Origin of the sequence: Bradyrhizobium sp. CCBAU 45394, assembly GCF_028128655.1 — a bacterium.
Classification (GTDB): Bacteria; Pseudomonadota; Alphaproteobacteria; order Rhizobiales; family Xanthobacteraceae; genus Bradyrhizobium; species Bradyrhizobium diazoefficiens.
In genome coordinates this window covers 56,395-168,169 of sequence record NZ_LBIX01000175.1, presented here as the reverse complement: position 1 = coordinate 168,169, position 111,775 = coordinate 56,395, and the positions used below count along the sequence as shown (strand labels likewise).

General features: G+C 65.6%; 107 protein-coding genes, 1 tRNA gene and 4 pseudogenes (2 of these 112 running past the window's edge). 63 read left to right on the top strand and 49 right to left on the bottom strand.

The window, feature by feature from the left end; all coding sequences use genetic code 11:
• Positions 1-145, bottom strand: partial view of a methylated-DNA--[protein]-cysteine S-methyltransferase gene (locus WN73_RS36075; protein WP_028172752.1) — the 5' portion only. The gene continues 434 nt to the left of window position 1, outside the view; the window shows 145 of its 579 coding nt (coding positions 1-145); its start codon is at positions 143-145; the stop codon falls past the left edge of the window.
• A gap of 172 nt (positions 146-317) precedes the next feature.
• Here WN73_RS36075 and WN73_RS36070 point away from each other — a divergent pair.
• Positions 318-391 (top strand) — tRNA-Gly (locus WN73_RS36070).
• An 89-nt stretch (positions 392-480) separates the two neighbouring features.
• Here WN73_RS36070 and WN73_RS36065 read toward each other — a convergent pair.
• Positions 481-1,473 (bottom strand): alpha/beta fold hydrolase, encoded by a 993-nt coding sequence (locus tag WN73_RS36065; protein WP_028172788.1) that lies wholly within the window; start codon positions 1,471-1,473, stop codon positions 481-483.
• A gap of 175 nt (positions 1,474-1,648) precedes the next feature.
• Between WN73_RS36065 and WN73_RS36060 the strand changes: the two genes are divergently transcribed.
• From WN73_RS36060 to WN73_RS36010, 11 genes and pseudogenes are all read left to right on the top strand, one after another.
• On the top strand, positions 1,649-2,230 hold the full coding sequence (locus WN73_RS36060) for a helix-turn-helix domain-containing protein (protein WP_028172789.1): 582 nt from the start codon (positions 1,649-1,651) through the stop codon (positions 2,228-2,230).
• Positions 2,230-2,741: pseudogene (locus tag WN73_RS36055) on the top strand (GNAT family N-acetyltransferase). Before WN73_RS36060 ends, WN73_RS36055 begins: the two are co-directional and overlap by 1 nt.
• Positions 2,742-2,743: 2 nt before the next feature.
• Positions 2,744-3,208 (top strand): GNAT family N-acetyltransferase, encoded by a 465-nt coding sequence (locus WN73_RS36050; RefSeq protein ID WP_271557211.1) that lies wholly within the window; start codon positions 2,744-2,746, stop codon positions 3,206-3,208.
• Positions 3,209-3,309: 101 nt separating this feature from the next.
• Complete coding sequence (locus WN73_RS36045; protein ID WP_271556988.1) at positions 3,310-4,353, top strand: LacI family DNA-binding transcriptional regulator; 1,044 nt, start codon at positions 3,310-3,312, stop codon at positions 4,351-4,353.
• A 79-nt stretch (positions 4,354-4,432) separates the two neighbouring features.
• A complete protein-coding gene (gene xylB / locus WN73_RS36040; RefSeq protein WP_271556986.1) occupies positions 4,433-5,887 on the top strand; it encodes a xylulokinase in 1,455 nt (484 codons plus the stop codon).
• On the top strand, positions 5,888-7,210 hold the full coding sequence (xylA, locus tag WN73_RS36035; protein WP_271556984.1) for a xylose isomerase: 1,323 nt from the start codon (positions 5,888-5,890) through the stop codon (positions 7,208-7,210).
• Positions 7,211-7,222: 12 nt separating this feature from the next.
• Complete coding sequence (locus tag WN73_RS36030; protein WP_011083940.1) at positions 7,223-7,981, top strand: ATP-binding cassette domain-containing protein; 759 nt, start codon at positions 7,223-7,225, stop codon at positions 7,979-7,981.
• Positions 7,981-9,063, top strand: coding sequence for an ABC transporter permease (locus WN73_RS36025; protein ID WP_038965265.1), 1,083 nt, complete (start codon positions 7,981-7,983; stop codon positions 9,061-9,063). The genes WN73_RS36030 and WN73_RS36025 overlap by 1 nt, the downstream gene beginning before the upstream one ends.
• A gap of 94 nt (positions 9,064-9,157) precedes the next feature.
• Positions 9,158-10,090: a sugar-binding protein gene (locus tag WN73_RS36020; RefSeq protein WP_028172796.1), complete on the top strand. Its 933-nt coding sequence runs from the start codon at positions 9,158-9,160 to the stop codon at positions 10,088-10,090.
• 99 nt (positions 10,091-10,189) lie between these two features.
• Entirely contained in the window at positions 10,190-11,167 is a 978-nt protein-coding gene (locus WN73_RS36015) for an aldo/keto reductase (RefSeq protein ID WP_271556980.1), read from the top strand.
• 3 nt (positions 11,168-11,170) lie between these two features.
• Complete coding sequence (locus WN73_RS36010) at positions 11,171-12,019, top strand: amidohydrolase family protein (RefSeq protein ID WP_271556977.1); 849 nt, start codon at positions 11,171-11,173, stop codon at positions 12,017-12,019.
• Between the two features lie 199 nt (positions 12,020-12,218).
• Here the strand turns inward: WN73_RS36010 and WN73_RS36005 are convergent, their stop codons facing one another.
• From WN73_RS36005 to WN73_RS35990, 4 genes are all read right to left on the bottom strand, one after another.
• Positions 12,219-12,584, bottom strand: coding sequence for a nuclear transport factor 2 family protein (locus WN73_RS36005; RefSeq protein ID WP_271556975.1), 366 nt, complete (start codon positions 12,582-12,584; stop codon positions 12,219-12,221).
• Between the two features lie 157 nt (positions 12,585-12,741).
• Complete coding sequence (locus WN73_RS36000; RefSeq protein WP_011083946.1) at positions 12,742-13,092, bottom strand: RidA family protein; 351 nt, start codon at positions 13,090-13,092, stop codon at positions 12,742-12,744.
• A gap of 132 nt (positions 13,093-13,224) precedes the next feature.
• Positions 13,225-14,142: an alpha/beta hydrolase family esterase gene (locus WN73_RS35995; RefSeq protein WP_271556972.1), complete on the bottom strand. Its 918-nt coding sequence runs from the start codon at positions 14,140-14,142 to the stop codon at positions 13,225-13,227.
• Positions 14,143-14,145: 3 nt separating this feature from the next.
• Positions 14,146-15,804, bottom strand: coding sequence for an FAD-binding dehydrogenase (locus tag WN73_RS35990; protein ID WP_271556970.1), 1,659 nt, complete (start codon positions 15,802-15,804; stop codon positions 14,146-14,148).
• A gap of 265 nt (positions 15,805-16,069) precedes the next feature.
• Between WN73_RS35990 and WN73_RS35985 the strand changes: the two genes are divergently transcribed.
• From WN73_RS35985 to WN73_RS35965, 5 genes are all read left to right on the top strand, one after another.
• A complete protein-coding gene (locus WN73_RS35985; RefSeq protein WP_028172800.1) occupies positions 16,070-16,591 on the top strand; it encodes a hypothetical protein in 522 nt (173 codons plus the stop codon).
• Positions 16,592-16,701: 110 nt separating this feature from the next.
• The gene (locus WN73_RS35980) at positions 16,702-16,896 is read left to right on the top strand and encodes a hypothetical protein (RefSeq protein WP_060909380.1); all 195 of its coding nucleotides are present in this window, start codon (positions 16,702-16,704) and stop codon (positions 16,894-16,896) included.
• 24 nt (positions 16,897-16,920) lie between these two features.
• Positions 16,921-17,511, top strand: a complete 591-nt coding sequence (locus WN73_RS35975) for an SCO family protein (protein ID WP_028172802.1) — start codon at positions 16,921-16,923, stop codon at positions 17,509-17,511.
• Positions 17,512-17,812: 301 nt separating this feature from the next.
• The gene (locus WN73_RS35970; RefSeq protein ID WP_161533063.1) at positions 17,813-18,748 is read left to right on the top strand and encodes a transporter substrate-binding domain-containing protein; all 936 of its coding nucleotides are present in this window, start codon (positions 17,813-17,815) and stop codon (positions 18,746-18,748) included.
• A gap of 149 nt (positions 18,749-18,897) precedes the next feature.
• Positions 18,898-20,541 (top strand): lysine--tRNA ligase, encoded by a 1,644-nt coding sequence (locus tag WN73_RS35965; protein WP_271556964.1) that lies wholly within the window; start codon positions 18,898-18,900, stop codon positions 20,539-20,541.
• Positions 20,542-20,562: 21 nt separating this feature from the next.
• Here the strand turns inward: WN73_RS35965 and WN73_RS35960 are convergent, their stop codons facing one another.
• Entirely contained in the window at positions 20,563-21,048 is a 486-nt protein-coding gene (locus tag WN73_RS35960) for a cupin domain-containing protein (protein ID WP_271556962.1), read from the bottom strand.
• 109 nt (positions 21,049-21,157) lie between these two features.
• Complete coding sequence (locus tag WN73_RS35955; RefSeq protein ID WP_271556960.1) at positions 21,158-21,988, bottom strand: AraC family transcriptional regulator; 831 nt, start codon at positions 21,986-21,988, stop codon at positions 21,158-21,160.
• A 154-nt stretch (positions 21,989-22,142) separates the two neighbouring features.
• Between WN73_RS35955 and WN73_RS35950 the strand changes: the two genes are divergently transcribed.
• Positions 22,143-22,499: an antibiotic biosynthesis monooxygenase family protein gene (locus WN73_RS35950; RefSeq protein WP_271556958.1), complete on the top strand. Its 357-nt coding sequence runs from the start codon at positions 22,143-22,145 to the stop codon at positions 22,497-22,499.
• Here WN73_RS35950 and WN73_RS35945 read toward each other — a convergent pair.
• Positions 22,478-23,230, bottom strand: coding sequence for a carbonic anhydrase (locus tag WN73_RS35945; protein WP_271556956.1), 753 nt, complete (start codon positions 23,228-23,230; stop codon positions 22,478-22,480). The two genes, WN73_RS35950 and WN73_RS35945, sit on opposite strands and share 22 nt — an antisense overlap.
• An 89-nt stretch (positions 23,231-23,319) precedes the next feature.
• Positions 23,320-23,973 carry a S24 family peptidase gene (locus WN73_RS35940; RefSeq protein WP_011083957.1) on the bottom strand — a complete coding sequence of 218 codons (654 nt, stop codon included), beginning with the start codon at positions 23,971-23,973 and terminating at the stop codon, positions 23,320-23,322.
• A 303-nt stretch (positions 23,974-24,276) separates the two neighbouring features.
• Here WN73_RS35940 and WN73_RS35935 point away from each other — a divergent pair, with 303 nt between their 5' ends.
• Positions 24,277-24,624 carry a DUF952 domain-containing protein gene (locus tag WN73_RS35935; RefSeq protein ID WP_011083958.1) on the top strand — a complete coding sequence of 116 codons (348 nt, stop codon included), beginning with the start codon at positions 24,277-24,279 and terminating at the stop codon, positions 24,622-24,624.
• On the top strand, positions 24,621-25,718 hold the full coding sequence (locus tag WN73_RS35930; protein WP_011083959.1) for a quinone-dependent dihydroorotate dehydrogenase: 1,098 nt from the start codon (positions 24,621-24,623) through the stop codon (positions 25,716-25,718). Before WN73_RS35935 ends, WN73_RS35930 begins: the two co-directional genes overlap by 4 nt.
• 75 nt (positions 25,719-25,793) lie before the next feature.
• Here the strand turns inward: WN73_RS35930 and WN73_RS35925 are convergent.
• The 5 genes and pseudogenes from WN73_RS35925 to WN73_RS35905 form a co-directional block, all read right to left on the bottom strand.
• A pseudogene (locus WN73_RS35925) lies at positions 25,794-27,118 on the bottom strand (MATE family efflux transporter).
• Between the two features lies 1 nt (position 27,119).
• Positions 27,120-27,854 carry an MBL fold metallo-hydrolase gene (locus WN73_RS35920; protein WP_271556953.1) on the bottom strand — a complete coding sequence of 245 codons (735 nt, stop codon included), beginning with the start codon at positions 27,852-27,854 and terminating at the stop codon, positions 27,120-27,122.
• Between the two features lie 31 nt (positions 27,855-27,885).
• Positions 27,886-28,188, bottom strand: a complete 303-nt coding sequence (locus WN73_RS35915; RefSeq protein WP_028172810.1) for a DUF6460 domain-containing protein — start codon at positions 28,186-28,188, stop codon at positions 27,886-27,888.
• 331 nt (positions 28,189-28,519) lie between these two features.
• Positions 28,520-30,397: an ATP-dependent DNA ligase gene (locus WN73_RS35910; protein ID WP_271556951.1), complete on the bottom strand. Its 1,878-nt coding sequence runs from the start codon at positions 30,395-30,397 to the stop codon at positions 28,520-28,522.
• Positions 30,394-31,431 carry a ligase-associated DNA damage response exonuclease gene (locus WN73_RS35905; RefSeq protein ID WP_271556949.1) on the bottom strand — a complete coding sequence of 346 codons (1,038 nt, stop codon included), beginning with the start codon at positions 31,429-31,431 and terminating at the stop codon, positions 30,394-30,396. Before WN73_RS35905 ends, WN73_RS35910 begins: the two co-directional genes overlap by 4 nt.
• 59 nt (positions 31,432-31,490) lie before the next feature.
• Here WN73_RS35905 and WN73_RS35900 point away from each other — a divergent pair, with 59 nt between their 5' ends.
• The 4 genes from WN73_RS35900 (at position 31,491) to pdeM (ending at position 37,327) form a co-directional block, all read left to right on the top strand.
• Complete coding sequence (locus WN73_RS35900; RefSeq protein WP_271556947.1) at positions 31,491-32,417, top strand: class I SAM-dependent DNA methyltransferase; 927 nt, start codon at positions 31,491-31,493, stop codon at positions 32,415-32,417.
• Positions 32,418-32,533: 116 nt separating this feature from the next.
• The gene (locus WN73_RS35895) at positions 32,534-33,763 is read left to right on the top strand and encodes an ABC transporter substrate-binding protein (protein WP_028172814.1); all 1,230 of its coding nucleotides are present in this window, start codon (positions 32,534-32,536) and stop codon (positions 33,761-33,763) included.
• A gap of 163 nt (positions 33,764-33,926) precedes the next feature.
• On the top strand, positions 33,927-36,602 hold the full coding sequence (locus WN73_RS35890; protein ID WP_028172815.1) for a ligase-associated DNA damage response DEXH box helicase: 2,676 nt from the start codon (positions 33,927-33,929) through the stop codon (positions 36,600-36,602).
• A 53-nt stretch (positions 36,603-36,655) separates the two neighbouring features.
• Complete coding sequence (gene pdeM / locus WN73_RS35885; RefSeq protein WP_049832443.1) at positions 36,656-37,327, top strand: ligase-associated DNA damage response endonuclease PdeM; 672 nt, start codon at positions 36,656-36,658, stop codon at positions 37,325-37,327.
• A 93-nt stretch (positions 37,328-37,420) separates the two neighbouring features.
• Here the strand turns inward: pdeM and WN73_RS35880 are convergent, their stop codons facing one another.
• Positions 37,421-38,284: a LysR family transcriptional regulator gene (locus tag WN73_RS35880; protein WP_028172817.1), complete on the bottom strand. Its 864-nt coding sequence runs from the start codon at positions 38,282-38,284 to the stop codon at positions 37,421-37,423.
• A 98-nt stretch (positions 38,285-38,382) separates the two neighbouring features.
• Here WN73_RS35880 and WN73_RS35875 point away from each other — a divergent pair, with 98 nt between their 5' ends.
• Both WN73_RS35875 and WN73_RS35870 read left to right on the top strand, forming a co-directional pair.
• Complete coding sequence (locus WN73_RS35875) at positions 38,383-39,324, top strand: DMT family transporter (protein ID WP_028172818.1); 942 nt, start codon at positions 38,383-38,385, stop codon at positions 39,322-39,324.
• Between the two features lie 12 nt (positions 39,325-39,336).
• Positions 39,337-40,110: an MBL fold metallo-hydrolase gene (locus WN73_RS35870; protein WP_028172819.1), complete on the top strand. Its 774-nt coding sequence runs from the start codon at positions 39,337-39,339 to the stop codon at positions 40,108-40,110.
• Positions 40,111-40,225: 115 nt separating this feature from the next.
• Here the strand turns inward: WN73_RS35870 and WN73_RS35865 are convergent, their stop codons facing one another.
• The 4 genes from WN73_RS35865 to WN73_RS35850 all read right to left on the bottom strand — a co-directional run bounded on the left by WN73_RS35865 (position 40,226) and on the right by WN73_RS35850 (position 46,630).
• Entirely contained in the window at positions 40,226-40,996 is a 771-nt protein-coding gene (locus WN73_RS35865) for a TIGR02186 family protein (RefSeq protein ID WP_028172820.1), read from the bottom strand.
• Positions 40,993-41,910 (bottom strand): sulfite exporter TauE/SafE family protein, encoded by a 918-nt coding sequence (locus tag WN73_RS35860; protein ID WP_028172821.1) that lies wholly within the window; start codon positions 41,908-41,910, stop codon positions 40,993-40,995. The genes WN73_RS35865 and WN73_RS35860 overlap by 4 nt, the downstream gene beginning before the upstream one ends.
• 313 nt (positions 41,911-42,223) lie before the next feature.
• Positions 42,224-45,667: a tetratricopeptide repeat protein gene (locus WN73_RS35855; protein WP_271556937.1), complete on the bottom strand. Its 3,444-nt coding sequence runs from the start codon at positions 45,665-45,667 to the stop codon at positions 42,224-42,226.
• A gap of 372 nt (positions 45,668-46,039) precedes the next feature.
• Complete coding sequence (locus WN73_RS35850) at positions 46,040-46,630, bottom strand: PadR family transcriptional regulator (protein ID WP_271556935.1); 591 nt, start codon at positions 46,628-46,630, stop codon at positions 46,040-46,042.
• 200 nt (positions 46,631-46,830) lie between these two features.
• Between WN73_RS35850 and WN73_RS35845 the strand changes: the two genes are divergently transcribed.
• The 6 genes and pseudogenes from WN73_RS35845 to WN73_RS35820 all read left to right on the top strand — a co-directional run.
• The gene (locus tag WN73_RS35845; protein ID WP_271556933.1) at positions 46,831-47,214 is read left to right on the top strand and encodes a nuclear transport factor 2 family protein; all 384 of its coding nucleotides are present in this window, start codon (positions 46,831-46,833) and stop codon (positions 47,212-47,214) included.
• A gap of 118 nt (positions 47,215-47,332) precedes the next feature.
• A complete protein-coding gene (locus WN73_RS35840; RefSeq protein WP_271556931.1) occupies positions 47,333-49,123 on the top strand; it encodes an acyl-CoA dehydrogenase C-terminal domain-containing protein in 1,791 nt (596 codons plus the stop codon).
• 70 nt (positions 49,124-49,193) lie between these two features.
• Positions 49,194-50,402 carry an acetyl-CoA C-acetyltransferase gene (locus tag WN73_RS35835; protein WP_011083978.1) on the top strand — a complete coding sequence of 403 codons (1,209 nt, stop codon included), beginning with the start codon at positions 49,194-49,196 and terminating at the stop codon, positions 50,400-50,402.
• 20 nt (positions 50,403-50,422) lie between these two features.
• Positions 50,423-52,636, top strand: a complete 2,214-nt coding sequence (locus WN73_RS35830) for an FAD-dependent oxidoreductase (RefSeq protein WP_271556929.1) — start codon at positions 50,423-50,425, stop codon at positions 52,634-52,636.
• Positions 52,637-52,937: 301 nt separating this feature from the next.
• Positions 52,938-53,234, top strand: coding sequence for a hypothetical protein (locus WN73_RS35825; RefSeq protein ID WP_271556927.1), 297 nt, complete (start codon positions 52,938-52,940; stop codon positions 53,232-53,234).
• Positions 53,235-53,301: 67 nt separating this feature from the next.
• A pseudogene (locus WN73_RS35820) lies at positions 53,302-53,742 on the top strand (glutathione S-transferase family protein); the annotation flags it as partial.
• 252 nt (positions 53,743-53,994) lie between these two features.
• On the opposite strand, the pseudogene WN73_RS35815 reads toward WN73_RS35820, so the two are convergent.
• A pseudogene (locus WN73_RS35815) lies at positions 53,995-54,168 on the bottom strand (glutathione S-transferase N-terminal domain-containing protein); the annotation flags it as partial.
• Positions 54,169-54,294: 126 nt separating this feature from the next.
• On the opposite strand from WN73_RS35815, the gene WN73_RS35810 reads away from it, so the two are divergent.
• The 3 genes from WN73_RS35810 to WN73_RS35800 all read left to right on the top strand — a co-directional run bounded on the left by WN73_RS35810 (position 54,295) and on the right by WN73_RS35800 (position 56,945).
• Entirely contained in the window at positions 54,295-54,792 is a 498-nt protein-coding gene (locus tag WN73_RS35810) for a MarR family winged helix-turn-helix transcriptional regulator (RefSeq protein ID WP_011083982.1), read from the top strand.
• A 96-nt stretch (positions 54,793-54,888) separates the two neighbouring features.
• Entirely contained in the window at positions 54,889-56,259 is a 1,371-nt protein-coding gene (locus WN73_RS35805; protein WP_161533082.1) for a glutamate--cysteine ligase, read from the top strand.
• A gap of 113 nt (positions 56,260-56,372) precedes the next feature.
• Positions 56,373-56,945, top strand: a complete 573-nt coding sequence (locus WN73_RS35800) for a PAN domain-containing protein (RefSeq protein WP_028173708.1) — start codon at positions 56,373-56,375, stop codon at positions 56,943-56,945.
• A 124-nt stretch (positions 56,946-57,069) separates the two neighbouring features.
• On the opposite strand, the gene WN73_RS35795 is transcribed toward WN73_RS35800, so the two are convergent.
• From WN73_RS35795 to WN73_RS35780, 4 genes are all read right to left on the bottom strand, one after another.
• Positions 57,070-57,636 carry a nucleotidyltransferase family protein gene (locus tag WN73_RS35795; RefSeq protein ID WP_271556923.1) on the bottom strand — a complete coding sequence of 189 codons (567 nt, stop codon included), beginning with the start codon at positions 57,634-57,636 and terminating at the stop codon, positions 57,070-57,072.
• Between the two features lie 22 nt (positions 57,637-57,658).
• Positions 57,659-58,438 (bottom strand): signal peptidase I, encoded by a 780-nt coding sequence (gene lepB / locus WN73_RS35790; protein ID WP_011083986.1) that lies wholly within the window; start codon positions 58,436-58,438, stop codon positions 57,659-57,661.
• Positions 58,435-59,862: a metalloprotease TldD gene (gene tldD, locus WN73_RS35785; protein WP_271556921.1), complete on the bottom strand. Its 1,428-nt coding sequence runs from the start codon at positions 59,860-59,862 to the stop codon at positions 58,435-58,437. The genes lepB and tldD overlap by 4 nt, the downstream gene beginning before the upstream one ends.
• A gap of 101 nt (positions 59,863-59,963) precedes the next feature.
• Complete coding sequence (locus WN73_RS35780) at positions 59,964-60,497, bottom strand: invasion associated locus B family protein (protein ID WP_028173706.1); 534 nt, start codon at positions 60,495-60,497, stop codon at positions 59,964-59,966.
• A 447-nt stretch (positions 60,498-60,944) separates the two neighbouring features.
• Here WN73_RS35780 and coxB point away from each other — a divergent pair, with 447 nt between their 5' ends.
• The 9 genes from coxB to WN73_RS35735 all read left to right on the top strand — a co-directional run bounded on the left by coxB (position 60,945) and on the right by WN73_RS35735 (position 68,029).
• The gene (coxB, locus tag WN73_RS35775; RefSeq protein ID WP_011083989.1) at positions 60,945-61,784 is read left to right on the top strand and encodes a cytochrome c oxidase subunit II; all 840 of its coding nucleotides are present in this window, start codon (positions 60,945-60,947) and stop codon (positions 61,782-61,784) included.
• Between the two features lie 88 nt (positions 61,785-61,872).
• Entirely contained in the window at positions 61,873-63,498 is a 1,626-nt protein-coding gene (gene ctaD / locus WN73_RS35770) for a cytochrome c oxidase subunit I (RefSeq protein ID WP_011083990.1), read from the top strand.
• Positions 63,499-63,558: 60 nt separating this feature from the next.
• Positions 63,559-64,503, top strand: a complete 945-nt coding sequence (locus WN73_RS35765) for a heme o synthase (RefSeq protein ID WP_011083991.1) — start codon at positions 63,559-63,561, stop codon at positions 64,501-64,503.
• On the top strand, positions 64,500-64,673 hold the full coding sequence (locus tag WN73_RS35760) for a hypothetical protein (RefSeq protein ID WP_011083992.1): 174 nt from the start codon (positions 64,500-64,502) through the stop codon (positions 64,671-64,673). Before WN73_RS35765 ends, WN73_RS35760 begins: the two co-directional genes overlap by 4 nt.
• Positions 64,674-64,678: 5 nt before the next feature.
• Entirely contained in the window at positions 64,679-65,323 is a 645-nt protein-coding gene (locus tag WN73_RS35755; RefSeq protein WP_028173704.1) for a cytochrome c oxidase assembly protein, read from the top strand.
• Between the two features lie 79 nt (positions 65,324-65,402).
• Positions 65,403-66,299 carry a cytochrome c oxidase subunit 3 gene (locus WN73_RS35750; protein WP_011083994.1) on the top strand — a complete coding sequence of 299 codons (897 nt, stop codon included), beginning with the start codon at positions 65,403-65,405 and terminating at the stop codon, positions 66,297-66,299.
• Positions 66,300-66,396: 97 nt separating this feature from the next.
• The gene (locus WN73_RS35745) at positions 66,397-66,798 is read left to right on the top strand and encodes a DUF983 domain-containing protein (RefSeq protein WP_011083995.1); all 402 of its coding nucleotides are present in this window, start codon (positions 66,397-66,399) and stop codon (positions 66,796-66,798) included.
• A complete protein-coding gene (locus tag WN73_RS35740) occupies positions 66,795-67,547 on the top strand; it encodes an SURF1 family protein (RefSeq protein WP_028173703.1) in 753 nt (250 codons plus the stop codon). Before WN73_RS35745 ends, WN73_RS35740 begins: the two co-directional genes overlap by 4 nt.
• A gap of 116 nt (positions 67,548-67,663) precedes the next feature.
• On the top strand, positions 67,664-68,029 hold the full coding sequence (locus tag WN73_RS35735) for a nuclear transport factor 2 family protein (protein ID WP_028173702.1): 366 nt from the start codon (positions 67,664-67,666) through the stop codon (positions 68,027-68,029).
• Here the strand turns inward: WN73_RS35735 and WN73_RS35730 are convergent.
• Entirely contained in the window at positions 68,026-69,366 is a 1,341-nt protein-coding gene (locus WN73_RS35730; protein ID WP_028173701.1) for a histidine kinase, read from the bottom strand. The genes WN73_RS35735 and WN73_RS35730 overlap by 4 nt on opposite strands.
• A gap of 86 nt (positions 69,367-69,452) precedes the next feature.
• On the opposite strand from WN73_RS35730, the gene WN73_RS35725 reads away from it, so the two are divergent.
• The 5 genes from WN73_RS35725 (at position 69,453) to WN73_RS35705 (ending at position 74,762) form a co-directional block, all read left to right on the top strand.
• Complete coding sequence (locus WN73_RS35725; protein WP_011083999.1) at positions 69,453-70,097, top strand: response regulator transcription factor; 645 nt, start codon at positions 69,453-69,455, stop codon at positions 70,095-70,097.
• Between the two features lie 548 nt (positions 70,098-70,645).
• On the top strand, positions 70,646-72,064 hold the full coding sequence (gene thrC, locus WN73_RS35720; protein WP_028173700.1) for a threonine synthase: 1,419 nt from the start codon (positions 70,646-70,648) through the stop codon (positions 72,062-72,064).
• Positions 72,061-73,350, top strand: a complete 1,290-nt coding sequence (locus WN73_RS35715; RefSeq protein ID WP_011084001.1) for a M16 family metallopeptidase — start codon at positions 72,061-72,063, stop codon at positions 73,348-73,350. Before thrC ends, WN73_RS35715 begins: the two co-directional genes overlap by 4 nt.
• Positions 73,351-73,389: 39 nt before the next feature.
• Entirely contained in the window at positions 73,390-73,977 is a 588-nt protein-coding gene (locus tag WN73_RS35710) for a GNAT family N-acetyltransferase (RefSeq protein ID WP_011084002.1), read from the top strand.
• Positions 73,978-74,108: 131 nt separating this feature from the next.
• Positions 74,109-74,762, top strand: a complete 654-nt coding sequence (locus WN73_RS35705; RefSeq protein ID WP_011084003.1) for a hypothetical protein — start codon at positions 74,109-74,111, stop codon at positions 74,760-74,762.
• A 217-nt stretch (positions 74,763-74,979) separates the two neighbouring features.
• Here the strand turns inward: WN73_RS35705 and WN73_RS35700 are convergent, their stop codons facing one another.
• From WN73_RS35700 to WN73_RS35680, 5 genes are all read right to left on the bottom strand, one after another.
• Positions 74,980-75,465 carry a F0F1 ATP synthase subunit B family protein gene (locus WN73_RS35700; RefSeq protein WP_011084004.1) on the bottom strand — a complete coding sequence of 162 codons (486 nt, stop codon included), beginning with the start codon at positions 75,463-75,465 and terminating at the stop codon, positions 74,980-74,982.
• Positions 75,466-75,470: 5 nt separating this feature from the next.
• Positions 75,471-76,034 (bottom strand): F0F1 ATP synthase subunit B family protein, encoded by a 564-nt coding sequence (locus WN73_RS35695; protein ID WP_028173699.1) that lies wholly within the window; start codon positions 76,032-76,034, stop codon positions 75,471-75,473.
• Positions 76,035-76,096: 62 nt separating this feature from the next.
• A complete protein-coding gene (locus tag WN73_RS35690; RefSeq protein ID WP_007599451.1) occupies positions 76,097-76,327 on the bottom strand; it encodes a F0F1 ATP synthase subunit C in 231 nt (76 codons plus the stop codon).
• A gap of 53 nt (positions 76,328-76,380) precedes the next feature.
• Positions 76,381-77,130 (bottom strand): F0F1 ATP synthase subunit A, encoded by a 750-nt coding sequence (locus WN73_RS35685; protein ID WP_011084006.1) that lies wholly within the window; start codon positions 77,128-77,130, stop codon positions 76,381-76,383.
• A 111-nt stretch (positions 77,131-77,241) separates the two neighbouring features.
• The gene (locus WN73_RS35680; protein ID WP_028173698.1) at positions 77,242-77,616 is read right to left on the bottom strand and encodes an AtpZ/AtpI family protein; all 375 of its coding nucleotides are present in this window, start codon (positions 77,614-77,616) and stop codon (positions 77,242-77,244) included.
• Positions 77,617-77,975: 359 nt separating this feature from the next.
• Here WN73_RS35680 and WN73_RS35675 point away from each other — a divergent pair, with 359 nt between their 5' ends.
• Both WN73_RS35675 and WN73_RS35670 read left to right on the top strand, forming a co-directional pair.
• A complete protein-coding gene (locus WN73_RS35675; protein ID WP_028173697.1) occupies positions 77,976-78,497 on the top strand; it encodes a hypothetical protein in 522 nt (173 codons plus the stop codon).
• 143 nt (positions 78,498-78,640) lie between these two features.
• Positions 78,641-79,114 (top strand): secondary thiamine-phosphate synthase enzyme YjbQ, encoded by a 474-nt coding sequence (locus WN73_RS35670; RefSeq protein ID WP_028173696.1) that lies wholly within the window; start codon positions 78,641-78,643, stop codon positions 79,112-79,114.
• 164 nt (positions 79,115-79,278) lie between these two features.
• Here WN73_RS35670 and WN73_RS35665 read toward each other — a convergent pair whose 3' ends face one another.
• The gene (locus WN73_RS35665; RefSeq protein ID WP_171463736.1) at positions 79,279-80,904 is read right to left on the bottom strand and encodes an MFS transporter; all 1,626 of its coding nucleotides are present in this window, start codon (positions 80,902-80,904) and stop codon (positions 79,279-79,281) included.
• A 345-nt stretch (positions 80,905-81,249) separates the two neighbouring features.
• Here WN73_RS35665 and WN73_RS35660 point away from each other — a divergent pair, with 345 nt between their 5' ends.
• Entirely contained in the window at positions 81,250-81,921 is a 672-nt protein-coding gene (locus tag WN73_RS35660; RefSeq protein WP_011084012.1) for a response regulator, read from the top strand.
• A 5-nt stretch (positions 81,922-81,926) separates the two neighbouring features.
• Here the strand turns inward: WN73_RS35660 and WN73_RS35655 are convergent, their stop codons facing one another.
• Complete coding sequence (locus WN73_RS35655) at positions 81,927-84,767, bottom strand: ATP-binding protein (protein ID WP_028173694.1); 2,841 nt, start codon at positions 84,765-84,767, stop codon at positions 81,927-81,929.
• Between the two features lie 199 nt (positions 84,768-84,966).
• Here WN73_RS35655 and WN73_RS35650 point away from each other — a divergent pair, with 199 nt between their 5' ends.
• The 3 genes from WN73_RS35650 (at position 84,967) to WN73_RS35640 (ending at position 87,078) form a co-directional block, all read left to right on the top strand.
• Positions 84,967-85,386: an organic hydroperoxide resistance protein gene (locus WN73_RS35650; protein ID WP_011084014.1), complete on the top strand. Its 420-nt coding sequence runs from the start codon at positions 84,967-84,969 to the stop codon at positions 85,384-85,386.
• A gap of 36 nt (positions 85,387-85,422) precedes the next feature.
• Positions 85,423-86,451: an alpha/beta fold hydrolase gene (locus WN73_RS35645; protein ID WP_028173693.1), complete on the top strand. Its 1,029-nt coding sequence runs from the start codon at positions 85,423-85,425 to the stop codon at positions 86,449-86,451.
• A 72-nt stretch (positions 86,452-86,523) separates the two neighbouring features.
• On the top strand, positions 86,524-87,078 hold the full coding sequence (locus WN73_RS35640; protein WP_028173692.1) for a cytochrome P460 family protein: 555 nt from the start codon (positions 86,524-86,526) through the stop codon (positions 87,076-87,078).
• Between the two features lie 39 nt (positions 87,079-87,117).
• On the opposite strand, the gene WN73_RS35635 is transcribed toward WN73_RS35640, so the two are convergent.
• Together WN73_RS35635 and hemA are read right to left on the bottom strand one after the other, a co-directional pair.
• Positions 87,118-90,627, bottom strand: a complete 3,510-nt coding sequence (locus tag WN73_RS35635; protein WP_271556901.1) for a PAS domain-containing hybrid sensor histidine kinase/response regulator — start codon at positions 90,625-90,627, stop codon at positions 87,118-87,120.
• Between the two features lie 300 nt (positions 90,628-90,927).
• Positions 90,928-92,157, bottom strand: coding sequence for a 5-aminolevulinate synthase (gene hemA / locus WN73_RS35630; RefSeq protein ID WP_028173690.1), 1,230 nt, complete (start codon positions 92,155-92,157; stop codon positions 90,928-90,930).
• A gap of 270 nt (positions 92,158-92,427) precedes the next feature.
• Here hemA and aroQ point away from each other — a divergent pair, with 270 nt between their 5' ends.
• On the top strand, positions 92,428-92,865 hold the full coding sequence (gene aroQ, locus WN73_RS35625; RefSeq protein ID WP_028173689.1) for a type II 3-dehydroquinate dehydratase: 438 nt from the start codon (positions 92,428-92,430) through the stop codon (positions 92,863-92,865).
• Positions 92,866-93,041: 176 nt separating this feature from the next.
• Here the strand turns inward: aroQ and WN73_RS35620 are convergent, their stop codons facing one another.
• The 4 genes from WN73_RS35620 to WN73_RS35605 all read right to left on the bottom strand — a co-directional run bounded on the left by WN73_RS35620 (position 93,042) and on the right by WN73_RS35605 (position 97,911).
• Positions 93,042-94,103 (bottom strand): MBL fold metallo-hydrolase, encoded by a 1,062-nt coding sequence (locus WN73_RS35620; RefSeq protein ID WP_011084020.1) that lies wholly within the window; start codon positions 94,101-94,103, stop codon positions 93,042-93,044.
• Positions 94,104-94,322: 219 nt separating this feature from the next.
• A complete protein-coding gene (locus WN73_RS35615; protein ID WP_028173688.1) occupies positions 94,323-96,476 on the bottom strand; it encodes a methyl-accepting chemotaxis protein in 2,154 nt (717 codons plus the stop codon).
• 165 nt (positions 96,477-96,641) lie between these two features.
• On the bottom strand, positions 96,642-97,367 hold the full coding sequence (locus tag WN73_RS35610; RefSeq protein WP_011084022.1) for an outer membrane protein: 726 nt from the start codon (positions 97,365-97,367) through the stop codon (positions 96,642-96,644).
• Positions 97,368-97,590: 223 nt separating this feature from the next.
• On the bottom strand, positions 97,591-97,911 hold the full coding sequence (locus WN73_RS35605) for a hypothetical protein (RefSeq protein ID WP_011084023.1): 321 nt from the start codon (positions 97,909-97,911) through the stop codon (positions 97,591-97,593).
• A 192-nt stretch (positions 97,912-98,103) separates the two neighbouring features.
• Here WN73_RS35605 and WN73_RS35600 point away from each other — a divergent pair, with 192 nt between their 5' ends.
• The gene (locus WN73_RS35600; RefSeq protein ID WP_028173687.1) at positions 98,104-98,391 is read left to right on the top strand and encodes a hypothetical protein; all 288 of its coding nucleotides are present in this window, start codon (positions 98,104-98,106) and stop codon (positions 98,389-98,391) included.
• A 19-nt stretch (positions 98,392-98,410) separates the two neighbouring features.
• On the opposite strand, the gene WN73_RS35595 is transcribed toward WN73_RS35600, so the two are convergent.
• The 7 genes from WN73_RS35595 to WN73_RS35565 all read right to left on the bottom strand — a co-directional run bounded on the left by WN73_RS35595 (position 98,411) and on the right by WN73_RS35565 (position 104,750).
• Positions 98,411-98,863, bottom strand: coding sequence for a PaaI family thioesterase (locus WN73_RS35595; protein WP_053815139.1), 453 nt, complete (start codon positions 98,861-98,863; stop codon positions 98,411-98,413).
• A gap of 132 nt (positions 98,864-98,995) precedes the next feature.
• Positions 98,996-99,205 (bottom strand): hypothetical protein, encoded by a 210-nt coding sequence (locus WN73_RS35590; RefSeq protein WP_011084026.1) that lies wholly within the window; start codon positions 99,203-99,205, stop codon positions 98,996-98,998.
• Positions 99,202-99,378 carry a hypothetical protein gene (locus tag WN73_RS35585; protein WP_166466026.1) on the bottom strand — a complete coding sequence of 59 codons (177 nt, stop codon included), beginning with the start codon at positions 99,376-99,378 and terminating at the stop codon, positions 99,202-99,204. The genes WN73_RS35590 and WN73_RS35585 overlap by 4 nt, the downstream gene beginning before the upstream one ends.
• 192 nt (positions 99,379-99,570) lie before the next feature.
• Complete coding sequence (locus WN73_RS35580) at positions 99,571-101,190, bottom strand: ABC transporter ATP-binding protein (protein ID WP_028173685.1); 1,620 nt, start codon at positions 101,188-101,190, stop codon at positions 99,571-99,573.
• A gap of 2 nt (positions 101,191-101,192) precedes the next feature.
• Positions 101,193-102,032 carry an ABC transporter permease gene (locus WN73_RS35575; RefSeq protein ID WP_028173684.1) on the bottom strand — a complete coding sequence of 280 codons (840 nt, stop codon included), beginning with the start codon at positions 102,030-102,032 and terminating at the stop codon, positions 101,193-101,195.
• On the bottom strand, positions 102,029-103,000 hold the full coding sequence (locus WN73_RS35570; protein WP_011084029.1) for an ABC transporter permease: 972 nt from the start codon (positions 102,998-103,000) through the stop codon (positions 102,029-102,031). The genes WN73_RS35575 and WN73_RS35570 overlap by 4 nt, the downstream gene beginning before the upstream one ends.
• Positions 103,001-103,199: 199 nt before the next feature.
• A complete protein-coding gene (locus WN73_RS35565) occupies positions 103,200-104,750 on the bottom strand; it encodes an ABC transporter substrate-binding protein (protein ID WP_011084030.1) in 1,551 nt (516 codons plus the stop codon).
• Between the two features lie 215 nt (positions 104,751-104,965).
• Here WN73_RS35565 and WN73_RS35560 point away from each other — a divergent pair, with 215 nt between their 5' ends.
• The 3 genes from WN73_RS35560 (at position 104,966) to WN73_RS35550 (ending at position 107,132) form a co-directional block, all read left to right on the top strand.
• Positions 104,966-105,613, top strand: coding sequence for a TetR/AcrR family transcriptional regulator (locus WN73_RS35560; RefSeq protein ID WP_028173682.1), 648 nt, complete (start codon positions 104,966-104,968; stop codon positions 105,611-105,613).
• 254 nt (positions 105,614-105,867) lie between these two features.
• A complete protein-coding gene (locus WN73_RS35555; protein ID WP_271556891.1) occupies positions 105,868-106,530 on the top strand; it encodes a DUF3313 domain-containing protein in 663 nt (220 codons plus the stop codon).
• Positions 106,531-106,562: 32 nt separating this feature from the next.
• Entirely contained in the window at positions 106,563-107,132 is a 570-nt protein-coding gene (locus WN73_RS35550) for a DUF2147 domain-containing protein (protein WP_028173680.1), read from the top strand.
• 3 nt (positions 107,133-107,135) lie between these two features.
• Here the strand turns inward: WN73_RS35550 and WN73_RS35545 are convergent, their stop codons facing one another.
• Positions 107,136-107,447 carry a hypothetical protein gene (locus WN73_RS35545; RefSeq protein WP_028173679.1) on the bottom strand — a complete coding sequence of 104 codons (312 nt, stop codon included), beginning with the start codon at positions 107,445-107,447 and terminating at the stop codon, positions 107,136-107,138.
• Positions 107,448-107,629: 182 nt separating this feature from the next.
• Here WN73_RS35545 and irr point away from each other — a divergent pair, with 182 nt between their 5' ends.
• Positions 107,630-108,109, top strand: coding sequence for a Fur family transcriptional regulator Irr (gene irr / locus WN73_RS35540; protein WP_271556888.1), 480 nt, complete (start codon positions 107,630-107,632; stop codon positions 108,107-108,109).
• A 235-nt stretch (positions 108,110-108,344) separates the two neighbouring features.
• On the opposite strand, the gene WN73_RS35535 is transcribed toward irr, so the two are convergent.
• On the bottom strand, positions 108,345-109,895 hold the full coding sequence (locus WN73_RS35535; protein ID WP_271556886.1) for a winged helix-turn-helix domain-containing tetratricopeptide repeat protein: 1,551 nt from the start codon (positions 109,893-109,895) through the stop codon (positions 108,345-108,347).
• 133 nt (positions 109,896-110,028) lie between these two features.
• Here WN73_RS35535 and mddA point away from each other — a divergent pair, with 133 nt between their 5' ends.
• Positions 110,029-110,817 carry a methanethiol S-methyltransferase gene (mddA, locus tag WN73_RS35530; RefSeq protein WP_028173676.1) on the top strand — a complete coding sequence of 263 codons (789 nt, stop codon included), beginning with the start codon at positions 110,029-110,031 and terminating at the stop codon, positions 110,815-110,817.
• 229 nt (positions 110,818-111,046) lie between these two features.
• A complete protein-coding gene (locus tag WN73_RS35525) occupies positions 111,047-111,469 on the top strand; it encodes a GFA family protein (protein ID WP_028173675.1) in 423 nt (140 codons plus the stop codon).
• 50 nt (positions 111,470-111,519) lie between these two features.
• Here WN73_RS35525 and phnF read toward each other — a convergent pair whose 3' ends face one another.
• Positions 111,520-111,775: the 3' portion of a phosphonate metabolism transcriptional regulator PhnF gene (gene phnF, locus WN73_RS35520; protein ID WP_011084038.1), read on the bottom strand. Its footprint extends 476 nt past the window's final position; only the last 256 of its 732 coding nucleotides appear in the window; its start codon lies off the right edge, out of view; its stop codon occupies positions 111,520-111,522.

Below are 111,775 nucleotides of genomic sequence, written 5' to 3'. Positions count from 1 at the left end.
CCTCGGGATGGACCGCGAAGATCCGGCGGCGGGTGTCGATCTCCCGCGCCTCCGGCAATTGCACGGCCACCACGCCGGTGCTGCTCCAGATGATGCCGCAGCGCCCTATGGCCGTATCGAATATCGTATAGCCACGCCCCACCATGCACACGCCCCACTCAGTGCACGTATCCCCCAGACGCGAGATCATAACACCGCCACAATCCGGCGCACCCAAAATCTTGCCAGGACGTTAACAACCGTCCGGCCAGGTGCGCCAAACCGCTTGGCGAGACGCGCCGTCTCGGCTAATCAGGACGGGCGTGAGCAGCGCATCCGCGGGCGTAGTTCAATGGTAGAACGGCAGCTTCCCAAGCTGCATACGAGGGTTCGATTCCCTTCGCCCGCTCCATCCTGCTTCGCGCGAACGCGCTTCGCAGGATTTCCATTCTTCGGCAACGCGATGCAGGATGCCCTTCGAAGCTTTAGCGGAGAAGGGTGCTAACCTGGCAGGCTCCGCAAAAATTCGACGATCGCAGCATTCACGTCGGCCGGCCGTTCCTGCTGCGTCCAGTGTCCACAGCCCGGCAGGATCTTGATCTCGCGCAGCTGCGGCACGAATTGCTTCATGTTGGCGAGGTGCTCGGCGGCGCCGGGGAAGGCGATGACCATGTCGTGGTCGCCGGCGATGAAGAGCGAGGGCACCACCACCTTCACGCCCTCGAAGGCCCCCATCAGCTCCCAGTTGCGGTCGATGTTGCGGTAGTAGTTGAGCGGCCCGCGAAACCCGCTGCGGGCAAATTCGGCGCTGTAATAGTCGAGGTCGGTGGCGCTCAGCCACGACGGCAGCGGCACCTGCACCTTCGGCAACATGCCGTCCTTGCGGGAGACCATGCCGACGCCAACGGTTCTGCCGGCGCGCTCGGCGTTGGCGCGGATCGCCGCCGCCCCTTCGCCGGAACCGCCAAAGAGCATGGCGCCGAGCGTTGCGCGCGGATCCCGTTCGAACTCCGCTTCGGCGACCCCCGGCTCCTGGAAATACAGCTGGTAGAACTGCGCATCTGCCGTCTGCGGCATGACACTCGTCGGCCGCGCCTCGCTTCGCGGCCGATAGGGCACGCTGAGGATCGCGGCGGCGCGGAAGCGATCGGGCCGCAGGCGCGCCGTGTGCCAGGCGATCGTCGCGCCCCAGTCATGCCCGACGATGACGGCGTCCTTCACCTCGAAGGCGTCGAGTACGCCGACAAGATCGCCGACCATGTGGAGGATCGTGTACTGGTCGATCGCCTCGGGCCGGTCGCTCTTGCCGTAGCCGCGCATGTCGGGCGCGACCGCGTGGTAGCCGGCCGCCGCCAGCGCCTCGAGCTGATGCCGCCAGGAGTACCAGCCTTCCGGAAAGCCGTGGCAGAGCAGCACCATCGGCCCCTTGCCCTGCTCGGCGACGTTGAGGCTGATACCGTTGGCCTTGATCGTCCGTTGCGTTGGCTCGCCCATCTCGTCGCCTCCGGATCATTTGTGATTGGGGCGCATCCTAACCGACCCTACGAGCTCTGCGAAGATTCTAATATATTAGACTGCCGCTCACGGCGTTCGCCTCCGTCCGCGCTAAGCTCCCTCTCACCCTGATGGGTGGTGCGGTCTGTGGCCGGGCAATGTTCGGATGAAGACCATGGACCAGCAGAAACTCGACCGTGCGATCGGTCGTCGCTTGAAGACCCTGAGGACGCAGGCGGGCATGACGTTGAACGAACTTGCAGGCCGCTCCGGCGTCAGCCGGGCCATGATCGGGCGGGTGGAGCGGGCGCAGAGCAGTGCGACGGCGGCGCTGCTCAACAAGCTCTGCGCGGCGCTCGACGTCACGCTCAGCGACGTCGTCGCGCTCGCCGAGAAGCCGCCCGAGCGGCTGATGCGGCTTGCGGACCAGCCGCATTGGCGTGATCCCGACAGCGGCTACCGCAGGCGCCATGCCTCGCCGCCGGACGCGGCAAGCGGCATCGAGATCATCGTCGTCGACCTGCCGGCCGGTGCGCGCGTCTCCTACAGCCCCTGGGGCCGCAACGCCTTCACCCAGCAGCTCCTGATGCTTGAGGGCGCGGTCTGCGTGCATATCGACGCCAAGACGGTGCGCCTGCGCGAGGGCGACTGTCTCGATTTCGACGTGATGCGTGCGGTGACCTTCGAGAACGAAACCAGACAGGACGCGCGCTACGTCATCATCACGCGGCGCGGCACTTCTTACGGGAAAATGTGATGTCGCTGATCGTGCGGGACGCAACGCTCGAGGATGCCGAAGATATTTTGGCCATCTACAACCATGCCGCGATCAACACCACGGCGGTCTGGACCGACGGCCGGTTGATCTCGATTCGCGGCGCGCGTGGATCCGCGCGCGACGGGAAGCCGGCTACCCCGTTCTGGTCGCGATGAAGGGCAGGGATGTGGTCGGCTTCGCGTCCTTCGGCGATTTCCGTCCCTGGCCCGGCTATCGCCACACGGTCGAGAATTCCGTCTATGTCGACGAGCGGCATCATCGCGCGGGCATCGGCCGCGGCCTGATGGTTGCGCTGATCGAGCGCGCCACGGCGCTGAACAAGCACACGATGGTCGCCGCGATCGAGTCCTCGAATTCCGCCTCGATCGCGCTGCACGCCTCGTTCGGCTTTGCCGAGGTCGGCCGTATGCCGGAGGTCGGCTGCAAGTTCGGCCGCTGGCTCGATATGGTCCTCATGCAGATGCGGCTTTCCAGCGGAGCGAGGCCGTGACGATGCAGATCCGAGCCGGCGACACCTTCGATCCGCGTGTCGTCGCGCTGCTCGATCATCATGTCACGGCGGCGCGGGCGCAGACCGCGCCGGGCAGCGCGCATGCGCTCGATCTGGCCGGCCTTCGCGCCAGCGACGTCGCGTTCTGGACCGGCTGGGACGGCGCGACGCTGGTCGCCACCGGCGCGCTGAAGACGCTTTCGGCCACCCATGGCGAGGTCAAGTCGATGCACACGCTGCAGACCACGCGGCGGCGCGGCTTTGGCGGCGAGATGCTCCGCCACATCATCAGTGAAGCCCGCGCGCGCGGTTTGACGCGGCTCAGCCTCGAGACCGGCTCGTGGGACTATTTCAAGCCGGCCCACGCGCTGTACCAGGCGCATGGCTTCGTCCTCTGCGGCCCGTTCGAGGGCTATGTCGAGGACCGCAACAGCCTGTTTCTGACGCTGGATCTGAGCGGCCGCTGAGCCCTCCGGCCAACTGCCGCAGTGCAACCGGGGGCCGAAAATTCTTTCGTGCCCCTCAAAATGAGTTGCGTACCTCAAAAAACCTCTGCTAGCCTTCAGCCATGGCCGATACACTCACCGCCACCGCGCTGACGCTGAAGGACATCGCCCGCGAGGCGGGTGTCAGTCTCGCGACGGTGGATCGTGTGCTGCACAACCGCCCGGGCGTGAGGCCCGATACGGTCCGGCGCGTCAAGGCGGCGATCGAGCGCAACGCGTTCCAGCCGCACGTGGCCGCCGCAGAGCTCGCCCGCGGCCGCGCCCGCCGCTTTGCCTTCGTGATGCCGTTCGGGCCGAACCCGTTCATGCAGCAGATCGAGGCCTATCTCGGCGAGATGTCGGCCTGGCTCTCGGCCCGCCGCCTCGGTGTCGAGATGGTCGCAACCGACGTGTTCGATCATTCCATGCTCGCAGCCTCGCTTGAGGCGCTGTCGGGCGATTACGACGGCGTCGCCGTGGTGGCGCTGGATCATCCCGGCGTCCGCGCCGCGATCAACGATCTCGTCGATGCCGGCACCAAGGTGGTGACGCTGGTCTCGGACGTGCCGTCGTCGCGGCGCCACCATTATGTCGGCATCGACAACATCGCGGCGGGGCGCACCGCCGGCGCGCTGGTCGGGCGGCTGGTCGGTCAGCGCTCCGGCAAGGTCGCGATCGTCGCGGGCTCGCAGGGCCTGCGCGACCATGCCGAGCGCATCTTCGGCTTCAATCAGGTGATGGCGGCGGAATTCCCTGGCCTCAGCGTGCTGCCGGTGCTGGAAGGGCGCGACGAGGACGAACGTTCGGAACAGGTTCTGGCCCGGCTGCTCGGCAGGCATGCTGACATTGTCGGCCTTTATAATGTCGGCGCGGGCACACAAGGTGTCGCCAAGGCGTTGAGCGATGCCGGCCGCGACAAGCAGGTGGTGTTCGTCGGGCACGACGTCACGGCGCTGACGCGCCGGCTGCTGTTGCAGGGCGTGATGGATGCCGCGATCTCGCAGAATCCGGGACATGAGGCGCGCGCCGCCGTGCGCGTGCTGCTCGCGCTCGCCCGTGGCGAGCCCATCCTGCACGAACAAGAGAAGATCAGGATCGACATCGTGATGCGGGACAATCTGCCTTAGCGGCAGCGGATTTCGAACGGCCCGTTGCGGGCAAGGCGACGCAAGATCGCACACGACGACAGGCGAAAGGGAGGACGGCGTGTATCTCGGATTGGACATCGGCACGTCCGGTGTGAAGGCGGTGCTCGTGAACGATGCCGGCGCGGTTGTCGCGACGGCGGCGCGCGAGCTTGCGCTGTCGCATCCGGCGCCGCTGTGGTCCGAGCAGGATCCCGACACCTGGGTCGATGCGGCGACCGGTGCGGTTGATGATCTCGCATCCCGCCATCCGCGCGAAGTCGCGCGGGTCGCCGGCATCGGACTGTCCGGCCAGATGCATGGCGCGACGCTGCTCGGCGAGGATGGGCGGCCGCTGCGCCCCGCCATCCTCTGGAACGACGGCCGCTCGCAGGCCGAATGCGTCGCACTGGAGCGGCGCTGTCCGTCGCTGCACACGATCGCTGGCAATCTCGCGATGCCCGGCTTCACCGCGCCGAAGCTGCTCTGGGTCGCGCGGCATGAGCCAAAGATCTTCGCGCGTGTCGCAAAGGTGCTGCTGCCGAAGGCTTATGTCCGCTATCGGCTGACCGGCGAGATGGTCGAGGACATGTCGGACGCGGCCGGCACGCTGTGGCTCGATGTCGGCCAGCGCCGCTGGTCGGCGCTGCTGCTGCATGCGACCGGCCTCGATCTCCACCACATGCCGCGCCTCGTCGAGGGCAGCGCGGTGAGCGCGGTGCTCGCGCCGGAATTCGCGCAGCGCTGGGGCATGGCAAAGGATGTCGTGGTCGCGGGCGGCGCCGGCGATAACGCCGCCAGCGCGATCGGGCTTGGCGCGATCGCGCCCGGCGATGCGTTTTTGTCACTGGGAACGTCAGGTGTGATGTTCCGTGTCACCGACCGCTTTGCGCCGGCGCCGGCTTCAGCCGTGCATGCGTTCTGCCACGCGCTACCCGGCCTGTGGCACCAGATGGGGGTGATGCTGTCGGCGGCGGCCTCGCTCGCCTGGCTCGCGAGCGTGATGGAGACGCCGGCCGCCGCGCTGCTGGCGCCGCTCGGCGAGCGCGTCGATGGGCCGAGCCCGATAAGATTCCTGCCATATCTCGACGGCGAGCGCACGCCGCACAACGACGCCGCCGCCAGCGGCGCCTTCGTCGGTCTGCGCGGCGCGACCGGGCGCGGCCAGATCGTGCAGGCCGTGCTCGAAGGCGTCGCCTTTGCCGCGCGCGACAATCTGGCGGCACTGAGCGCGGCGAGCGGGCCGATCGTGGAAGTCGATCTCGTCGGCGGTGGCTCGCGCTCGCCGCTCTGGGCCCAGATCTGCGCCGACGTGCTCGGCATTACCGTCCACCGCGTCGAGGAAGGCGAGGTGGGTGCCGCGCTCGGCGCCGCGCGGCTCGGACGCCTTGCCGCCACCGGTGACGATCCTGCTGAAGTTTGCACGCGCCCGCGTCGGCTCGCGAGTTTCGCACCCCGCGCATCCGTGACCGCCGCCTATGACGAGGCCTATCGCCGCTGGCGCGCGCTTTATCCCGCGTTGAAGGAGTCCGCTTAAGTGAACGTGTCAGCCAAATTCTTCGAGGAAAGCACGCCTGTCGCCTTCGCCGGCCAAGATGCCGGACCAGCGCCCGCCTTCCGCTGGTACGACAAGGACCGCCTCGTCCATGGCCGCCGGCTCGAGGATCACCTGCGCTTTGCGGTCTGCTACTGGCACTCCTTCTGCTGGCCGGGCGGCGATCCCTTCGGCGACGAGACGTTCCTGCGACCCTGGCATCACGGCACCGATGCGATGGCGCTGGCGCGGGCCAAGGCGGATGTCGCTTTCGAGCTGTTCCGGCTGCTGGACGTGCCCTTCTTCACCTTCCACGACGTCGATGCGGCGCCGGAGGGGGCTTCGCTCGCGGAGTCGGTCGCCAACCTCAACGCGATCGCCGATCTGTTCGAAGCGAAGATGGCCTCGGCCAAAGTCCGGCTGCTCTGGGGCACCGCCAATCTGTTCACGCATCGCCGCTACATGGCGGGCGCCGCGACCAATCCGGACCCTGACATCTTCACTTATGCCGCCGGCCAGGTCCGCGCCGCGCTGGAGGTGACGCACCGGCTCGGCGGCCAGAACTACGTGCTGTGGGGCGGCCGCGAGGGCTACGAGACGCTGCTCAACACCGATCTCAAGCGCGAGCTCGACCAGCTCGGCCGCTTCGTCTCGCTCGTCGTCGAGCACAAGCACAAGATCGGCTTCAAGGGCCCGATCCTGATCGAGCCGAAGCCGAAGGAGCCGACCAAGCATCAATATGATTTCGACGTCGCCACCTGCTACGGCTTCCTCGCGCGCTACGACCTCCTCAAGGACGTCAAGCTCAACATCGAGCAGAACCACGCCATCCTCGCCGGCCATTCCTTCCATCACGAGGTTGCGCTCGCCGAGGCGCTCGGTGTCTTCGGCTCGCTCGACGTCAACCGCGGCGACGATCTGCTCGGCTGGGACACCGACCAGTTCGCGATGAACGTGCCGGAGCTGGCGCTGGTGTTCCACGAGATCCTGAACCGCGGCGGCTTCACGTCCGGCGGGCTCAATTTCGACGCCAAGATCCGGCGCCAGTCGATCGACCCCGACGATCTGATCCACGCCCATGTCGGCTCGATGGATGCCTGCGCGCGCGCCTTCCTTGCCGCCGCCGACATGCTTGGTGCCGGCGCCCTCACCGCGCCGCTCGACAAGCGCTACGAAGGATGGGCCGGCCCCGAGGGCCGCGCCATTCTCGGCGGCCAGCGCTCGCTCGCCGATCTCGCCGATCGTGCGCTCGGCCCCGGTTTCGACCCGCAGCCACGCTCGGGACGGCAGGAATATCTGGAATCCCTCGTCAACCGCTATGTCTGAGGAAGGCCGCTGATGACAAGTGCTGAGGCAACACCGGTGCTCCAACTCTCCGGCATCGGTAAGGAGTTCGGCGCGATCCGCGCGCTGCATGACGTCGACATGCAGGTCTTCCCCGGCGAGGTGGTCGGCCTGATGGGCGACAACGGCGCGGGCAAGTCGACGCTGGTCAAGATCATCGCCGGCAATTTCCGCCCCAGCCATGGCGAGATCCGCTTTGCCGGCAGCGCGGTTCATTTCAACCGGCCCGTCGATGCCCGCACGGTCGGGATCGAGGTCGTCTATCAGGATCTTGCGCTGGCCGACAATCTGACCGCGGCCGCCAACGTCTTCCTCGGCCGCGAGCTGAAGCGAAAATTCGGCCCGTTCGCCTTGCTCGACCACAAGGCGATGGCGGCGCGCGCGCTGGAATTGTTCGGCGAGTTGCGCTCGGAGACGCGCCCCGACGACCTCGTCAAGCAGATGTCGGGCGGCCAGCGCCAGGCGGTCGCGATCGCGCGGACGCGGCTCTCCAATGCGCGGCTGGTGATGATGGACGAGCCGACCGCCGCGATCTCGGTCCGCCAGGTCGAGCAGGTGCTGAGCCTGATCCACCGGCTCAAGGAGCAGGGCGTCGCCGTGATGCTGATCTCGCACCGCATGCCCGACGTGTTCGCCGTGTGCGACCGCGTGATCGTCATGCGCCGCGGCGAGAAGCGGGCCGACAAGGCGATTCAGGCGACGTCCCCCGAGGAAGTCACTGCCCTCATCACCGGCGCGAAGGAGGCGGCGTGATGGCCATGCCCCTGGAATCCCCGATCACCTTCTCGAATGTCGGCAAGATCAAGTGGTGGCAGCGCGGCATCTTCGCCTCCCAGACCGGCTACGTGCTGCTCGCGCTGGCCGTGCTGCTGGTGATCATGCATTTCGCCAGCCCGTATTTCTTCACCCAGGGCAACATGCAGAACGTGGCGAAGAACTTTTCCTTCATCGCCATCGCCACCCTCGGCGTCACCTTCGTGATCATCACCGGCGGCATCGATCTCTCGGTCGGCTCGATGATGTGCTTCTCGGCCATGATCACCTCGATGGTCATGACCGAGCTGTCGACGCCGGGCGGGCTCGGCGCCTCGCTCTTCGTGCACATGGCGGCCGACGGCAAGACGGTGCTGGCCAATGTCCCCGGCCTGATCCTGCTGATCTCCGTCGTCGCGGGCCTTGGCGTCGCGCTGATCGCCGGTCTCGTCAACGGCTTCTGCATCGCGGTGCTGGGCCTGTCGCCGTTCGTGACCACGCTCGGCATGCTCTCGATCGTGCGCGGGCTCGGCTATGTCGTCTCCAACGGGCGCGGCAGCTTTCCTGGCGGGCCGGACGCCGATTACTTCTACGCGCTCACCTCGGGCGACGTGCTCGGCGTGCCCGTACCGTTCATCTATCTCGTGATCCTTGCGCTGGCGATGGCGGTGGTGCTGCACCACACCTCGTTCGGCCGCCACGTCTTCGCGCTCGGCGGCAACGAGAAGGCGGCCGAACTGACCGGCATCCCGGTCGTGCGCGTGAAGATCGAGGTCTATGTGCTCTGCGCGCTCGCCGCTGGCCTCCAGGGCATCATCATCTCCGGCTGGCTCGGATCGGCACCCGCCAACATGGCGACCTCCTACGAGCTCAACGTGATCGCGGCGGCCGTCATCGGCGGCGCCAACCTTGCCGGCGGCATCGGCGGGCCGCTGGGGGCCATTGTCGGCTGCGTGCTGCTGGAGGTGATCCGCAACGGTCTCGTGCTGGCACAGGTCAGCTCCTACTGGCAGCAGACGCTGGTGGGCGTGATCATCATCCTGGCCGTGCTGGTCGATCGTGTGCGCTCGCGGATGATCTGAAAGTGACGTCGTTCGGGAGGACCACGAAAATGCCGCCTGTCCGCTTCCCGGACGAACTTGAGAGGACAGGCGCCAAAGAAGGGTGGAGGAGACGATGAGGAAACTTCTTCTTGCGGGCATCGCTGTCGCGCTGATGGCGACGCCGGCGTTCGCTGCGAACTATCGCTTCGTGATCGTGCCCAAGGCGATGAACAATCCGTTCTTCGATTTTGCGCGCGACGGCTGTCTGAAGCGCGCCAAGGAACTCGGCAATATCGAGTGCGTCTACAAAGGGCCGGTCGAGCACGAGCCGGCGACGCAGGCGCAGATCATCCAGGACTTCGTCACCCAGAAGGTCGACGGCCTCGCAATCTCGGTCGCCGACGTCGCGGCCATGACCAAGTCGATCGAGGCGGCGACCGCGGCGGGCATCCCCGTCATCACCTTCGATGCCGATGCACCGGGATCCAAGCGCATCGCCTATATCGGCACCAACAACAAGGAATTCGGCGTCGCGCTCGGCAAGCAACTCGTGAAGATGCGGCCTGACGGCGGAAAGTACGCGATGGTCTCGGGCGGCCCCGGTGCCAAGAACCTTGCCGAGCGCGTCGATGGCGTCCGCGAGGCGCTGAAGGGCTCGAAATGGACCGAGGTCGCGGGCTCGCCGACCTTCTGCAACGACGATCCGGCACTCGCGGTCCAGCAGATGACGGATATGCGCACCGCAACGCCCGATCTTGCCGCCATCGTTCCCATCGGCGGCTGGCCGATGTTTGCCCCCGAAGGCTTCAAGGCTTTCGCCAGCAGGAACAAGAAGGACATCGATTCCGGCAAGTTCACGCTGGTCGTTGCCGATACGCTGAAGATGCAGCTCGAATTGCTGCGCGACGGCTATGCCAATGCGCTGGTCGGCCAGCGACCGTTCGAGATGGGCGAGAAGGCGATGGACACGCTGCTCGCCATCAAGAAGGGCGAGAAGGTGCCGGAGATCGTCTATACCGGCCTCGATCTCGTCACCAAGGACAACGTTGCGCAGATGCTGAAGTAGGAGCGCCGCCAGCCCCGCACTCCTGCTCCTGCGTGCCTCTCCCGCTCGCGGTTTCCGCAAGCGGGAGAGATGATTTGGACTGCCGGAAGGAAATTTGGAATGAAACGGTCGCGGCTCGGCTCTCTCGACGTCACCTCAATCGGCCTCGGCTCCGCCCCTCTCGGCGGATTGTTCACCCCCGTCAGTGATGCCGATGCGCAAGCGACGCTCGAGCGGGGTTGGTCGGCCGGCATCCGCTTCTACGACACCGCGCCGCTCTACGGCTTTGGCCTGGCGGAACGGCGGCTCGGCGCATTCCTGCGGCAACAGCCGCGTGACTCCTACGTCATCTCGACCAAGGTCGGCCGCCTGCTGCGCTCGGGCGATGGCGCTGCCGCCGAGGACGAACATTACAAGAGCACGCCGCGCGAACGGCCGGTGTTCGATTTCAGTTACGACGGCGTGATGCGCTCGGTGGAGGAGAGTCTGGCTCGCCTCGGGCTCGACCGCGTCGATGTCCTGCTCGTGCATGATCCCGACGATCATTATGACGACGCCGTCGCCGGCGCCTTCCGCGCGCTCCAGCGCCTGCGCACGGAGGGCACGGTCAAGGCGATCGGCGCCGGCATGAACCAGTCGGAAATGCTGGTCCGTTTTGCCGAAACCGTGCCGGTGGACTGCTTCCTGCTCGCCGGCCGCTACACGCTGCTCGATCAGGGCGCGCTGGATGCGCTGTTTCCTGTCTGCCAGGCAAAGAACATCGGCATCCTGCTCGGCGGCATCTACAACAGCGGCATTCTGGCCAACCCGCACACCGGCGCGAAGTTCAACTATCAGGACGCCGACGCGGCGCTGATCGCGCGGGCGCTCGAGCTCGACGAGCTCTGCCGCAGGCACGGCACCGAGCTGAAGGCCGCCGCGCTTCAATTCTGCATGGCCCATCCGGCCGTGACGGTCGCCGTGCTGGGCGCGCGCAATGCCGGCGAGGTCGCCGACAACATCGCGATGTCGCAGGCGCCGGTGCCGCCGGCCTTCTGGCAGGAGCTGCGTGCGCAGAAGCTCGTCGACGCGCGGGCGCCGCTGCCGGGTGGAGTGTAGGGCATGGTGATCGACGCCCATCAGCATTTCTGGGATCCGGCGCGCGCCGACTATCCCTGGATGGACGCGCCCGAACTCGCGCCGATCCGCCGTGCCTTCGGCCCCGCCGATCTCGCGCCGCTGTTGAAGGCGAATGGCATCGACGCGAGCATCGTGGTGCAGTGCCGTTCCGCGCTGGAGGAGACCGAGGAATTCTTGCGCATCGCGCATGCGACGCCCTCTGTCGTCGGCGTCGTCGGCTGGGTCGATCTGACCGATGGCGCGCTTGGGGACACGCTCGACCGGCTGCGCGCCGCGCCGGGCGGCGACAAGCTGGTGGGCATCCGCCACCAGGTCCACGACGAGGCCGATCCAGATTGGCTGCTCCGCGAGGACGTCCGGCGCGGGCTTGCCGCATTGTTCGTCCGCGATCTCACCTACGACTTCCTCGTCCGCACCCGCGAATTGCCGGCGGCGATCGCAACCGCGCAGGCCTTTCCCAACGCGCGCTTCGTACTCGACCATGCCGCCAAGCCGCCGATCGCTTCCGGCGGAAGCGCCGAATGGGCTGATCGCATCAAAGCGCTCGCCGCTTGCGGCAATGTCTGGTGCAAGATCTCCGGGCTCGCGACGGAAGCGGTCTGGAGCGACTGGGACGCGGATCGGCTGTTGCCGTTCGTCCAGCACGCCGCGACATGTTTCGGTGAGGATCGTTTGATCTTCGGCTCCGACTGGCCGGTGTGCCTGCTTGCGGGAAGCTATGGCGAGATCAAGGGCGCGCTGGAGGCGCGTTTGGCGAAGCTCGGGCCGGGCGCGCGGGACAAGGCGTTCGGGATGAATGCGAAGGCTGCGTATCGGCTAGCGATTGCTTAAGCCGAGCTCGCCCCAACCAAGGTGTCGTCCCGGCCTAGTGCGCAATTGCGCACGGGGGGCCGGGACCCATAACCCCAAGGGAGTAGTCTGGCGAAGACTAGTCGTTCGGTACTCCCACCACGCGCAGTCCGAGAGATCACGCGGTATGGGTCCCGGCCTGCGCCGGGACGACGACGGAGCTTGAGGCTACGCTCGCCCCTCACGCGCCCGCGGGCACCTGGTCCAGAAATCCCGTGATGCTTCTGATGCGCCCGTCCTTCAGCACGGCGAAATCGGTGCCCTTGATCGGGCTGTCGACGCCATCGGGGCCGAGGCCCCAGCTGAAGCGGAGATGATCGCCGTAGCCGTTGGGCTCGCCCAGCAGCTTGAACTTGAAATCGGGAAAGCGCTGTTGCACGCCTGATATCAGCGCGTCGATGCCGTCCTGGCCGTCGCCCTTCATCAGCGGATCGACATAGCTCGCATCCGCCGTCCAGTTCTGGCTCAGCAGCTCGCGCCGGCGGCTTGTCGTGCGCTCGTTCCAGAGCTCGATGTAGCGGCGGGCAATGGTGACGTGGTCGGTCATGGGGTGCTCCTTCGATGACGCCGTATTCGGCTGATCGTCACTATCGAAGGTTCGCGCACGCCGATCGATTACCTCAGAGGTCATCGGCGTGCGCAAAAAAATGAAGCGCGATGATGTTCTCATCGCGCTTCAGTCGCATGCGAATTGTTCGCGAAGATTACTTCGCGGCTGTGACCATGATCTCGACGGTGTATTGCGGCGCGGCCAGCTTGGCCTCGACGGTGGCGCGGGCCGGGGTATTGCCGGGGGAGACCCAGGCGTCCCACACCGCATTCATCTCGCCAAACGTCTTCATGTCGGTGATGTAGATCGTGGCCGAGAGCAGCTTCGACTTGTCGGTGCCGGCCTTGGCGAGATGGCCGTCGATCGTCGCCAGGATGTCCTGGGTCTGCTTCGTCACGCTTTCGCCGGCGGCTTTGCTCGCGACGACACCGGCGAGATAGACGGTGTTGCCGTGCACGACGACCTGGCTCATGCGCGGGCCGGTTTCAAAACGCTGAATGCTCATTTGGGATCTCCTGGTGGAATGGCGGCCCTGTCTAGCCCAGCACCTCGCGCTCAGCCACCCCAGGCACGCATGCGTTGCCAGGCACGCATGCGTTGCCCGTGGCGCATGCGTCGTGAGCGTTGCACGCGTTCCCTACGGAAACTGACTGAAGAACGTCCAGATCGTCTCGGCGCCGTCGATGTCGCTGTTCTGAGGCCCGAGCAGGCTGGTTGCGACCTTGGGGAAGCGGGCATCCGGCGCGAAGCCGGGCATGCGATGGCCGCCATGGTTGACGCGATAGAGCACGACGTCGTGCCCCCTGGGGCAGCGCGAGGAGATCCGCGTGACCGTGGACTGGTCCGCGGGTGCCCTGTCGGGCATTTCAGTCAGATTGGCATCATCGGTCTCGCAGCCGTTGAGCTTGCGCCAGAAGGCAAACGTCTCTTCGGTCGACCAGAACCCGTCCGCGGCAAAATAGCTCGATCCGCGTCCGCCCTCGTAGGGCACCAGCGGGTCGGCCGTGCCGTTCATGATCAGCATCGGCAGCGGCCGCGACGGATGGCACGTGACCGCGGCTTCATCGGTGAGGTTCATGATCACGCTCGCGCCTGCCGTAAACAGATCGGCGCGGGCGCAAGCAAGCGTCATCGCCATGGCGCCGCCATTGGAGATGCCGGCGACGTAGACGCGGCCAGGGTCGGCCGTGCCGTTCGTCACCAGTCTCTCGACGAGCTTGGCGATGAAGGCGACGTCGTCGGTGCCCTCGGGCGGGCCTCGGAGCGCGGGTCCCGCCTTCGTCCTCGCATCGGCCCAGGCATGGTTGAGCCCATCCGGAAAGACCACCGCGAAACCTTCGCGCTTTGCGACCTGCGGCCACGCCGTGCGCGCGACCATGTCGGCGCCGCGCTGCGTCTTGCCATGCAGCACGACCACCAGCGGGACAAGTCGCTTGGCCGGCAGTTGCACGGTGTAGGACCGCATCACGCCGTTGACGTCGATGGTGTCGGCGGACGCAGCCGGGGCGGTGGCGAAGCCCGCGAGAAGCGCCCCGATATGCATCCACCGCCGCACGATCTAGCCTACCGCCTTCGCCGCCGCACGGCCCGCATTGCGGCCCGAGAACAGGCAGCCACCGAGGAAAGTGCCTTCGAGGGAGCGATAGCCGTGCACGCCGCCGCCGCCGAAGCCCGCGGCTTCGCCGACCGCATAGAGGCCGGGAATGACACTGCCTTCGCCGCCGAACACGCGCGAGTCGAGATCGGTCTCGAAGCCGCCGAGCGTCTTGCGGGTGAGAATGTTGAGCTTGACCGCGATCAGCGGTCCGTGTGCGGGATCGAGGATGCGGTGCGGGGAGGCGGTGCGGATCAGCTTGTCGCCGATATAGCGGCGCGCATTGTGGATGTTCATCACCTGCGCGTCCTTGACGTAGGGATTGGCGATCTCGCGGTCGCGCGCCTCGATCTGCATCTTGATGTGCTCGAGCCTGAGGAGGTCGCTGCCGGCAAGCTTGTTCATCGCCGTAACGAGATCGTCGATCTTGTCGCGCACGATGAAGTCGACACCATGGCTTTTGAATGCTTCCACCGGCGCCGGCGCGCCCTTGTTGGTGGCGCGGCGCAGCGTCATGCGCCAGCTCTTGCCGGTGAGGTCAGGGTTCTGCTCCGAGCCCGACAGCGCGAACTCCTTCTTGATGATGCTCTGGGTCAGGATGAACCAGGAATAATCATAGCCCGTCGACATGATGTATTTGAGCTGGCCGAGCGTGTCGGAGCCGGGGAACAGCGGCGCCGGCAAACGCGTGCCGGTGGCGTCGAACCACATGGACGAGGGCCCCGGCAGGATGCGGATGCCGTGGCGCGGCCAGATCGGTGACCAGTTCTGGATGCCCTCGACATAGTGCCACATGCGATCGCGGTTGATCAGCCGCGCACCCGCCTGCTCCGTGATGCCGATCATGCGGCCGTCGACGTGTTCGGGCACGCCCGAGATCATGAATTTTGGCGGCTCGCCGAGCCGCTTGGGCCAGTTCTGCCGCACCAGCTCGTGATTGCCGCCGATGCCGCCGGAGGCGACGATCACGGCCTGCGCCTTCAGTGCAAACTCCCCGACGACATTGCGCGAGGAGCTCTTGCCGCGCTCGACATTGTCGGGCGCGAGAACGGCGCCGCTGACGCCGTCCACCGTGCCATTGGTGATGGACAACGCGTCGACGCGGTGGCGGAATTTGAAGATCAAGCGGCCGCTCTTCATCGCCTCGCGCGCGCGGCGCTCGAACGGCTCGACGATGCCGGGCCCGGTTCCCCAGGTGACGTGGAAGCGCGGCACCGAATTGCCGTGGCCCATCGCGTCATAGCCGCCGCGCTCGGCCCAGCCGACCACGGGGAAGATGCGATGTCCCATCGCGCGCAGCCAGTCGCGCTTCTCGCCGGCCGCGAAGGCCACATAGGCCTCGGCCCATTTGCGCGGCCAGTGATCCTCGTCGCGGTCGAAGCCGGCGGTTCCGAGCCAGTCCTGCATCGCGAGATCGAAGGAATCCTTGATACCGAGCCGGCGCTGCTCGGGCGAATTGACCAGGAATAGTCCGCCGAACGACCAGAACGCCTGGCCACCGACCGACTGCTCGCCTTCCTGGTCGACCACAATCACGCGCTTGCCCGCATCCGCGATCTCGGTTGCGGCCACGAGGCCCGATAGTCCGGCGCCGACAACGATGACGTCTGTCTCTTCAGCCATGCGCGTCCCCCTCCATAGGTTCCCCCCTGTAGTTGCCCGGATTGAAGCCAGCGGTTCTAACTGAGATCAAGGGTGTGGCGCGTAAGACATCATTAACTTGTTCCACTTTGGGATAGAGCCCGGCCAAGTGCAGCGCGGACGCAACACTGGATTTGAATTTGTTTTGAGTCAGCCGGCCTGCCTAGACAAAACCTTGGTTACGACGGACGCTAGCCGTGCATCACCACCTGACACGCAGATTCGAATTCGACTGGGGCGGGGGACAATGAAGTTTCTGACGGGGTTGCTGGCGGCGGTTGTGCTCATCGCTTGCATGGGGGCTTCTCACGCGGTGGTTCGCATCGCGGATGACCGCGGCGGCCGGATCGGAACCTACGTCGACAAATACCAGGACCTGCGGCAGTCCGGCGAAACCGTCATCATCGACGGCCTCTGCGCCTCCGCCTGCACCATCGTCCTCGGCGCCATCCCGCACGACCGCATCTGCGTGACCTCGAGCGCGACGCTCGGCTTCCATGCCGCCTGGGATTTCGGCGCCAATGGCCGCGCCGTCACCAATTCCGAAGCAACCCAGATGCTTTACGCAATGTATCCCTCGCAGGTGAGGCGCTGGATCAGCCAGCGCGGGGGCCTGACCCCGCACATGCTTTTCCTGAGGGGCAAGCAGCTTCAGGCCATGTACAAGCCCTGCTACATGGACGCGCAGGCCTCGGCGATCAAACCGACCCGCCGGTCTCTCCCGCAATCGGACCAGCTCGAGTCCGCCCGGGGCCAGCTCCTGCACTGACATCCTCGGCACGACGGGTTTGCTTTAGCCCGCCAGCGGCGCCTTGCCCGCAGGCGGGCTAAAGCTTATCTCAAAGCTAGGGAACCGGGGCTTTCGCCCCGATCGTTGTCATGGCTCAACCAGTGCGCCCGGCCCATCCGTTACAGGACAATTCGCCCACTGCCGGCCGGACGCCGTCTGTGCTGCTGTTGGCTGGCACAGGTGTCGGCGGCCTGGTCGTGATCGGCGCGCTGGCGCTGTGGTTCCACTATGGCACCCAGGTGTTCTTCGAAATGATCAGGACCGGCTTCATTGCCTGCTTCTGACCCCCGACAGGAAGTCTTCCGCCCATGAGCTCCGCCACCCGCCCGCTGGTGATCGCGACCGCCTTCGCCGCAAGCCTGATCGTCGGGCTGCTGATCATGTTCTGGGCCATGGGCGGGGTCGGCAAGGTGGCGCAACCGGCTGCGATCGGCGGCCCGTTCCAGCTCACCGACCAGAACGGCAAGGCCGTCACCGACAAGAGCCTGAAGGGCAAGCCGACCCTGATCTTCTTCGGCTACACCCATTGCCCCGACGTCTGCCCGACCTCGCTGTTCGAGATCTCGGAAGTGCTGCGCGCGATGGGCAAGGACGCCGACAAGGTCAACGCCATCTTCATCTCGGTCGACCCCGAGCGGGACACGCCGGCGACGATGAAGAACTATCTGTCGAGCTTCGATCCGCATCTCGAGGGCCTCAGCGGCGATCCCGCCGAGATCGCCAAGGTGATCACGTCCTACCGGGTCTACGCCAAGAAGGTCGCGACCAAGGACGGCGACTACACCATGGACCACACCGCGCTGATCTATCTGATGGACCGCGACGGCCGCTTCGTCTCGCCGTTCAACCTGAAGCGGACGCCGGAAGAGGCCGCGGCGGACCTAAAGCGTTATCTGTAGTTTGGTGGATCGGTCGGGCCGCGTCCTCGGTGTAACCTCTCCCGCTTGCGGGAGAGGCATAGGCCGCTTTTGGCGGCCGTCCTCTAAGACGCCGAGGCAAAGCCTCGGCTATGGCAGAGCGCCGGGTGAGGGCTCTCTCCTCTCGGGGATTGTCCCTCCGCGGAGACACCCTCTCCCCGACCCCCTCCCGCAAGCGGGAGAGGGAGCGCACCTTCACCCTGACCGCAATCGGCGCTCGCGTTCCCGGGCGGATGGTCTATAAGGCCCTCCGATCCCAACGAAATTCGTTCATTTCCGGCCGATGGCTCCATCGCAACAGGCGAAATCGTCCAAATCTGCCCGTGGCTTGCTGACAGGGCTGGCCGTCGGCGCCTGCCTGTTCGCCGGCCTGCCCGGCGCGACGGCGCAGGCCCCGGCCAAGCAGCCTCCGGCGGCGCCCCAGGTCACCCCGCAGGTCGCGCCCCAGGCGGCCCCGCAGGCCGTGCCCGGCTTCTGGGACCCGCGGCGGCGGCCGGAGCGGCCGGACCTGTCGCGCCTGACCGTGATCCGCTTTTTGACCGAGACCGACTATCCGCCGTTCAACTACACCGGCGCCGACGGCAATCCGGCCGGCTTCAACGTCGATCTCGCCCGCGCGCTCTGCGAGGAGATCAAGGTCACCTGCACGGTGCAAATGCGCCGCTTCGAGACCCTGGTCGACGCGCTCACCTCGAACCGGGGCGATGCCATCATCGCCTCGATGGCGGTGAGCCCGCAGCTCCGGGCCCGCGTCGACTTCTCCGATCCCTATTACCGCGTGCCGGCGCGCTTTGCCTCGCGCAAGGATGCGGTGATGCCGGAAATCCGCCCGGAATATCTCGAGGGCAAGAAGGTGGGCGTGATCGGCGGCTCCGCGCATGAAGCCTATCTCAAGGCGATGTTCACCGACGCCGAGCTGCACCCCTATCCCAACGACGACGCGATGCGCGCCGCGCTCCGCAAGGGCGAGGTCGACTTCATTTTCGGCGACGCCATCTCGCTCGCCTTCTGGATCAACGGCACGGATTCGGGCGATTGCTGCGCCTTCTCCGGCGGTCCCTTCGTTGAGAGCCGCTTTTTCGGTGAAGGCATCGGCATCGCCGTGCGCAAGGGCAACGACGTGCTGCGCCAGGCCCTGAACTGGGCCCTGTTCCGCGTCTGGGAAAAAGGCCGCTACACCGACCTGTGGCTGCGGTATTTTTCGGTGAGCCCGTTCTAACCATCGATCGTCATTCCGGGGCGCGCGAAGCGCGAACCCGGAATCTCGAGATTCCGGGTTCGATGCTGCGCATCGCCCCGGAATGACGATCAAGACCATTTTTGCATTCTGCCCGGAAATCGCTATTTTCCGCGGCCCGGAGGCCCCTGATGTCCGTTATCGATCTTGCCGCGAATCCGAGCGACCTGCGTGCGCTCGCCGAACAATCCAACGCCTGGCCGTTCGAGCAGGCGAAGGCCATTGTCGCGCGGCTGAAGAAAAGCCCGAAGGACGAGGTGCTGTTCGAGACCGGCTACGGCCCCTCGGGCCTGCCGCATATCGGCACGTTCGGCGAGGTCGCGCGCACCTCGATGGTGCGCCATGCCTTCCGCGTGCTGACCGAGGACAAGATCAAGACGCGTCTGCTCGCCTTCTCCGACGACATGGACGGGTTTCGGAAGGTGCCGGACAACGTCCCCAACAAGGAGATGCTGGCTGCGCATCTCGGCAAGCCGCTGACGCGCGTGCCGGATCCGTTCTCCAACGAATATCCGTCGTTCGGGCACCACAACAACGCCCGCCTGCGCGCCTTCCTCGATCATTTCGGCTTCGACTACGAGTTCGCGAGCTCGACCGACTATTATACGTCCGGCCGTTTCGACGCGACGCTGCTGAAGATGCTCGCCGCCTACGACAAGGTCATGGCGATCATCCTGCCGACGCTGGGGCCGGACCGCCGCGCGACTTATTCGCCGTTCCTGCCCATCAGCAAGACCACCGGAATCGTGCTCCAGGTGCCGATGATCCGCCGCGATGTCGCGGCCGGCACGGTGACCTATGTCGATCCGGATACCAACCAGGAAGTCGAGACGCCTGTCACCGGCGGCAACGTCAAGTGCCAGTGGAAGGCCGACTGGGCGATGCGCTGGGTTGCGCTCGGTGTCGACTACGAGATGGCCGGCAAGGACCTGATCGATTCCGTGAAGCTCTCGGGCGCGATCGCCCGGGCGCTCGGCGCCACGCCGCCCGAAGGCTTCAACTACGAGCTCTTCCTCGACGAGCAAGGCCAGAAGATCTCGAAGTCGAAGGGCAACGGCCTCACCATCGACGAATGGCTGCGCTACGCCTCGCCGGAATCGCTGTCGCTGTTCATGTATCGCGAGCCGAAGGCGGCCAAGCGGCTGTATTTCGACGTCATCCCGCGCAATGTCGACGACTATCAGCAGTTCATCGACGGCTTTGCGAAGCAGGATGGCAAGCAGCAGCTCGGCAATCCGGTCTGGCACATCCACAACGGCCATCCGCCGAAGGGCGACATGCCCGTCACCTTCCAGCTTCTCTTGACGCTGGTGTCGTCGTCGAATGCGGAGAATGCCGAGACGCTGTGGGGCTTCATCGGCCGCTATCGCCCCGGCGTGAGCCCCAAGACGCATCCCAGGCTCGATGCGATGGTCGGCTACGCCATCAACTACTACCGCGATTTCGTGGCGCCGACGAAGCAGTTCCGCGTGCCGACCGAGACCGAGCGCGCCGCGCTGCAGGATCTGCGCGATGCGCTGTCGCAGCTTCCGCAGGAATCCTCGGCCGAGGACATCCAGAACGTCGTCTACGAGATCGGTCGCCGCGAGCCGTTCCTCGACCAGGTCAAGAAGGGCAAGGACGGCCGTCCGGGCGTGACGCTCGACTGGTTCAACATGCTCTACCAGGTCCTGCTCGGCCAGGAGAAGGGCCCGCGCTTCGGCTCCTTCGTTGCGGTGTACGGTGTGCAGAACGCGGTCAACATGATCGACGGCGCGCTGGCGCGGAGCGCGTGAGGCAGGTAGCGAGGTGCGGCCCTAAAGCGGCTCGCCCGCCCTGGTCGTGAATTTGTAGACGCCATCCGGCCCGAGCACGGCGTGCATGTCGACGTCGGGATAGCTGATCACGTCGTCCGGCGTGCGGTCGCCGATCACGAGCAGCCTGACGTCGCGTGTGGTGCGATTGACGAAGCGGTGCGCATCGCCGCTGCCGGCGGGGAAGCCGGCGCACATTCCCGTCGTCAGCACCTGCGCGCCGGAATCGGTCTCGAGCACCACTTCGCCCTCGATCACGAAGACGAACTCGTCCTGGCGCGAATGCGCGTGCCGCAACGAGGATTGCCCGCCCGGAATGATCCGGGTCAGGTTGACGCCGAAATTCTTCAGCCCCGCATGCTCGCCGAGCCGGCGGTTGTAGCGCATCTGGTTGGCGGCCCGGTGCAACTGCGGATAGCTGGTGAAATTGCTCTCGCTGACGTCCTCCGGATCGAATGCGGGGAGTCTCGGTTTCGCTGGTGTGGTCATTTCGCTTTCTCGGTCAGGCCAGGAATCGGCACGGCGCCCGCCGCGCAGAACCTCCACAGCATCGCAGTAGGGCGCGTGTTCCCCGGCAGTATTGGCTGAAATTGCGGCGTCAGCCCGCTCGCGCGGCCTGCGCAAACTGCAAGGGCGTGATGCCGTAGCAGCGCCTGAAATGCTTGTTGAGCGCGGCCTGGTCGCAGAATCCCGCCGCCAGCGCGCTGTCGGCCAGCGAATGGCCACGCCTCAAGAAACGGCAGGCCGCGTTGAGCCTGATGTGGACGAGATAGGCGTGCGGGGTAAGGCCAACCGTGCGCTTGAACAGCCCGATCAGCTGGAAACTGGTGAGGCCTGCGAGGCCGGCAAGCTGATCCAGGCTCAGATTTTCGGCATGGCGCTCCCGCATCAGGGCGATCAACCGCGACACGACGGCGTCGCGGCCGGCAGGGATCTTGCTGCGGCGTCCGTCACCATAGCGCTCGAACAGACGGCCGAAGGCATCGGCGACCAGCTCGTCGGCCAAGAGGTCGTCCTGTTCGGTTTCCAGCACCCGGTGCAACCGGTCGAAGCGCCCGATCAGATCGCCGTCGTCGAGCATGCTCTCCTGGAGGTGGGGCAGGGGGTCCGTGCCGAAGCGCCGCGCGAGGTCGCCGATTGCAGGCTGGGCGAGATAGAAGGCGCGATAGCGCCATCGTCCGCTATCGCCCATCCGGGCCGACTGCCGCTCGTCCGGATTGGAGACGAACAGCGTGGCGGCGCCGACCTTTCGCACGACATTGCGGTTGCGGATTTCGGCGCCGCCGGACTCCGTTACCGCGATCACATAGGCATCATGGGTGTGCGAACCGTAGTCGTGGTGACGGAAATCGGCGCGCAGCAGGCTCATGCCGGGAATCCGCCGGCTGTGCCAATAGCTCGTGTGGTTGCCAGTGTGCCGGCGCGCCATCGTCGGTCCGTGTGCTCCGTCTCTCGCACATCATGACGCGACGGGCGGTCCTGGACGAGAGGCAAAATCGGGATGGGAGCGTTGCCGCAATTTCAGCCAATACGGCGCCGGGGGTGTTCCCCGAGACTCCGCCTTGCAGGCTTCGGAGAGAACGATGATCGCTCGCATCTGGCGTGCGGCGGCCGCGCGCGACAAGGCCGCCCTCTATCAGCATCATTTTGCAACCCGGGTGGTGCCGCACCTTGAGGCCATCGACGGCTTTTCCGGCGCCTCGCTGTTGCGCCGCGAGGTGGAGGGGGGCACCGAAGTGCTGGCGCTGACGCTGTGGCAGGGCCTCGACAGCATCCGCGCCTTCACGGGGCCCGATCCCGACAAGGCCGTCGTCGATCCTGAGGCGCAGGCCATGCTGACGGCCTTCGATGCAACGGCCGCCAACTACGAGGTCGTCGTGGACGTCAGACAGAACGTCCGAGGCGCCGAGGCTGCGCCTCAGGTCGAGCGTAGCACGTAACGCCGGTTGTCCTTCTGCACCGGCCGCGCGTTCATCGGATAGAGCTTTGCGAAGGCGGCGACGTCGGCGGCCGAGACCTGGATCGGGGTGGTCAGCAGCAGCCATTCGACCACTTCCGAGCAGGGCGGCGTCGTCAGCGAGCCGGGATAGCGGAAGTAGCTGAGCCTCGTTGGCAGCATAGAGAGGGGATCGATGCTCGCGTCGGCTTTCACCGCGGGGCCTTCCGCCGCCGGCATGGTCTTGACGATCTTGCCGAAGGCCGCGTTCGGCTTGCCCTCGGCCATCAGCACGCCGACCACGGCGAGCCCGCCGGCATCGTTGCGATGGACGAAATGCGCCTCCATCGGAAAATTCTTGCCGCCGATCATGTGCTCGCTCGGCCGGTGGAAGTGCACCTGGAGCAGCTTGTATTTGACGTCGCCGAGCGTGAGCGTGCTGCCTTCGGCGAAGTTGAGCTGGATCGTGTGCCCGTTGTTGACGATGGTGTCGGCTCTCTTGCCCCAATTCAGCTTCAACGTCGGCAATTGCGACTTGATCGTCGCCTCGATGTCGATCGGCGATTGTTGCAGGCCGACCGCGCAGGCCTTGTTGGCCGCGTCGAGATCGCCCCATTTGGCAGGGGCTCCGGCGCCTTCATAGCTCCAATGCACGCCTTCGGCGGCGAAGGCCGGCTTGCAGACCGGACAAAGCGCAAGACCCGCGAGGGCCTTCAATGCGTGACGGCGATTCATCATATTCCCCCAAGATGAATTAGATCGGCGATGCGCGCGCAACCTAGGCGAGAGGCGCGGTGAGTCGCAATGGCCGTCGCGCGTTGAATTTATTGGCTCGCCCACACGATCCTTGCGACCCACGCGAGCTCACCCGCCGCGATCGTGCGCTCGGCCTGCGAGGCATCGAGCGGCAGCAAGTCCAGCGCCTTGGCCGTGCGGCGCTTCAACGTTGCGACCGTCACCTCGCCCGCCTTGGTCGTCACCACGACACGATCCCCCTTGCGGATCGGCGTGCCGGGTGAGACCAGGATGACGTCGCCGTTGCGATAGGTCGGGGCAAGCGCATCGCCGGCAATCTCCAGCGCAAACGTCTGGCTGTCCTCGGCGGTGGGAAGCGCGAGCTCGGTCCAGCCCTTGCCGGACGGAAGGCCGGACTCGTCGAAAGCGCCGCTCGCGCCCGCCTGTGCGAGCCCGAGCAGCGGCACCGAGCGGCTGTTGCCGGTCTCGTCGCTGATCAACCCGGCAAAGACATCGATTGAGGCGCCGGCCGCTGCCAGCGCTTTTGCGATCGATTCGGTCGAGGGCCAGCGCTCGCGGCCGTCCGAGGTGACGCGCTTGGACCGGTTGAAAGTGGTGGGGTCGAGCCCTGCCCGCTTGGCGAGGCCGGACGGAGACAGCCCGGCGCGCGCCGCCAGCCGATCCAGCGCGACCCAGATCTGGTCGTGAGTCAGTATCCTCTGCGCTTTGGCCTGTCTGACCATGGAAGGTCCAGCCCGTCGCAACTCAGGAAAACTGTCCTCAAATCAACCGGTTTTCCGATTTTCGCGCAAGAGGCGACGGCGGACGCGCTTTCAAGCGAAGCGGATACCGGTTCGCGTCAAGAATACGCGTCAAAACAAGAATTTAGAGCCCATTCCGATTTCATCGGAATGGAATAGGCTCTAAGTCTTGAGTTCGGAAGGGGCCGCCTTTACGGTCGCGCCGGGTTTTGAGACCCGCAAGAGACGAAAAACCCCAAGAGACTCAACGAGCTGACTCAAAGAGCAAACAGGGCTCCACATCAGGTGGTCAACAAGATCTACAAAATCTGTCCGGCCTCGGCCTGGCGCGAGGCGGAACGGCAGGGCGTGTACCGCGGCAGCGCGGACGACGCGCGCGACGGCTTCATCCATTTCTCGACGGCCGCCCAGGTTCCCGAGACCTTGCGCAAGCATTATTTCGGGCAGCGCGCGCTGTTCCTGGTCGAGGTCGACGGCGATGCGCTCGGCAGCGAATTGCGCTGGGAGCGCTCGCGCAATGACGAGCTGTTTCCGCATCTCTATGGCGAGCTCGATTTCGGCGCGGTCATCTCGGTGGTGAACCTCAACATGCGCTCGGACGGCGGCCACGACATGCCGGAGCTTGCCCCGTGATTCGCGCCTTCGATGCTCTTTCGCTGCCGGTGCTGCGCTGGCTCGATCCGGAGGATGCGCATCGCCTGGCGATCCAGGGCCTGCGCTTCCTGCCGCCGGTCAAGCCGCGCGCTGACGATCCCAAGCTCGCGGTGCGCGCCTTCGGGCTCAACTTTCCCAACCCGATCGGCATGGCCGCGGGCTTCGACAAGAGCGCTGAGGTGCCGGATGCGCTGCTGCGCCTCGGCTTCGGCTTCGTCGAGATCGGATCGGTGACGCCCAAGCCGCAAAGCGGCAATCCGCGGCCGCGGCTGTTCCGGCTCGAGCGCGACGAGGCCGTCATCAACCGCATGGGCTTCAACAATGACGGCGCGGATGTCGCGCTGCGCAGGCTCGCCGCGCGCGCGCAGCACGGCGGCATCGTCGGCGTCAATGTCGGCGCCAACAAGGATTCGCCGGACCGCGTTGGGGACTACGTCAAGCTGATCGAGGCCTTTGCGCCGGTCGCGAGCTATTTCACGATCAACGTCTCCTCGCCGAACACGCCGGGCCTGCGCAACTTGCAGGAAGGCGCGCTGCTCGACGACCTCCTCGCAAGGGTGATCGACGCGCGCGAGCGGGTGCGCCAGAAGGCCGGCGACACGCCGGTGCTGCTGAAGATCGCGCCGGATTTGAGCCTTGCCCAGCTCGACGACGTCGTGCAGGTCGCGCGCTCGCGCCGGGTCGACGGCATGATCGTGTCGAACACGACGATCGCACGGCCGAGCACGCTGCGCGAGGAGATGCGGGCGAAGGAGCAGGGCGGCCTGTCCGGCCGGCCGCTGTTCCGCCTGTCGACGCGCATGGTCGCGGAGACCTATGTGCGCGTCGAGGGCGCGTTCCCGCTGGTCGGCGTCGGCGGTGTCGATTCCGGCGGCGCCGCGCTGACGAAAATCCGCGCCGGCGCGAGCCTGATCCAGCTCTATTCGTCGCTGGTCTACAAGGGCCTCGGCCTCGTCGAGGAGATCAAGCGTGACCTCACCTCGACATTGCTGCGCACGGGCCGGGATTCGCTCTCCGACATCGTCGGCGCGGATGCTGCGACGCTGACGGCAGAAGACTGGCCGGGGATGTGAGGCGCCGTTCTTCGCCTCTCCCCGCAAGCGGGGCGAGGGAGAAGAGAAAGCTGCTCCATCCGGGCCACGATTGTTCTACGATTTCGGAAACGTCGCCCCATACAGCGCCGGATAGCGCGCGCCCTGCAAGCCGCCGCGTGCGACATAGAACGCGATCAGCGCGCACCATAGCCCGGCATTGCCGAGGGCTTGCAGCGCCCACCAGGTGAAGAGGAAGATCGCCAGCGAGGCCAGCATCAGATTGCGCATCTCGCGGGCCCAGGTGGCGCCGATATAGATCCCGTCGAAGCCGAAGGCGAACACGCCGGGCACCGGCGCGAGCACGATGAAGGGTAGGAAGTCGCGCGCGGCCCGGCGGACGTCTTCGCTCGCGGTCATGACATTGATCAGCGCCGTCCCGAACAGCGCGAACAGCACCGCGACGACCAGCGCGAAGCCGAGCCCCCACGCGAGCACCAGCCGGGTCGAATCCGCGAAGCCTTTTGCATCGCGTGCGCCAAAGGTGCGGCCGCAGAGCTGCTGGGCCGCGTTCGCAAGACCGTCGAGGAAGAAGGCGCTGACCAGCAGGAAATTGTTGAGCACGGAATTCGCGGCCAGCGTGACATCGCCGGCGCGCGCGCCCTTCGCGGTAAAGAACAGGAACACGGCGATCAGCGCCGCGGTGCGGATCATGATGTCGGAGTTCACCGCCAGCATCCGCATCAGCTTGGCCCGGTCGAACAAGGTGGCGCGAGGCACGCCAAAGCCGCCGTCCGCATAGCGGCGGCAGACGATCACGCCGAGCGCGAAGCCGATGGTCTCCGAGAGCAGCGCGGCGATCGCCGCGCCCGCGATGCCGGTGTCGTAGACCAGCACGAGCAGGATCGTCGCCGCCATGTTGACGAGATTGATGACGATCTGAAGCAGCAGCGCCGGATTGGCGCGGGCCTGCCCCACCAGCCAGCCGAGGATGACATAGTTGGCGAAGGCCAGCGGCGACGACCAGATCCGGATCATGAAATAGGTCTTGGCGGCGCGCGTGACGCCTTCGCTGCCGCCCATCAGGTCGAACAGCACGGCCGCCAGCGGCAGTTGCAGCGCGATCAGAGCAGCCCCGATCAGGCCCGCGACGATGAAGCCGCGCATCAGGATCGCGGTCAGCTCGCGCGTCTCGCCGGCGCCGAGCGCCTGCGCGGTGAGGCGAGCGTGCTCATGCGCAGGAAGCCGAATAGCCAGAACAGGCAGTCGAAGATGACGGAGGCCATCGCCACGCCGCCGAGCAGCGCGGCATCGTCGAGCCGCCCGATCGCCGTGGTCGAGACCACCCCGATCAGCGGCGTGGTGAGGTTCGCAACCATCGCCGGACCCGCGATGGCGAAGACCTGGCGGGAGCCGATCTTGAGGGGAACGGGCGCGTGCATGTCAGAACACGAGCACCATGCCGTCTTCGGCGGCGAGATGCTCGATATCGACGAGGCGCGACAGCATGTCGTCGCTCATATGGGTGAGGACGAGGCGTTTGGCGCCGATCGCGGGCAGATGCTGTTCCAAGGTCTTCAGGCTGAGATGGTTCTTGACCACCTTCTCGTACATATAGGCTTCCGCGATGAAAAGGTCCGCGCCATGCGCCAGCGGAATGAGCGTTTCCGTCCACTCGGTGTCGGCGCTGTAGGCGAGCGTGCGACCCTCGGTCTCGACGCGGTAGGCCAGGAACGGGCCGCCGGATTCGCCGTGCACGACCGGGTAGGGCGTCACCGTCACCGCGCCGAAATCGCGCCTTTGCCCGGGCGCGAGTTCGACGACGGAGAGCTCGAAGCGCTGCCTGGTCTTCGAGGAATGCTCGAACAAAACCTCCATCACCTCGCGCAGCCGCGTCTCGATGCCTTGCGGGCCCGCGATCGTCAGCGGTCGCGTTCGCCGCGAGAACTGCGCGTCGAGCAGGACAAACGGCAGGCCGGCAAAATGGTCGCCGTGGAAATGCGTGATCAGGATCAGATCGATATCGTTGCGGTCGATCTCGAGTCGCTTCAGCGCCGGCAGGGCCGACGCGCCGCAGTCGATCAGGAAGTTGGCCTCGCGCCCCGCAACGTGGAAACAGGTGTTGAGCCTGCCGCCCGAGCCGAAGGCGTCGCCGCAGCCGACAAAGCGTAATTGCATCGGCTGCGGGCTCCCTGAGCTCGATCCGGACTTAGCGGCGCGGCGCGCCAAAGACGCGCGACAGCAGCCAGATCGGAATCACGATGACCGCGCCGAGCAGGAAGTAGCGCCACAGCCAGTTCACGGCATCGAAGCCGAGATCCCACAGCCGCTGGAACAAGAGGCGAATGCTGTAGATGATATTCCAGGGATCGAAGCCGATCGCCGCCAGCACGACGCCCACCAGGATCGAGAGCAGGACGAGGCGAAACGCGACCGCCAGCGGCGAGCCGCCGAGAAAGCGGTTCAGGCCATCACTGCGGCCGGCCGGCAAATCTCTGACGTCTTGGACCATCGCAAAAAACTCCTCGCGGGATTCGACCCGATTATAAGTCACGGCGGGGCACATGGGGAACCCGTAACCGGCCGTCAATCAGCTTACCGCATTTTAATTTCGGCAGCGCACCAGCGATTTGGGTGCACGCCGGCGGCTGGGCTCACCTCTCCCGCTTGCGGGAGAGGTCGGCGCGTCCGGCGATGCGAAGCATCGTCCCGAGCGCCGGGTGAGGGCTCTGTCCTCTTGGGGAATCCCGATGAGGGGACACCCTCACCCCAACCCTCTCCCGCAAGCGGGCGAGGGGGCGCACCTTCGCCTTGGCGACAATCGAGCCTCGTCTCAGCACGCTTCAAGCCTCAACCTCCGCCGCTTCCGCCTTCAACATCTTTTCCAGGGTTTCCAGCCGGTCGGCCTCCCGCGGCGGCTTGTCCCACCGCAGTCGGCTGATGCGGGGAAAGCGCATCGCGACGCCTGATTTGTGCCGCGGCGAGCGCTGCAGCCCTTCGAACGCGACCTCCAGCACCAGCCCCTTGTCGCCCTCGTGCACGACATGGCGCACCGGGCCGAACTTTTCCGTGGTGTTGCGGCGGACGAAGCGGTCGATCTGGAGTAGTTCCTCGTCGGTGAAGCCGAAATAGGCCTTTCCCACCGGTACCAGCTCGTCGCCGGTCTCACCTTCGGTCCAGACGCCAAACGTGTAGTCGGAATAATAGGACGAGCGCTTGCCGTGGCCGCGCTGCGCGTACATCAGCACGGCATCGATGATGTGCGGGTCGCGCTTCCACTTCCACCATTGGCCCTTCGGCCGGCCGGGCAGATAAGGCGCATCGCGCCGCTTCAGCATCACGCCCTCGACCGCGTCGGCATCCTCGCCGGCGCCGGCACTTGCGGGGTCGGCGCGCGCGGCGGTCAGCGCCTCCCAGCTCGCGAAGGGCACGATGGGCGACAGATCGATGCGGGGATCGCCGAGCTTAGTGATGAATGTTTCCAGCCGTTCCCGCCGCTCCGTGAACGGCAATTCACGCAAATCGTTCTCATCGTCGCCGAGCAAATCGTAGGCGCGCAGATGGATCGGAAATTCCTTGATCAGCTTTGGCGAGACCGCCTTGCGATTGAGCCGCTGCTGGAGAACGTTGAAGCTCTGCACGCGGCCCTCGCGCAGGATCAGAAGCTCGCCGTCGATCGCGCCCGGCAGGCGCAGCGACGGCACGAGGTCCGGAAAGCTCCCCGTGATGTCCTCGCCGGTGCGCGAATAGAGCCGGGCAGTGACGTGGCCGCGGTCGTCGCGGCCCGCAACCGCCTGCACGCGGATGCCGTCCCATTTCCATTCGGCGATGTAGTCGGCGGGATCGAGCGCGACGAAATCGGTATCGTCGATCGCATGCGCGAGCATCACCGGGCGGAACGGCGCGGGATCGCGATTGACCGGCTTTTCGCCGCGGCCTTCCAGCCAGGCGAACAGGTCGAGATAGGGTGGCGCAAGCCCCGGCCAGATCAGCTCGACTTCATGCGGGTCCTTGTCGCCGAGCGCCGCCGCGGCGGTCTTTGCGAGGCGTGCGGAAATGCCGATGCGAAGCGCGCCGGTGACGAGCTTGAGCAGCGCCCAGCGGCCGGTCTCATCGAGCTCATCGAGCCAGCGTTCGAGTTGCTTCGGCAGTTCGGTCTTGCCGAGGGTGCGGAGCGTGGTGACGACTTCGGTGAGGGTCGGCGGCGGCGGGTTGTTGTGGTTGCTTGGGTGGAGCGCATCGCTGTCATCTCGCCCGCGGTACCCCCCTCCCTGACCCTCCTCCGCAAGGGGGGAGGGAACGGTGAGGCTCGTGCCTCCATCACTTTGGGAATCGCTATTAGTTGTTGTGCTCGCTGACAGCGCCGCGTTCTGCTGCGCTCCCTCCCCCCTTGTGGGGGAGGGCGGGGGAGAGGGGTGGCCCGGAAAAGACTGCCCGCCATCTCCCGCGCGCTTCGGCCACATCAGCGCCACCGTCTCCGAGAGATCGCCGACATAATCGTAACTCAACCCGAACAGCACCTCATCCGTGCGCGACGCGATCAGGTCGCGGATCAGCGCCGGCTTGGCGTGCTTGAAGCTGAGCGCGCCGGTCAGTGCCGCCAGCGCGTAGCCGCGATCGGGATCGCCGACCTCGCGGAAATAGCCGGTGATCAGCCGCAGCTTGTTGTTGCGCCCGGGCTCGTAGGCGAGACGGTCGAGGAGTTCGGCGAAGCGGTTCATGCTTCGGCCTCGTCGGCAATCGGCGTCTCGCTCTCCTCCTCATCGCCATAGCCGACCAGATCGAGCGGCTGCGCCCTCAGGCCGCGCGATTGGCACCAATGCACCAGCGCGTCTTCCTGGCCGTGGGTGACCCAGATCTCGCCGGCGCCGGTCGCCGCGATCGTGGCGGTGAGGCCGTCCCAGTCGGCGTGGTCGGAAATCACGAGCGGCAATTCGACGCCGCGCTGCCGCGCGCGGGCGCGCACGCGCATCCACCCTGAGGCGAAGGCGGTGACGGGATCGGGAAAACGGCGCGTCCAGATATCTGATGTCGCTGACGGCGGTGCCAGCGTGATGGTGCCGGCGAGCGCCGCCTTCTTCACGCCAATCACGGGCCTGAGATCGCCGAGTGCGATCCCGCGGCTCTGGTAGTAATGGGTGATCGTCTCCATGGCGCCATGCAGATAGATCGGTGCGTCATAGCCGGCCTGCCGCAGCAGCGCGATCACGCGTTGCGCCTTGCCGAGCGAATAGGCGCCGACGAGATGCGCGCGTTCGGGAAACAGCGCGACCGAGGCGAGCAGCTTCTTCACTTCATCGGCCGCATCGCCATGCCGGAACACCGGCAGGCCGAACGTCGCCTCGGTGATGAAGACGTCGCAGGGCACCAGCTCGAACGGCGCGCAGGTCGGATCTCGCGCGTCCTTGTAGTCGCCGGAGGCGACGATGCAGGTGTCTTTGCATGTCACCGCGATCTGCGCCGAGCCCAGCACATGCCCGGCCGGGTGGAATTTCACGCTGACATCGCCGAGCCGGATCTCCTCGCCGTAACGGATGGCTTGCGTCGAGCCGGCGAAATTCTCGCCATAGCGCAGCCGCATCATGTCGAGCGTTTCCTGCGTCGCCAGCACCGCGCCATGGCCGGCGCGGGCATGGTCGGAATGGCCGTGGGTGATCAAGGCCCGCTCGACCGGGCGCACGGGATCGATGTGGAAGCCGCCGGGCTTGCAGCACAGGCCGGCAGCAGCTGGCAACAGGATGTCTTGCGGGCGCATGACTGCTATATAGGCTGCCTCACCGCATCTTCGAGTCACCACCCGCTTCCTGGTTCCCAATGCCCCTGCGCCTGTTTCTGTCCTCCGGCGATCTCATGGCCGACCGCCGTTTCGAGTTCGCGCGCGACCTCCAGCTCAAGGGCGATCTGCCTGCCGCCGCCGATCTCCTCGAGCAGGCGATCGAGCTCGCACCGAATTTCGCCTCGGCATGGTTCACGCTCGGCGAGATCCGGCAGCAACTCGGCGAGCGCGACAAGGCCATCGCGGCCTTTCGCAAATCGCGGGAGTCCGATCCGGAGGATCAGCATGGTGCCGGCCTGCATCTGATACGGCTCGGCGACGCGCAGATGACGGAGATGCCCAAGGCCTATGTGCAGGCCCTGTTCGACCAGTACGCGCCGCGTTTCGAAGACGTGCTGATCAACGATCTCGGCTATCGCGCCCCGGCGCTGATCTTCAAGGCGGTGCTGGCCGCGCGCGTTGCCGCGAAGAAGCCGGCTTTCTTCAAGCGCACCATCGATCTCGGTTGCGGCACCGGGCTTGCGGCCGCCGCCTTCGCCAAGCAGGTCGATCATTTCATCGGTATCGACCTGTCGCCCGGCATGATCAGGGTGGCGCGCGCGACCGATCTCTACGCCGAGCTCGAGGTCGCCGACATGATCGAGGGCCTGCGCGGCAAGGGCGATGCGAGCGCGAACCTCGTTGTGGCCGCGGACGCGTTCGTCTATCTCTCCGACCTCGCGCCGGTGTTGACCGAAGCCGGGCGCGTGCTTGCAGCGGGCGGCGTGCTTGCCTTCACGCTGGAGACGCATGACGGCAGCGGCATCGTTCTCGGCGAAGGCCTGCGCTATGCCCATTCGGCGGAATATGTGCGCGGCGCCATTGCGCAAGCCGGACTGAAGCTCCTCACCCTGGAGCCGGGCTCTCCGCGCAACGAGAACAACGAGCCGGTGCGCGGCCTCGTCGTCGTCGCCGAGAAAACTTGAGTCTAGGCGCTAAACGCCCCGCGATTTGAGCGTCATTGCGTCGCAAAGCGACGACTTCGGACTTGCGAGCCGTGCTGCGATGCCAGCACAATGCGCGCGCTAGGGAGAAACAAATAATGACCAAGAATCCATCGCGGCGCGATTTCAGCGCCGCCGCGCTCGCCACCATCGCCGCATCCACCTTGCCCGCGCCATATGTCTGGGCCGCGGAGAAGAAATACGATGCGGGCGCCAGCGACACCGAGATCAAGATCGGGCAGACCGTGCCGCATTCCGGCCCCGGCTCGCTCTACGGCGTGCTCGGGCGCGTCGGCGAGGCCTATTTCCAGATGCTGAACGAGAAGGGCGGCATCAACGGGCGCAAGATCAAGTTTCTCACCATGGACGACGCCTACAGCGCGCCGAAATGCGTCGAGGCGACGCGGCGCCTGGTCGAGCAGGAGGAGGTGCTGGCGCTCTACGGCTCGCTCGGCACCGCGCCGCAGACCGCCGTGCACAAATACCTGAACTCCAAGGGCGTGCCGCAGCTGCTGCTCAACACCGGCGCGTCGAAGTGGAACAATCCGAAAGAGTTCAAATGGACGATGGCGGGCCTGCCGCTCTATCCGACCGAGGCGCGCATCCTGGCGCGGCATGTCGTCAGCGTGAAGCCGAACGCCAAGATCGGCATCCTCTACCAGAACGACGATTTTGGCCGCGACTTCCTCGGTCCCTTCAAGAAGGTGCTGACTGACGCCGGCGGCACCGCGCAGGTGATCATGGAGCAGACCTACGATCTCACCGAGCCGACCGTCGATTCCCAGCTCATCAATCTCTCAAAGTCGGGCGCCGACGTGTTCTACAACATCTCCACCGGCAAGGCGTCGTCGCAGTCGATCCGGAAAGTGGCCGAGCTCGGCTGGAAGCCGCTGCAACTGTTGTCCGCGGGCTCGACCGGCCGCTCGATTCTGAACGCCGCGGGCCTCGAGAATGCCGCCGGCATCGTCGCCATCCGCTACAACAAGGAAGTCGGCCTGCCCAAATGGGAGAAGGACCCCGACGTGATGGCGTTCGAGGAGCTGCGCAAGAAGTACACGCCGGCCATCGACCCCGACAACACCATCGCCTTCGCCGGCTACGGCCAGGCCGTCACCATGGGCGAGATCCTGCGCCGCTGCGGCGATGATCTCACGCGTGCCAACGTGCTGAAGCAGGCCTCGACTCTTGCCGGCTTCCACTCGCCCTATTTCCTCGAGGGCGTCACCTACAGCTACACGCCCGAGGACTACACGCCGATGAAGACGCTCTTCATCTCCACCTTCACCGGCAAGGATTGGGATATCTCCGACAAGCCGATGTCGGAGTAGGAAACGGGCAGGACGTCGTAGGGTGGGCAAAGGCGCATAGCGCCGTGCCCACCATCTCTCCAGGTATCCATACGCGAATGGTGGGCACGCTACGCTTTGCCCACCCTACGAGACCTCCCTCCACCCCTCGACGAACCCGCCCCCACGGCTTACCTGTGATGCCGTGCCGCCCCGCATCCACAAAATCCCGGCCGAGCCGGCCGCGCCGCTGCCCGACCGCTTCGAGGCGTGGTTCGCGGCGCGCGGCTGGTCGCCGCGCGCGCATCAACTGGTGCTGCTGGAGAAGGCGCGCGAGGACCGCTCCGCGCTGCTGATCGCGCCGACCGGTGCCGGCAAGACGCTGGCGGGATTTCTGCCGACGCTGGTGGAGTTGTCTTCTTTCTCTTCTCCCTCCCCCCTTGTGGGGGAGGGGCGGGGAGGGGGGTGGCCACAAGCACCGTTCGTGGCTCTACCCCCCTCCCGGCAGCCTGCGGCTGCCGACCTCCCCCACAAGGGGGGAGGTGACAACAACAGCCTCGTCTCCACCGGCCGCAGCGTGCAGCGTAGCGCTGGCCTCCACACGCTCTACATCTCGCCGCTCAAGGCGCTCGCCGTCGACATCGCGCGCAACCTGGAGCGACCGATCGCCGAGATGGCGCTGCCGATCAAGGTCGAGACCCGCACCGGCGACACGCCGGTGTCGCGGCGGCAGCGCCAGCGGCGCTATCCGCCTGATATCCTGCTGACGACGCCGGAGCAGCTCGCCCTTCTGCTCTCCTCCGACGACGCCCCGTTCCTGTTCTCCTCCTTGAAGCGCATCGTGCTGGACGAGCTGCACGCGCTGGTGACGTCCAAGCGCGGCGATCTGCTCTCGCTCGGGCTGGCGCGGTTGTGGCGGCTGGCGCCGCAGATCCGCGCGATCGGATTGTCGGCGACCGTGGCCGAGCCTGATCAGCTCGCGCGCTTCCTGGTGCCGCAGCCCGGCGGCAAGGAAGTGGCCGCCGACATCGTGATCGCCGGCGGTGCCGCGCCGCCGCTGGTCGAGATGCTCGATACGCGCGAGCGGCTGCCCTGGGCCGGCCACGGGGCGCGCCACGCGCTCAGCGAGGTCTATGAGCTGATCAAGGCGAACAAGACCACGCTGGTCTTCGTCAACACCCGCAGCCAGGCGGAGATGTTGTTCCAGGATCTCTGGCGCATGAACGACGACGGGCTCGCGATCGCGCTGCATCACGGCTCGCTCGACGTCGCCCAGCGCCGCAAGGTCGAGGACGCGATGTCGGCAGGTAAGCTGCGCGCCGTGGTCTGCACCTCCTCGCTCGACCTCGGCGTCGACTGGGGCGACGTCGATCTCGTCGTCAATATCGGCGCGCCCAAGGGCTCGTCGCGCCTGATGCAACGCATCGGCCGCGCCAATCACCGCCTCGACGAGGCCTCGCGCGCGGTGCTGGTGCCGGCCAACCGTTTCGAGGTGCTGGAGTGCCGTGTCGCGATCGATGCCATCGCCGAGAATGCGCAGGACACGCCGCCGCTGCGCACCGGCGCGCTCGACGTGCTGGCCCAGCATGTGCTCGGCTGCGCCTGCGGCGAGCCGTTTCTCTCCGACGAGCTCTATGACGAGGTGCGCACTGCCGCGCCTTACGCCGGTCTGGCGCGGCAGGATTTTGACGATGTCGTCGATTTCGTCGCCTCCGGCGGTTACGCGCTGAAGACCTACGAGCGCTTCGCCCGCATCAGGCAGGATAAGCAGGGACGCTGGCGCGTCGCCAATCCAAAGGTGCGGCAGAGCTATCGTCTCAATGTCGGCACCATCGTCGAGGAGCCGATGCTGAAGGTGCGGTTGGTGCGTTCCCGCTCCACCGGCAGCGGTTCGACCGGCGCGATCGCGCGCGGCGGCCGCGTGCTCGGCGAGATCGAGGAATACTTTATCGAGGGGCTGACCGCCGGCGACACCTTTGTGTTCGGCGGCGAGGTCGTGCGCTACGAGGCGCTCGCCGAGGATCAGGTCTATGTTTCCCGCGCCAACGACAAGGATCCGAAGGTGCCGTCCTATATGGGCGGCAAGTTCCCGCTCTCGACCTATCTGGCGGAGCGTGTGCGCCGCCTGCTCGACGACAGGCGCGCATGGAACGGTCTGCCGGAGCAGGTGCGCGACTGGCTGTCGTTGCAGAAGGACGTCTCGCGCGTGCCGGGTGTCCGCGAGCTTCTGGTTGAGACCTTTCCACGCGGTAACAAGCATTATCTGATCTGCTATCCCTTCGAAGGGCGCCTCGCGCACCAGACGCTCGGCATGCTCTTGACGCGTCGTCTGGAGCGTGCCCGCGCCCGGCCGCTCGGCTTTGTCGCCAACGAATATGCGGTGGCGATCTGGGGGCTGGGCGACGCCTCCTTCATGGTCCGCAACGGTGAGCTCAATCTCGACGCGCTGTTCAACCCCGACATGCTGGGGGACGATCTCGAAGCATGGCTGGCCGAATCCGCGCTGATGAAGCGCACCTTCCGCAACTGCGCGCTGATCTCCGGCCTGATCGAGCGCCGCTTCACCAATGAGGACAAGAGCCGCCGCCAGGTGCTGTTCTCGACCGATCTCGTCTACGACGTGCTGCGCAAGCACCAGGCCGATCACGTCTTGCTGCGCGCCGCCCGCGCCGATGCCGCCACCGGGCTGCTCGACCTGCGCCGTCTCGGCGGCATGCTGGCCCGCATCCAGGGCCGTATCACCCACCGGGAACTCGACCACGTCTCCCCGCTCGCCGTCCCCGTGATGCTGGAAATCGGCCGCGAGTCAGTCTATGGCGAAGCTGCAGACGAGCTCCTGGCCGAAGCCGCCGACGAGCTGGTCAAAGAGGCGATGGGATAAGAGCAGGTTTTGACGTGACGGCAGGCGCGCTGGTTTCAGGAGATGTCGAGGACATGCGCGTTTCCAGAGTCACCATCAGCGATGTGACGTTCGCCGCCGATCTCTCCGGCGCCCTGTTCTGGGAAGAGCAGCGCCTGCTCGTTGTCTCCGACCTGCATCTCGAAAAAGGCTCGAGCTTCGCCAGCCGCGGCGTGTTGCTGCCGCCTTACGATACGATCGCGACACTCGGCCGGCTCGCTGCTGTCATCTCCCGCCATGATCCGCGCACCGTCATCGCGCTTGGCGACAGTTTTCACGATCGCACCGCGCATAAGCGACTCTCCGCTGAGGATCGCGACGCCGTCGCCGGACTCCAATCCGGTCGCGACTGGATCTGGATCTCCGGCAACCACGATCCGATGCTGCCGCGCGATCTCGGCGGCACCGTCGCCGACGAGGTCGCGATCGGCCCGATCACGTTCCGCCACGAGCCGACCGGCGCGCATGGCGAGATCGCCGGCCATCTCCATCCCAAGGCCCGCGTCTCCGCGCGCGGCCGTTCGATGGAGCGCCGCTGCTTCGCCAGTGACGGGATGCGCGCCGTGATGCCCGCCTTCGGCGCCTATGCCGGCGGCCTCAGCATCCGCGACGCGGCGTTTGCAAAGATCTTCCCGAAGAACGGTTTTGTCGCCCATCTGCTCGGCGACCGCCGCGTCCACGCCATCGCCGCGTCGCGGTGTTATTGAGCGTAGCGTACTGAACACACGCTGCGCGCGCCACGTGCACAACTGCACTCCCTCCCCCGCAAGGGGGGAGGGAACAGACCGACCGCGTGGCGACTAGGCCGCCTTCGCCTGCACGTTATCGCAGAACTCCGCGAGTCGATCCGCGAGCCGCAGCGTTGCCGGGCTCGCATCCGGCGCAGCCATCAGCGCCACCTCGGTCTTGTTGATTGGCGCAAAGCCGTCCTTCGCGGTCAGCACGCGATGATCGGCCTGGATCGACATTTCGGACAGGATGCTCAGCCCCATGCCGGCGGCGACCGCGGCCTGGATGCCGGCGAGGCTCGATGACGTGTAGGCCATGTGCCAGGTGCGGCCCGCACTCTCCAGCGCGTGGATGGCGCCGGCGCGATAGAGGCAGCCCAGCGGAAAGCCGATCAGCGGCACCGACGGCGCGCCCGCGTCGATCGGATGGCTCTTGCTGGTGACCCAGTGCACCCGCTCCGGCCACACCGCGATCGCGCCCTTCTCGCCGGCCTCGCGCTTGTAAAGCGCCAGATCAAGCTCGCCGCGTTCGAGATCGCGGGCGAGGTTCTTGCTCTGGTCGGCGCGGACGTCGAGCCGCAGGCCGGGATGCGAGCGCGAGAACGTCGCCAGCAATTTCGCCAGGCGATAGGCCGCAAAATCCTCGGGAATGCCGAGCCGGATCGCGCCTTCGCTGTCGGGCTGGCTCAGCACGTCGCGCGCTTCTTCTGCAAGCGAGAGCAGCCGCCGGGCGTAGGACAGCAACCGCTCGCCGGCTTCGGTGGGACGCACGTCCTTGCCGTCGCGGTGCAGGAGCACCTGGCCGACATCCTCCTCCAGCCGCTTGATCTGCTGGCTTACGGTCGATTGCGTGCGGTGGACGCGCTCGCCGGCGCGGGTGAAGCCGCCGGCCTCGACCACCGAGACGAAGCTGCGCAGAAGCTCGAGATCGAGCATGGGCGCCTCCATTCGAAAATCCACTGATTGGAAGTTAATCATTTAATTTCCAAATGGCAAGCGGCCTCCCTAGATCGAGGGCTCAGGAGAATGCCCTCATGTCGCTCGCTCCCTCGATTCCCGTTCCCCGCAGCCGCTTCAACACGCTGCCGCTCGCCATCGGCCTGTTCTGCCTGCTCTGGAGCTATGCCTTCGTCGCCGGCAAGATCGGCGTCACCCATTGCCCGCCGCTGATCTTGCTCGCCGCGCGCTTCTCGCTCGCCGGCATTTTGATCCTCGGTGCGACGCTGATCCGCGGCGACAGCTGGTCCTTGTCCTGGCGCGATGCCGCGATCTTCGCTGTGCTCGGCATCGCCAACAACGCGCTCTATCTCGGGCTCGGCTACACCGGCCTGCAATCGGTCTCCGCCGGGCTCGGCGGCCTGATCGTGTCGGCCAATCCGGTGTTCACCGCGGCGCTCGCTGCATTGTTGCTCGGCGAAGGCATGACCTGGCGCAAGGCGGGCGGTCTCCTGCTCGGCGTCATCGGCGTGACGGCAATCGTCTGGCATCGCCTGTCGGTCGGCACCGATTCATGGCACGGCATCGTCTTCACGCTGGCCTCGCTCGCCTCCATCGTCCTCGGCACGATCCTGTTCAAGCTGCTCGCGCCGAAGGGAAGCCTGTGGATCGGCAACGGCGTGCAGAATCTCGCCGCCGGCATCGTCCTGACGCCGGTCGCGCTCACCTTCGCCGACGTCCACGCGATCGATGTCACCCCAAGCCTGATCGGCGCCTTCGCCTTCCTCGTGCTCGGCGGCTCCATCCTCGCCTACTGGCTCTGGTTTCATCTCCTGAAAGTGTGTGGCGCCACCGCTGCCAGCGCCTATCATTTCCTGATGCCGCCGCTCGGCATGCTGTTCGCCTTCCTCGTGCTCGGCGAGCATGTCGAGGCCCGCGACCTGCTCGGCATCATCCCGGTCGCACTCGGCATCTATCTGGTGACCCGGCCGGCCAAGTCGCCTTCGTCAAAGCCGCTTCCGTCAAAGGCCGCATCGTAAGGAAGGTTCATCATGCCCATCTCCATCACCCTGATCGGCGGCCCGACCGCGCTGATCGAGATCGACGGCTTCCGTCTCCTCACCGACCCGACCTTCGATGCGCCAGGCGCGTACCAGCTGCCGCATGTGAAGCTGGAGAAGACGATCGGGCCCGCGTTGACAGCCGATATGATCGGTCCGGTCGATGCGGTCCTGCTCAGCCACGACCAGCATTCGGACAATCTCGACAATTCCGGTCGCGAGTTTCTCAAACATGCGAAGCGCGTGCTGACGACAGAGGCCGGAGCCAAGCGCCTCGGCGGCCATGCCGAAGGCCTTGCGCCCTGGGCGACCTCGCATGTGAAGGATCGTGACGGCAATTCTCTGACGATCACCGCGACGCCGGCGCGTCACGGTCCTGCCGGCATCGAGCCGCTGTCGGGTGATGTCATCGGCTTCGTGGTGTCCTCAAACCGCAAGGACACAAGCGCGGTCTATATCAGCGGCGACACCACCTGGTTCGACGGCGTCGCCGAGGTCGCGCGCCGATTCAAATGCGGCGTGGTGCTGCCGTTCGCGGGCGCTGCGCAGACGCGCGGGCCGTTCCATCTCACCATGGACACCAACGACACCATCGAGACCGCACGGGCCTTTCCCGATGCGATGATCGTGCCGCTGCATACCGAAGGCTGGGCGCATTTCCGCCAGAACAGCGAGGACCTGCGCAAGACGTTCGATGTGCTCGGTTTCGGGACGCGATTGCGATTGCTGGAGCCGGGCGTGCCGACGGTGGTGGAAGCGCCGTGATGGAGGTCGTCATTCCGGGGCGACGCGAAGCGTCGAGCCCGGAATCCATCGCGCCGCCTACTCCGCCGATCGATGGATTCCGGGTTCGCGCTACGCGCGCCCCGGAATGTGAGTCTCAATCCTTCCTGAACACGATCGACGCCATCCAGCCCGTCATCAGCGCCATGGCCGCGGTGGCGAGGCCGTAGATCAGGCCGTTCTGTCGCGCGGTCGTTGCGACGAACTGTTCGAAACCGACCTTGACGATCTCGAAGGCGGTTTCGGTCCTGCCGATGAATGCGCCGCCCGCAAACAGCTTGATCTCGACCTCGTAGGTCCCGATCGGCACCTCGGCCGGCAGCGGAATGCCGGTGCGGAACAGCGTCGGTGTCAGGAACGTCACGGCGCTCGCATCCTCGCGATAGAGGCCGCGCTGGGTGCGCAGGCGGATGAAGGCGGAGCGGAATGCGTCGTTCGGCACCACGTCGGCATAATCGCCGCTGACGCGCTGGGTCAGCCGCACGTTGTTCAGCCCGATCTGCTGCCGCCGTGCGATGTCGGGCGAGGTGATGACGTCGAACGGACGGTTGGCGAACAGCGCCAGATAGCTCGGCACCTGCAGGAATTGCCGGTAGTCGGTGTTGATCCAGATGCCGAAGGTGCGCTCCTTGCGCCGTGTCACCATGTCGGCGTGCGGGCCCATCACGGTGACCACGAGGTCGTAAGCCGTGCGGTCCGCGGGCGTCGTGGCGTCCTTCTCGACCGAGCCGAACAGCACCAGCTCCTCGCCGGAATAATTCGGCGTCACCGTGACGCGGTGGTTGGAGACCGACACGATCAGCCGCTCGGCCCGCACGGCGCTGCCGAGCAGCAGGACGAGAACGATTGCGAGCAGCGCGCGAATCATCCGCTCACTCCGAGCTCACGGATGGTGAAGAGATCCTCCGGCCGGATCACCAGCTCGATCGCAAAGCGGACGCCGACCGAGAGGATCAAGAGGCCCAGCAGCAAACGAAGCTGCTCGCCGCGGATCTTCTGGCCGGCACGTGCGCCGAACTGCGCGCCGGTGACGCCGCCGACCATCAGGATCAGCGCCAGGACGGCATCGACGAGGTGGTTGGTCACCGCATGCAGCATGGTTGCGAACAGCATGGTGACCAGGGTCAGGACCATCGACGTCCCGATCACCGTCGAGGTCGGCACTCGCAGCAGGTAGATCATGATCGGCACCAGGATGAAGCCGCCGCCGATGCCCATGATGGCGCCGATAAAGCCGATCATGGTGCCGACGATCAAGACGGGGATCACCGAGAGATAGATCTTCGAGCGCTTGAACCGCATCTTCAGCGGCAGGCCATGGATCCAGTTGTGCGTGCGCCGCGGCGGCACCGTGCCGCGCCGCGTCCGCATCAGGGCGCGCAGGCCTTCGGAGAACATCAGGCTGCCGACGGTGGTGAGCAGCACGACGTAGGACAGCGCGATCATCAGATCGAGCTGGCCGAGCGCGCGGAGCTGCGTGAAGGTCCACACCCCCAATGCTGTGCCGGTCACGCCGCCGCAGAGCAGCACGCTCGCCAGCGCCGGATCGATCGCGCGCCGCCGCCAGTAGGAGATCGCGCCGGAAAAGGAGGACGCCGCGATGTGGCTCGCGACCGAGGCGACCGCGACCGCCGGCGTGATGCCGATGAAGATCAGCAGCGGCGTCATCAGGAAGCCGCCGCCGATCCCGAACATGCCGGAGACGAAGCCGACCGCAGCGCCCATCGCCAGCACCAGGAAGACGTTGACCGGAAGATCGGCGATCGGAAGGTAGAGCTGCATTGAACCACGCACCGGCCAGACGGATCGATTGCCGCGTCTCTCAATAGCGGAATTCGCTGTCGAGCGGATCAGGAATTTTGGGCGTGGTGAATGATGGCGAGGAGAGTGTGAACTAGGCTCGATCGTTGCGACAACAAAGGTGCGCTCCCTCCCCCGCTTGCGGGGGAGGGGTGGGGAGAGGGTGTCTCCGCAGTGCGACTCCCCAAGAGGATAAAGCCCTCACCCGGCGCTCTTGCGAGCGCCGACCTCTCCCGCAAGCGGGAGAGGTGCACCGAGCCCGTGGCCCGCTTGGTTCAATCTAATGCTATGCGGCTCAGTGCGCCGCTGACGCCGACCGCTTCGTCGCGACCGGCTTCGGCGCGGGCTTGGCGTTCGCCTGCGGCGCGCTGTCCCAGCCGCCGTTCGGGGCTGGGACGTTGACGGCATCGTCGGGCTGCGGTTCGGCGCTGAAAGTCTGGATCGCGAGCTTGGCGGCGGCGAGCGATTGCGGATCGAGGCGCTTGGCGACGTCGTCGCGCTTGCCGGCGGCGTCCGCATCGCCCTGGGCGGCTGCCAGGCTGAACCATTTGTAGGACTCGGCGAGGTTCTGCTCGACGCCGATGCCGCGGGCATAGAGGATGCCGAGATTGAACTGGCTGTCGGCGACGCCGCGGTCGGCCGCTTTCCTGAACCACTGCGCCGCGCTCTTGTAATTGGCGCCGCGTCCGCCGCCGTCGGCATCGAGCACAGCGAGATTGTGCATCGCCTTGGCGTTGCCGCGCTCGGCGGCCTGCGTGTAGTAGCGGCGGGCGATGTCGGCGTCCTTCTTCACCCCGAGGCCCTTTTCGTAGAGCGTGCCGAGGCGGAAGGTTGCGGGCATCACGCCGGCCTGCGCCGCGCGGTCGTACCATTTCGCAGCTTCGTCGTAGTTTGCAGCGACGCCCTTGCCTTCGGCAAAGCGCACGGCGATCTCGTAGGCGGCAGTGGCATCGCCCTTCATCGCGGCGGTGCGCAAGCCTGGGCCGCCGATAGCGTCGGGCAGTTTCTCGCTCGGCGGCACCTGGACGAGGCCGAGTCGCGCGCGGCTGGCCCCCGACAGCGCGCCGGTGACGTCGCTGGCGGCAGGCGGCACGGCCGCCGGAGCGGGCGGGATTTCAACCGAGGCCGAGCCGCCGGAATTGGGAGTGGAAGCCGGCGCGGCATTGTTCTGGGATTGCCGTCCGATCGGCGTCGGCGAGGTCATCGAGGGCGTGACCTGCTCGGGTATGGCGGGCTTGGTCTCGACCGGAGGCGGCGAAGCCTGCGGCGCGGGCTGGCTCACCGAATTCTCCATCGCCTGCGGCGCCGGCGGCGCGCTGCCGCCATCGAGCAGGTTCATCGCCATCTTGAAGGTGCCGAGCACGATCACGACCACGCTCGCGCCGACCAGCAGCGAGCGGATCTTCGAGGTGATGGTCGAGGCGCCTTCCTGGCCCTTGTCCTTGGCGCGGGCGATTGCGGCCTTGGCGCCACGGGCCGGCTTCTCGGGCGGCTGCGCGGCGGCGGCCTGGGCGGCGCGGCGCGCGGCCGCGATGAAGCTCGACGACGACACCGGCTCCTTCGGAGCAGTGGGAATTCCGCTGATCGCGCTCTCGGAGGCGGCAATGCGCTCGGACGGCGTGGCGACGCGTCCGCCCGGCCGCGTGCCCGGCTCGAGCGGATGGTCCGGCGGCAATTCCGGCGCCAACGCGGCGCGGGCGGGCGCCGTATGCGGCTCCAGGATTTCACTGATCGCGCGCGGCGGCAAGGGTGGTGCGGCTTGCGGTGCCGTCGGCGCCATCGGGACCGGCGGCGGAGCGGCAGGTGCCGCGGCGGCGTGGAATTCGCGCGGCGCGGCCACGAAGGCGGAATGCGCCGGCTGCTGCATGGCGGCCGGATTCGGCAGCTCAGGCTTCGGATCGTATTTCGGCTGCTGTGCTTGCTGCCGAGGTTCGCGCGCCATCGGCGCGGGCTCCGCGGGCGCAGCCATCGGCATCGGCATCGGCTGCGGCGCAGGGGCCGGCGGCGCGGTGCGCACCGCGCGCAGATCGCCCTCGATCATCGAGAGGCGATCGACGACGTGGCCGAGCGCGCTGTGAACGGCTTCGAGCGAGTCCTGGGTGCTGCGGTTGGTTTCGGCCTGGCTGAAGCGAATGTCGGAGAGCTCGCGCTTGACGAGATCGACCATGCCGGAATCGGGGGACGGCGCCGAACTGCGGCTCTCGGCGAGCGCGGAATAGGTCGCCTGCTGCCGTTCGAGATGGCGCAGGATGTCGTGCAGCCCGTCCTCGACGCGGCTGAGATTGGTGTTGCGCGGATCGGAGGCAGCTTCGATCCGCTCTAGCAGATAGGAGACGCGCTGTTCGAGATGCGCAAAGGTCGAGGCCGAATCGCTGCCGACCTGCATGCGGTCGAAACGATCCGACAGCGCACGGATTGCGGCCTCGAGGTGCTCGGTGCTCTCGGCGGGCTGAGGTCGCTCGCGCGTCTCCAGCGCGGCGGTGAGTGCCGCGATGCGCTGCTCGAGCACGGCAAAGCTGTCGCCCGGGCCGGACGAGCGGGTGATCTGGTCGACCTTGGACGACAACAGCTGCACGTCCTCGGACAGCCGTGCCAGCGCTTCGTTGGAGGCGACGTTGGAGACGATGCCGCGCAGCGCCGAGATCGCGCCTTCGAGCTGGCGCACCGTGGACGGATCGTCATTGGCGCGCAGGATCAGATCGAGCTTGGCGCCGAGATTGCGGATCGCCTCGTCATAGCCGGTGAGCTGCTCGGCCGGCGTCAGCGTGCGCAGCACCTGCTTGATGTCGGACAGCGCGTGCTCGATGCCTGACAGAACCTGGCCGTCGGTGCCGGACGAGCGGGTCTCGTCGATGCGACGGTGCAGCGAACGGATTTCGTTTTCGATCGATTCGATCGCGCGGCGCGGCATCGCCTCGGTGATGGCGTGGCGGATCTCCGCGAGCTCGCTGCGGAAAGCGTTGATCGCCTGCTCGGTATTGTCGGGGCGCTGGAGCGACTCGATCTGGCTCGTGATCTTGAGCAGATGGCGCTCGAGCGACGAGAAATCCGGCCCCGGCTGCGGTGGCGGCGGAGCGTAGGCGGGCGCGGGCGGCGCCATCGGCGCGGCGAAAGGAGCTGCCGCGGGCGCAATCGACGGCGCGGCGCGCGGCGGCATCTGCCTGGGCGCAAAGCCGTCGAGCTCGCTCTGCCGCGCCGTGATCTCGGCAACGGCAACGTCGAACGACGCGGGGCTCAGCGGCGGCGAACTGCGATAGACCTGTGCGGCCGCGCGCTCGACCGCATCGGCCTGGCGCTGGCGCGTCTCGGCGGGTGCGGGCCGCGGAGCCTGAGGCGGCTGCGGTTGCAGCTGCTGCGGCTTTGAGATTTGCGACAGGCGCGCATCGAGCCGCGAGATCGCGTCGTTGAGCTGGCGTGCGACGCCCTGCTCGCGCGAGACCTCTTGTCGTGAAGAGTCCTGGCGAGGGGTGGGCTTCGAAATCCGTTCGATCTGCTGGGTGATCGCGTCGAGCCGCTGGTGGATGTCGGCGACTTCGCGGCTTTCCGGACTCGGTACCTGGTTCGGCATGTGTTGCGGACGCTGCTCGTAAGGTCCGCGAAAGTTTGGCGGGGCAGTTTCGCCGAGCGTGGAGTTCAGCCAATCGTTGAGTGACATGCCGGCTCTGCGCGCAGCAGCTTCGGCCCGCTCCCGGACGGAGGGATCGATGCCGTCAACACTCCACGATACGCGCGAATTCATGACTCTGTCCGGTTCCGACTTCGGCGCCCCACCCGGCGACTCCAGCCTTCCCACGCGTGCCGGTTGCAAAGACAATCGGATTTGGCGCGGGTCGTCTGCCTCGAAAACCGACTTTTGTCTGTTACGGTAAATAACGGGTTAAGGAACGCGGGCCCGGTGTCTTAAAGTTGGGCGGCGGGAACCCAATGAACTGAACCTCAGCTTTCGCCGCGTAGTCGGAGCGCTCCCTCCCCCGCCTGCGGGGGAGGGCCGGGGAGAGGGTGCTTCCGCAATCGAGGATCCCCAAGAGGAGAAGGCCCTCACCCGCGCCTTCGGCGCGACCTCTCCCGCAAGCGGGAGAGGTGACGGGCACCGCCGAGGCCGATCTAGCCCTCAGCCCTTCCCCTCGCGCTTGCCGTCCTCCAGCGGCACCACCGTGCCCTTGCCGCTCATCGTCGACAGCGCCCCGAGTGTCTCTTCGCAAAAGTCGGCCACCATCTGCTCGTGGCGGGCGCCGAGGCGGAGCAGGAGCAGGTTGCCGAGATCGAGCCGGCCCTCCGCCGTGCCGTCCGGAAATCGCTTTTTCAGAATCCGCTCGTAGTTGGCGTGGCGGTCGCGGTGGTGCTCCAGCCGGGCCATCAGGTCGGTGCGAAGCGGTTCGATATCGATGCTGTCGAGCGCATGCAGCCGCACCAGCAGATCGTCCTTGGTCGAGGCTGGAGTGCTTGGCCGCGCGGCCCAGTGCCGCAGCGCTGTTCTCCCCTCGGGGGTGAGCGTATAAACCAGCTTGTTGGGCTTGCCTGTCTGCACGACCTCGCGGCCCTGGATGTAGCCGCGGTCGCGCAGCTTGGAGAGCTCGCGATAGATCTGCTGATGGTCGGCCTTCCAGAAGAAGCCGATCGAGGAATCGAACGTCTTGGCCAGCTCGTAGCCCGTCATCGGACGTTCCGTCAGGCATGCGAGGATTGCGTCGCCCAGTGCCATGACACCGGCCTCCCTTCTTCGACCTTGACCAACCAGCTTGACTTTATGCGCATCTGCGCATATGCGTCAATGTGCATATGAGGCAACTTCGGAGCGGGCCAAAGACCCGCCCCGAAGATCAAGCAAAATCAACCTCTTCGCTACTGTGCATGGGGTTGTTTTCGCGTTTTTTGCCCTGGCCTTTAGGGAGGCGCCCGAGAATGACCGGCCTCGATTCCTGGTACGGCTACATGAAGTCCCATGACCGCAAGGCGCTCTGGGACCTGCTCCATCCCGATGCCGTGTTCGAAAGCCCTGTGGTGCATTCGCCCCAGCGCGGCCGCGACATCACCTTCAAATATCTGTCGAGCGCCGAGAAGGTCCTCGGCGGTCCCGGCTTCACCTATGTCGGCGAGTGGACGAGCGCCAATGGCGCCGTCCTCGAGTTCAAGAACGTCATCGACGGCATCGAGATCAACGGCGTCGACATCATCACTTTCGATCCCGAGGGGCGCATCACGCATTTCAAGGTGATGGTGCGTCCGCTCAAGGCGATCAACATGCTGCACCGCCTGATGGCGGAGCAGCTTGCCGCCCCATCATGACCCTGCCCTGAGGTTGCAGAAGCAGCTAAGCTTGCTGGCAAAGGCTGCGCCGCAGGAATCACGCGAACATCGTCACTTCAAGCCCCAATGACTTCAAGGTACCTGCCGGGAGACCATCATGCCGATCTATAAAGCCCCCGTCGAAGACGTGAATTTCCTGCTCAACGACGTCTTCCAGATCGATCGTTACGACAATCTGCCCGGCTTCTCCGATGCGTCCAGCGACGTGCGCGAGGCGATCCTGGGCGAAGCCGCCAAGCTCGCCGAAGAGGTGCTTCAACCGCTCAACCGCGTCGGCGATCTCGAAGGCTGCAAGCGCGCCGATGACGGCAGTGTCACCACGCCGAAGGGCTTCAAGGACGCGTTCAAGCAGGTTGTCGAGGGCGGCTGGCTTGGCCTGTCGGCTCCGACCGAGTTCGGCGGGCAGGGCCTGCCGGTGACGCTCTCCCAGGCGGTCAACGAATTCCAGATCTCCGCCAACATGGCGTTCTCGATGTATGGCGGCCTCACCATGGGGGCGACCGCAGCCCTGATCGTGCACGGCAGCCCCGAGCAGAAGAAGACCTATGTGCCGAAGATGGTGGCGGGCGAATGGACCGGCACCATGAACCTGACCGAGCCGCATTGCGGCACCGATCTCGGCATGCTCCGCACCAAGGCGGTGCGCCAGCCCGACGGCAGCTTCAAGATCACGGGCACCAAGATCTTCATCTCCGCTGGTGAGCACGACCTTGCCGACAACATCATCCACCTCGTGCTCGCCCGCATTGAGGGCGCGCCTAGCGGCATCAAGGGCGTGTCGCTGTTCGTGGTGCCGAAATTCCTGGTGAATGCCGACGGTTCGGTCGGCGCCCGCAACGGCGTGGTCTGCGGCTCGATCGAGCACAAGATGGGCATCCACGGCAATTCCACCTGCGTGATGAACTACGACAGCGCCACCGGCTGGCTGATCGGCGAAGAGAACAAGGGCATGCAGGGCATGTTCGTGATGATGAACGAGGCCCGCCTCGGCGTCGCCGTGCAGGGTCTCGCGCAGTCCGAGGTCGCCTATCAGAACGCCGTCGCCTATGCCCGCGAGCGCATCCAGGGCCGTTCCCTGACCGGCACCAAGGCGCCGGACAAGCCGGCCGATCCGATCATCGTGCATCCCGACGTGCGCCGCACGCTGCTCTCGATCCGCGCCTTCAACGAGGCCGCGCGCGCCTTCGTGATGTGGACCGCGCTGAAGAGCGACGTTGCTCACCGGTCGGAGGATGCCAAGGACCGTCAGGCCGCCGACGACCATATGGGCCTGATGACGCCGGTGCTGAAGGGCTTCCTCACCGACTACGGCTTCGCCAACGCGGTGCAGGCGCAGCAGATGTATGGTGGCCACGGCTACATCGCCGAGCAGGGCATGGAGCAGTTCGTGCGCGATGCGCGTATTGCGATGATCTATGAAGGCGCCAACGGCATCCAGGCGCTCGACCTCGTCGGCCGCAAGCTGCCGCGCGACGGCGGCCGCGCCATCATGGCCTTCTTCGGCGAGGTCATGGCCTTCGCCAAGGAGAACGGCGGCGACGAGGCGCTAAAACCCTTCATCACCCCGCTCTCGGCTTCGCTCGGCCACCTCCAGCAGGCCACCACCTGGCTGATGCAGAACGCGATGATGAAGCCGGACAATGCGGGTGCTGCCGCAACCGATTACCTGCATCTCTTCGGCTTCGTCGCGCTCGGCTACATGTGGGCGAAGATGGCCAAGGTGACCAATGCCAAGATTGCCGAGAGCGGGGCGACGCCCTATCTCTCGACCAAGCTCGTCACCGGCCGCTTCTTCATGGAGCGGATGTTGCCGGAGACCGCGGCCAATCTCGCGCGCATCCAGTCGGGCTGCGCCACCATCATGGAACTGCCGGCAGAAGCGTTCTGAGCATTTTCGCTTCACCAATAATGCCGATCGCGTCGCGGTCGTAACCAATAGCTGCAATCAGGAGGCTCCCATGGCAGATGCCTACATCTACGACCACGTCCGAACCCCGCGCGGCCGCGGCAAGGCGGACGGCGCGCTGCACGAAGTGACCGCGCTGGCGCTCGCCGCGGTGCCGTTGAAGGCGCTGAAGGACCGCAACAACCTGCCGGAGGATTGCGTCGACGACGTCGTGCTCGGCGTGGTCGATCCCGTCGGTGAAGCAGGCAGCGACATCGCGCGTTTCGCCGCGCTGAAGGCGGGCCTCGGCGAAGCCGTGCCAGGCGTGCAGATCAGCCGCTTCTGCGCCTCCGGTCTGGATGCCGTGAACTTTGCGGCCGCGCAGGTGATGAGCGGTCAGCATGAGCTCGTCATCGGCGGCGGCGCCGAATCGATGAGCCGCGTCGGCATCGGCGCCTCCGGCGGCGCCTGGCCGATGGATCCCTCGATGGCGGTGCCCGCCTATTTCATGCCGCAGGGCGTCTCGGCCGATCTGATCGCGACGAAGTACGGCTTCTCGCGTGACGACGTCGACGCTTACGCCGTGCAGAGCCAGCAGCGCGCCGGCAAGGCCTGGGACGAAGGCCGCTTCAACAAGTCGGTCGTGCCGGTGAAGGACATCAACGGCCTCACCATCCTCGCCAAGGACGAGCACATGCGTCCCTCGACGACGATGCAGTCGCTGGCGCAGCTTCAGCCGGCGTTCACGATGATGGCGCAGATGGGCGGCTTCGACGGCGTCGCGGTGCAGTCGCACCCCGAAATCGAGCGCGTCAATTACGTGCACCACGCCGGCAACTCGTCGGGCATCGTCGACGGCGCCGGCGCCGTGCTGCTCGGCAGCAAGGACGCGGGCAGCAAATACGGCCTGAAGCCGCGCGCAAAAATCCGCGCGTTTGCGAACATCGGCTCCGAGCCCGCGATGATGCTGACCGGTCCGGTCGACGTCACCGAGAAGCTGTTCGCGCGCTCCGGCATGAAGAAGTCGGACATCGATTTGTTTGAGCTCAACGAGGCCTTCGCCTCGGTCGTGCTGCGCTACATCCAGGCCTTCGATATCGACAACGCCAAGATCAACGTCAACGGCGGCGCGATCGCGCTCGGCCATCCGCTCGGCGCGACCGGTGCGATGATCCTCGGCACCGTGCTCGACGAGCTCGAGCGCACCAACAAGTCCACCGCGCTGGTGACGCTGTGCATCGGCGGCGGCATGGGCACCGCGACCATCATCGAGCGCGTCTAAGGCGAAGGGGAGCAACCAACATGGCTTACAAGAATTTCAAGGTTGAAACCGACGCCGACGGCATCGCGCTCGTCACCTGGGACATCCCGGGCCGTTCGATGAACGTGCTCGACGAAACCTCGACCAGCGAGCTCGATGCGATCGTCAAGGCGACCACGGCTGACGCTGCGGTGAAGGGCGTCGTCATCACCTCGGCCAAGGAGGCGTTCTGCGCCGGCGCCGATCTGTCGATGCTCGAGGGCATGAACCAGGCCTACGCCAAGGTCTTCAGGGAGCAGGGCGAGACCGCCGCGAACCAGATGCTGTTCGAGCAGAGCCGGCGCTTCTCGCAGGTGCTGCGCTCGATCGAGACCTCCGGCAAGCCGTGGGCGGCCGCGATCAACGGCCTCGCGCTCGGCGGCGGTTTCGAGATCACGCTGTGCTGCCACTATCGTGTGGCAGCGGAAAATCCCAAGACGCGCCTCGGCCTGCCCGAGGTCAAGGTCGGCCTGTTCCCCGGCGCCGGAGGCACGCAGCGCGTGCCGCGCCTGGTGCCGCCGCAGGATGCGATGACCATTCTGCTCAAGGGCGATCCGGTCACGGTCGAGAAGGCCAAGGCACTCAATCTGATCCACGCCATCGTTCCGGCCGCTGATCTTATCAAGGCCGCGAAAGACTGGATCAAGGGCGGCGGTAAGGCCGTCGCGCCCTGGGACGAGAAGGGCTTCAAGCTGCCCGGCGGTCCGGTGTTCTCCAAGGCCGGCATGATGATGTTCCCGGCCGGCAACGCGATCTATCGCCGCGAGACCTACGACAACTATCCGGCCGCGCGCGCGATCATGAGCTGCGTCTATGAAGGCCTGCAGCTGCCGATCGACGCCGCGTTGCGGGTCGAGTCGCGCTACTTCACCTCGGTGCTGCGCTCCAAGGAAGCAGCCGCGATGATCCGCAGCCTGTTCCTGTCGATGCAGGAGCTCAACAAGGGCGCGCGTCGTCCGAAGGACGTGCCCGCAACCAAGGTGAAGAAGATCGCCGTGATCGGCGCCGGCTTCATGGGCGCGAGCGTCGGCTACGTCTCCGCGCGTGCCGGCCTCGACGTCGTCCTGATCGATCGCGACCAGGACAGCGCCGACAAGGGCAAGGCGCATGCGCAGAAGGTGATCGAGGAGCAGATCAAGAAGGGCCGCGCCAAGCCCAATGATGCCGAAGCGCTGCTCGCGCGCATCACGCCGACCGCGGACTATTCCACGCTCAAGGACGTCGACCTCGTCATCGAGGCCGTGTTCGAGGACCGCAAGGTCAAGGCGGAGACGTTCGCCAAGGCGCAGGAATATCTGAAGCCGGACGTGATCTTCGCGTCGAACACCTCGACGCTGCCGATCACCTCGCTCGCGGAAGCCTTCAAGGACCAGGGCAAGTTCGTCGGCATCCATTTCTTCTCGCCGGTCGAGAAGATGATGCTGGTCGAGATCATCCTCGGCAAGAACACCGGCGATGTCGCGCTTGCGACCGCGCTCGACTATGTCCGGCAGATCGGCAAGACGCCGATCGTGGTCAACGACAGCCGTGGCTTCTTCGCCAACCGTTGCGTCGGCCGCTACGTCGCCGAAGGCAACGAGATGTTCCTGGAAGGCGTGCCGCCGGCGATGATCGAGAACTGCGCCAAGATGGCCGGCATGCCGGTCGGCCCGCTCTCGCTGTCGGACGAAGTGGCGCTCGACCTCGGCCTCAAGATCATGAAGGCGACCGAAGCCGATCTCGGTCCGAACGCCATCAACCCCGATCAGAAGAAGCTGATGGTGGAGATGGTCGAGAAGCAGGGCCGACTCGGCCGCAAGAACAGCAAGGGCTTCTACGACTATCCCGAGAAGGGCAAGGGTCAGAAGAGCCTGTGGCCGGGCCTCTCGGCGCTCCAGCCGAAGCAGCTCGACCCCGACACGCTCGACGTCGAGGAACTGAAGCAGCGCTTCCTGGTGGTGCAGGCGGTGGAAGCCGCGCGCACGGTGGAGGACCACGTCATCACCGATCCGCGCGAAGCGGATGTCGGCTCGATCCTCGGCTTCGGCTTCGCGCCGTTCACCGGCGGCACGCTGTCCTACATCGACTTCATGGGCACGAAGAAGTTCGTCGAGCTCTGCCACAAGCTGGAAGCGAAATACGGCTCGCGCTTCACGCCGCCGAAGCTCCTTGAGGAGATGGCGGCGAAGGGCGAAACCTTCTACGGCCGCTTCGCGCCGAAGAAGGCGGCGGCCTGATCACCCAAGGCCATTTGAGAACAAAGGCCGGATCGTCGATCCGGCCTTTTTGTTTGGGGAGACGTCATCACGGTTGCGTCAGGAGGTTCCCGGTCTGTGGAACCGGTCACAGAATTCGCGTAGGAACCGTGCCAGAGTCCCCGCTGCCGCGGTGTCGCGCAATTGTCATAGGCGCGCCAAAGCGGCGCCGTTCTTTTGCTCGGCCCTGGCACTAGTCTTGCTGCGGGTCAGGGTCACGAACCCGGTTGGGACGCTTGCCGATCCATCGGCGAGTTGAAGAGAAAATAAGAAAGTGTCCTTGATGAACTCCTTGGTGCTGCGGAAGACCGCGCTTGGCCGCGATCTCACCGCGAAATACACTGTTGCGCCCGCGAATGGTCGCCTGTCGCCGCAACAAAAGCCGGCGCGCCTGCGCCGCAAGGGCCCGGTGCTTTGGGCAGCCTTGGCGTTACTTGTGCTCGCGGTGGATTTTCTGCTCGCCTGTCTCGCCTGGCTCGCCGCAGACGGCAAGACAGATGGCAATGACGATCACGCCCGCCATCATCCCGAATTCGTAAGCGCGCAGAATTATCGCCGAGAACACTGCGATCAACGGTGAGATCACAACCAGCGCCCAGATCTTGAAAACGCAACCTGTCGCGATTCCCACCAACGCACTTGCGACGAGCGGTGAGATCGTGACCGAAGGCCCGGTGATTGTCCAGATGATCGCCGACCAGGCTTCTGCCAAGGCGCTGGCGCCGGCCCACGGCAGCGCCGAGCGCTACAAGCTGCTCGAATGGCTGAACTTCCTCACCTCGGAGGTGCACAAGAGCTTCGGCCCGATGTTCGCGCCGGCGCTGAACGACGAGGCCAAGGCGTTCTTCAAGGACCGCGTCATGGGCAAGCTGAAATACATCGACAGCCAGCTCGCCGGCCGCGACTACCTGATGGGCAAGCAGTTCACGGTTGCCGACGGCTATCTCTTCACGATGCTGACCTGGGCCGACCGGATGAAGTTTGATCTTTCGGCGATGCCCAACCTCACCGCCTACAAGACCCGCGTCGCGGCACGGCCGCAGGTGCAGGAGGCGCTGAGGAAGGAAGGCCTCGCGCAGGCAAAGTAAGCGCTCGCAAGACGCAGGCAGCGAAAGGCCGGACCGACGATTCGGCCTTTCTTTTTATGCTGCCGGGCGGCGCGGTAGCGACCCCATTGCGCCGGATCATCGTACCTTAGTTTGACTTATGAACTACTGTTCGCCAAACGTAAGTAGTGCTGTCTTGTCAGCACTCGCAAAGCGGGCGAGCTTGGCTGAATTGTTTGAAGATTTTTTGGGCTCTCATCGGAGTTGAACTTGACGATTGCCTTCGTCCTGATCGTCGAGCCCCAGCGCAGGGACCTGCCCCTTGGGGTTCAGCTTCAGATAATCCTCACCATTTTCGAGCTTCTTGGCCCGGATATCGACCTTGACCAGCTCGTAGGGCAGGCCGGCTTCGAGGAGTGCGATGTGGGGGGACAGGGAGCAGGCGCCGGGCGAGTAATAGAGTTTCATGGAATTTCCTCCTCTTGTTGCTTGGCTTGGGCGAATGAACGCCTACATGCAGCTGCATGCAATAGTCAAGATTGATGCAGGTGCATCGAGTAGGGTAAGAGACGGGCGACGAGTTTGAGCGGGACCATGAAACGCAAGCCATCGACCGAGGCAACCGCCGCCTGGATCCGCCTGATGCGGGTGCAGAGCCGCGTGCTCGACTGCGTCGAGCAGGACCTGAAGAAGGCGGGGTTCCCGCCGCTGGCCTGGTATGACGCACTGCTCGAACTGTCCCGCGCGCCCTCCGGCGAGTTGCGGCCGGTGGAACTCGAACGGCAGATGCTGATCCCGCAATACTCCACCTCGCGCCTGATCGACCGCCTGGTCGATGAGGGCCTTGCCTCGCGGCGCGAATGCAAGATCGACAAGCGCGGACAGTTCGTCGAGATCACGGAAGCCGGCCGCGAGTTGCAGAAGCGGATGTGGAGTGCCTATTCCGCTGCGATCGAGAAATATGTCGGCTCGAAGCTGTCCGATGCCGATGCCGTCAAGCTCAGCGGCCTGCTCGACCGGCTGGGCTGCTCGTGCGGCGAGATGAAGCTTCCGCCCGTCGCCAACGTCAACGAAAGCACGCCGCCGCGATGATCGCGCGGCAAACCAGCACGTCCGCGCGCCCGTCGGTTCGCGGACCATCCCTGTCACCCGCGCATTCGGTCGAAGCGCTTTTGATTAGAGTTTGATATGGCGCGAGACCAGATCGATATGACGCCGTTGCAATCGCGCGACGAGCTCGTTGCGTGGTTCGAGGAAGGCTGCAAGGACCCGTCCGAATTCCGTATGGGCACCGAGCACGAGAAGACGCCTTTCACGCTCGAAGGGCACCGGCCGGTGCCTTACGAAGGCGCACGCGGCATCGGCGCGCTGCTCGAGGGCATGAAGCTCCTGCTCGGCTGGGAGCCGATCATGGAGAAGGGCAACATCATCGGCCTCTATGACGTCACCGGCGGCGGCGCGATCTCGCTCGAGCCGGGCGGACAGTTCGAGCTTTCCGGCGCGCCGGTCGAAAACGTGCACCAGACCCAGAGCGAGCTGATGGCGCATCTGGCGCAGGTGCGCGAGATCGCAGCGCCGCTCGGCATCGGCTTCCTCGGGCTCGGCATGACGCCATCCTGGTCGCGCGCCGACATCCCGGTGATGCCCAAGGGCCGCTACAAGATCATGACCAACTACATGCCGAAGGTCGGCCAGTACGGCCTCGACATGATGTACCGGACCTGCACGGTGCAGACCAATCTCGACTTCTCCTCCGAAGCCGACATGGTCAAGAAGCTGCGTGTGTCGCTCGCGCTCCAGCCGGTCGCAACCGCGCTGTTCGCAAATTCGCCGTTCACTGAAGGCAAGCCGAACGGCTTCCTCTCCTTCCGCTCCGAGATCTGGCGCGACACGGACAATGCGCGCGCGGGCATGATGCCCTGGGCGTTCGAGGACGGCATGGGCTTCGAGCGCTATGTCGATTACGCGCTCGACGTGCCCATGTATTTCGTCAAGCGCGGCGAAGACTACATCGACGTCTCGGGCTCCTCGTTCCGCGCCTTCTTCGACGGCCGCAACAACAATCTTCCCGGCGAGCGGCCGACATTGTCGGACTGGGCCAACCATCTCTCGACGATCTTCCCGGAAGTGCGGCTGAAGCGCTATCTCGAGATGCGCGGCTCCGACGGCGGACCGTGGGGCCGTCTGCCGGCGCTGCCGGCGTTCTGGGTCGGGCTGCTCTATGACGATGTGTCGCTCGATGCCGCCTGGGACATGGTGAAGCACTGGAGCGCGCATGAGCGCCAGGCCCTGCGCGACGACGTGCCGCGCTTCGGCTTCAAGGCGCGGATCAAGGACCGCTATCTGTTCGAGATCGCCAAGGAATGCCTCGTTCTGGCACATGCCGGCCTGCGCCGGCGCGGCCGGATCGACCAGCTCGGCCGCGACGAAACGCGGCATTTGGAGCCGCTCGACCGCATTATCGATTCCGGCCGCACGCCGGCCGAGGAAATGCTCGAGAAGTTCAACGGCCCCTGGAAGGGCTCCGTGGAACCGGCCTACGCGGAGTACGCGTTCTAGACCAACAGGCCAACGACCGGGACTTAAGCCGTTCATCGCCCATACAGGTTTGCGGCGATCAAATGACCGGCTGAAAAAACCTGAGCGTCGTCAATAACTCGAAAGCTGTTCTGATGGGGAAGGGCCGCCTGTCCGTCATGGCAAGGGTCTTGGCAAGCGTCGTGGCATGCGCCGCGCTGCTCTCGCTCGTGCTTGCGAGCTGGCCTGCGCGCGCCCAGACGGCATTCGACCGGCCCGGCGGTGACTATTTCAGCACGCCGGTCACATCGGGCGACCCCGAGGATTGCGCGCTGCTGTGCGAACGCGACCGCCGTTGCCGCTCGTGGAGCTTCAGCTATCCCGACATCGACGGCGCCGCGGCGGTGTGCTGGCTCAAGAACACGGTGCCGCCGCGTGTGCCGGGCAATTGCTGCATCTCCGGTGTGCGCGGCGCCGGCGTGATCGAGCCGCGCGTCGAAGGCGTGGAGACCTCGATCGACCGCCCCGGTGGCGACCTGCGCAATTTTGAACTCAAGGACGGCGAAGGCGAGGAGGCGTGCAAGGCCGCCTGCACCGCCGACAACAAATGCCGCGCCTTCACCTATGCCCGTCCCGGCTACACCGGCCGCGAAGCGCGGTGCTTCCTGAAAAAGGAAATCAAGCCGCCGCGCCGCAAGGCGGGGTTCACGTCGGGCGTGGTGCGGTAGGATTTAGCTAACGTCGAATACACGGTCGTCATGCCCGGGCTTGTCCCGGGCATCCACGTCGTTTCTCCATCGCGGCTGCGCGTGGATGGCCGGGTCAAGCCCGGCCATGACGTGGCGAGGCATCTCACTCCGCCGCAATGACCGTGAGCTCCGGCCACAGCGCCTTCCATCGCGCGGCCTTCGCCGCGTAATTGGCAATGGAAAAATTCTGTGCCCGATTGGGCCGCACGATCAATCGCGCGACGTCGTCGAACCCGTGCGGCGCATAGACGTCGAAGCTCCCGCCCGCAGGTTGGATACCGAGCTGGGTATTCTCCGTCAGGAAGCGGTCGATGCCGTCGGTTGAACGCGTCAACGGCGGATAGGGCAGGCCGTGCTTGTCGGGGTACCACAGATGCACGCGCGCCTGATTGCGGATCTCGACCTTGACGCCGAGATGCGCCAGCCGTGCCTGCAGCTTGCGGATCACCGCGTCTTCCGCCTCCCACGACGTATCGGGATCGAAATAGAACACGTCGTAGTCGGCGATGCCGTGATCGACGGCGCGGCCCGTGAGCACGTTCCACACCGTCTGCACCAGGCAACCTGCGACCAGCCACGCATCCGGAGGGGCGAGCCGCGCGAGTTCGTCGATGATCGTAACGTTGACGGGATTTCTCAGCGCGAGCGCGAGGAATTCGTCGCGGTTCATCGTGAGGTGAGGAGACTTCCGGTCAATGCACCGCTGTGAAGAACCGCGCGAGGCGGAAACCGGACAGCCAGGTCCACACCGGCTGGCCGCGCATGCCGAGGTCCCAGGAGCCGAGCACGGCATCCGCGCGTCCGACCAGATTGTCGATCGGCAGCAGACCGACGCCGCCGGAGCGCAGCGGCACGCGGCTGTCGGCGGAGTTGTCTCTGTTATCGCCGAGCACGAAGAGATGTCCGGCCGGCACCGTCACCTCCGGCGTGTTGTCGAGCGGGCCGTTGTCGCGCATCTTGAAGATCAGGTGCGAGACGCCGTTCGGCAATGTCTCGACATAGCGGTAGGCAGGCTCGCTGCCGCCATTGTCGTCCTCGGCGGCGCCGATGCCGTCGGGCTTGAGCTCGGCGGGCCGGTCGTTGATGAAGAGCTGGCCCTGCCGCATCTGGATGCGGTCGCCGGGCAGACCCACCACGCGCTTGACCCAGGCCTGCGAGCGATCGCCGGGCCAGCGGAACACCACGACGTCGCCTTGCTTCGGCGTCTCCGCGAACACGCGGCCGCTCTCGGGCAGGTTGATCTGGATCGGCAGCGAGGAGGTGCCGTAGCCGTAGGGGAATTTCGAGGCGAGCAGGGCGTCGCCGATCAGCAGCGTCGGCTCCATCGAGCCCGACGGCACGTAGAATGGCTCGGCGAGCGCGCCCTTGGCGATGAACACCGCGGCGACGATGCCGGCGAGTTGCACCAGTTGCCCGCCCCAGCCGCTGCTCTTCCGCTTGGTGGTGGTCGCAGTCATCTTCTCAACACTCATGCGCCTGTTCCACCCACCGTAATGCGTTCCATCAGAAGCGACGGCTGGCCGACGCCAACCGGCACGCCCTGGCCGTTCTTGCCGCAGGTGCCGATGCCGGTATCGAGCGCGAGATCGTTGCCGATCATGCGGATGCGATGCAGGTCGGTCGGCCCGTTGCCGATCAGCATGGCGCCCTTCAGCGGGGCGCCGATCTTGCCGTTCTCGATCTTGTAGGCCTCGGTGCACTGAAACACGTATTTGCCCGAGGTGATGTCGACCTGGCCGCCGCCGAAATTCGCGGCGAAGACGCCGTTCTTCACCGACGCCAGGATCTCGGCCGGATCGCGATCGCCCGCGAGCATGTAGGTGTTGGTCATGCGCGGCATCGGCACATGGGCATAGCCCTGGCGGCGGCCGTTGCCGGTCGGCTTCATGTTCATCAGCCGCGCGTTCTGGCGGTCCTGCATGTAGCCGACCAGGATGCCGTCCTCGATCAGCACGGTGCGATTGGTCGGCGTGCCCTCGTCGTCGATCGAGAGCGAGCCGCGGCGCGAGGCAATAGTGCCGTCGTCGACCACGGTGACGCCCTTGGCCGCGACCTGCTGGCCCATCAGGCCGGCAAAGGCCGAGGTCCTCTTGCGGTTGAAGTCGCCTTCGAGCCCGTGCCCGACCGCTTCATGCAGCATCACGCCGGGCCAGCCTGCGCCAAGCACGACGTCCATCTCGCCGGCGGGGGCGGGAATTGATTCCAGATTGACCAGCGCCTCGCGCAGCGCGCCGTCGGCGGCGTCGCGCCAGTTCTTGCTCTCGATGAATTCGGCATAGCCGGCGCGGCCGCCATAGCCCTTGCTGCCGCTCTCCTGGCGGTCGCCCTGGCCGGCGACGACGGAGATGTTGACGCGCACCAGCGGGCGGATGTCGCGATAGCTCTCGCCGTCGGGCCGCAGGATTTCGACCACCTGCCAGGTCGCGCCCAGGCTGACGCTGACCTGCCGCACCCGCGGATCCTTGTCGCGCAGATAGGCGTCGATCTCGGCGAGCAGCTTGACCTTGGTCTCGAAGCCCGGCGCATCGAGCGGATTGTCGTCGCCATAGAGGCGCACATTGGTATGCGGGGGAGGGGCCGAAAAGCTGCCGGAGTAGCCGCCGCGCACGGCCGCCACCGCGTCGGCGGCGCGAATCAGCGCCGGCAGCGACACGTCGGAGGAGTGGGCGTAGCCGACCGCGTCGTCCTTGACGGCGCGCAGGCCAAAACCCTGGGAGGTGTCGTAGGTCGCCTGCTTCAGCCGCCCATTGTCGAACATCAGCGCTTCGGTCTGGCTGTACTCCAGGAACAGCTCGCCGTCGTCGGCGCCGGCAAGCCCGCGCGCGACCTCGTGGCGAACCTGGTCGCGGTCGAGATTGGCGCGGTCGAGCAGGGAGGTTGTGGCGGGATTGGTCATGTGTCCGTCCATTATCTGGAGATGTGGGGCAAGATAATGGTTTCAGACCAGTTCCGCGAGGGCGCGAAGCCTCACATTACGGAAACAATAGGTCCAGCTGCCTACGGCAGCTTGTCGTACCCCTCACCCAGTCCGTTCAGGCTGAGCGGGAAGCCGATGCCTTCTTCCGGCGTCTCGAAAATGATGAAGGTCGCGGTCTTGGCGGTGCGGAGCTGGCCGAGCAGCTTGTCGTCCATGACGACCTCGGCGACGCAGCCATTGGGCAGGCAGCGCACGAAGCCGGCGCGGCCGACGTCCTGATTGTCGAGCTTCAGCCCGAGGCCGGAGGGTAGCAGGACGCCGAGGGGGGCGACCACGCGCATCAGGCGGCTCTTCTGGTCGGCGGTCTTGAGCACGATCACGGTCAGGCCGGCATTGGAGCGGTCTTCGGCCACGACGCTCTGGATCAGGGCGCATTGCTCGGCCTGGGCGCCCGGCGGGGTGTCGCAGCGGATCTGCCAGTCGCCATGGACGGAGCGCACCGCGCCCTGCGCATGGGCGAGGCTGGGTAAAGCAAGGAGAAGGGCGGCGGCCAGAAGGCCGATCAGCGCGTTGAGGCTGCTATCCGGCCTTGCCATGCATCTCGAAAGCCCCATCGGGGTCGGTCCCTCTGCTCGCTTGGGTCGCTTGCGCGGGTGGACTGATACGGAAATGACGGCGTCTTGAAGGCAATTCCCAAGCAAATTCCGCGCCGCCGAGGCCGCCGCCGCCGGCACGAATCAGGTTCCTGTGCGGCCGTTCGCCTGTGCCTACAACGGGCAATTCCGCTGTCAAGCCGCAGCATCCCGGGAAACGGTATTTTTGTCTGATGTTACTAGGAAATATCTTGCGGGTGATCGCTGGCAGATGGGGTTCAAGACTGCATTGCGATAGATCAAGAATTATGGTTTGAGAAGCTTGATTTCGGCGTTCTAGCGATCTGGCCCCAATTCCTCTTAGAGGTATTCTTGAGTGGCGGTTTGTCAGACGGACGGATCGAATAAGCGTTTCCCGGAAATAGGGGGACGCACCTGGGGTGATTTCGTAAGGGGAGCGCGAACGGCATGAGGATGTCGAAGGGCCGGGTAGGCCGGCATTTGCTGGGATTGGCCGTAGCTGGTCTGACACTGGCGACGGGCAGCGCGGCATTTGCCGAGCTTGGGCAGCCGGCGCCATGGGAGTGGACGCTCCAGCAGTCCGGCTCGCCGGTGATGGACAATATCGTCTGGTTCCACAACTTCCTGTTCGTGCTCATCGCGCTGATTACGCTGTTCGTTCTGGCGCTGCTGGTGGTCGTGGTCATCAAATTCAACGCGAGGGCCAATCCGGTGCCGTCGCGGACCACCCACAACACGCTGATCGAGGTGGCCTGGACGCTGGTTCCGGTGCTGATCCTGGTCGGCATCTCGGTGCCGTCGTTCCGCCTGCTGTTCCTGGAGCTCGACGTGCCGAAGGCGGACCTGACCATCAAGGCGACCGGCAAGCAGTGGTACTGGTCCTACGCCTATCCCGACAACGGCAAGTTCGAGTTCGACTCGCTGATGGCCCAGGACAAGCAGCCCCGCCTGCTCGGCGTCGACAACGAGATGGTGGTGCCGGTCAACAAGGTGATTCGTGTTCAGGTGACCGGTGCGGACGTCATCCACGCCTTCGCGCTGCCGGCGTTCGGCGTGAAGATCGACGCCATTCCGGGGCGACTGAACGAAACCTGGTTCAAGGCCGCCAAGACCGGCATGTTCTACGGCCAATGCTCGGAGCTCTGCGGCAAGGATCACGCCTTCATGCCGATCGCGATTCGCGTCGTGGAAGACAAGGAATTCGCCTCCTGGGTCGAAACGGCGAAGAAGAAGTTTGCGAGCGGTGGCACCGGCACCTACGCCTCCGCGGCCGGCCCGACGCAGTAGGCGTCGGGTAAAGGCTCGAGGGGACTGAAAGCGACATAAAGGGCGGGACCTCCAAAGGTCCGATTGGGACGCAAGGCAGGATTTGAAAATGGCAACCAGCGCAGCGGCACACGGCGATCACGCGCAAGACCACGGACATGACGAGCACGCCCATCCGACCGGATGGCGACGCTACGTCTATTCGACCAACCACAAGGACATCGGCACGATGTACCTGATCTTCGCGGTCATCGCCGGCGTCATCGGTGCCGCGATGTCGATCGCGATCCGTGCCGAGCTGATGTATCCGGGCGTGCAGATCTTCCACGAGACGCACACCTACAACGTCTTCGTGACCTCCCACGGCCTGATCATGATCTTCTTCATGGTCATGCCGGCGATGATCGGCGGCTTCGGCAACTGGTTCGTGCCGCTGATGATCGGCGCGCCCGACATGGCGTTCCCGCGCATGAACAACATCTCGTTCTGGCTGCTGCCGGCCTCCTTCGGGCTGCTGCTGATGTCGACCTTCGTCGAGGGCGAGCCGGGCGCCAACGGCGTCGGCGCCGGCTGGACCATGTACGTGCCGCTGTCGAGCTCCGGCCATCCCGGCCCGGCAGTCGACTTCGCGATCCTGTCGCTGCATCTGGCGGGTGCCTCGTCGATCCTCGGCGCCATCAACTTCATCACCACGATCTTCAACATGCGCGCGCCGGGCATGACCCTGCACAAGATGCCGCTGTTCGTGTGGTCGATCCTGGTGACCGTGTTCCTGCTGCTGTTGTCGCTGCCGGTGCTCGCCGGTGCGATCACCATGCTGCTCACCGACCGCAATTTCGGCACGACCTTCTTCGCGCCCGACGGCGGCGGCGACCCCGTGCTGTTCCAGCACCTGTTCTGGTTCTTCGGCCATCCCGAGGTGTACATCCTGATCCTGCCCGGCTTCGGCATGATCAGCCAGATCGTCTCCACCTTCTCGCGCAAGCCCGTGTTCGGCTATCTCGGCATGGCCTACGCCATGGTCGCGATCGGCGGCATCGGCTTCGTGGTGTGGGCGCACCACATGTACACGGTCGGCATGTCGTCGGCGACGCAGGCCTATTTCGTCGCGGCGACGATGGTGATCGCGGTTCCGACCGGCGTGAAGATCTTCTCGTGGATCGCCACGATGTGGGGCGGCTCGATCGAATTCCGCGCGCCGATGATCTGGGCCGTGGGCTTCATCTTCCTGTTCACGGTCGGTGGCGTCACCGGCGTCGTGCTGGCGAACGCCGGCGTCGACCGCGTGCTCCAGGAGACCTACTACGTCGTCGCGCACTTCCACTACGTGCTGTCGCTCGGTGCAGTGTTCGCGATCTTCGCCGGCTGGTACTACTGGTTCCCGAAGATGACGGGCTACATGTACAACGAGACGCTGGCGAAGGCGCACTTCTGGGTCACCTTCATCGGCGTGAACCTGGTGTTCTTCCCGCAGCACTTCCTCGGCCTGTCGGGCATGCCGCGCCGCTACGTCGACTATCCCGACGCGTTCGCCGGCTGGAACCTGGTCTCGTCGGTCGGCTCCTACATTTCCGGCTTCGGCGTCCTGATCTTCCTCTATTGCGTGATCGATGCCTTTGCGAAAAAGGTGCCGGCTGGCGACAATCCGTGGGGTGCCGGCGCGACCACGCTGGAGTGGACGCTGCCCTCGCCGCCGCCCTTCCATCAGTTCGAAGTGCTGCCCCGCGTGCAGTGAGCGATCACCCGCGGCGCCCATGACGGGCGCCGCGGCTCCATAACGAAGCGAGTTGATTTAGTGTCCGTCCTCGACCAGAACGCCGTCGACATCAATCCCCGCATCTCCGAAGCGGAGGTGGGCGACTACATTGCGCTGCTCAAGCCGCGGGTGATGTCGCTGGTGATCTTCACCGCGCTGGTCGGAATGGCGATGGCGCCCGGGCATTTCCACCCGGTGCTGGCGATCACCTCGCTGCTCTGCATCGCCGTCGGCGCCGGCGCCTCCGGGGCGCTCAACATGGCGCTCGAAGGCGATATCGACGCCAAGATGTCGCGCACGGCGAACCGGCCGATCCCGCGTGGCCGCATCACCCGTCCCGAGGCGATGACGTTCGGCATGACGCTCGCCTTCTTCTCGGTGATGACGCTCGGCATCCTCGTCAACTGGATCGCGGGCGCGCTGCTCGCCTTCACCATCTTCTTCTACGTCGTGATCTACACGATGTGGCTGAAGCGTTGGACCGCGCAGAACATCGTGATCGGCGGCGCCGCCGGTGCGTTGCCGCCGGTGGTGGCCTGGGCCGCGGTAACCGGCACGGTCGACGTCGAGCCGCTGCTTCTCTTCGCCATCATCTTCTTCTGGACCCCGCCGCATTTCTGGGCGCTGGCGCTGTTCCGCTCGGACGATTACGCGCGCGCCGGCATTCCGATGCTGCCCAATGTCGCCGGTCCCGATGCGACCCGCCTCCAGATCCTGCTCTACACGATCGTGCTGATCGCGGTGGCCGCCGCGCCCTGGGCGCTCGGCTATTTCGACGCCGTCTACGGTGTCGTCTCGCTGATCCTCGGCGCCGGCATGCTGGTGCTCGCGATCAACGTCTATATGCGCCGCGAGCGCAGCCAGTCGTTGCGCGCCACGCGAAAACTGTTCGCCTTCTCCATCCTTTACCTGTTCGCGCTGTTTGCGACCCTGCTGGCCGAGGTCGTGTTCCGGGCGCTTGCTCCGATGGCAGGGGGCGCATGATCGCGGTGGCGGACAAACCCGAGCCAGATGGAATCGTCCTCACCGAGGCGCAGAAGAAGAGCCGCCGTCAGCGCTCGATCGCGATCGCGCTCGCGCTCGGCGTGCTCGTGGTGCTGTTCTTCGCCGTCACCATGGTCAAGGGACCGGCAGTTCTAGTCCGGCCGATGTAGGGAAAATGGATCACGAGCCGACCATATCGCGGGATCAGAGCCGGACGGCCAGGAAAGGCGTCGGTAAGGGCCTCGGTCGTGACGTGCTGGTCGCCTCGATCTGCGGCGGCGTGGTGGCGCTGATGGTCGGCGCCTCCTACGCGGCGGTGCCGTTCTACAACTGGTTCTGCCGCGCCACCGGCTTCAACGGCACGACCCAGGTCGCCACCGCCGCGCCGGCCACCGGTCCGATCGCGCGGAAGATCGCGGTGCGCTTCGATTCCAACGTCGCGCCCGGTCTGCCCTGGAAGTTCGAGCCGGAGCAGAGCGAGATCGAGGTCAATATCGGCCAGGTCACGACCGTCTTCTACACCGTGACCAACCAGGCCGCGCGCACCACTGCCGGCCAGGCCGCCTACAACGTCGCGCCGCTGACGGTCGGGTCCTACTTCCAGAAGATCAACTGCTTCTGCTTCACCGAGCAGACCATGGCGCCCGGTGAGAAGCGCGAGATGCCGGTCGTGTTCTACGTCGATCCGTCGATCGCCGACGACCACGAGAACGACGGGCTCAGCACGATCACGCTGTCCTACACGTTCTACCCGGTGAAAGATCCGGCGGTGAAGCCGCTCGCGTCCGGGGAAGGCGACAAACGCAAGGGAAATCTCTGACCGCCGGGCTCACGCTCTGGGGGTTGGACACAAGGGGATAAGTGCCGGACAGGCACGGGATTGAGGAGAGAGACCGCAAATGGCTACCGCGCAAGGCAAGCATCACGACTATCATCTGGTCGATCCCTCTCCCTGGCCGGCGGTCGGTTCGCTCTCGGCCTTCATCATGGCGGTCGGCGCGATCGCCTGGATGCACCACATGTTCTCGGCCGCGCCGATCGTGTTCGGCGTCGGCACCGTCGGCGTGCTCTACACCATGGCGAGCTGGTGGGGCGACGTGATCAAGGAAGCCCAGTACAAGGGCGACCATACCCGCGTCGTGCAGCTCCATCACCGCTACGGCATGATCCTGTTCATCGCCTCCGAGGTGATGTTCTTCGTCGCCTGGTTCTGGGCCTATTTCAACGCGGCGCTGTTTCCGGCCGACGCTGTCCACGCCACCCGCGATGCCGTGTTCGGCTGCGGCCTCGGCACCGCGGCCGGAGCCTGCGCGGTCCCCGGCACCTGGCCGCCCCACGGCATCGAGACCTTCGATCCCTGGCATCTGCCGCTCCTGAACACGCTGATCCTGCTCACCTCGGGCACCACGGTGACCTGGGCGCACCATGCGCTGCTCGAGAACGATCGCCAGGGTCTGAAATACGGCCTGATCCTCACCGTCGTGCTCGGCGCGCTCTTCACCTGCGTGCAGGCCTATGAGTACAGCCATGCGGCGTTCTCGTTCGCCGGCAACGTCTATGGCGCGACCTTCTTCATGGCGACCGGTTTCCACGGCTTCCACGTGCTGGTCGGCACCATCTTCCTGCTGGTCTGCCTGTTCCGTGCCTATGCCGGCCACTTCACGCCGAAGCAGCATCTCGGCTTCGAGTTCGCCGCCTGGTACTGGCACTTCGTCGACGTGGTCTGGCTGTTCCTGTTCCTCTGCATCTATGTGTGGGGACACGGCGCCGAGACCATGGCCCACGGCGCGCACTGAGCAGCTTTGGATCGATCAGAAAGGGCGGCCGCAGGGCCGCCCTTTCGCTTTTGCGCCGCCGGAAGTTTCGGCGGAAACTGTGATAGAGTCCGCCATCATGAATGACACCGCCGGTCCACCCAAGTCCGAAACCACCGTCCTGCAAAGCGCGATGCGCGGGCTGGCCTGCAAATGTCCGCGCTGCGGCCAGGGCAAGCTCTATGCGGGCTTCCTGACGCTCGCACCCTCCTGCGACCGCTGCGGCCTCGACTATGCCTTCATCGACACCGGCGATGGCCCGGCAATCTTCATCATCATGCTCGCCGGTGGGATCGTCGTTGCGTGCGCGCTGATCGTCGAGGTCAAGTACCAGCCGCCGTACTGGCTGCATGCCGTGCTATGGCTGCCGCTGATTCTCGCCACCACGCTCTTGCCACTGCGCGCGATGAAGTCGCTGCTGATCGCGCTGCAATTCCACCACAAGGCTGCGCCGGGCCGGCTGGTCGACCGCGCGAAATGAACGAGACTGCGCGCAAGCCTCGCGTGGCCGGCTTTGCGCTGTTCACGCTTCTCCTGGCGGCCGCCTTCGTTGCCCTCGGCGTCTGGCAATTGCAGCGCCGGACCGCCAAGCACGCGCTGATCGCAGCACTCACCGAGCGTCTGGCGGCGGCACCCATTGCGCTGCCGCCGCCCGCACAATGGGCTGCGCTCAATCCCGCGCGCGATGAATTCCGCCGTGTCAGCTTCACTGCGACCTACGCCGCCTCGCCCGATGCGATGGTCTATTCGTCCGGCTCGGCCGTACGCAAGGACGCTTCCGGTCCCGGCACCTGGGCCTTCCTGCCGGCGCGGCTTCCGAGCGGCGAGATGGTCGTGATCGATGCCGGCTTCGTCGAGAACACGATGCAGGATCGCAGTGTCGAGGATCGCGCGGTGAAGAAGCTCGTGACCGGGCAGCCGGTCGCGCTCACCGGCTATCTGCGCTTTCCCGAACCGCCGGGCTGGCTGACGCCGGCGGAGAGCCGCGACAAGCGGCTCTGGTTCGTGCGCGATCATGTGGCGATCGCGAGCGCGCTCGGCTGGGGCACGGTTGCGCCGTTCTACATCGATCTGGAGCAGCCCGCGCCCGAAAATGGCATCCCGCGTCCGGGTCCGCTCGACGTGCATCTGAAGGACGATCACCTGCAATACGCCGTCACCTGGTTCGCGCTTGCAGGCGCGGTGCTGATCGCGTTCGGCGTCTGGGTGAGGGGACGTCGCTCGAGCTGAATCTTCCGTAGGTTCCCGGGAGGAACCCGTTATCACCCGGGGTTTACCATTCAGCGCGCATTCACGAGTGTGGTCCTAAGCCGCATGCAAAATTTCGCGGCAGACAGGATTACGGCGTGAGCGATTTCGATCAGATGGGAATTGTCGTCGATTGGGTGGATGCCTGCCGGAAGGGCGACCTCGCGACGCTGCTCGACCTCTATGCGGACGACGCGCAGATCGAATGCACGTGCAACGGCACGCAGCGTTATCGCGGCCGAGACGAGCTCGAAACCTACTGGGGGCCGCGGCTCAGCGCATTCTCGTCGGCCGGCTTCGGTCTCGAGGAGATCCATCCCGTGCCTGATGGCGTCGATCTCGAATATTCCGTCGCAGGCGCGCTGCGCATTCACGCCTCGTTTCGCTTCAGTGCGGAAGGCAAAATCGACAGCACGCTGTGCGCGCCGGCGCGACAGAACGCGCATCACGGCTGCCCGTGCTAGCTTTGCGCCGGCTCGTCGCGCGTCCCCTGCACGGGCAGACGGCAGCGCACATAGGTTCGTTCATCCGCGCGCAGCAATGACAGCGATCCGCTGAGCGCGCGCACGCGCTCGTGCATGCCGGTCAGACCCCGGCCGAACACGTTGCCCTCGAGAAATCCCCCGCCGTCGTCGGAGATCTCGATGGCGAGCGCGTCGCCTGATATGGCCGCCTGCACATGGGCATTGCGTGCTGCGGCATGGCGCAGCACGTTGGTCAGCGCCTCCTGGATCACGCGATAGACGGTCTGGGCCAGCGGCCCGTCGAGCCCGTTGAGACCAGGATCGACCGTGGCGGTCAGCCCGATATGCGGGGCCTGCTTGCGAAAGTTCCGGAGCAGCGTCTGCACGCTGGTTTCCAGCCCCAATTCCTCGATATAGAGCGGCCGCAGCCGGTCGAGGATGCGGCGGTTGGTCTGCTGGAGCGCTTCGACCGATTGCAGCACCTCCTGCGCCGTATTGCCGAGATGTCCCACCGGCGGCGAAGCCTCGATCAGGGCGATCGTGCCGGCGCGGATGCTGAACAGCAGGGGGCCGAGCTCGTCGTGCAGCTCGCGAGCGAGATCGCGCCGCTCGTCGTCCTGGAGCGACACCAGGCGGTGCAGCAGGTCGCGATTGTCCTGGCTTAGTCGCGCGAGCGTCGCCGCCAGCGCATTGGCCTCCTCGCAGCTCTGCCGGATCTCCGGCGGCCCTGCCACCGGGATCGGCGTCGCATAATCGCCGCGCCGTATTCGCGTGAGGCCTGCGCCCAGATTTTGCAGGGGGCGCAGTGCCGATTCCGCGAAGAGATAGGCGATCGTTCCGGTCAGCACCGTCAGCACGGCGATGAGGCTCGTCAGCGCCAGAAAACCGATCCATTTCTCGAACAGGTCGGCCGACAGGTCGGGCAGGAACACGAGATCGCCGACCCGCTTGCCGTCGATGATCAGCGGGGACGCCGCGTCCATGTCCGGGATGGTGAGCAGGTCGATGAACCATTGCGGCACGCTATGCGGCTTGCGCGGACCGGCCGTTGGCGAGGGCTCGGGACCCGCTTCGACAGGACGGAATTGGATATCGGAGGAGGTGCCCAAAGAATGGACAAAGGCGTCGAGCGTCTGCCGCGGATTGTCCGAGGCGCGCAGGGTGTTGTTGAGCGCCGCGGCGACCGCTCGGGCCGAATGTCGCCCCAATTCGTTCTCGTCGGCCAGCTGGCCGGTCGCAAAGCTCTGGAGCAGCACGCCGCCCATGACCAGCGCGGCGAGGAAGCTCACGCCGAGCGGAAGAAACAGTTGGGTTCTGAACGACAGGTGTTGCCACATTAGTTCAATTCTAACGCGTCCCGGCGGATTTCTCTCTTTCCATTTGTTCCCGCCGGTCTATGAGTTGAAAAACCAGAGAGCGCGCGATGCAAGATACCGCCAAGCCGGCGACCAGGGTCCTGATCGTCGACGACCATCCTGTGGTGCTGTCGGGTTGCCGAACCCTGTTCGCATCCGACCATTCGATCCGCATCGACGAGGCGATGGACGCCAAATCCGGCCATCGCGCCTATATCAGCAAGCGGCCCGACGTCACCGTGATCGACATCAGCCTGCCGGATGTCTCCGGGTTCGAGCTGATGCGGCGGATCCGCAAGGACGATCCTGATGCCAAGATCATCATGTTCAGCATGAACGACGATCCGGCCTTCGTGGTGCGGGCGGTCGAGCTGGGGGCGCAGGGCTATGTCTCCAAGGGCGATGATCCCCGGATCCTGCTGAAAGCGGTGCGCAAGGTGGTCGCGGGCGACAATTTCATCTCGCCGCAGCTGGCGGAGGCCGTGACGTTCTCCGGTGCCGCGATCAAGGCCAATCCGGCCTCGCAGATGACGCCGCGGGAGCTCGAGATCCTCCGCCTGCTCGGGCGCGGCGATAAGATCGTCGAGGTCGCCGAGGCGCTTGGGATCTCCTACAAGACGGTCGCCAACACCACCTCCCTGCTCAAGCAGAAGTTGGGGGCCAAGAACCATTCCGACCTGATCCGGATTGCGGTGGAAATCGGCATGAACTGACGTCCCGCCAGCGACCGAACCGGCTGCTCCAGGATGCAGCGGTTCGGCCGACGGATCGGCGACTCCGCCGGCCGGGCAATGCGTGGCCGACGGCGGACGCTATCCGCCGACACAATGGACTGCGGCTGCGTTCGTTCCTGCCGCGATCAAGGGTTCAGGAAGAAATGGCAAAGCCGGCCTTGTGGCCAGTATGCGGACGGGTATGCGGCGTTCATACGCGTCGGGAAAAACAGGAACATTTGTCGTCGCGCCCGGTTTTCGCCCTTGACGGTCTGAGGACAGGCGACGAAAGCTTGCGCGAGCAGTTTTAGCGGGCAGGCGCCCCGGACGAGCCAAACTGGTCTGCACATATCAACGACAGACCTTCCAAGAGAGGGCTGCGGCATTGCCGCAGCCCTTTTCGTTGCAAAGGGTGCGGGCGGGAAGCGGTTTCCCGATGCCGCAAAACACTTTATGGTGGCCCAAAGCCTCTGGCTGTTAATCAGGAATATCGTGAAATCAAAGGCTTACGGATCAAGCTTCGGCTTGGCCGGCCTTTGGAGGGCAGTTTGACTCGTTATATCTCGACCCGGGGCGAGGCCCCCGAACTCGGCTTCTGCGACGTGATGCTGACCGGGCTTGCCCGCGACGGTGGCCTGTATGTGCCGGCGACATGGCCGCAGCTCTCGGCTGACACGATCGCCGGCTTCTTCGGCCGCCCGTATTGGGAGGTCGCCGTCGACGTGATCCGTCCCTTCGCCGGAGGCGAGATCACGGACGCCGAGCTCGGCCGGATGGCGAACGAGGCCTACGCCACCTTCCGCCATCCCGCGGTGGTGCCGCTGCGCCAGATGTCGCCGCACCAGTTCGTGCTGGAGCTGTTCCACGGCCCGACGCTCGCCTTCAAGGACGTGGCGATGCAGCTCATCTCGCGGCTGATGGACCATGTGCTCGCCAAGCGCGGCCAGCGCACCACCATCGTGGTCGCAACCTCCGGCGACACCGGCGGCGCTGCGGTCGAAGCCTTCGCGGGGCTGGAGAACGTCGATCTCATCGTACTGTTCCCGCACGGCCGCATCTCCGAGGTGCAGCGGCGGATGATGACGACGACGGGCGCGGCCAACGTGCATGCGCTCGCCATCGAAGGCACGTTCGACGACTGCCAGGCCCTCGTGAAGGGAATGTTCAACAACCATCGCTTCCGCGATGCGACCTCGCTGTCCGGCGTCAATTCCATCAACTGGGCGCGTATCGTTGCCCAGGTGGTCTATTACTTCACCTCCGCCGTTGCCGCCGGCGCGCCGGCGCGCGCGGTGGACTTCGTCGTGCCGACCGGCAATTTCGGCGACATCTTTGCCGGCTACGTCGCCAAGCGCATGGGTCTGCCGGTGCGGACCCTGCGCATCGCCGCCAACGTCAACGACATCCTGGCGCGGACGCTGAAGACCGGCATCTACGAGGTGCGCGAGGTGCACGCCACGGCGTCGCCGTCGATGGACATCCAAATCTCCTCGAACTTCGAGCGGCTGCTGTTCGAAGCCGGCCGGCGCGATGCGGCCGGTGTGCGCCGTCTCATGGATTCGCTGAAGCAGTCCGGGCGCTTCGTGCTGCCCGATGCGACGCTCGCCGCGATCCGCGAGGAGTTTGACGCCGGGCGCGCCGACGAGACCGAAACCGCGGCCGCGATCCGCGCCGCCTGGCGTGAGGCGGGCGAGCTGGTCGATCCCCATACTGCGGTCGCGCTCGCGGTCGCCGATCGCGACACCACCGACACCACGGTGCCCAGCATCGTGCTCTCCACCGCGCATCCGGCCAAATTCCCCGACGCGGTCGAAGCGGCCTGCGGCCAGCGGCCGCAACTGCCGGCCTGGCTCGACGGCCTCATGACCAAATCCGAACACATGAAGGTGATGAACAACGATCAGGCCGAGGTCGAGCGGTTCGTGCTGTCGGTCAGCCGTGCCGCAAAACAGGGAGTTGCCGGATGAGCGTCGAGATCTCCAAGCTTGCGTCCGGCCTCACCGTCGTCACCGACAAGATGCCCCATCTCGAGACTGCGGCGCTCGGGGTCTGGGCCGGCGTCGGCGGACGCGACGAGAAGCCCAACGAGCACGGCATCTCGCATCTCCTCGAGCACATGGCGTTCAAGGGCACGACCAAGCGCTCCTCGCGCGAGATCGTCGAGGAGATCGAGGCTGTCGGCGGCGACCTCAATGCCGGCACCTCGACCGAGACCACGTCCTATTATGCGCGGGTGCTGAAGGCCGACGTGCCGCTGGCGCTCGACGTGCTCGCCGACATCCTGGCCAATCCCGCCTTCGAGCCCGACGAGCTGGAGCGCGAGAAGAACGTCATCGTGCAGGAGATCGGTGCCGCGCAGGACACGCCCGACGACGTCGTGTTCGAGCATCTCAACGAGCTCTGCTATCCCGACCAGCCGATGGGCCGCTCGCTGCTCGGCACCGCCAAGACGCTGCGCGCCTTCAACCGCGACATGCTGCGCGGCTATCTGTCGACGCATTATCGCGGGCCCGACATGGTGGTGGCGGCCGCCGGCGCGGTCGATCACAGCCAGGTGGTCGCCGAGGCCGAGAAGCGCTTTGCGAGCTTTGAAGGAACGCCGGGCCCGAAGCCGCAGGCCGCCCAGTTCGGCAAGGGCGGCGCCAAGGTCGTGCATCGCGAGCTCGAGCAGGCGCATCTGACGCTGGCGCTGGAAGGTGTGCCGCAGAACGATCTGTCGCTGTTCTCGCTCCAGGTCTTCACCAACATCCTCGGCGGCGGAATGTCGTCGCGGCTGTTCCAGGAGGTGCGCGAGAAGCGCGGCCTCTGCTACTCGATCTACAGCTTCCACGCGCCCTATACCGATACCGGCTTCTTCGGCCTCTACACCGGTACCGATCCGGCCGATGCGCCGGAGATGATGGAAGTCGTGGTCGACGTCATGAATGATTCGGTGGAGACCCTGACCGAGGCCGAGATTGCACGGGCCAAGGCGCAGATGAAGGCGGGCCTCCTGATGGCGCTGGAGAGCTGCTCCTCCCGTGCCGAGCAGCTCGCCCGCCACGTCCTGGCCTATGGCCGGCCGCAGACGGTGCAGGAGCTGGTGGCCCGGATCGACGCCGTCAGCGTCGAATCGACCCGGGACGCGGCGCGTGCACTGCTTTCGCGCAGCCGCCCTGCGGTTGTCGCATTAGGCAGTGGCAGGGGTCTGGACACGGCGGTGTCTTTTGCGGAAGGATTGACCCGGGCACGTGCCAAGGCGCGACTGCATTAGGAGCCGCGCGTGGGCTGATCCGCCCCGGGAAGCATCACCATGGCCCTCTTTCGCCTGCCATCCAGTGGACCCGCCGCCCTCGCGCCGCGCGGCAACGGGCTTTTGCTGCGTGCACCGCAGATGTCGGACTTCCTGCAATGGGCTCACTTGCGCGAGTCCAGCCGCGATTACCTGACGCCCTGGGAGCCGATCTGGCCGTCGGACGATCTGACGCGCTCCGGCTTTCGCCGCCGCCTGCGCCGCTATTCCGAGGATATCGCCGCGGACCGCTCCTACCCCTTTCTGATCTTCCGTGAGCTCGACGGCGCCATGGTCGGCGGCATAACGCTCGCCAATGTCCGGCGCGGCATCGTCCAGGCCGGCACCATCGGCTATTGGGTCGGCCAGCCCCACGCCCATCGCGGCTACATGACGGCTGCGCTGCGGGTGCTGCTGCCGACGCTGTTCGGCGAACTCAACCTGCACCGGGTCGAGGCTGCCTGCATCCCCACCAATGCACCGTCGATCCGGGTGCTGGAGAAGTGCGGCTTCTCCCGGGAAGGGCTGGCGCGCCGCTATCTCTGCATCAACGGGGTCTGGCAGGACCATTTGCTGTTCGGTCTGCTGCACGAGGATTTCCGCGGCTGAGCCGGTCGGTTCGTACGGCCAAAGTCTCCGGCGTCCTGCCTTTTGCTGCCTTGGGTTCGCCGATTTTGGCGATATAACGCGGCGGGAAGGCTGGCGATCGGCCGGATTGTTGTCATGGAGTATGGGCGTTGATGGTGCACGAGCTTCGGTCATCGCGGAATGCGTTGCGGCGGGGGACAGCGGTCGCGCTGGCGTTGTCGGTTGCGTTCGCGTCCGTCTCGCCGGTGGCGGCCCAGTCGTTGAGCGACCGCTTCAAGAGCCTGTTCGGCGGCAAGTCCGACGAGCCGGCCCAGCCCAAGCCGGCGCCTGCGCCCGGACAGCCGGCCGACGACGATGTCGATTGCCCGCAGGTCACGGTGCGCGCCGGCGCCTCTACCTATGCGGTCGGAGCCACCGGCAAGCCGGCCGTCGGCAATGAGGTCCGCTTCCAGGCCACCATCACCAAGATGGCGCGTGAATGCGTGCGCAACGGCGGCGACATCACAGCCCGGATCGGCGTCCAGGGCCGCGTCATCGCCGGTCCCGCCGGCGCGCCTGCTAGCGTCGAGGTTCCGCTGCGCGTCGCGGTGGTGCAGGGCGGCGTCGGCGAGAAGGTAATCGCCTCGAAGGCCTATCGGACCACGGTCGGGATGTCGGAAGGCGGCAGCGTGCCCTTCACCTTCGTCGCCGAAGATCTGTCCTATCCGATCCCGTCGGCCGCGACCGCCGATTCCTACGTCTTCTACGTCGGCTTCGACCCGCAGGCGCTGTCGCCCGAGCCGAAGGCAAAGCCGAAGAAGAAGTAGGGTCTCGATCTCGGCTGGCACCGCAATTTCAGCTGTCATCACCCGCGAAAGCGGGTGATCCAGTATTCCAGAGACGTCAGCGGTCTACGGAAGGGCCGCGGCGTACTGGATGCCCCGCCTTCGCGGGGCATGACATCCAATTTGCGGCCACGGCGCCCGACAAACAAAAAAGCCGGCGCTCATCGCGCCGGCTTTTTGATTGATGAGGCGTTCGCGCTCAGTTCAGCTTCTGCCGAACTTCGCTGATGCTCTTGGCGAGCAGGTCGTCGGCGACCTGGCCCTTGACCGACTGCGACAGGATCGTGGAGGCGGCCTGGACGGCGGCTTCCGCGGCTGCGGCACGGACATCGGCCACCGCCTGGGCCTCGGCGAGCGCGATCTTGCTCTCCGCGGTCTTGGTTCTGCGGGCCACGAAGTCTTCCATCTTCGCCTTGGCCTCGGTCGCGATGCGCTCGGCTTCGACCTTGGCGTTGGCGATGATGTCGGCAGCCTCGCGCTCGGCCGTGGCACTGCGCGCCTTGTAGTCGGCGAGCACCTTGGCCGCCTCCTGCTTGAGGCGCGTCGCGTCGTCGAGCTCGGCCTTGATGCGCGCGGCGCGATGGTCGAGCGCGGTCATCGCAGACTTGAAGACCCCGAGATAGCCGAACACGACCATCAGGATCACGAAGGCGATGGCGACCCAGGTTTCAGGATCGAAGAACATCTCGATTAACCTTTCAGGGACGCATCGACCGCGGCATTCACTGACGCGGCATCGGGAACGACGCCGGTGAGCTGCTGCACGATCTGGCCTGCCGCATCGGCCGCGATGCCGCGGACGTTGCTCATGGCGGCTGTGCGGGTCGAGGCGATGGTCTTCTCCGCCCCGGCGAGCTTGGCCGCCAGCTGCTCTTCCAGGGCCTTGCGCTCGGCTTCCGCCTGCGCATTCGCCTTGTCGCGGGATTCATTGCCGATCGCCTGCGCCCGCGAACGCGCCGAAGCGAGTTCGCTTTCATAGGCCTTCAGCGCCGCGTCGGACTGGTCCCTCAGCGTCTGCGCCTCGGCGAGGTCACCCTCGATCTTGTTCTGACGCGCTTCGATCGCCCCGCCGACCTTCGGCAGAGCGAGCTTGGACACGATCACGTAAAGCACGACGAAGAAGATCGCGAGCGACACCAGCTGCGAAGCATAAGTGCTGCTCTCGAACGGCGGAAAGCCGCCACCGTGACCGCCTTCGGCCCCGGTGTGGGCGCCCGCCGCTGGACCCTTCGCCCCGCCATGACTCTCAGCCATGGAGTACTCCTGTTGCTGTCATGCGCGCCGCTTCGGTCGAAGCGGCGCGAAGAACGTCGTCCTCAGAGCGGAACGAACAGCAGCAGCAGCGCGATCAGCAGCGAGAAAATGCCGAGCGCTTCGGTCACGGCGAAGCCGAAGATCAGGTTGCCGAACTGGCCCTGAGCGGCCGAGGGGTTGCGAACGGCCGCGGCGAGGTAGTTGCCGAAGATCACGCCCACGCCGACGCCCGCACCGCCCATGCCGATGCATGCGATGCCCGCGCCGATAAGTTTTGCTGCTGCCGGATCCATTTTAGACTCCTTGGAAGAAAGATTGGGTTGTGGGTGGAAATTCCCCGGACCGCTCAGTGTCCCGGATGAATGGCGTCGTTGAGGTAGATGCAGGTCAGGATCGCAAACACATAGGCTTGCAGGAACGCGACCAGAATCTCGAGGGCGTACAGCGCGACCGTGAGCGCCAGCGGCAGCACGCCGCCGACCCAGCCGAGGGCGCCGAGCGAGAAGCCGAGCATGGCGACGAAGCCCGCGAACACCTTCAGCGCGATGTGGCCGGCAAGCATGTTGGCGAAGAGACGGACGCTGTGGGAGACCGGCCGCAGGAAGAACGACAGGATCTCGATGAACATCACCAGCGGCAGGATGTAACCGGGGACGCCGTGGGGCACGAAGATCGAGAAGAATTTCAGGCCGTTCTTGGCAACGCCGTAGATCAGGACCGTGAAGAAGACCAGCAGCGCCAGGGCTGCCGTCACAATCAGATGGCTCGAGATCGTGAAGGTATAGGGAATGATGCCGATCAGGTTCGAGACGCAGATGAACATGAACAGCGAGAAGATCAGCGGAAAGAACTTCATGCCTTCCGAGCCGGCGGTCGAACGGATGGTCGACGCGACGAACTCGTAGGAGATCTCGGCGACCGACTGAAGGCGCCCGGGAACCAGCTGCGCACCGCTGGCAAGCATCAGCAGCGAGATGATCGCCACGGCGATCAGCATGTAGAGCGATGAATTGGTGAAGGCGATCGTCTGATGGCCGATATGGCCGATCGTGAAGAGAGGCTCGATGTTGAACTGGTGGATCGGGTCGATTTTCATCAGCGCGGCATCTCTTGGTCTGCCGGGCAATGCCGGCGGGTCTCGGTCTGCCGGCCGGGCCGGCCCGTACCGGCAAAGCCGGCACGATCATTCCTCTCCTGAGCGGATCGCTTAAGAACCACCGCGCCTGTTTTGACCTGCCCCTGCCGTTCTCACCACATTCACCACGCCGGCGACGAAGCCCAGCAGCAGGAACACGATAAATCCGAAAGGCGACGTCGACAGCAAGCGGTCGAAACCCCAGCCAATCCCCGCTCCGACGACGACCCCGGCGACCAACTCCGAAGATAACCGGAAACCAAGCGCCATCGCCGAGGCTCTGGCCGCTCTGTCTCCATCGTCACCTGCGGGTTGCTCGGTCTTGACGTGGCGGCCGCGAAGTTCGGACAACCGCTGATCAAGATTTCCGAGCCGTTCGGAAAGCGCAGCTTCCTCGGGCGATCTATCGCGATCTCCATTCTCGCCGTGTCCCGTGCCCTGTGTCATGCAACGAAGACCCGAAACGCCGCGGCTGAATGGAAATTACGCCCGCCACCCTCAAAAGCCGCGCGGACCATACTGATGGCCCATAATCAAGTCAAGCCAAGTCACGATTGCGTCGCTTTCTGTTATGTGTCTGATTTATTTGACGATATCGGCGCACGCGGCAGCGCTGCACACAGCGTGACGCCGCACCGCAGCAGCTCCTCTCATGATCGGTGGATGCGGTCGCCATTTCGCCGTGCTGCCGGGATCAAACGGGCGGCCGTAATCGTTGATTCCGGGCGAGTGTTTTTGGCGGCGGATGGCCTTGCCGGGGTGTAGAATTGCAGATGTGCCACCTGCGCGGCGTGGCGGAGAGTGCGATGAGACCAGCGACGTCGTCCACAACATCATGGCTTTCGGCAGCGGCGCTGGCCGCGGTGATGGCCAGCAGCGGCGGTCTCGTTGCCGCGCAATCCGCGCCCGACGGCGAAAACGGCCGCTACAGCATGACGCCGATCCCCGAGGGCGTGCTGCGGCTCGACACCCGCACCGGCACGGTGTCGACCTGCACCAAGAACGGCGCCGGCTGGGCCTGCTACGCGGTGCCCGACGAGCGTGCCGCGCTCGACGCCGAGATCGGCCGGCTCCAGACCGAAGTCGAGAAGCTGAAGGGACAGCTCGCGGCGGGACCGACCGTGTCGGGCAAGATCGACGAGGCGCTGCCGAAATCCGACCCGCTCAAGAAAGCCGATCCGAAGGTCGCCGAGGGCGACCGCAAGATCGAGATCCCGCTGCCGAGCGACCAGGACGTCGATCGTGTGATGTCGTTCCTGGAAAAGGCCTGGCGTCGGCTGATCGACATGGCCAACCGCGTGCAGAAGGACGTGTCGGGGAGGATCTGAGTTTGTCGTCCTGGCGAAAGCCAGGACACATACGGCGCGGCCTCTCGGTTCATTCTCGAAGCGCGTTGCCACCTTTTGCCGTCACGCGCATTCGGGGTAATGAGTCCTGGCTTTCGCCAGGACGACGTTACGAGAGAACCTCCATGACATCAGCCAGATCCGTAACCCGCTCGGCGCCATCCTCGGTGCAAGCCACCATTATCTCATCGTCGCTGCTCACCGTGGAGACGCAGGGGCGCGGCTTCACGGACCTGACCCGCGAAGCAGCGGCGTTCATTGCCGAGGCCCGCGCGCGCGAGGGCGCGCTGACGCTGTTCATCCGTCACACCTCGGCCTCGCTGACGATCCAGGAAAACGCCGATCCCTCCGTGCTGGTTGATCTCACCACCGCGCTGTCCAGGCTCGCGCCGGAGAACGCCGGCTGGACCCACGACACCGAGGGGCCGGACGACATGCCCGGACATATCAAGACCATGCTGACGCAGACCTCGCTTCAGGTCCCGGTCCTGAACGGCAGGCTCGCGCTTGGCACCTGGCAGGCGATCTATCTGATCGAGCATCGCGCCCGCCCGCACCGGCGCGAGGTGGTGCTGCAATTCATCGGCGCCAATCAGTAGAGCGTTTTCGAGCGAAGTGGATCCCGGTTCGCGTAAAGAAAACGCGTCAAAACAAGAATCGAGAACTTCGGTTCTGTTTCCAATCAGAACCGAAGCTCTCGGCCCAAAGCAAAACCGGCCGCGGAGACCGCGGCCGGTTGGTGTTGGTTGATCGTTGCTTGCGATCAGGTCGCCTTGATGTCCACGTCCTTGGTCTCGGGCAGGAACAGGAAGCCGATCACGACGGTGATGGACGCGAAGATGACCGGATACCAGAGACCCGCGTAGATATCGCCGGTCGAGGCCACGATGGCGAAGGCGGTCGCCGGCAGCAGGCCGCCGAACCAGCCGTTGCCGATGTGGTAGGGCAGTGACATCGAGGTGTAGCGGATGCGGGTCGGGAACAATTCGACCAGCATCGCGGCGATCGGGCCGTACACCATGGTGACGAAGATCACGAGGATGAACAGCAGTCCGATGGTCGCGGCCACCTGCGGACGGAAGATGTCGAACGGATGCGCCATCTTCACGATGCCGGCGTCGCCGGTCTTCGGATAGCCGGCGGCCTGCACGGCGGCGAGAACCGCAGGATTGCTGTCCTTGGCGTTCGCGTAGGCAACTTCCTTGCCGTTGACCATCACCTTCACGCCGGAACCGGCCGCACCCGATGTCGTCGAATACTTGACCGACGACTGGGCGAGGAAGGCGCGTGCGGTGTCGCAAGGCGCGGTGAAGACGCGGGTACCGACCGGGTTGAACAGGTCGCCGCAACCCGCGGGATCGGCCACCACCTCGACCTTGGCCTGCTCGATGGCCTTTTCCAGCGCCGGGTTGGCGTTGGAGGTGATCATCTTGAAGATCGGGAAGAAGGTCAGTGCCGCGATCAGGCAGCCGCCGAGGATGATCGGCTTGCGGCCGATCTTGTCGGAGAGCATGCCGAACACGATGAAGAAGCCGGTGCCGAGCAGCAGCGACCAGGCGATCAGGAGGTTGGCGGTGTAGCCGTCGACCTTCAGGATCGATTGCAGGAAGAACAGCGCGTAGAACTGGCCGGTGTACCAGACCACGCCCTGGCCCATCACGCCGCCGAGCAGCGCGAGCAGCACCAGCTTGCCGTTCTGCCAGTTGCCGAAGGCTTCCGTCAGCGGCGCCTTCGAACTCTTCCCCTCGTCCTTCATCTTCTGGAAGATCGGCGATTCGTTGAGGCGGAGCCGGATCCAGACCGAGATGCCGAGCAGCAGCACCGAGACCAGGAACGGGATGCGCCAGCCCCAGGCCGCGAAGTCGGCTTCGCCGATCGCGGAGCGGGTGAACAGGATCACCAGCAGCGACAGGAACAGGCCGAGCGTTGCCGTGGTCTGGATGAAGGAGGTGTAGTAGCCGCGCTTGCCGTTGGGGGCATGCTCGGCGACATAGGTCGCCGCACCGCCATATTCACCGCCGAGCGCGAGACCCTGGGCAAGGCGCAGCGCGATCAGGATGATCGGGGCCGCGATGCCGATCGTCGCCGCATTCGGCAGCAGGCCGACGATGAAGGTCGACAGACCCATGATCAGGATGGTGACGAGGAAGGTGTATTTCCGGCCGACGATGTCGCCGATGCGGCCGAACACGATCGCGCCGAACGGGCGCACCAGGAAGCCCGCGGCGAATGCCAGCAGCGCGAAGATATCGCGGGTTGCCGGCGGGTAGGCCGAGAAGAACTGCGCGCCGATAATGCTGGCCAGCGAGCCGTAAAGGTAAAAATCGTACCACTCGAAGACGGTACCCAGCGAGGAGGCGAGAATGACGAACCGTTCGTCCTTCGTCATCCCTCCCACGCCAGCTTGAGACACAGCCATTGTCGACATGTTGAGTCGCTCCCCGAAAAATGCGTTTCCTCGCGCCCCAGACGCCCGGTCATGCCGGATCAACCCAGGTCTTGGCTCCAAGGTAACATCGGCGTGAAACCCGCCCCAATACGACTTTCGGCCTTGCGCGCTGACGCGCGCCTGACGGCGCGGTATCGGGCGCCGCTGCGCAGCCGCGAAGACTTCCGGATTAACCCCTTTGCAGCAAAGGGATAATGTGCACTTGCATGCCACGGCCGGTCAGGGAAGAATTGGCCAGCCGTGGCATCGACTCGCCAGCCGGTAGCGAATGACAGCAAGAGAACGATGAACGCTCCCTCGACCCATCTCGTCATTGCCGATGATCATCCCCTGTTCCGCGATGCGCTGCGGCAGGCGGTGGCGAGCGTCCTGACCTCGGCCAGGATCGACGAGGCCGGATCGTTCGAGGATCTGACCAAGCTGCTGGAGCAGACCTCCGACGTCGACCTGATCCTGCTCGATCTCTCGATGCCCGGGATCTCCGGCTTTTCCGGCCTGATCTATCTGCGCGCGCAATATCCGGCGATCCCGGTGGTGATCGTCTCGGCCTCCGACGACAGCGCCACGATCCGCCGCTCGCTCGATTTCGGCGCTTCCGGTTTCATCCCCAAGCGTTTCGGCGTCGAGACGCTGCGCGACGCCATCCTCAAGGTGATGGAGGGGGACGTCTGGGTTCCCGCCGACACCGACCTGTCGGCCGCCACGGACCCCGACATGACGCGCCTGCGCGACCGCCTGGTGACGCTGACGCCGCAGCAGGTCCGGGTCCTGATGATGCTGTCGGAGGGACTGCTCAACAAGCAGATCGCCTACGAGCTCGGCGTCTCCGAGGCGACCATCAAGGCGCATGTCTCGGCGATCCTGCAAAAGCTCGGGGTCGAGAGCCGGACCCAGGCCGTGATTGCGGCGGCGAGGATCGCCGGCGGCCAGTGGAAGCAGGGCACGTCGACGGGGTGAGCCCGCTACAGTGTGGCCAGGAGCGCGCTGGCCGCCCTGATATCCACCGTCTCGGAACCTTCGACGAAGCCTTCGAGCGCCGCCTGGAGCAATCGCTTTGCGTCCTCGCGGCCGTGCCGTTCGGCAAGCAGCTGCACAAGATCAATCGCCGCTCGCAGCTCCCAGGCTTTCGCAGCCTTGCCCCGGCTGAGCTCCAGCGACTGCATGAGGCAGGTCTCCGCTTCCCCGGTTTTCGGCTCCGGGAGCGACAGCAACACCTTGGCCCTCATGCGCAGCAATTCGGGCATATAGAGATGATCGCCGCCTTGTTCGACGAGGCGGATCGCATCGTCGACCAGGTGCGCGCTCTGCTCGACCTGCCCCAGTGCCAACAAGCCCTGGACCAGCGCGATGTTGAATGTCGTGGTAAGCAGCTCGTAACCGGCATCGTGAAGCTCGAGCAGGCAGGCCCTTATCGTCTCGACGCCGCCTGCGGCGTCGCCGCGCCGGATCGCCAGCTCGCCTTTGACGCCGCGGCCGACCGAGAGATAAGGGCCCATCGAACGCGAGGTGGCATGCGCGATGAAGTGGTCGATGCTCTCTTCCGCATCGTCGAGCTCGCCGCTCCAGAGCTCGATCGAGACCAGCCATATCAGCGCGATGCAGAGCGTGATCGGATGGTCCATCTGGGCGGCTTCGGTGACCGTCTGTCGCGCCAGCTGCCGCGCATCCCCGGGCCGGCCCTGCAGCCAAAGCTCTCGCGCGAGCGAGATGCCGGCCCGGTTGCGGTGATCGAAGCCATGGACCGTGCTGATCCGTTCGGTACCCGGACCCTGCCAGGCAGCCTCCAGCATGTTCAGCGCGTCGCGATGCTCGCCGGCCAGATGCAGCGAGACACCCAGGAGCGAATGGGCCAGTCCGAGGGACGCGGCATCGCCCAGCGTTTCGGCGACTGTGAGGCTCTGCCGTGCGTAACCAAGCGCGGCATCGAACTGCCCCATCCGCTCGTGGAAGATATGCATGCGGCCGAGCAGCTGAAGCTGGTTCGGCGCGTCGCCGCGCGCCTCCGCGATCGCGAGGCTTCTGCTCAATGCGCCGCGCGCCGCTTCGCTGCCGCCGCGCGTGAACATCAGGGTCAGTCCCAGGGCGGCCTGGATGTGCATTTCCTCGGCGCCGCCGCGCGTGGACGGATCGATCGCAAGCAGCGCCCGTTCCGACCAGCGCCGGCATTCGATCAGCAGTGACATTGCGAGAAAGATGGGAGCTGCCGCAGCGGCGAGCGCAATGCCGATGCATGCATCGCCGTTCGCGCCAAAACACCAGTCCAGCGCGGCGCGCACGTTGTGCAGCGCGGAGAAGTGGACCGCGCGTTCGTCGGCGCTCGGCACCGTCGCCCATGTCGTGCCGGCCTGTTCCAGCCATCGCCGGTAGTAGGTCGCGTGGCGGGCGGCGAGCGCCGCGTCGTCAGGCTCGATTTCGAGCAGATAGGCGCGCGTCGTGTCGAGCAGCCGGTAGCGCATCATGGCGCCGATCGGTCGCGGAGCGACCATCGACTTGGCGACGAGGCTGTCGATGGCGTCGAACAGGCGGGCGCGGTCGACACGGTCGTCCGGCACGACCTCGAGCGCCGCGTCGATGGTGAAATGGCCGGCGAAGACCGCGAGCCTGCGCAGCACGAGGCGCTCGCTGCCGGACAGCAGCCCGTAGCTCCAGTCCAGCGTCGCCTGCAATGTCTTCTGCCGCGGCGGCGCGGTGCGCTGCCCCTGCCACAGCAGATTGAGGCGTTCGTCGAGCAGCGCCGCCGTTTGCTCCAGGCCGTAGGCTTCGACCCGGCCGGCAGCGAGCTCGATCGCCAGGGCCATGCCGTCGAGCCTGCGGCAGATGCCAGCGACGATCGCCGCATTGCCATCGTCGAGCGCGATCTGCGCGCCGCCGGCGGTCGCCCGTTCGAGGAACAGCTGAAGCGCGGGATAGGTCTGCGCGACGGCCGCCGTCAGTCCGGCATCGTCAGGCGGAACGGCAAGCGGCGCCAATCGATAGACCTGCTCGCCCTCGACGCGCAGGGCTTCGCGGCTCGTGGCCAGGATATGGACATGCGGCGCGGCGTGGAAGATCTCCGCCGCCAGCGGCGCTGCGGCGGCGATGACGTGCTCGCAATTGTCGAGGATCAGCAGCATCCTCTTGTCCCGGAGATGCGTGAGCAGCGCGGGCATCGGGTCGTCAGTCTGGGCTGGCAGACCCAGCATCAGCAGGATCGAGGTGATCACGAGATCGGGATCGCTGAGCGCAGCAAGATCAACAAAGTGCGCGGCGTCGGCGAAGGTCGCGAGCAGGTCGTGAGCGACCGCCACCGCAACGGCGGTCTTGCCGACGCCGCCCGGGCCGACGATCGTGACGAAACGCGAGGTGATGAGCTTGTCCGAGATGGCCGCGACCACTTCGTCGCGTCCGACCATCCGCTGCAGCCGGTTCGGCAGCTTCACGGGCGGCGGTTCCATCCGCGGCGCGGGGCGCCGCTCTGCCGGAACATCCGTTTGCGAGATCGGCGCCACGAAGCAATAGCCGCGGCCGGAGAGCGTGGTGATGTAGCGGGCGCCGTCCTTGCCGTCGCGGAGGACCTTGCGAAGCGCTGCGACATGAAAGCGCAGATTGGCCTCCTCGACGGCCATGCCGGGCCACACCAGCGCCATCAGGTCCCATTTGCTGACGACCTCGTTCGGCCGCGATATCAGCGCGATCAGCGTGTCGAAGGCTTTCGTGCCGAGCGGCAGCGCGACGCCGTCGCGCGTCACGAGCCTTTCATGCGGTGTCACGGTGAATGGCCCGAACGACAGGGGTCCTGCCGTAGGCGCAGCCGGCTCAGTCATGGCGAGATCTAGGTCCTTGCGAATGGACCGGATAGCCAGATGATTGCGATCCGGCAAGGCCGCTCACGCATCGGCGTCAGACCGCGCATGCAGGCCTCATGAGGCACGCAGGCGGAGATCTCACAATTTCTCACAAGTCCAAACGGGTGTCCTGCGACAGCCGCTGCTAGTCAGTTGCGCGACGGCAAGGAGACCTTTCATGACGCAAGCGGCGAAACTGCTCTACACGGCCCGAACCCACACCGGCGGTGGGCGGCAGGACGGCATGTCCCGCAGTTCGGACGGCCGCCTCGATGTGCGGCTCTCTCCGCCGGGCGGCGCCGGCATCGGCACCAACCCCGAACAGTTGTTCGCGGCCGGCTGGTCGGCCTGCTTCGAAGGCGCCATGGAGATCGCGGCGCGCAAGCGGAAGATCACGCTTCCCAGGAAATGCGCAATCGATGCGGAGATCGACCTCCTTCTCGATGAGGGCGCTTACTCCCTCCGGGCGCGCCTCAATGTCAGCCTGCCGGGCCTCGATCGCGAGGTCGCACGCGACATCGTCGATGAGGCACACCAGACCTGCCCCTATTCCAAGGCCGTCCGCGGCAACATCGATGTCGCGGTCGCGCTGACCTGACGAACCATCTCCGACCATAAACAAGGTAGCACCATCATGAAGCAGCTCATCGACCAGCATCGCCGCAAGTTTTTTGGCGTCGCCGCGGGAACCGTTGCCGCCGGTCTTGGCGTGATCGATCTTGCCCGCGCTGAAACGGAAGCGCCGCGATCCCTCGCATCGAATGCGTCGTTCGGTACGATCAAGCAGATCGATGCCGGCGTCCTCAATGCCGGCTATGCCGAGGCTGGCCCGTCGAACGGTCCCGTCGCGATCCTGCTGCACGGCTGGCCCTACGACATTCATGCCTTCGTCGATGTCGCGCCGATCCTGGCAAAGGCCGGCTATCGCGTGATCATTCCTTATCTGCGCGGCTACGGCACGACGCACTTCCTCTCCAGCGAGACGCCGCGCAATGGCGAGCCGGCCGCAATGGCCGTCGACATCATCGCGCTGATGGACAAGCTCGACATCAAGAAGGCGGTCGTCGCCGGCTTCGACTGGGGTGCGCGCACCGCCGACATCATCGCCGCGCTGTGGCCGGAGCGCTGCCGCGCGCTGGTGTCGGTCAGCGGCTATCTGATCTCCAGCCAGGCTGCCGGCAGCGCGCCGCTGCCGCCGTCGGCCGAGCTGCAATGGTGGTATCAGTTCTATTTCGCGACCGAGCGCGGCCGCGCCGGATACGAGAAGTACACGCACGATTTCGCAAAACTGATCTGGAAGCTCGCCTCGCCGCAGTGGAAGTTCGACGACGCCACCTTCGACCGCAGCGCCGCGGCGCTCGACAACAAGGATCACGTCGCGATCACGATCCACAATTACCGCTGGCGGCTCGGGCTCGCCAAGGGCGAAGCGAAATACGAGGAGCTCGAAAAGAAGCTCGCGGCGGCCCCGCTGATCAGCGTGCCGACGATCACGATGGAAGGCGACGCCAACGGTGCGCCGCACCCCGACCCCAGCGTCTATGCCAAGAAATTCTCCGGCCGGTACGACTATCGCCTGATCACCGGCGGCATCGGCCACAATCTGCCGCAGGAGGCACCGCAGGCCTTTGCCAAGGCCGTCATCGACGCCGATGGCGCCTGAGGATCCGGCAGCACCTCGGTCCAGCCGGGCTGGACCGAGGCTCATCCGTAGATCCCAGCTTGATGAAGCGTCATGACGCCAACTGAACCTGCAAAGAAAAGACTGTCCTTCAGCACGGTGGTCGTGCTTGCCGCGCTTCTTCTGGTCGTTCTCCTGACCTGCGTGCCGTACCTCGTCTCGATCGCGCTCGCGGAGGGCCCCGCGACAGCAGATGCCTCGCCGATCTTCGGGGTCACGATTCCCGCGGGCTACAGGCAATGGGAGCTGGTCGCGCCGGCCGAAGAGGCCGCGCCGCTCGACGAGCTTCGCGCGGTCGTCGGCAACCAGGTGGCAGTCGACGCCTATCAAGCCGGAAAGCTTCCGTTCCCGGATGGCACCATTCTGGTCAAGCGCGCCTGGAAGCGGAAACGGTCACCGGAATTCGCGTCCGCGACGATTCCCGGCGCTGCCACCACGATCCAGGTGATGGTCAAGGATTCCAGGAAATATGCCTCAACCGGCGGCTGGGGCTTTGGCCGCTTCGTCAACGGCAAGCCGGTCGACGAGGCCCAGCACCGCACCTGCTTCGCCTGCCACGAGGCTCGCGCCAAGAGCCGCGATTACGTCTTCACGCGGCTTGCGCCGTAAGTTGCGACGGCGTGCCTGGCATTCGCCAACGGGCTTCTCTCACTCCGCCGCCACCATCTGCTGCGTGCGCCACTGGCCGAGCAGGGCGCGCAGCGAGGCCGGCTTCACCGGCTTGTTCAGCACCGCGATCTTCTCGTCGCGCGCCCCCAGCTGCACGGCGGGGCTGCGATCGGCGGTGATCAGGATCGCAGGGATGGCGTCGCCGAAGCGGCGGCGGATGTCGCGGATCGCGGCGATGCCGTTGCCGCGGTCGAGGTGATAGTCGACCAGCAGCCCGGTGACGCGCTTGCCCGCAACTTCGATCGCCGCGATCGCGCCTTCGGGATCGGCGACCGCGATCACCTCCGCGTCCCAGGCCTTCAACAGCGTGCGCATGCCGTCGAGGATCGCCGCATCGTTCTCGATGCAGACGATCAGCGCGCCCGCGATCGGCGTACGCGCCAGCGGCGTCGCGCTGGTCACCGCGGCGGTGAGGGTGATCGCCTTCGCCGTCGGCACCGTCACCGAGAATACCGAGCCACCGCCCACATTGGCGTCGATGGCGATGCCGTGGTTGAGCACGCGCGCCAGCCGTTCGACGATCGACAGGCCAAGGCCGAGGCCGCGCGCGATCCGCGCGCCCTGCTCGAGGCGGTGGAACTCCTTGAAGATCTCGCCGCGCTTGACCGTGGGGATGCCGACGCCGGTGTCGTAGACGCAGATCTTGAGCGAGGCGCCGCGGCGGCGGCAGCCGACCAGCACGCGGCCGCGCGGGGTGTATTTGATCGCGTTGGAGATCAGGTTCTGGAGCAGGCGCCGCAGCAGGAGCCGGTCCGACTCGACCGGCAGCGAGCAGGGCACGAAGGTGAGATCGAGGCCCTTGGCGCGCGCGATCGGTGCGAACTCGATCTCCAGCGAGCGCATCAGATCGGCCATCTTGAAGCTCGAGATCGAGGTCGCCATCGCGCCGGCGTCGAGCCTGGAGATGTCGAGCAGCGCGCCGAGGATCTCCTCGATGGCCTGGAGCGATTCGTCGATGTTCTCGACCAGCCGGGTCTCCTCGCCGCTGTGCTGGCGTTCGACCAGGCTGGTGACATAGAGCCGCGCCGCGTTGAGCGGCTGGAGAATGTCGTGACTGGCGGCGGCGAGGAAGCGTGTCTTGGAGATGCTGGCGTCTTCCGCCGTGCTCTTGGCCAGCGCCAGCTCCGAGTTCAGCCGGGTCAGCTCCTCGGTGCGGTCGCGCACGCGCTTTTCCAGCGTCGCGTTGGCGCGCTCCAGCGCTTCCGCGGCCTCGAAGGTGGGCGTGACGTCGGTGAAGGTGATGACGAAGCCGCTGCCGGGCATGCGGTTGGTGAGCACCTCGATCACCATATGGCGGTCCGGCAGGCGCTCGAGATAGGGCTCGCTGTCGATGGTATAGGCGGCAAGCCGCCGCTCCAGCATGGCCTCGCGCTCGATCGGGTCGGCCGGATTGCTCACGTCCATGAATTCCAGGATTTCGCGAAGCGGCGTGCCGAACTGGATGAAATGCGGGGGAACGTTGAGGAGATCGCCGAACTGCCGGTTGGAGCAGATCAGCTGCAGGTCGGCGTCGAACACCGCGATGCCCTGGCGCACATGGTTGAGCGCGGTCTGCAGGATCTCGCGGTTGAAATGCAGCGCCGCATGGGAATCGTCGAGCAGCTTCAGCGCGGCTTTGGCGGAGACCGTCCGCTTGCGCAGCAGCAGCGACATCACGAGGCGCGAGGACGCAGCTCCGATCGATGAGGCGATCAGGTGCTCGGCGTGCTGGAGCAGCTCGAAATCGGCGGGCGCTGCCGGCTCGAGCCGCACATTGCGACGGGCCGAGAAGGCCTCGAACGAATGCCGGGCGCGGTCGGGCCCGAGATATTGCGCGACCGTGGTCTGGATGTCCTGCACGGTGACGGTGGTGCGCCAGCGGCGGAAATTCGGGGAGATCGGCGCGAGCGTGTTGGGCACGAACAGATCGGCCTGCACCAGCTCGATGGACGAAGGCCGCCGTGCCAACGACAGCAGCACATAGGTGAGGATGTTGAGCGACAGCGACCAGATGACGCCATGCATCAGCGGCGGCAGGTCGGCGCCGAACAACGCCTGCGGCCGCAGCACCTCGATCCCGAACGGGCCGTGCTGGAGCAGCAGGATGCCTGCGGTCGAGGAATCCATGAAGCTCGGAATGAACAGCGTGTAGAGCCACACCGCGAAGCCGACCAGCATGCCGCCGATCGCGCCGCGCGCGGTCGCCCGCCGCCACAGCAGCCCACCGAAGAAGCTCGGCGCGAGCTGGGCGATGGCGGCAAAGGACAAGAGGCCGATCGCTGCGAGCTGGGTATTGCCGAGCGCGCGGTAGTAGAAATAGGCCATCACCATGATGGCGAAGATCGCGAGCCGCCGCGAGCGCAGCAGGAAGTCGCTGAAATCGGCGCCGCCGGTGCGCCCCTCCGGCCGCCGTTGCAGCACCAGCGGCACCACGAGGTCGTTGGAGACCATGATGGAAAGCGCGACGCATTCGACGATCACCATCGCGGTCGCCGCTGACAGGCCGCCGACGAAGATGGCGACGCTGAGCAGATCCGCGCCGCCCGCCATCGGCAGCGCCAGCACGTACATATCAGGATCGGCCGTGCCGAACGGAAAGCTGACGAGGCCGGCGATCGCGATCGGGATCACGAACAGATTGATGGCGACGAGATAGAGCGGGAACAGCCAGCGCGCGCGGCCGACCTCGGCATCGGAGGAATTCTCCACCACGCTGACATGGAACTGGCGCGGCAGCAGCATGACCGCGCACAGCGACAGCAGCGTCATGGTCAGGAAGTTGCCGATCGACGGCGAGTAGTTGATGGCGCGCACCGCCTCCGGCGTCTTCATCGCGCGCTCGATCAATTCATGCGGCGAGAACATCCAGAATGTGACGAAGATGCCGGCGGCGAGAAAGGCGACCAGCTTGACGATGGATTCGGTCGCGACCGCCAGCATCAGGCCGTGCTGGTGCTCGGTGGCGTCGGTCTGCCGCGTGCCGAACAGCACGGCGAAGGCCGCCATCGCCAGCGTCACCATCAACGCCATGTCGCCAAGGATCGGGATGTGGGAGAAGGCCTGATCCTCGCTCAGGATCGTCTCCAGCGAGGAGGCGACCGCCTTGAGCTGGAGCGCGATGTAGGGCACCGAGCCGATGATGGCGATCAGCGCCACGGTCGCCGCCACCGCCTGGCTCTTGCCGTAGCGGGCGCCGATGAAGTCGGCGATCGAGGTGATGTTGTGGGCCTTGGCGAGCTGGATCACGCGGCGCAGCACGCCGGCGCCGAGGCCGATCATCAGGATCGGGCCGACATAGATGGCGAGGAAGTCGGTCGAGGTGCGGGTGGCGAAGCCAACCGAGCCGAAGAAGGTCCAGGAGGTGCAGTAGATCGCCAGCGACAGCGGATAGATCAGGCCGGAGGCGCGGCCTGGCCCGGCCGGCGAGCGGCGGTCGCCGTGGCTCGCCACCAGGAACAGGAAGCCGATATAGCCAAAGGCGGCGGCAATCACGCCCCAGTCGTGCAGCATGGCGAGCGTGCTTCTCCCTGGGCGCGACGGCGCCCGGTCTCATTTTCCCTGCAAATCTAGCGCGTTGGGTGGGCGCAAGCGACAGCGAAATGCCCGGAAGGGGCGGGAACTGGCGTCGTCGTTAAGCCGTAGGGCGAGCTGCCTGCTCTCCCTCGCCCCGCTTGCGGGGAGAGGGTGGGGTAAGGGGGGCTCTCCGCGGGGACGGTGGCAGCTGGACTCGCGGAGACTCCCCCTCACCCGGATCGCATCTGGCGATGCGATCCGGCCTCTCCCCGCAAGCGGGGAGAGGCGAAGAAAAACCTACTCCGCCGCCAGCGACTTTTGCTTGAGCGGCAGGCCGAGGCGGTCCCACACTTGCAACAGGGCTTCGGCGAGTTGATCGATCAGGCCGTCGTCGTGATAGGGCGAGGGCGTGATGCGCAGGCGCTCGGAGCCCTTGGCGACGGTCGGATAGTTGATCGGCTGGATGTAGATGCCGTGCTCTTCGAGCAGGAGGTCGGAGGCCTGCTTGCACTTCTCGGCATCGCCGATGAACAGCGGCACGATGTGGGTGTCGCTCGACATCACCGGGAGACCGGCGGCGTTGAGGATCGCCTTGACCCGGGCGGCGCGGTCCTGGTGGCGCTCGCGCTCCCAGCTCGAGGTCTTCAGGTGCTTGATCGCGGCGGTCGCGGCCGAGCAGATCGCCGGCGGCAGCGCGGTGGTGAAGATGAAGCCCGGCGCATAGGAGCGCACGGCGTCGATGATCTGGCCGTTGGCGGCGATGTAGCCGCCGAGGCAGCCGAACGCCTTGGCCAGCGTGCCTTCGAGAATGTCGATGCGATGCATGACGCCGTCACGCTCGGCGATGCCGCCGCCGCGCGGGCCGTACATGCCGACCGCGTGGACTTCGTCGACATAGGTCATCGCGTTATATTTCTCGGCGAGATCGCAGATCTTGGCGAGCGGAGCGACGTCGCCGTCCATGGAATAGAGGCTCTCGCAGGCGATCAGCTTCGGCCGGTTCGGACCCGCCGCCTTCAACAGCGCTTCGAGGTCGGCGAGATCGTTGTGGCGGAACACTTGCCGCTCGCAACCGGACTGGCGGATGCCCTCGATCATCGAATTGTGGTTGAGCTCGTCCGACAGGATCAGGCAGTTCGGAATGAGCTTTGCGATCGTCGCGATGCCGGTCTGGTTCGAGACGTAGCCCGAGGTGAACAGCAGCGCGGCTTCCTTGCCGTGGAGATCGGCGAGCTCGGCCTCGAGCTGCACCAGCGGATGATGCGTGCCGGCGATGTTGCGGGTGCCGCCCGCGCCGGTGCCGACGCGCGTTGCGGTCTCGACCATGGCGCCGACGACCTTCGGATGCTGACCCATGCCGAGATAGTCGTTGGAGCACCAGATCACGACGTCGCGCTTGCCCTTGGGCGAGTGCCAGATCGCATGCGGAAACCGGCCCGCCATGCGTTCCAGATCGGCGAACACGCGATAGCGCCGCTCAGTGTGGAGGCGATCGAGGGCGGAATTGAAGAACTGGCTGTAATCCATCGGCAAACCTGCAACGGAACCTGACCAAGGGGCGCATCTTCTTAGAGCTTTTCCAGCTCCAATGTCTATGCGCTATCCCACATTTGGCCCTGGAGGGCATTTGGGCAAAATGCCCTATCGTGCGATTTGAAACTTGATCCCGATCAAAGAACTCACCGGCTTGTGTAATGCTGCTTTGCGGTAAGTACCGGGAGGGGCCGACATGGCAGCCTGGGGCTGCCTGGGCTCGGCAACACAATTCAGCAGATTATCATTCGAAAGGACCCTCCCATGAAGCGCGTGATGATCCTCAACGGTCCCAACCTCAACATGCTCGGCATCCGCGAGCCGCACATCTACGGCACCACGATGCTCGCAGAGGTCAATGCGAGCTGCGAGGAAGCCGCCGCGAAGCTCGGGCTCAAGCTCGCCTTCCACCAGTCGAACCATGAAGGCGTGCTGGTCGACCTGATCCAGTCGGCGCGGCAGGACGCCGATGCGATCGTCATCAACCCGGCCGGCCTGTCCTTCACCTCGGTCTCGATCATGGACGCGATCAAGACATTCGAAGGCCCGGTGCTGGAAGTCCACATCTCCAACATCCACGCCCGTGACGAATATCACCGGCACTCCAAGATCTCGTTCGTGGCGACCGGCGTGATCTGCGGGCTGGGGCCGTTCGGCTACATCGCGGCGCTGCACGCGATTGCGAATATGAATATGAAGTGAAATGCTGCCGCAGCGACGGTCTGCTCCCTCGCTCCGCTTGCGGGGAGAGGGTTGGGGTGAGGGGGAGTCTCCGCACGGACGGTGACAGTCGGACTCGTGGAGAGTCCCCCTCACCCGGGATCCGCGCTACTCGCGAATTCCGGCCTCTCCCCGCAGGCGGGGAGAGGCGAAAAAAATCACGTCGTCCGAAACTGCAGCACGCCGTCCTTGGTCTCCGCCGTCAGCCGGCCCTCGACGATCATGTAGTTGACGTGGGCGACCAGTTCGCCGGCGGCAAAACCCATCTGGTGTTCGTCCAGCACGTGCTTGTTGAACACCACGGGCACCAAGGCGCGCGAGGTCTGCGGCACCTCGCGGCAGGCTTCCGCGATCAGGCGGCAGCGCTCCTCGTGGTGGTCGGCGAGCTGCTTGATGCGGGTCTTCAATCCGTAGAACGGCACGCCGTGGCCGGGCAGCACCAGCAAATCATAGGGTAGCGTCGTGGTGAGGCTGGCGAGCGAAGCCAGATATTCGCCGAGCGAGTTCTGGTCGGGCTCGACAGCCCACACGCTCACATTCGGCGAGATCTTGCTCAGCACCTGGTCGGCGGAAAGGAACAGCTTGTCGTCGGCGCAATACAGCATCACCTGGTCGAGCGCGTGGCCGCCGCCGGTGATCACCTTGAAGCGGCGCGTGCCGATCACGACGTCGTCGCCATGCGAGATGCGGCGGTAGGACGGAGGCAGCACCGAGACGCGCTTGAGATAGTCCTGGCCGCGGCCGAGCAGCTTTTCGGTGAGCGACTCGTCCATGCCGTGGCGGCGGAAGAACAGCCGCTGCGCTTCGCGTCGCTCCTCGGTGCCGCGATTCTGGTGATAGACCGATTGCAGATATTCGACCTGCGACATCACCAGCGGGCAGTTGAACCGCTCGACGATCCACCCCGCAAGCCCGACATGATCGGGGTGGGAGTGAGTGACGATCAGGCGCGTGATGTTGACGCCCTTGAGCGGGCCGTCGAACAGCTTCGTCCAGGCCTCGATCGTCTCCTCGTTGCCGAAGCCGGCGTCGACCATGGCGTAACCGTCGCCGTCGGCGAGCAGGTAGATGTTCACATGGTTGAGGCGGAACGGCAGCTTCAGCCGCGCCCACAATACGCCGGGCTTCACCTCCACGACCTCGTCGGGGCCGGGATGCTGGTCCCAGGGATAACGCAGGGCCTCCGCGGAGGACTGCACGGTGTCGGTCTTCGCGTTCATGCTACCGACTTAAACCCGCCGGGCGCGCCGCGCCAGCCGAAAAAGGACGCGGGGGTGGCTCGCATAGCGGTCATTCCGGGCCGGATTTTTCCGTGACCCGGATGGAGCGCAGCCCAAAAATGCCGGTCATTCCGGGGTGCGCGTGAGCGCGAACCCGGAATCTGGAGGTCGTCGCGCGAGATTCCGGGTTTGGCGCTTTGCGCCGCCCCGGAATGACAATCAGGCCGCTCGCATGCTGTTGAGGAACGCGTCGATCTCCCCGCGCAGCAGGTCGGCCTCGCGGCGCAGTGCGTCGGAGGCGCCCAGCACTTCGCTCGCCGCAGCGCCGGCTTCGGCGGAGGCGGTGGAGACGCCGACGATGTTGCTGGAAACCTCGCTGGTGCCGCCAGCGGCATGCTGGATGTTGCGCGCGATCTCGCGGGTCGCCGCGCCCTGTTCTTCGACAGCCGCAGCGATCGTCGTGGTGACGTCGTTGATCTCGCCGATGATCCGGCCGATGCCCTGGATGGCGCCGACCGCCGAGGTCGTCACGTCCTGCATGCTGGCGATCTGGGTGCGGATCTCCTCGGTCGCCTTCGCGGTCTGGCTCGCGAGGCTCTTCACCTCGGAGGCGACCACCGCGAAGCCGCGGCCGGCCTCGCCCGCGCGTGCCGCCTCGATGGTGGCGTTGAGCGCGAGCAGATTGGTCTGCGAGGCGATGGTCTGGATCAAATCGACCACGACGCTGATGCGGCTCGCGCTGTCGGCGAGGCTCTGCACCGTGGCGTCGGTCGCGCCGGCTTCGTCCACGGCCTTCTTGGCGATCCCGGCCGAGGTGACCACCTGGCGGCTGATTTCGGCGATCGAGGACGACAGCTGCTCGGTGCCTGACGACACGGTCTGCACGTTGACCGAGGTCTCTTCGGCCGCGGAGGCGACCGCGTTGACCAGCGCGTTGGATTGGTCGGCGGTGGTCGACATGCTCTGCGCGGTCGATTGCATCGAATTGGCGGACTGCGCCAGATTGTCGAGCGCGGAGCGCACCGTGCTCTCGAATTCGGCGATCTTCGCCTCCATGCGAGCGGCACGCTCGGCCTTGGCGACGCGGTCCTTGTCCTGTTCGCTCGCGAGCGCGCGGGCCTCGACCATGCTATCGCGGAACACGGTCAGCGTGTCGGTCATCGTGCCGATCTCGTCATTGTGCTTGGCACGCGCGATCTCGGTGTCGAGATCGCCGGCCGAGAGCGACTGCATGGCGCGCTGGAGGCCAGTGATCCGGCGCAGGATGTTGCGGCCGACATAGAGCCAGACGAACAGCGCCGAGCCGACCAGCATCAGCGCGCCCAGCGCCAGCATGACCGACGTCGCGAGCGAGATCTCCTGCCGCGCCTGGAAGGTCGACGCGTTGGTCTCCTTCTGCACGCCGTCGACGAGCTGCTGCACGCTGATGCCGAGGCCGACATTGAGCTTACGCGTCTCGTCCAGGATGGTCTGGCCGTAGTCGATGGAGTCGAGCTCCTTCTCGCGCAGATTGAACACGCCGGTCTTGCCGGTGCCGAGCGCGAGCAGCTTTTCCGCCGTCGCGCGCAGCATCTTGTTGCCCTCATTGTCCGACAGCAGATCGAGGTTCGACCGCAGGCGTCCTTGTGCCGTCTTGAATTCCTTCTGGATGTCATCGAGCTTGTCGCTCGTGTTCGCCGACAGCGCCGCGCTCATGTCGGCGGCTGCGAGATTGCCGCTGGCGACGACGTTGCCGAGCTGGCCGACGGTTTGCGCGGCTTCGGTGGCATCTTCGGCCGACAGGTTGGCCGAGCCGAGAATGGCGTTGACCCGGGTCTGCGCGTCCAGCATCGCCGGACTGGCCGCGCCCACGAAGGCGCCCTGGGCGCTGCGCAGCGCGTCATATTGCTTGTCATGGAGGGCGGCAATGTCCAGCCGTTCGCGGGCGGCCTTGGCCAGGCTCTGGGCCGCCTCGTTGATGCTCTTCATCGTCTCGCTGAGTCCGGAGACGACGGCCTTGTCGCCGCCGAGCTCGATGATCTCGTTGAGTTTCTGCTGCGTCTGCTCCTGCAATTCCCTGAGCTTCTTGGTGCGCTCGTTCAGGGCGTCCTCGCTTTGAGCCGCAAGCAGGGCCGGTCCCTGTGCCGCAAGGCTCGCGCTCAGGGCCGACAATTGCAGGCTGGCGGCGAGGCGCGGAATGTCCCGCCCGCTCAGTTCAGTCATGCGCCCGCCGAGATTCTGCAGCGCCAGGCCGGCGCCGGCCGCGATCACGAGGCCCATGCCCGCGATCACCGCGAAGGCCGTGAACAGGCTGCCGCGCACGCCCCATGTCGGCATCTTGAAACGAGGTCTCAAACGGCCAAGCAAACGGCCAACGCCCAGACGGATCGCCATCGAACTTCCCCCACGCTCTTGCTTCTGTTTTGTGGCGGGCAGTATCGGCGGGGCCGGTTAAAAAAATCGCAATTGGTGCAATTGCTTGCGCTGGTTCCGCAGGGCGAAAAAAGAAGGGCCGGCAACGGGGCCGGCCCTTCGTCAGGATAAGGTTTTGCTAACCGATCAGTAGCGCGCGACCGTCGAATTGGCCCAGTTGAAGCGATAGTTGACGCCCGCCTTGAAGGTGTGGTCGTCGGTGGTGAAGTTGCCGGTGCCCGCCAGCGGGCCCGCGGTGAAGTGCGCGTCGCCGAAATTGTAGTACTGGTACTCGGCCTTGGCCGACCAGTTCGGCGCGAACATGTATTCGAGTCCGGCGCCGACGGTGTAGCCGTTGCGATGATCGCCATCGATGATGAAGCCGGTCGGCACGCCGCCGACGGTGACCTTCTCGTTGTTGTCCGAATAGGCGTAGCCGCCCTTCACGTAGAGGAGGCCCGGACCCCAGGTGTAGCCGACGCGGCCGGTGATCGAGCCGAGGCCGCGCTGGTCGTTGGTGTAGGCGACGCCGCCCGGAAACACCGCGCCGACGCTGCCGGAGAGCCAGGAATACTGGCCTTCGACGCCGACCACGAAGTTCGGGTTGAACTGCCAGTCGGCACCGACCTGCACGCCGCCGAGGAAACGGCCGTTGCCGTTGTTGCCGGTGGAGAGGCCGTTGAAATTGTTGTCGCTGGAGAACGCGCCGCCGACATGGGCGCCGAGATAGAATCCCGTCCAGTTGTAGATCGGCGCGACATAGGCCGGCGCGGGCGCCTTGTAGTAGTTGCGGTTGCCGAGATCGGCGCCGACGGCCGGCGCAGCGGCGCCCACCACGAGCAGCGCGACGGTCGCAAACAGAATCTTTTTCATAGTCCAAACTCCAACACTTAGGTCCCCGGCAGGCGCGCTTTCCGCGCCGTCGTTGGTTTTGCAGATAGCTCGCTTTTGACGAAAATGCTGTCACATCCGTGGCACAGCGGCAGCCAACCTAACGTATTGGGCTGCAAATGATTTTCGTGCTTAATGGCGACTTAAGAAATGCTGAAGGAAGGTTTAACGTCGCCTCTTCCCGGTAACTTGCGTGCGGTTCTTGTTAACCAAGACGCCGCCGTGCTTCATCGCGCATCTGCGCGCGGAATGCCGCGCGCTTTGCCGGCCGGTCTTCCTCGCGCACGTCGTGGCGATCGAAGATGTCGAACTTCTCCAGGATCGGATAGCGCTCGCTCGCCATCGCGAGCACGCGCAGCACCTTGGTCGCCGACGGCGTCGGGCCGCTGACCTCCCAGCGCCGGATGGTGTCGGCGCCGCCGTTCTCCGGCAATCCGCATAGCCTGGCCATGTCGGCCGCAGTGAGCTTGCGCTCGAGGGCATCGGAAAGGTCGGCGCGGAGTTGCTTCAGTTCGGGGCCGGTCATGTCAATCGCGTTCAGGGGAGCTGCTTATGGCAATGCACTAGCGCTGATTCGGGTCCATCCGAAGGCAGCGAGCGCAGCCCCCGGGCTCCGGTACCTTTGTGTGCGCACGGAGTTATGAACGGAGTGCCCATGGAAATCTTCCGGCGAATGAACAGATGACACAGCGGGGCCCTAGCGATGAAGGGATCAGCCATGACAACCGTCAAACTCGCCATTGCCGCGCTCATCACGACCGGACTGCTTGCCGCGCCGTTCGCGGCTGAGGCGAAGAAGCACCGCTCGAGCCGATATTACAGCACCAGTGTGGTGGCCCCGGCCTATGGCAGCGCCGGATTGCCGGCGACGCAGGGCAGGCCCGCTTACGGATCGTCCGGACAGACGGTCGGCACGGTCACGGCGCCGTCGATCGGAACGTACAACTGGCCGTCGGTCGGCGTGACCAATTCGGTCCCGACCTGGAGCAATACCAACCCGCGGTGATGAGCGATTGCATCGCCCGTCAGCTCTCCGCGCCGCCCTTCTCAATGCCGAACACAAGGCAGGTCGTCGTCGCGTGCGCTAGCAGCCGGCCCTTCGTATCGGTGATGCGCGCTTCGGCGGTCGCGACGCGGCGGCCGGCGTTCAGTACGCGGCCTTCGGTGCGGATCACGCCGCTGGCCTCGCTCATGCCGCGCACGAACGAAATCTTGAATTCCAGCGTCGTGTAGCCGGTCCCGCCGGGCAGGGTGGTCTGCACCGCCAGCCCCATTGCGGAATCCAGCAATATCGCGGCGTAGCCGCCATGGACCGAGCCGATCGGGTTGTAGTGACGCAGGCCCGGCACGCTGTGGATCACGACAATTCCAGGTTCGGCCCTGCAGTCGAACGGCTCGACCGTCTGCATGATCGGCGGTTCGGGCAATTCCCCGGAGAAGATCGCGCGGACAAAATCAAGCCCAGACATCGATGCCATCACGTCGATGGGCACGACACCGTATTCGATGGCCGGTTTGCCGGCTTTGTCGTCCTCCACCGAGCGCCTCCAAACCTCATGGAATGATCTATATCATATAATAAGGGATGGAAAAGAGCCAGAAGGCGCACCTCAGGCGCCACGGCCACCCTGTTGCCCGATCACGCAACGCCATCCCGCGAGGCGCTCGGCCGGATGCTGGTTCATCCATTCGGCAAGCTGCGGCGCGCCCATCATGCAGGACTGCATCGAAACGTCGGCGAAGTCCGACGTGGTGACGATCTGCTCGTGACAATTGGCGGGAGAGGAGAGGCTGCAAAGCACGGCAATGATCTTGATCACGACAGATTTTCCACGTTGCCGCCGCCGACGGCGCGCCCGATCGTGGTCGTGTCGTGCCGCTCGCTGACCGGATCAGCGGGCGGGAAGATGCTGTCATAGATCGCGCGTGCCTCCTGGATGAGGCGCAATCGTTCGCGCTCGGATCTCGAGACAAATTGAATAACCTGGCCCATGTTTGGCTCCGAAGAGTTTGGCGACCATCATCAGATGATGGGAATCATTCCAAACCGATGTGGGGTGCGGCCCGGCGCTTTGCAGCTGTGCGGGCGGTCACGAGGAATAAAAAGCGCGTGACCGCGCCGTTGCGGCAGATGCGGTTCGATTCGGTCCAATCGTCTTTGGGGGCGAACCGGATACCGTTTGCGTCACGCCGCCGGCGCGCACTCCTTCCGCCCCGGCACTGCCGCGAGCAGCTCGCGCGTATAGGCGTGCTCGGGCGCGGCGAACAGCTGCGCGGTCGGCTTCAGCTCGACGATGGCGCCGCGCTGCATCACCGCGATGCGGTCGCAGATCTGGGCGGCGACGCGCAGATCGTGGGTGATGAACAGCATGGAGAGGCCGAGGCGCGCCTTGAGGTCTTCGAGCAGCCGCAAGACTTGCGCCTGCACCGAGACGTCGAGCGCGGAGACGGCCTCGTCGGCGACGATGATCTCGGGCTCGAGCGCGAGCGCGCGCGCGATGCCGATGCGCTGGCGCTGGCCGCCGGAGAATTCATGCGGATAGCGTTCGAGTGCCCCGGCGTCGAGGCCCACCATCTTTAGCAGATCGCGGGCGCGCTCGAAGGCGACCTTCGGATCGATGCCGGCCGCGATCGGGCCGTCGGCGATGATGTGGCCGATCTTGCGGCGCGGATTGAGCGAGGCGAACGGATCCTGGAAGATCATCTGGATACGATGGCGCTCGGTGCGCAGTGCCTTGCCCGAGAGTGAGGTGAGATCGGTCTCGCCGATCCGCACCGTGCCGCGGTCGGCTTCGATCAGCCGCATCACGAGGCGCGCCACCGACGACTTGCCCGAGCCGGATTCGCCGACGAGGCCGAGCGTCTCGCCCTTGAGGATGTTGAAGTTGACCGCGCGCGCCGCATCGACGCGGCGGTCCTCGCGAAACCAGCCCCCTGATGTGACGTAGGTCTTGTCCAGCCCGATCACCTCGACGGCCCTGGCCTGGTCGTCGAGGGGCTCGCGCGCCGGCGGATCCATCGACGGCACGGCCGCGAGCAGCGCCTTGGTGTAGTCGTGCTGCGGCTCGTTGAAGACGGTCGCCGCCGGGCCTTCCTCGATCACCTTGCCATGCCGGAGCACCACGACCTGGTCGGCGATGTCGGCGACCACGCCGAAATCGTGGGTGATGAACATCACCGCCATGTTGCGGTTGCGCTGGAGGTTGCGGATCAGCTTCAGGATCTGCGCCTGCGTGGTGACGTCGAGCGCGGTGGTCGGCTCGTCCGCCACCAGCACCGCCGGCTCGAGCGCGAGCGCCATCGCGATCATGGCGCGCTGACGTTGACCGCCGGAGAGCTGGTGCGGATAGGCGCGGACGATGCGCTCGGGGTCGGGCAGGCCGACCTCGCGTGCCAGCGCCAGCGCTCTTGCGCGCCGCTCCTTCGGCGAGAGCAGGCCGTGGGCCTCGAACATCTCGGCCATCTGGTCGCCGATCCGCATCAAGGGATTGAGCGCGGTCATCGGCTCCTGGAAGATCATCGCCAGCCGGCGGCCGCGCAGGTCGCGCCAGCCGTCGTCATCCAGCTTGAGCAGGTCGCGGCCCTCGAACTGGATCTCGCCTGATGTGACCGAGACCGTGTCGGGCAGAAGTCCCATCAGCGCATGCGCGCACATCGACTTGCCGGAGCCGGATTCGCCGACGACGCAGACGATCTTGCCGGGCCGCAAGTCGAGCGAGACGCCGTCGACGGCGAAGGCACGTTCGGCGCCCTTGGGCAATGCGATCTGCAGGTTCTTGATGGAGACGGCGGGCGGGGCGGTCATCGTCAGCGTCCCTCCCGCGACAGGCGCGGATTGAGCGCGTCGTTGAGACCTTCGCCGATCAGGTTCAGCCCAAGCACCGAGATCAGGATGGCGACGCCGGGAAACACCGTGATCCACCAGGCCTGGCGGATCACGGTGCGGCCGGCGCCGACCATGTAGCCCCAGGAGATCAGATTGGGATCGCCGAGGCCGAGGAAGGCCAGCGAGGACTCCAGCAGGATCGCGGTCGCCACCATCAGCGAGGCCAGCACGATCACCGGCGACAGCGCATTGGGCAGGATCTCGCGCAGGATGATCCAGGTGTTGCTCTGGCCGGTGACCACGGCGGCCTGGACATATTCGCGCGTGCGCAGCGAAAGCACCTCGCCACGCACGAGGCGGGCGACCGGCGGCCAGCTCACCACCGCGATCGAGGCCACGATCGAATAGATCGAGGGCTGCAGGATCGCGACCAGCACGATCGCCAGCGCGAAGCTCGGAATGGTCTGGAAGAATTCGGTGAAGCGCATCAGGGCGTCGTCGACCTTGCCGCCGAAATAGCCGGCCATGGCGCCGATCGGCACGCCGACGACCAGCGCCACCAGCGTCGAGACGAGGCCGACCAGCAGCGACACGCGTGCGCCAAAGATCATGCCGGCGAACACGTCGCGGCCGAGCGCGTCGGTGCCGAGCGGCACGGCCCCGAGCGTGAACGGCGGCAGGAACGGCCGCTGTACCATGCGCCAGGGCGAGTTCGGGAACAGCATCGGTCCGAACACCGCGATTCCGATCGCAAGCAACAGGATGATGAGGCCGATGACGCCGCTCGGGCTCTTCAGCATCGATTTCCAGAACTGTTTCATGAGGCGAATTCGATGCGCGGATCGACCAGCCGATAGACCAGGTCGGTGATGAGGTTGAAGATCAGGACCATGGCGGAGCAGATCACGAACACGCCGAGCAGGAGGTTGTAGTCCCGCTGCAGCAGCGCGTCGTACATCAGGCGCCCGATGCCGGGCCAGGCGAACACGGTCTCGGTGATGACGGCGCCGCCGATCAGCGTGCCGGAATGCACGCCGGCGAGCGTCACGACGGGCAGCAGCGCGTTGCGCAGCACGTGGCGGCGCTGGATCACGGCGTCGGAGAGGCCCTTGGCGCGCGCGGTCTTGACGAAGTCGAGCCGCTTCACCTCCAGCATCGAGGCGCGTGTCATGCGGGTATAAGTCGCCATGAAGAACAGGCCGAGCGTCATCGCCGGCATGATCAGGTGTTTTGCGACGTCGACCGCGTGGGCAAGGCCGGTGAGGTTGGCGCCGACCGTCTCGTAGCCGAAGCTCGGCAGCCAATCGAAGGTGACCGAGAACAGGAGGATACCCATCAGCGCCACCCAGAAGATCGGCATGGCGTAGAAGATCAGGGCGAACACGGTGATGCCGGTGTCGAGAAAGGTTCCGGCAAAGCGCGCCGCAAAGCTGCCGAACAGGACGCCGAGCATCAGCGAGATCGCGAAGGCGGTCAGCGTCAGCAACAGGGTCGCCGGCAGCCGTTCGAGGATCAGCTTCGACACCGGCGCCTGCTGGCGGAAGGAGAAGCCGAGGTCGAGGGTGACGACGCCCTTGACGTAGATGAAGAGCTGCTCGGGCAGCGGCTTGTCGAGGCCGAACTTTTCCCGGAGCTGCTTGACGAAGATCTGGTCGCTGGCGCCGGCCTCGCCCGCCATCACGACCGCGGGATCGCCGGGCGCAAGCCGGATCAGGAAGAAATTGAGGACGACGATCGCGAGCAGGACGATCACGCCCTTCACGACACGCTGAGCGACGAAGGAGAGCATATCTATAACGCAGTGAGATTGAGGTGCGTGTCACCGCGATCACGGTGCACTCCCTCTCCCGCTTGCGGGGGAGGGCAGGGGAGGGGGTGCTTCCGCGGAGGGATTGCCAAGAGGAGAGAACCCTCACCCGCTACGCTCTTCGAGCGTAGCGACCTCTCCCGCAAGCGGGAGAGGTAAGGGGAGTTCGGAGCGCCTGCCATCACTTGTCGAGCCATGCGTCCTTGAAGCCGTCATTGACGCCGATGCCGGTGGTGATCAGGTTCTTGACCTTGCAGCGCATGATGGTCGGGAATTGCAGCTCGAGCATCCAGGCCACCGGCACGTCCTCGACCAGGATCTTCTGCGCCTTCTCGTAGATCTCCTTGCGCTTGGAATCCGGGGTCGCGACGGCGCCATCGGCGAACAGCTTGTCGATCTCCGGGTTGGAGTAGCCCTCGACATTGTTGAACACCTGGCCCTTGGCGATGGCGCTGGAGACGTAGTTGCGCCCGACGCCGAGGGCCGGATCGCCGTACTGGTAGAGATAGGTGAAGGCGATGTCGTAGTCCCAGTCGCCGATCTTCTGGTTGCCGCCGGCAACGTCGGTGGCGATCGTCTCGATGTTCATGCCGACGTCCTGGAGGTTCTGCTTCACGGCTTCACCCCAGCGTTGCCAGGTCTCGCCATAGGCGAGCGGCAACAGGCGGATCTTCTCGCCCTTGTAGCCGGCTTCCTTCAGCAGCGCCTTGGCCTTGGCCGGATCGTACGGATATTTCGGCACGTCGTCGGTGTAGTATTTGATGGTCGAGGCGGACGGGCCGGTCGCGACCTTGCCGAGCCCGTTCCAGATCACGTCCTTGGCGAAATCGCGGTCGATCGCAAACATGATCGCCTGCCGCACCCGCTTGTCCGCGAGCGGGCCCTGGCGGTTGTTCAGCCATAGCCAGGCCAGCGGCGAGAAGAACTCCCAGCCGGCGCCGGTGACGCAGGTGTCCTTCAGCTTGGACAGCCGCGGCACGTCGAAATTCTCGACCGAGCCGCCGGGCAGCACGTCGACCTTGCCGGTCTCGTACGCCACCGAGCGCGCGGCGGCGTCGGGAATGACCTGCCAGTAGATCTCGTCGAGATAGGGTTTGCCCTTTTCGTGGTAGTTCGGGTTCTTGACCAGGCGGATGAACGAGCCCTTCTGCCACTCCTTGAACATGAAGGGGCCGGTGCCGACCGGGGCGTTGTTGTAGGGGTTGGTCTTCCAGTCGGTGCCGTCATAGAGATGCTTCGGCACCATCGGCATCGAGCCGACCTCGAAGATACCGAGGAACGGGCCGAACGGCTGCTTCAGCGTGAACACCACCGTGTAATCGTCGGGCGCCTCGACCTTGTCGACCTGCCCGAGGTTGTTGCGGGCGCGCGCGTGGGTCTGCTTCAGCATCTCGATCGAGAACAGCACGTCGGCGGCGGTGAAGGGCTTGCCGTCATGCCAGGTGACGCCCTTCTTGAGCTTGAAGGTGTAGGTCTTGGCGTCCTCGCTCACGGTCCAGCTCTCGGCGAGTTCCGGCTGCGGCTCGAGCTTGGGGCTGTAGCGCAGCAGGCCCTCGAAGATGTTGCCGGACACCATCTGGACCGGGCCGTTCTGGACCATCGCAAGCATCAGGCCGGGCGGCTCGGGCTGGATCACGGCATTGATCACACCCCCCGTTTTCGGCTCTTGCGCCAGTGCCGAGGCCGTGAGGCCGCAAGCCAGGAGGAGACCAAGCAACACTCGTTTTGGCATGTCGTATCTTTCTCAAGCGAGGCCAGCCGTAGACGCTTCGCACGTCATGGCGCGCAAAGCTACGGCCGGCCCATCCCAGTCCCCATCCGGTATCGAGGCTCACATAGTCCCATTCGGCGCCGCAAGATGAAAGTCTCGACAGTGTTCGCACAAAAAATGTACAGCGCGTCCTGTTTTCACTTGATTCATTATCCTGTCGTGGAGACAAGTCGGCCATGGACAATGCCACGCGCTCCGAACGGTCCCGCAACGCTGCGCTCGAAGCGGCCATCGCCATCATCGCGCGCGACGGGCCGGGCCGGTTGACGCTCGATGCCATCGCCCGCGAGAGCGGCCTCAGCAAGGGCGGCGTGATGCATCAGTTCCGCACCAAGGAGGCGGTGCTGAAGGCGTTGCTCGAGCGGCAGATGGCGCATTTCGAGGAGTTCTCGATCCGCTATATGGCAAAGGTGAGCGGGACCTCGGCAAATCCCAATCTGGCGACCCAGCTCGCCACGATCCGGGAAGCGGCGACCTCGCCGAATTCTGCCGCGCTGGCCCTGGTTGCGGCCATGGTCGAAAATCCTGACCTGATGGCGCTGCCGCGCGAACTCGAAATGAAGAGGATGGCGGCGATCAAGGAAGAAGCCGCCGACCCCGACCTCGCGATGCTGCGCTGGGCCGGGGCGCTCGGGCTGCTGCTGAGCTCGCTATTCGGCATGTCTCCGCTCAGCAAGGACGAGCACCAGCGACTGTTCGCGCGCCTGCTCGACGACGCACAGTGGACCGGCCTCGGACAGCCCGCCACGACACGCACCAAGTCCGCGGCCAAGTCCGGAACGCCATCGGCGGCAAAGGCCCCGACCCCGCGCAAGCGCGCCTGATTCACCGTTAACGAATTCCGACCGGCGCCTGCCCAAATCCGCGCCTGCGGCCAAATGTGCCAACGCGTCATTTCCGTACTTTACAAACCAACTGGTCGGTTTTATAAACGGAAACACTGAGACGGCCCAAGGCGTCTGAAATGGCCGCGGACGATGCCTTGGGCCGGCAATGGTGAGCGCCGCAGCCGCGTCTGGTCCCAAAACGCGGCTGCGGTCCCCATCGCCTTTGCTGAAAGCCGCTAGAGGAGTCTGGAATGGATCGCTCGATCGCCCTGCGCGGTCTGGGAACGCTGGTGCTTTGCGCGGCCGCGGCCGGCTGCGCCTCGGTCGCGCCCGTGCCCTATTCGGAGATGGCGTCGTCGGCCTACATGGCCCCGGACAAGTCGGACGCCTCCGGCCGCGTGCCCTACCGCTATTCCACGCCGGTCGACTGGCGCGCATATAATAAAGTGATCCTGGATCCCGTCGTGCTCTACCGCGGCAAGGATCATCAGTTCGGCGACATGTCCGACAAGGACAAGGCAACGCTCGCCGCCTACATGCAGAACTCCTTCGCCGAGCGGCTGCGCGGCCGTTTCGCGCTGGTGCGCGAGCGCGGACCGAACACGTTGCGGATCAGGCTGACGCTCACCGGCGCCGTCACCAACACGCCGGTGCTCGGCACGCTCTCGCGCTTCGACCTCGCCGGTGCCGTCTACAACGGCGTGCAGGCCGCGCGCGACGGCGAGGGGACGATGACCGGCTCGGTCGTCTATGGCGTCGAGATCTTCGACGCCGCCACCTCGCGCCTGCTCTCTGCCTACGTCACCAAGCAATACCCGGGCGCCTACGACATCAAGGCCAGCGTCGGCGCGCTCGCAGCCGCCACCGCCGGCCTCGAGAAGGGCGCCGACGCGCTGATGGCGCAACTGAACTGACGCGGCAACCCGCGCAACGAAAGGCATCGCAGATGGACATTCTTCTTCGCTTCGTGCTGCGCGTCGCGATCACGGTCATGATGATGATCGTCGGCGGCCGCGCCGGCGCTGCCGCGCCCACCGATCCCAGCGGCACCTGGCTGGTCGAGGACGGCCGCGCCCGCATCCGGCTCGAACGCTGCGGTCCGTCGCGCGAGCGCATCTGCGGCTTCATCGTCTGGATGAAGGAGCCGGCCGACAAGCGCGGCCAGCCCTATCGCGACAAGGAAAACCCCGATGCGGACAAGCGCGCCCGCGCGCTGCTCGGCCACCAGCTCATCATGGGCTTGCAGGCGACGCCCGAGGGACGGTTTGCCGGCGACATCTACAATGCGGAGGACGGCAAGTTCTATTCGGTCTCGCTGTGGCGCGAATCTCCTGATCGTCTCAAGCTCAAGGGCTGCCTGATCAAGTTCCTGTGCCAGACCCAGACCTGGCAGCAGACCCTCGACGTGCTGCCCGGTCAGCTCGTCGGCCTGACCGGCGATCTCAACGGCCCGCGCGCCGACAAGGAATGGGCGGCGGTGCCGGCACCGAAGCCGATCCAGGTGAAAACGAAATAGCCTTCAGGGCGTCCGCAGCGCCCGTCGCAACTCGTCGAGCGCGTCTGCGAGCTGTTCGCGGTGCGCGATGTCGTCCTTGGGGAGTGCGGCGACGTTGCCGGCGAGCTCCCGCAGGATGCCGGCGAGCAGCCCGAAATTGATGTGCAGGTGCACCGATTTGCGCTCATCGGCCGCGCCCGGATGTTGCAGCACGAGCGCAACGCCGCTGCCGTCGAGCCGCGCCTCGAAGCGCGATGAATGCTCGAAGGTGCCGACATAGAACTTGTCGGGATATTCGAGCGCGATCTCTGCCTTGTCGGGAACCGGCCTGGACATGTGAGCCTCATCGATATCGCTGCATTGTGACCGGGAATAGACTGGGCCGCCTTGCGATAGGTCAGAGGCGACCGCTTCCGGGTTTGATCCGGATCAAAGCCAAGCCGCCGCTTCTGCGATCGAATGGCAACTGGCCGGACGCCGCGTTGCGTGCCCTGGTTCTTTCAGCCGTGAGACGATCGATGGACATGCAGGCCACGAATATCCCCGCGGGCGACGACAGCGGACCTGACGTCGTCGGACCGGAGCCGGATGAGGGCGTGCAGTGCTGTCTGCAATTGCTTGTTGATGCGGGCCTCCGGCCAACGCGCCAGCGCTTGGCGCTCGGCCGGTTGCTGTTCCTGCGCGGCCATCGTCATGTGACCGCCGAGGGGCTTTATGAAGAGGCGCTGGCGGCGAACGCTTATCTGTCGCTCGCGACCGTCTATAATACGCTGAACCAGTTCACCGAAGCCGGCCTGTTGCGCCGGATCGCGGCCGACGGCATCAAGTCGTTCTTCGATACCGACACATCCGTGCATCCGCACTTCTACCTCGAAGGCGAGGATGTGCTGGTCGACGTCGCCGATGGCCTCGCCTTCACCAGGATTCCCGAGGCGCTTCCCGGCCACGAGATCGCGCGGCTCGACGTCATCGTCCATCTGCGCCGGAAGCGCGTGTAGCGCCGCCGCGCTCTTACCTTCCCCTGGAGGGGCCTCACCGCACGCCGTGTCCTTCGAGACGACCGCTTCCAGCGGTCTCCTCAGGATGAGGCTATGCAGCACCGTGCCCGTTGAAGCTGTTGCCGCGAATTCCGTCCTCATCCTGGGGAGCCCGCCAGGCGGGCGTCTCGAAGGATGGCCGCAGGAACCGCTCTCAAATGCTATTCCCCTGCCGTTCAAGGGAAGGCAAGAGGTGTCACCGCAACCCCGCCCGGCGGAATCCTTCCAGATAGTGCTCGCGATCGGCGTCACTGGCCCATGGCAGTTGCGTCTCGATCCAGTGCAGCGAGATGCCCGGCTGGGTGCGGCGGAGCTCGCCCAGCGCCATCTCCGCAAGCATCCCGTCGCCGGTCATGCCGGCGGAGACGGCGAGCACGCGATAGGCGCCGGTGAGGTCGCCGCGATGGCGGATGGCCTCGCGCGCGAGCGCGATGGCCTCGTCATAGCGCCGTTCGGTGAAGCGCGCATAGCCGGCGATACCGTGATAGATCGCCAGCGACGGGTCGCGCGGTGAGAGCCGGATTGCCCTCTGCGCCGCCTCGAACGAGTCCTTCGATCGCCCGGCATAGGACAGCGCCAGCGCGTAATAGCCCTGCGCCAGCGAGAAGTTCGGATTGAGCGCGAGCGCCTGCTCGAACTCGGACAGCGCGTCCGCAAGCCTGCGCGTCGAGAAGTAGACGCTGCCGAGCCCGGTATGCGCCCAGGCGTCCTCATGATCGCAGCGCACCGCGGCCAGCGCGGCGGCTTCCGCTATTGGCGCCACCCTGGCCAGTTCGACCCAGCCGAGATGCGCGCCGAACATGTGGTTCGCCGCCAGCACCGACAGCGCCTGGCCGTAATTCGGATCGATCCCGATCGCGCGCTCGAGCAGCGCCTGTGCGGCCTCGTGATCCTGCCGCGTCACGCGCCAGTAGTGCGACAGCGCGCGCATCAACAGATCCCAGGCGTCGAGGCTCGCGGGCGGCTTGCGATGGCTGCGAAAATTCTCCGCTGCGTGGATCTGCGGCTCGATCGCCGCGACGATCGCGTTGGTGATCTCGTCCTGCACGGCGAAGACGTTGACGAGCTCGCGGTCATAGCGCTCGGCCCAGAGATGGCTGCCTGACGCCGCGTCGTTGAGCTGGGCGGTGATGCGCACCCGCTTGTCCGCCTTGCGCACGCTGCCTTCGACGATGTAGCGGACGCCGAGCTCCTCGGCGATCTGCCTGATGTGGACCGCGCGTCCCTTGTAGATGAAGGACGAGTTGCGGGCGATCACCATGAACCAGCGCTGCTTCGACAGGGCGGTGAGGATGTCCTCGCTGATCCCGTCGCCGAAATAGTCCTGCTCGGGATCGCCGCTCATGTTCTCGAAGGCGAGCACCGCGATCGCCGGGCGGTCCGCAACAGTGCGTGCCGGGGCCGGGGCGGGTTCCGCAGGCGCGAGTGTGACTGCCACATCTTCCCGGACCTCGCCGACGAACCGAAAGCCCTTGCGCGGGATCGTCTTGATCAGCCGCTGAGTCGCGCCGTCGTCGCCGAGCGCCTTGCGCGCGGCATTGATCCGGCTGTTCAGGGCGGAATCCGAGACGATCCGGTCACTCCAGATCTGGCTGATCAGGTCATCCTTGCTGACCACTCGGGCCCGCTGCGCCACGAGGTAGAGCAGCAGATCGAACACCTGGGGCTGCAACGGCACGGCGACCCCGGCGCAGGTCAGTTCGCGCAGGTCGCCGTCGAGCACATTGTTTTCAAAGCAAAATCGCACGTTTCTGTCGTCTCAAGCAAAAATCAAAGTCGTCTCAGGCGAAAATCAACCGTCCGCAAAAGCCATGGAACGTCCGATCCGGCATGGTGCGAAGACCAAACAGTGCCGATGCCTCGGCACAACGGAGCTTTCCATGTCCCAAATTGATCACCAGGTTCATTCGATCGGCCCGGAGGTTACGGGCTCTCGCATTTTCAAGTTCATCGCCTTTCTGTACGGAATTGCGGCGTATCTCGTGTTTTTCGTCACCATTCTCTACGCTATCGGCTTCGTGATGGGGCTGGTGGTGCCGAAGACCATCGACACCGGAACCGACACGTCGACGGCTGAGGCCGTCATCATCAACCTGCTTCTGATGGCGCTGTTCGCCGTCCAGCACAGCGTGATGGCGCGCCAGCGCTTCAAGACATGGTGGACGCAGTTCGTCTCCAAACCGATCGAGCGCAGCACCTATGTGTTGTTCGCGAGTCTGTCATTGCTGCTCCTGTTCTGGCAGTGGCGTCCGCTGCCGACCGTCATATGGGAGGTCGAGGACCCGGATCTCGCCGTGACGCTGGTCACGGTGTCCTTCGCAGGCTGGGTGCTGGTGTTCACCTCGACCTTCATCATCAACCATTTCGAATTGTTCGGATTGCATCAGGTGACCAACCATCTCGTCGGCAAGGAAGCGACGCCGCCGCGTTTCAAGACGCCGCTGCTCTACAAGTTTGTCCGTCATCCGATCTATCTCGGCTTCATCGTCGCGTTCTGGGCGGCTCCGGTCATGACCGCGGGACATCTGCTGTTTGCGGCCGTGACCACGATCTACATCTTCGTCGGCATCGCGCTGGAGGAGCGCGACCTCATTGATCTCTTCGGCGACGAATACCGGCAGTACAAACAACGCGTGTCGATGCTTATTCCCTGGCGCCGGTCAGTTTAGTTTTCGCGCTCTGCACGCGCGTCCGCCGAAAGGAGGACGCGCGGCGGCGCCGAGGCGCGTATCGGACCTTGCCGGACTCTCGCCTTCAACGTCCCTCGGAGTGATTCCCCTCACTCCGAGGCTACCAACGCGAGCGAAGCTCGTCGCGACCCCGCATCCGCCTTCGCCGAGATCTCGGTGAACCGGAGCGGGGAGAGGATTTCCAACCTTCATCAACGGAGACGACCCAATGAAACATGTCGGACACTGCTTCTGCGGCGCGGTTACGGTCGAGGTCACGGGTGCGCCGGAGGCGATGGGCTATTGCCATTGCGGCTCCTGCCGGTCCTGGTCCGGCGGGCCGGTGAACGCCTTCAGCCTGTGGAAGCCCGACGCGGTGCGCATCACCGAGGGCGCGCAGCACGTCGAGACCTTCGCCAAGACGCCGCTCAGCCAGCGCAAATATTGCAGGAAGTGCGGCGGCCATCTCATGACCAATCACCCGCCGCTCGGTTTGACCGACGTCTTCACCGCCACCATCCCCACCCTGGCGTTCACGCCCGGCGTCCACGTCAACTACGCCGAGACGGTGCTGCCGATGCGCGACGGCCTGCCCAAGCTGAAGGATTTCCCCGCCGAGTTCGGCGGCAGCGGCGAGATGATGCAGGAGTAGCAGGCGCTGCTCTTCCTCCTCCTCTTGCGGGGGGAAGAGCGGGCTGCATCTCAGCCGTTCTCCACCAGAAACTCCACCCGCTCGGCGGCAAAGCGCGAATGCTTCGTCACCAGCGGCTTGCCGTCGAGACCGTGGTCGGTGGCATCGACCACGAGGATCGGCCGTCCCAGCGGCAGATCGAGCCGTGCAGCGTCGGTCGCGTCGACGATGCCGGCGGTGATCCGGGTCGCGCCGCGGCGATAGTCGCGGACGCCGAAGTGTTCGAGCAGTTTCGTCATCGAGCGCGTTGCCGCAAACACGCTGCCC

Excerpts from the sequence above, each read along its gene's own strand:
- WN73_RS36065 (WP_028172788.1), bottom strand. The coding sequence starts at position 1,473 with ATGGGCGAGCCAACGCAACGGACGATCAAGGCCAACGGTATCAGCCTC.
- WN73_RS36060 (WP_028172789.1), top strand. The coding sequence starts at position 1,649 with ATGGACCAGCAGAAACTCGACCGTGCGATCGGTCGTCGCTTGAAGACC.
- WN73_RS36050 (WP_271557211.1), top strand. The coding sequence starts at position 2,744 with ATGCAGATCCGAGCCGGCGACACCTTCGATCCGCGTGTCGTCGCGCTG.
- WN73_RS36045 (WP_271556988.1), top strand. The coding sequence starts at position 3,310 with ATGGCCGATACACTCACCGCCACCGCGCTGACGCTGAAGGACATCGCC.
- WN73_RS36030 (WP_011083940.1), top strand. The coding sequence starts at position 7,223 with ATGACAAGTGCTGAGGCAACACCGGTGCTCCAACTCTCCGGCATCGGT.
- WN73_RS36025 (WP_038965265.1), top strand. The coding sequence starts at position 7,981 with ATGGCCATGCCCCTGGAATCCCCGATCACCTTCTCGAATGTCGGCAAG.
- WN73_RS36020 (WP_028172796.1), top strand. The coding sequence starts at position 9,158 with ATGAGGAAACTTCTTCTTGCGGGCATCGCTGTCGCGCTGATGGCGACG.
- WN73_RS36015 (WP_271556980.1), top strand. The coding sequence starts at position 10,190 with ATGAAACGGTCGCGGCTCGGCTCTCTCGACGTCACCTCAATCGGCCTC.
- WN73_RS36010 (WP_271556977.1), top strand. The coding sequence starts at position 11,171 with ATGGTGATCGACGCCCATCAGCATTTCTGGGATCCGGCGCGCGCCGAC.
- WN73_RS36005 (WP_271556975.1), bottom strand. The coding sequence starts at position 12,584 with ATGACCGACCACGTCACCATTGCCCGCCGCTACATCGAGCTCTGGAAC.
- WN73_RS36000 (WP_011083946.1), bottom strand. The coding sequence starts at position 13,092 with ATGAGCATTCAGCGTTTTGAAACCGGCCCGCGCATGAGCCAGGTCGTC.
- WN73_RS35990 (WP_271556970.1), bottom strand. The coding sequence starts at position 15,804 with ATGGCTGAAGAGACAGACGTCATCGTTGTCGGCGCCGGACTATCGGGC.
- WN73_RS35985 (WP_028172800.1), top strand. The coding sequence starts at position 16,070 with ATGAAGTTTCTGACGGGGTTGCTGGCGGCGGTTGTGCTCATCGCTTGC.
- WN73_RS35980 (WP_060909380.1), top strand. The coding sequence starts at position 16,702 with ATGGCTCAACCAGTGCGCCCGGCCCATCCGTTACAGGACAATTCGCCC.
- WN73_RS35975 (WP_028172802.1), top strand. The coding sequence starts at position 16,921 with ATGAGCTCCGCCACCCGCCCGCTGGTGATCGCGACCGCCTTCGCCGCA.
- WN73_RS35970 (WP_161533063.1), top strand. The coding sequence starts at position 17,813 with ATGGCTCCATCGCAACAGGCGAAATCGTCCAAATCTGCCCGTGGCTTG.
- WN73_RS35965 (WP_271556964.1), top strand. The coding sequence starts at position 18,898 with ATGTCCGTTATCGATCTTGCCGCGAATCCGAGCGACCTGCGTGCGCTC.
- WN73_RS35960 (WP_271556962.1), bottom strand. The coding sequence starts at position 21,048 with ATGACCACACCAGCGAAACCGAGACTCCCCGCATTCGATCCGGAGGAC.
- WN73_RS35955 (WP_271556960.1), bottom strand. The coding sequence starts at position 21,988 with ATGGCGCGCCGGCACACTGGCAACCACACGAGCTATTGGCACAGCCGG.
- WN73_RS35950 (WP_271556958.1), top strand. The coding sequence starts at position 22,143 with ATGATCGCTCGCATCTGGCGTGCGGCGGCCGCGCGCGACAAGGCCGCC.
- WN73_RS35945 (WP_271556956.1), bottom strand. The coding sequence starts at position 23,230 with ATGAATCGCCGTCACGCATTGAAGGCCCTCGCGGGTCTTGCGCTTTGT.
- WN73_RS35940 (WP_011083957.1), bottom strand. The coding sequence starts at position 23,973 with ATGGTCAGACAGGCCAAAGCGCAGAGGATACTGACTCACGACCAGATC.
- WN73_RS35920 (WP_271556953.1), bottom strand. The coding sequence starts at position 27,854 with ATGCAATTACGCTTTGTCGGCTGCGGCGACGCCTTCGGCTCGGGCGGC.
- WN73_RS35915 (WP_028172810.1), bottom strand. The coding sequence starts at position 28,188 with ATGGTCCAAGACGTCAGAGATTTGCCGGCCGGCCGCAGTGATGGCCTG.
- WN73_RS35910 (WP_271556951.1), bottom strand. The coding sequence starts at position 30,397 with ATGAACCGCTTCGCCGAACTCCTCGACCGTCTCGCCTACGAGCCCGGG.
- WN73_RS35905 (WP_271556949.1), bottom strand. The coding sequence starts at position 31,431 with ATGCGCCCGCAAGACATCCTGTTGCCAGCTGCTGCCGGCCTGTGCTGC.
- WN73_RS35900 (WP_271556947.1), top strand. The coding sequence starts at position 31,491 with ATGCCCCTGCGCCTGTTTCTGTCCTCCGGCGATCTCATGGCCGACCGC.
- WN73_RS35895 (WP_028172814.1), top strand. The coding sequence starts at position 32,534 with ATGACCAAGAATCCATCGCGGCGCGATTTCAGCGCCGCCGCGCTCGCC.
- pdeM (WP_049832443.1), top strand. The coding sequence starts at position 36,656 with ATGCGCGTTTCCAGAGTCACCATCAGCGATGTGACGTTCGCCGCCGAT.
- WN73_RS35880 (WP_028172817.1), bottom strand. The coding sequence starts at position 38,284 with ATGCTCGATCTCGAGCTTCTGCGCAGCTTCGTCTCGGTGGTCGAGGCC.
- WN73_RS35875 (WP_028172818.1), top strand. The coding sequence starts at position 38,383 with ATGTCGCTCGCTCCCTCGATTCCCGTTCCCCGCAGCCGCTTCAACACG.
- WN73_RS35870 (WP_028172819.1), top strand. The coding sequence starts at position 39,337 with ATGCCCATCTCCATCACCCTGATCGGCGGCCCGACCGCGCTGATCGAG.
- WN73_RS35865 (WP_028172820.1), bottom strand. The coding sequence starts at position 40,996 with ATGATTCGCGCGCTGCTCGCAATCGTTCTCGTCCTGCTGCTCGGCAGC.
- WN73_RS35860 (WP_028172821.1), bottom strand. The coding sequence starts at position 41,910 with ATGCAGCTCTACCTTCCGATCGCCGATCTTCCGGTCAACGTCTTCCTG.
- WN73_RS35855 (WP_271556937.1), bottom strand. The coding sequence starts at position 45,667 with ATGAATTCGCGCGTATCGTGGAGTGTTGACGGCATCGATCCCTCCGTC.
- WN73_RS35850 (WP_271556935.1), bottom strand. The coding sequence starts at position 46,630 with ATGGCACTGGGCGACGCAATCCTCGCATGCCTGACGGAACGTCCGATG.
- WN73_RS35845 (WP_271556933.1), top strand. The coding sequence starts at position 46,831 with ATGACCGGCCTCGATTCCTGGTACGGCTACATGAAGTCCCATGACCGC.
- WN73_RS35840 (WP_271556931.1), top strand. The coding sequence starts at position 47,333 with ATGCCGATCTATAAAGCCCCCGTCGAAGACGTGAATTTCCTGCTCAAC.
- WN73_RS35835 (WP_011083978.1), top strand. The coding sequence starts at position 49,194 with ATGGCAGATGCCTACATCTACGACCACGTCCGAACCCCGCGCGGCCGC.
- WN73_RS35830 (WP_271556929.1), top strand. The coding sequence starts at position 50,423 with ATGGCTTACAAGAATTTCAAGGTTGAAACCGACGCCGACGGCATCGCG.
- WN73_RS35825 (WP_271556927.1), top strand. The coding sequence starts at position 52,938 with ATGAACTCCTTGGTGCTGCGGAAGACCGCGCTTGGCCGCGATCTCACC.
- WN73_RS35810 (WP_011083982.1), top strand. The coding sequence starts at position 54,295 with ATGAAACGCAAGCCATCGACCGAGGCAACCGCCGCCTGGATCCGCCTG.
- WN73_RS35805 (WP_161533082.1), top strand. The coding sequence starts at position 54,889 with ATGGCGCGAGACCAGATCGATATGACGCCGTTGCAATCGCGCGACGAG.
- WN73_RS35800 (WP_028173708.1), top strand. The coding sequence starts at position 56,373 with ATGGGGAAGGGCCGCCTGTCCGTCATGGCAAGGGTCTTGGCAAGCGTC.
- WN73_RS35795 (WP_271556923.1), bottom strand. The coding sequence starts at position 57,636 with ATGAACCGCGACGAATTCCTCGCGCTCGCGCTGAGAAATCCCGTCAAC.
- lepB (WP_011083986.1), bottom strand. The coding sequence starts at position 58,438 with ATGAGTGTTGAGAAGATGACTGCGACCACCACCAAGCGGAAGAGCAGC.
- tldD (WP_271556921.1), bottom strand. The coding sequence starts at position 59,862 with ATGACCAATCCCGCCACAACCTCCCTGCTCGACCGCGCCAATCTCGAC.
- WN73_RS35780 (WP_028173706.1), bottom strand. The coding sequence starts at position 60,497 with ATGGGGCTTTCGAGATGCATGGCAAGGCCGGATAGCAGCCTCAACGCG.
- coxB (WP_011083989.1), top strand. The coding sequence starts at position 60,945 with ATGAGGATGTCGAAGGGCCGGGTAGGCCGGCATTTGCTGGGATTGGCC.
- ctaD (WP_011083990.1), top strand. The coding sequence starts at position 61,873 with ATGGCAACCAGCGCAGCGGCACACGGCGATCACGCGCAAGACCACGGA.
- WN73_RS35760 (WP_011083992.1), top strand. The coding sequence starts at position 64,500 with ATGATCGCGGTGGCGGACAAACCCGAGCCAGATGGAATCGTCCTCACC.
- WN73_RS35755 (WP_028173704.1), top strand. The coding sequence starts at position 64,679 with ATGGATCACGAGCCGACCATATCGCGGGATCAGAGCCGGACGGCCAGG.
- WN73_RS35750 (WP_011083994.1), top strand. The coding sequence starts at position 65,403 with ATGGCTACCGCGCAAGGCAAGCATCACGACTATCATCTGGTCGATCCC.
- WN73_RS35745 (WP_011083995.1), top strand. The coding sequence starts at position 66,397 with ATGAATGACACCGCCGGTCCACCCAAGTCCGAAACCACCGTCCTGCAA.
- WN73_RS35740 (WP_028173703.1), top strand. The coding sequence starts at position 66,795 with ATGAACGAGACTGCGCGCAAGCCTCGCGTGGCCGGCTTTGCGCTGTTC.
- WN73_RS35730 (WP_028173701.1), bottom strand. The coding sequence starts at position 69,366 with ATGTGGCAACACCTGTCGTTCAGAACCCAACTGTTTCTTCCGCTCGGC.
- WN73_RS35725 (WP_011083999.1), top strand. The coding sequence starts at position 69,453 with ATGCAAGATACCGCCAAGCCGGCGACCAGGGTCCTGATCGTCGACGAC.
- WN73_RS35715 (WP_011084001.1), top strand. The coding sequence starts at position 72,061 with ATGAGCGTCGAGATCTCCAAGCTTGCGTCCGGCCTCACCGTCGTCACC.
- WN73_RS35710 (WP_011084002.1), top strand. The coding sequence starts at position 73,390 with ATGGCCCTCTTTCGCCTGCCATCCAGTGGACCCGCCGCCCTCGCGCCG.
- WN73_RS35705 (WP_011084003.1), top strand. The coding sequence starts at position 74,109 with ATGGTGCACGAGCTTCGGTCATCGCGGAATGCGTTGCGGCGGGGGACA.
- WN73_RS35700 (WP_011084004.1), bottom strand. The coding sequence starts at position 75,465 with ATGTTCTTCGATCCTGAAACCTGGGTCGCCATCGCCTTCGTGATCCTG.
- WN73_RS35695 (WP_028173699.1), bottom strand. The coding sequence starts at position 76,034 with ATGGCTGAGAGTCATGGCGGGGCGAAGGGTCCAGCGGCGGGCGCCCAC.
- WN73_RS35690 (WP_007599451.1), bottom strand. The coding sequence starts at position 76,327 with ATGGATCCGGCAGCAGCAAAACTTATCGGCGCGGGCATCGCATGCATC.
- WN73_RS35685 (WP_011084006.1), bottom strand. The coding sequence starts at position 77,130 with ATGAAAATCGACCCGATCCACCAGTTCAACATCGAGCCTCTCTTCACG.
- WN73_RS35680 (WP_028173698.1), bottom strand. The coding sequence starts at position 77,616 with ATGACACAGGGCACGGGACACGGCGAGAATGGAGATCGCGATAGATCG.
- WN73_RS35675 (WP_028173697.1), top strand. The coding sequence starts at position 77,976 with ATGAGACCAGCGACGTCGTCCACAACATCATGGCTTTCGGCAGCGGCG.
- WN73_RS35670 (WP_028173696.1), top strand. The coding sequence starts at position 78,641 with ATGACATCAGCCAGATCCGTAACCCGCTCGGCGCCATCCTCGGTGCAA.
- WN73_RS35665 (WP_171463736.1), bottom strand. The coding sequence starts at position 80,904 with ATGACGAAGGACGAACGGTTCGTCATTCTCGCCTCCTCGCTGGGTACC.
- WN73_RS35660 (WP_011084012.1), top strand. The coding sequence starts at position 81,250 with ATGAACGCTCCCTCGACCCATCTCGTCATTGCCGATGATCATCCCCTG.
- WN73_RS35655 (WP_028173694.1), bottom strand. The coding sequence starts at position 84,767 with ATGACTGAGCCGGCTGCGCCTACGGCAGGACCCCTGTCGTTCGGGCCA.
- WN73_RS35650 (WP_011084014.1), top strand. The coding sequence starts at position 84,967 with ATGACGCAAGCGGCGAAACTGCTCTACACGGCCCGAACCCACACCGGC.
- WN73_RS35645 (WP_028173693.1), top strand. The coding sequence starts at position 85,423 with ATGAAGCAGCTCATCGACCAGCATCGCCGCAAGTTTTTTGGCGTCGCC.
- WN73_RS35640 (WP_028173692.1), top strand. The coding sequence starts at position 86,524 with ATGACGCCAACTGAACCTGCAAAGAAAAGACTGTCCTTCAGCACGGTG.
- WN73_RS35635 (WP_271556901.1), bottom strand. The coding sequence starts at position 90,627 with ATGCTGCACGACTGGGGCGTGATTGCCGCCGCCTTTGGCTATATCGGC.
- hemA (WP_028173690.1), bottom strand. The coding sequence starts at position 92,157 with ATGGATTACAGCCAGTTCTTCAATTCCGCCCTCGATCGCCTCCACACT.
- aroQ (WP_028173689.1), top strand. The coding sequence starts at position 92,428 with ATGAAGCGCGTGATGATCCTCAACGGTCCCAACCTCAACATGCTCGGC.
- WN73_RS35620 (WP_011084020.1), bottom strand. The coding sequence starts at position 94,103 with ATGAACGCGAAGACCGACACCGTGCAGTCCTCCGCGGAGGCCCTGCGT.
- WN73_RS35615 (WP_028173688.1), bottom strand. The coding sequence starts at position 96,476 with ATGGCGATCCGTCTGGGCGTTGGCCGTTTGCTTGGCCGTTTGAGACCT.
- WN73_RS35610 (WP_011084022.1), bottom strand. The coding sequence starts at position 97,367 with ATGAAAAAGATTCTGTTTGCGACCGTCGCGCTGCTCGTGGTGGGCGCC.
- WN73_RS35605 (WP_011084023.1), bottom strand. The coding sequence starts at position 97,911 with ATGACCGGCCCCGAACTGAAGCAACTCCGCGCCGACCTTTCCGATGCC.
- WN73_RS35600 (WP_028173687.1), top strand. The coding sequence starts at position 98,104 with ATGACAACCGTCAAACTCGCCATTGCCGCGCTCATCACGACCGGACTG.
- WN73_RS35595 (WP_053815139.1), bottom strand. The coding sequence starts at position 98,863 with ATGGCATCGATGTCTGGGCTTGATTTTGTCCGCGCGATCTTCTCCGGG.
- WN73_RS35585 (WP_166466026.1), bottom strand. The coding sequence starts at position 99,378 with ATGGGCCAGGTTATTCAATTTGTCTCGAGATCCGAGCGCGAACGATTG.
- WN73_RS35580 (WP_028173685.1), bottom strand. The coding sequence starts at position 101,190 with ATGACCGCCCCGCCCGCCGTCTCCATCAAGAACCTGCAGATCGCATTG.
- WN73_RS35575 (WP_028173684.1), bottom strand. The coding sequence starts at position 102,032 with ATGAAACAGTTCTGGAAATCGATGCTGAAGAGCCCGAGCGGCGTCATC.
- WN73_RS35570 (WP_011084029.1), bottom strand. The coding sequence starts at position 103,000 with ATGCTCTCCTTCGTCGCTCAGCGTGTCGTGAAGGGCGTGATCGTCCTG.
- WN73_RS35565 (WP_011084030.1), bottom strand. The coding sequence starts at position 104,750 with ATGCCAAAACGAGTGTTGCTTGGTCTCCTCCTGGCTTGCGGCCTCACG.
- WN73_RS35560 (WP_028173682.1), top strand. The coding sequence starts at position 104,966 with ATGGACAATGCCACGCGCTCCGAACGGTCCCGCAACGCTGCGCTCGAA.
- WN73_RS35555 (WP_271556891.1), top strand. The coding sequence starts at position 105,868 with ATGGATCGCTCGATCGCCCTGCGCGGTCTGGGAACGCTGGTGCTTTGC.
- WN73_RS35550 (WP_028173680.1), top strand. The coding sequence starts at position 106,563 with ATGGACATTCTTCTTCGCTTCGTGCTGCGCGTCGCGATCACGGTCATG.
- WN73_RS35545 (WP_028173679.1), bottom strand. The coding sequence starts at position 107,447 with ATGTCCAGGCCGGTTCCCGACAAGGCAGAGATCGCGCTCGAATATCCC.
- irr (WP_271556888.1), top strand. The coding sequence starts at position 107,630 with ATGGACATGCAGGCCACGAATATCCCCGCGGGCGACGACAGCGGACCT.
- mddA (WP_028173676.1), top strand. The coding sequence starts at position 110,029 with ATGTCCCAAATTGATCACCAGGTTCATTCGATCGGCCCGGAGGTTACG.
- WN73_RS35525 (WP_028173675.1), top strand. The coding sequence starts at position 111,047 with ATGAAACATGTCGGACACTGCTTCTGCGGCGCGGTTACGGTCGAGGTC.